General features: G+C 68.6%; 108 protein-coding genes and 4 pseudogenes (2 of these 112 only partly in view). 41 read left to right on the forward strand and 71 right to left on the reverse strand.

Annotated elements, in window-relative coordinates; translation table 11 throughout:
• On the forward strand, positions 1-1184 hold the 3' portion of the coding sequence (locus ACFXKA_RS16785) for a cytochrome P450 (RefSeq protein WP_379427894.1). It extends 37 nt beyond the left edge of the window; 1184 of the gene's 1221 nt are visible here — the last part of the coding sequence; its start codon lies off the left edge, out of view; the stop codon is at positions 1182-1184.
• A gap of 84 nt (positions 1185-1268) precedes the next feature.
• Positions 1269-1679 (forward strand): hypothetical protein, encoded by a 411-nt coding sequence (locus tag ACFXKA_RS16790; RefSeq protein ID WP_354841533.1) that lies wholly within the window; start codon positions 1269-1271, stop codon positions 1677-1679.
• 59 nt (positions 1680-1738) lie between these two features.
• Here the strand turns inward: ACFXKA_RS16790 and ACFXKA_RS16795 are convergent, their stop codons facing one another.
• Positions 1739-2200 carry a PaaI family thioesterase gene (locus ACFXKA_RS16795; RefSeq protein WP_379427895.1) on the reverse strand — a complete coding sequence of 154 codons (462 nt, stop codon included), beginning with the start codon at positions 2198-2200 and terminating at the stop codon, positions 1739-1741.
• 149 nt (positions 2201-2349) lie between these two features.
• Between ACFXKA_RS16795 and ACFXKA_RS16800 the strand changes: the two genes are divergently transcribed.
• Positions 2350-3000 (forward strand): GntR family transcriptional regulator, encoded by a 651-nt coding sequence (locus ACFXKA_RS16800; RefSeq protein ID WP_379427896.1) that lies wholly within the window; start codon positions 2350-2352, stop codon positions 2998-3000.
• Entirely contained in the window at positions 3000-4226 is a 1227-nt protein-coding gene (locus tag ACFXKA_RS16805; RefSeq protein ID WP_379427897.1) for an MFS transporter, read from the forward strand. Before ACFXKA_RS16800 ends, ACFXKA_RS16805 begins: the two co-directional genes overlap by 1 nt.
• 73 nt (positions 4227-4299) lie before the next feature.
• On the opposite strand, the gene ACFXKA_RS16810 is transcribed toward ACFXKA_RS16805, so the two are convergent.
• Entirely contained in the window at positions 4300-5460 is a 1161-nt protein-coding gene (locus ACFXKA_RS16810) for an acyl-CoA dehydrogenase family protein (RefSeq protein ID WP_354841522.1), read from the reverse strand.
• 5 nt (positions 5461-5465) lie between these two features.
• On the reverse strand, positions 5466-5621 hold the full coding sequence (locus ACFXKA_RS16815; RefSeq protein WP_379427898.1) for a hypothetical protein: 156 nt from the start codon (positions 5619-5621) through the stop codon (positions 5466-5468).
• A gap of 151 nt (positions 5622-5772) precedes the next feature.
• Here ACFXKA_RS16815 and ACFXKA_RS16820 point away from each other — a divergent pair, with 151 nt between their 5' ends.
• Complete coding sequence (locus tag ACFXKA_RS16820) at positions 5773-6357, forward strand: TetR/AcrR family transcriptional regulator (protein ID WP_379427899.1); 585 nt, start codon at positions 5773-5775, stop codon at positions 6355-6357.
• Positions 6358-6378: 21 nt separating this feature from the next.
• Here ACFXKA_RS16820 and ACFXKA_RS16825 read toward each other — a convergent pair whose 3' ends face one another.
• Complete coding sequence (locus ACFXKA_RS16825) at positions 6379-7068, reverse strand: dienelactone hydrolase family protein (RefSeq protein WP_354841515.1); 690 nt, start codon at positions 7066-7068, stop codon at positions 6379-6381.
• 117 nt (positions 7069-7185) lie between these two features.
• Positions 7186-7509, reverse strand: coding sequence for a rhodanese-like domain-containing protein (locus ACFXKA_RS16830; protein ID WP_354841513.1), 324 nt, complete (start codon positions 7507-7509; stop codon positions 7186-7188).
• A gap of 80 nt (positions 7510-7589) precedes the next feature.
• On the opposite strand from ACFXKA_RS16830, the gene ACFXKA_RS16835 reads away from it, so the two are divergent.
• On the forward strand, positions 7590-8063 hold the full coding sequence (locus tag ACFXKA_RS16835; RefSeq protein ID WP_364621920.1) for a MarR family transcriptional regulator: 474 nt from the start codon (positions 7590-7592) through the stop codon (positions 8061-8063).
• A complete protein-coding gene (locus ACFXKA_RS16840; protein WP_379427900.1) occupies positions 8063-9055 on the forward strand; it encodes an LLM class F420-dependent oxidoreductase in 993 nt (330 codons plus the stop codon). Before ACFXKA_RS16835 ends, ACFXKA_RS16840 begins: the two co-directional genes overlap by 1 nt.
• Positions 9056-9218: 163 nt before the next feature.
• Here the strand turns inward: ACFXKA_RS16840 and ACFXKA_RS16845 are convergent.
• Positions 9219-9491: pseudogene (locus ACFXKA_RS16845) on the reverse strand (family 1 glycosylhydrolase); the annotation flags it as partial.
• Positions 9492-9679: 188 nt separating this feature from the next.
• Between ACFXKA_RS16845 and ACFXKA_RS16850 the strand changes: the two are divergent.
• Positions 9680-10261, forward strand: a complete 582-nt coding sequence (locus tag ACFXKA_RS16850) for a TetR/AcrR family transcriptional regulator (protein ID WP_379427901.1) — start codon at positions 9680-9682, stop codon at positions 10259-10261.
• A gap of 100 nt (positions 10262-10361) precedes the next feature.
• Here ACFXKA_RS16850 and ACFXKA_RS16855 read toward each other — a convergent pair whose 3' ends face one another.
• Together ACFXKA_RS16855 and ACFXKA_RS16860 are read right to left on the reverse strand one after the other, a co-directional pair.
• Positions 10362-12851: an aminotransferase class I/II-fold pyridoxal phosphate-dependent enzyme gene (locus ACFXKA_RS16855; protein WP_379427902.1), complete on the reverse strand. Its 2490-nt coding sequence runs from the start codon at positions 12849-12851 to the stop codon at positions 10362-10364.
• Positions 12848-13867, reverse strand: coding sequence for a helix-turn-helix domain-containing protein (locus tag ACFXKA_RS16860; protein WP_379427903.1), 1020 nt, complete (start codon positions 13865-13867; stop codon positions 12848-12850). Before ACFXKA_RS16860 ends, ACFXKA_RS16855 begins: the two co-directional genes overlap by 4 nt.
• A gap of 343 nt (positions 13868-14210) precedes the next feature.
• Between ACFXKA_RS16860 and ACFXKA_RS16865 the strand changes: the two genes are divergently transcribed.
• The gene (locus ACFXKA_RS16865; RefSeq protein ID WP_379427904.1) at positions 14211-14588 is read left to right on the forward strand and encodes a hypothetical protein; all 378 of its coding nucleotides are present in this window, start codon (positions 14211-14213) and stop codon (positions 14586-14588) included.
• A 54-nt stretch (positions 14589-14642) separates the two neighbouring features.
• Positions 14643-15284, forward strand: coding sequence for a hypothetical protein (locus tag ACFXKA_RS16870; RefSeq protein ID WP_379427905.1), 642 nt, complete (start codon positions 14643-14645; stop codon positions 15282-15284).
• Here ACFXKA_RS16870 and ACFXKA_RS16875 read toward each other — a convergent pair whose 3' ends face one another.
• Positions 15285-16562 (reverse strand): ROK family protein, encoded by a 1278-nt coding sequence (locus ACFXKA_RS16875; RefSeq protein ID WP_379427906.1) that lies wholly within the window; start codon positions 16560-16562, stop codon positions 15285-15287.
• A 66-nt stretch (positions 16563-16628) separates the two neighbouring features.
• Between ACFXKA_RS16875 and ACFXKA_RS16880 the strand changes: the two genes are divergently transcribed.
• Both ACFXKA_RS16880 and ACFXKA_RS16885 read left to right on the forward strand, forming a co-directional pair.
• Positions 16629-18188 carry a carboxylesterase/lipase family protein gene (locus ACFXKA_RS16880; protein WP_379427907.1) on the forward strand — a complete coding sequence of 520 codons (1560 nt, stop codon included), beginning with the start codon at positions 16629-16631 and terminating at the stop codon, positions 18186-18188.
• Between the two features lie 64 nt (positions 18189-18252).
• Positions 18253-18951, forward strand: coding sequence for a hypothetical protein (locus ACFXKA_RS16885; protein WP_379427908.1), 699 nt, complete (start codon positions 18253-18255; stop codon positions 18949-18951).
• Positions 18952-18959: 8 nt separating this feature from the next.
• On the opposite strand, the gene ACFXKA_RS16890 is transcribed toward ACFXKA_RS16885, so the two are convergent.
• From ACFXKA_RS16890 to ACFXKA_RS16900, 3 genes are all read right to left on the reverse strand, one after another.
• The gene (locus ACFXKA_RS16890) at positions 18960-20012 is read right to left on the reverse strand and encodes an aminotransferase class V-fold PLP-dependent enzyme (RefSeq protein ID WP_354841485.1); all 1053 of its coding nucleotides are present in this window, start codon (positions 20010-20012) and stop codon (positions 18960-18962) included.
• Positions 20013-20101: 89 nt separating this feature from the next.
• Entirely contained in the window at positions 20102-21604 is a 1503-nt protein-coding gene (locus ACFXKA_RS16895) for a flavin-containing monooxygenase (protein ID WP_379427909.1), read from the reverse strand.
• Between the two features lie 144 nt (positions 21605-21748).
• Positions 21749-22759 (reverse strand): diiron oxygenase, encoded by a 1011-nt coding sequence (locus ACFXKA_RS16900; protein ID WP_379427910.1) that lies wholly within the window; start codon positions 22757-22759, stop codon positions 21749-21751.
• A 136-nt stretch (positions 22760-22895) separates the two neighbouring features.
• On the opposite strand from ACFXKA_RS16900, the gene ACFXKA_RS16905 reads away from it, so the two are divergent.
• Positions 22896-23459 carry a PadR family transcriptional regulator gene (locus ACFXKA_RS16905; protein ID WP_379427911.1) on the forward strand — a complete coding sequence of 188 codons (564 nt, stop codon included), beginning with the start codon at positions 22896-22898 and terminating at the stop codon, positions 23457-23459.
• Positions 23460-23487: 28 nt separating this feature from the next.
• Here the strand turns inward: ACFXKA_RS16905 and ACFXKA_RS16910 are convergent, their stop codons facing one another.
• The 3 genes and pseudogenes from ACFXKA_RS16910 to ACFXKA_RS16920 form a co-directional block, all read right to left on the reverse strand.
• Positions 23488-25035 carry a hypothetical protein gene (locus ACFXKA_RS16910; protein WP_379427912.1) on the reverse strand — a complete coding sequence of 516 codons (1548 nt, stop codon included), beginning with the start codon at positions 25033-25035 and terminating at the stop codon, positions 23488-23490.
• Positions 25036-25043: 8 nt separating this feature from the next.
• Positions 25044-25871, reverse strand: a complete 828-nt coding sequence (locus ACFXKA_RS16915) for an esterase/lipase family protein (RefSeq protein ID WP_379427913.1) — start codon at positions 25869-25871, stop codon at positions 25044-25046.
• 195 nt (positions 25872-26066) lie between these two features.
• Positions 26067-26390 (reverse strand): annotated as a pseudogene (locus tag ACFXKA_RS16920) (ATP-binding cassette domain-containing protein); the annotation flags it as partial.
• A gap of 41 nt (positions 26391-26431) precedes the next feature.
• On the opposite strand from ACFXKA_RS16920, the gene ACFXKA_RS16925 reads away from it, so the two are divergent.
• Positions 26432-27142, forward strand: a complete 711-nt coding sequence (locus ACFXKA_RS16925) for a Mut7-C RNAse domain-containing protein (RefSeq protein ID WP_379427914.1) — start codon at positions 26432-26434, stop codon at positions 27140-27142.
• 78 nt (positions 27143-27220) lie between these two features.
• On the opposite strand, the gene ACFXKA_RS16930 is transcribed toward ACFXKA_RS16925, so the two are convergent.
• The 6 genes from ACFXKA_RS16930 to ACFXKA_RS16955 form a co-directional block, all read right to left on the reverse strand.
• Positions 27221-27610, reverse strand: coding sequence for a MarR family winged helix-turn-helix transcriptional regulator (locus ACFXKA_RS16930; protein WP_379387906.1), 390 nt, complete (start codon positions 27608-27610; stop codon positions 27221-27223).
• Between the two features lie 122 nt (positions 27611-27732).
• Positions 27733-28737 carry an aminotransferase class I/II-fold pyridoxal phosphate-dependent enzyme gene (locus tag ACFXKA_RS16935; protein WP_354841462.1) on the reverse strand — a complete coding sequence of 335 codons (1005 nt, stop codon included), beginning with the start codon at positions 28735-28737 and terminating at the stop codon, positions 27733-27735.
• Between the two features lie 13 nt (positions 28738-28750).
• Positions 28751-29761: a 3-oxoacyl-[acyl-carrier-protein] synthase III C-terminal domain-containing protein gene (locus ACFXKA_RS16940; RefSeq protein ID WP_354841460.1), complete on the reverse strand. Its 1011-nt coding sequence runs from the start codon at positions 29759-29761 to the stop codon at positions 28751-28753.
• A 2-nt stretch (positions 29762-29763) separates the two neighbouring features.
• Positions 29764-30423: an SRPBCC family protein gene (locus ACFXKA_RS16945; protein ID WP_379427915.1), complete on the reverse strand. Its 660-nt coding sequence runs from the start codon at positions 30421-30423 to the stop codon at positions 29764-29766.
• Positions 30420-32168: a thiamine pyrophosphate-binding protein gene (locus ACFXKA_RS16950; protein ID WP_379427916.1), complete on the reverse strand. Its 1749-nt coding sequence runs from the start codon at positions 32166-32168 to the stop codon at positions 30420-30422. Before ACFXKA_RS16950 ends, ACFXKA_RS16945 begins: the two co-directional genes overlap by 4 nt.
• 232 nt (positions 32169-32400) lie before the next feature.
• A complete protein-coding gene (locus ACFXKA_RS16955; RefSeq protein WP_379427917.1) occupies positions 32401-33612 on the reverse strand; it encodes a serine hydrolase domain-containing protein in 1212 nt (403 codons plus the stop codon).
• Between the two features lie 231 nt (positions 33613-33843).
• Between ACFXKA_RS16955 and ACFXKA_RS16960 the strand changes: the two genes are divergently transcribed.
• On the forward strand, positions 33844-35082 hold the full coding sequence (locus ACFXKA_RS16960; RefSeq protein WP_379427918.1) for an MFS transporter: 1239 nt from the start codon (positions 33844-33846) through the stop codon (positions 35080-35082).
• A complete protein-coding gene (locus tag ACFXKA_RS16965) occupies positions 35079-36281 on the forward strand; it encodes an amidohydrolase (RefSeq protein WP_379427919.1) in 1203 nt (400 codons plus the stop codon). The genes ACFXKA_RS16960 and ACFXKA_RS16965 overlap by 4 nt, the downstream gene beginning before the upstream one ends.
• A gap of 161 nt (positions 36282-36442) precedes the next feature.
• Here the strand turns inward: ACFXKA_RS16965 and ACFXKA_RS16970 are convergent.
• The 6 genes and pseudogenes from ACFXKA_RS16970 to ACFXKA_RS16995 all read right to left on the reverse strand — a co-directional run.
• Positions 36443-36862: pseudogene (locus tag ACFXKA_RS16970) on the reverse strand (GtrA family protein); the annotation flags it as partial.
• Between the two features lie 69 nt (positions 36863-36931).
• Positions 36932-37999: a 2Fe-2S iron-sulfur cluster-binding protein gene (locus tag ACFXKA_RS16975; protein ID WP_379427920.1), complete on the reverse strand. Its 1068-nt coding sequence runs from the start codon at positions 37997-37999 to the stop codon at positions 36932-36934.
• Positions 37996-38889, reverse strand: a complete 894-nt coding sequence (locus tag ACFXKA_RS16980; RefSeq protein WP_379427921.1) for an SDR family NAD(P)-dependent oxidoreductase — start codon at positions 38887-38889, stop codon at positions 37996-37998. Before ACFXKA_RS16980 ends, ACFXKA_RS16975 begins: the two co-directional genes overlap by 4 nt.
• Positions 38886-39137 (reverse strand): annotated as a pseudogene (locus ACFXKA_RS16985) (hypothetical protein); the annotation flags it as partial. The pseudogene ACFXKA_RS16985 and the gene ACFXKA_RS16980, both read right to left, overlap by 4 nt.
• Positions 39138-39156: 19 nt before the next feature.
• Entirely contained in the window at positions 39157-40038 is an 882-nt protein-coding gene (locus tag ACFXKA_RS16990) for a metal-dependent hydrolase (RefSeq protein WP_379427922.1), read from the reverse strand.
• A 31-nt stretch (positions 40039-40069) separates the two neighbouring features.
• Positions 40070-40939, reverse strand: a complete 870-nt coding sequence (locus tag ACFXKA_RS16995; RefSeq protein WP_379427923.1) for a metal-dependent hydrolase — start codon at positions 40937-40939, stop codon at positions 40070-40072.
• Between the two features lie 115 nt (positions 40940-41054).
• Between ACFXKA_RS16995 and ACFXKA_RS17000 the strand changes: the two genes are divergently transcribed.
• The gene (locus tag ACFXKA_RS17000) at positions 41055-41756 is read left to right on the forward strand and encodes a TetR/AcrR family transcriptional regulator (protein WP_379427924.1); all 702 of its coding nucleotides are present in this window, start codon (positions 41055-41057) and stop codon (positions 41754-41756) included.
• On the opposite strand, the gene ACFXKA_RS17005 is transcribed toward ACFXKA_RS17000, so the two are convergent.
• Positions 41746-42288, reverse strand: a complete 543-nt coding sequence (locus tag ACFXKA_RS17005; protein ID WP_354841428.1) for a helix-turn-helix domain-containing protein — start codon at positions 42286-42288, stop codon at positions 41746-41748. The genes ACFXKA_RS17000 and ACFXKA_RS17005 overlap by 11 nt on opposite strands.
• 295 nt (positions 42289-42583) lie before the next feature.
• Between ACFXKA_RS17005 and ACFXKA_RS17010 the strand changes: the two genes are divergently transcribed.
• Positions 42584-44383 (forward strand): alkyl/aryl-sulfatase, encoded by a 1800-nt coding sequence (locus tag ACFXKA_RS17010; RefSeq protein ID WP_379427925.1) that lies wholly within the window; start codon positions 42584-42586, stop codon positions 44381-44383.
• 184 nt (positions 44384-44567) lie between these two features.
• Here ACFXKA_RS17010 and ACFXKA_RS17015 read toward each other — a convergent pair whose 3' ends face one another.
• Positions 44568-45215, reverse strand: coding sequence for a TetR/AcrR family transcriptional regulator (locus ACFXKA_RS17015; RefSeq protein ID WP_379427926.1), 648 nt, complete (start codon positions 45213-45215; stop codon positions 44568-44570).
• Positions 45216-45319: 104 nt separating this feature from the next.
• Between ACFXKA_RS17015 and ACFXKA_RS17020 the strand changes: the two genes are divergently transcribed.
• Together ACFXKA_RS17020 and ACFXKA_RS17025 are read left to right on the forward strand one after the other, a co-directional pair.
• Entirely contained in the window at positions 45320-46570 is a 1251-nt protein-coding gene (locus ACFXKA_RS17020; RefSeq protein WP_379427927.1) for an oxygenase MpaB family protein, read from the forward strand.
• Between the two features lie 56 nt (positions 46571-46626).
• A complete protein-coding gene (locus tag ACFXKA_RS17025) occupies positions 46627-47598 on the forward strand; it encodes an NAD(P)H-dependent flavin oxidoreductase (protein WP_379427928.1) in 972 nt (323 codons plus the stop codon).
• A 285-nt stretch (positions 47599-47883) separates the two neighbouring features.
• Here ACFXKA_RS17025 and ACFXKA_RS17030 read toward each other — a convergent pair whose 3' ends face one another.
• On the reverse strand, positions 47884-49611 hold the full coding sequence (locus tag ACFXKA_RS17030; protein ID WP_379427929.1) for a GMC oxidoreductase: 1728 nt from the start codon (positions 49609-49611) through the stop codon (positions 47884-47886).
• Positions 49612-49842: 231 nt separating this feature from the next.
• On the opposite strand from ACFXKA_RS17030, the gene ACFXKA_RS17035 reads away from it, so the two are divergent.
• Entirely contained in the window at positions 49843-50256 is a 414-nt protein-coding gene (locus ACFXKA_RS17035; protein WP_379427930.1) for a hypothetical protein, read from the forward strand.
• 4 nt (positions 50257-50260) lie between these two features.
• Entirely contained in the window at positions 50261-51412 is a 1152-nt protein-coding gene (locus ACFXKA_RS17040) for a YeiH family protein (RefSeq protein WP_379427931.1), read from the forward strand.
• Positions 51413-51415: 3 nt separating this feature from the next.
• On the opposite strand, the gene ACFXKA_RS17045 is transcribed toward ACFXKA_RS17040, so the two are convergent.
• Complete coding sequence (locus ACFXKA_RS17045) at positions 51416-52573, reverse strand: lipase family protein (protein WP_379427932.1); 1158 nt, start codon at positions 52571-52573, stop codon at positions 51416-51418.
• A 226-nt stretch (positions 52574-52799) separates the two neighbouring features.
• Here ACFXKA_RS17045 and ACFXKA_RS17050 point away from each other — a divergent pair, with 226 nt between their 5' ends.
• A complete protein-coding gene (locus ACFXKA_RS17050; RefSeq protein WP_379427933.1) occupies positions 52800-53402 on the forward strand; it encodes an NADPH-dependent FMN reductase in 603 nt (200 codons plus the stop codon).
• A gap of 49 nt (positions 53403-53451) precedes the next feature.
• Here ACFXKA_RS17050 and fadD32 read toward each other — a convergent pair whose 3' ends face one another.
• Positions 53452-55323 carry a long-chain-fatty-acid--AMP ligase FadD32 gene (gene fadD32 / locus ACFXKA_RS17055; protein WP_379427992.1) on the reverse strand — a complete coding sequence of 624 codons (1872 nt, stop codon included), beginning with the start codon at positions 55321-55323 and terminating at the stop codon, positions 53452-53454.
• 167 nt (positions 55324-55490) lie between these two features.
• Positions 55491-56735 (reverse strand): KasA/KasB family beta-ketoacyl-ACP synthase, encoded by a 1245-nt coding sequence (locus tag ACFXKA_RS17060; protein ID WP_379427934.1) that lies wholly within the window; start codon positions 56733-56735, stop codon positions 55491-55493.
• Between the two features lie 302 nt (positions 56736-57037).
• On the opposite strand from ACFXKA_RS17060, the gene ACFXKA_RS17065 reads away from it, so the two are divergent.
• A complete protein-coding gene (locus tag ACFXKA_RS17065) occupies positions 57038-58036 on the forward strand; it encodes an acyl-ACP desaturase (protein ID WP_379427935.1) in 999 nt (332 codons plus the stop codon).
• A gap of 59 nt (positions 58037-58095) precedes the next feature.
• Here the strand turns inward: ACFXKA_RS17065 and ACFXKA_RS17070 are convergent, their stop codons facing one another.
• The 5 genes from ACFXKA_RS17070 to ACFXKA_RS17090 form a co-directional block, all read right to left on the reverse strand.
• Positions 58096-58251, reverse strand: a complete 156-nt coding sequence (locus ACFXKA_RS17070; RefSeq protein WP_379427936.1) for a hypothetical protein — start codon at positions 58249-58251, stop codon at positions 58096-58098.
• Positions 58252-58364: 113 nt separating this feature from the next.
• The gene (locus ACFXKA_RS17075; RefSeq protein WP_354841394.1) at positions 58365-59135 is read right to left on the reverse strand and encodes a winged helix-turn-helix domain-containing protein; all 771 of its coding nucleotides are present in this window, start codon (positions 59133-59135) and stop codon (positions 58365-58367) included.
• Positions 59136-59191: 56 nt separating this feature from the next.
• Complete coding sequence (locus ACFXKA_RS17080) at positions 59192-60025, reverse strand: DUF72 domain-containing protein (protein WP_379427937.1); 834 nt, start codon at positions 60023-60025, stop codon at positions 59192-59194.
• Between the two features lie 33 nt (positions 60026-60058).
• On the reverse strand, positions 60059-61573 hold the full coding sequence (gene glpK, locus ACFXKA_RS17085) for a glycerol kinase GlpK (protein ID WP_354841389.1): 1515 nt from the start codon (positions 61571-61573) through the stop codon (positions 60059-60061).
• 25 nt (positions 61574-61598) lie between these two features.
• Positions 61599-62363, reverse strand: coding sequence for an IclR family transcriptional regulator (locus ACFXKA_RS17090; RefSeq protein WP_379427938.1), 765 nt, complete (start codon positions 62361-62363; stop codon positions 61599-61601).
• Between the two features lie 148 nt (positions 62364-62511).
• Here ACFXKA_RS17090 and glpK (ACFXKA_RS17095) point away from each other — a divergent pair, with 148 nt between their 5' ends.
• Both glpK (ACFXKA_RS17095) and glpD read left to right on the forward strand, forming a co-directional pair.
• A complete protein-coding gene (gene glpK / locus ACFXKA_RS17095) occupies positions 62512-64038 on the forward strand; it encodes a glycerol kinase GlpK (protein ID WP_379427939.1) in 1527 nt (508 codons plus the stop codon).
• Positions 64039-64083: 45 nt separating this feature from the next.
• Entirely contained in the window at positions 64084-65760 is a 1677-nt protein-coding gene (glpD, locus tag ACFXKA_RS17100) for a glycerol-3-phosphate dehydrogenase (RefSeq protein ID WP_379427940.1), read from the forward strand.
• 116 nt (positions 65761-65876) lie between these two features.
• Here the strand turns inward: glpD and ACFXKA_RS17105 are convergent, their stop codons facing one another.
• On the reverse strand, positions 65877-66380 hold the full coding sequence (locus tag ACFXKA_RS17105; protein ID WP_379427941.1) for a PaaI family thioesterase: 504 nt from the start codon (positions 66378-66380) through the stop codon (positions 65877-65879).
• Between the two features lie 244 nt (positions 66381-66624).
• The gene (locus tag ACFXKA_RS17110) at positions 66625-69234 is read right to left on the reverse strand and encodes an ATP-dependent Clp protease ATP-binding subunit (RefSeq protein WP_379427942.1); all 2610 of its coding nucleotides are present in this window, start codon (positions 69232-69234) and stop codon (positions 66625-66627) included.
• Positions 69235-69430: 196 nt separating this feature from the next.
• Here ACFXKA_RS17110 and ACFXKA_RS17115 point away from each other — a divergent pair, with 196 nt between their 5' ends.
• Positions 69431-70711, forward strand: coding sequence for a M20 family metallopeptidase (locus ACFXKA_RS17115; RefSeq protein ID WP_379427943.1), 1281 nt, complete (start codon positions 69431-69433; stop codon positions 70709-70711).
• Positions 70712-70762: 51 nt separating this feature from the next.
• Here the strand turns inward: ACFXKA_RS17115 and ACFXKA_RS17120 are convergent, their stop codons facing one another.
• Positions 70763-70990: a hypothetical protein gene (locus ACFXKA_RS17120; protein WP_354841370.1), complete on the reverse strand. Its 228-nt coding sequence runs from the start codon at positions 70988-70990 to the stop codon at positions 70763-70765.
• A gap of 270 nt (positions 70991-71260) precedes the next feature.
• Between ACFXKA_RS17120 and ACFXKA_RS17125 the strand changes: the two genes are divergently transcribed.
• Positions 71261-74875 (forward strand): BTAD domain-containing putative transcriptional regulator, encoded by a 3615-nt coding sequence (locus tag ACFXKA_RS17125; protein WP_379427944.1) that lies wholly within the window; start codon positions 71261-71263, stop codon positions 74873-74875.
• A gap of 120 nt (positions 74876-74995) precedes the next feature.
• Here the strand turns inward: ACFXKA_RS17125 and ACFXKA_RS17130 are convergent, their stop codons facing one another.
• The 3 genes from ACFXKA_RS17130 to ACFXKA_RS17140 all read right to left on the reverse strand — a co-directional run bounded on the left by ACFXKA_RS17130 (position 74996) and on the right by ACFXKA_RS17140 (position 77892).
• Positions 74996-75343, reverse strand: coding sequence for an Lsr2 family protein (locus ACFXKA_RS17130; protein ID WP_040860441.1), 348 nt, complete (start codon positions 75341-75343; stop codon positions 74996-74998).
• Positions 75344-75478: 135 nt separating this feature from the next.
• The gene (locus ACFXKA_RS17135; RefSeq protein ID WP_379427945.1) at positions 75479-75826 is read right to left on the reverse strand and encodes an Rv3235 family protein; all 348 of its coding nucleotides are present in this window, start codon (positions 75824-75826) and stop codon (positions 75479-75481) included.
• 569 nt (positions 75827-76395) lie between these two features.
• The gene (locus ACFXKA_RS17140) at positions 76396-77892 is read right to left on the reverse strand and encodes a flavin-containing monooxygenase (protein WP_379427946.1); all 1497 of its coding nucleotides are present in this window, start codon (positions 77890-77892) and stop codon (positions 76396-76398) included.
• A gap of 70 nt (positions 77893-77962) precedes the next feature.
• Between ACFXKA_RS17140 and ACFXKA_RS17145 the strand changes: the two genes are divergently transcribed.
• Together ACFXKA_RS17145 and ACFXKA_RS17150 are read left to right on the forward strand one after the other, a co-directional pair.
• On the forward strand, positions 77963-78973 hold the full coding sequence (locus ACFXKA_RS17145; RefSeq protein WP_379427947.1) for an AraC family transcriptional regulator: 1011 nt from the start codon (positions 77963-77965) through the stop codon (positions 78971-78973).
• A 112-nt stretch (positions 78974-79085) separates the two neighbouring features.
• Positions 79086-79313, forward strand: a complete 228-nt coding sequence (locus ACFXKA_RS17150) for a hypothetical protein (protein WP_354850320.1) — start codon at positions 79086-79088, stop codon at positions 79311-79313.
• On the opposite strand, the gene ACFXKA_RS17155 is transcribed toward ACFXKA_RS17150, so the two are convergent.
• On the reverse strand, positions 79310-80116 hold the full coding sequence (locus ACFXKA_RS17155; protein WP_379427948.1) for a nuclear transport factor 2 family protein: 807 nt from the start codon (positions 80114-80116) through the stop codon (positions 79310-79312). The two genes, ACFXKA_RS17150 and ACFXKA_RS17155, sit on opposite strands and share 4 nt — an antisense overlap.
• A gap of 57 nt (positions 80117-80173) precedes the next feature.
• The gene (locus ACFXKA_RS17160; protein WP_354850318.1) at positions 80174-81040 is read right to left on the reverse strand and encodes an LLM class F420-dependent oxidoreductase; all 867 of its coding nucleotides are present in this window, start codon (positions 81038-81040) and stop codon (positions 80174-80176) included.
• Positions 81041-81166: 126 nt separating this feature from the next.
• On the opposite strand from ACFXKA_RS17160, the gene ACFXKA_RS17165 reads away from it, so the two are divergent.
• Positions 81167-81712: a YdcF family protein gene (locus tag ACFXKA_RS17165; protein ID WP_379427949.1), complete on the forward strand. Its 546-nt coding sequence runs from the start codon at positions 81167-81169 to the stop codon at positions 81710-81712.
• 104 nt (positions 81713-81816) lie between these two features.
• The gene (locus tag ACFXKA_RS17170; protein WP_379427950.1) at positions 81817-83412 is read left to right on the forward strand and encodes a GMC oxidoreductase; all 1596 of its coding nucleotides are present in this window, start codon (positions 81817-81819) and stop codon (positions 83410-83412) included.
• A 64-nt stretch (positions 83413-83476) separates the two neighbouring features.
• On the opposite strand, the gene ACFXKA_RS17175 is transcribed toward ACFXKA_RS17170, so the two are convergent.
• From ACFXKA_RS17175 to ACFXKA_RS17215, 9 genes are read right to left on the reverse strand one after another with little or no spacing between them, the layout of a single operon-like run.
• A complete protein-coding gene (locus ACFXKA_RS17175; RefSeq protein WP_379427951.1) occupies positions 83477-84058 on the reverse strand; it encodes a hypothetical protein in 582 nt (193 codons plus the stop codon).
• Positions 84059-84080: 22 nt separating this feature from the next.
• A complete protein-coding gene (locus tag ACFXKA_RS17180; protein WP_379427952.1) occupies positions 84081-85037 on the reverse strand; it encodes an MlaD family protein in 957 nt (318 codons plus the stop codon).
• Complete coding sequence (locus tag ACFXKA_RS17185; RefSeq protein WP_379427953.1) at positions 85034-86203, reverse strand: MlaD family protein; 1170 nt, start codon at positions 86201-86203, stop codon at positions 85034-85036. Before ACFXKA_RS17185 ends, ACFXKA_RS17180 begins: the two co-directional genes overlap by 4 nt.
• Positions 86200-87282 (reverse strand): MlaD family protein, encoded by a 1083-nt coding sequence (locus tag ACFXKA_RS17190; RefSeq protein ID WP_379427954.1) that lies wholly within the window; start codon positions 87280-87282, stop codon positions 86200-86202. Before ACFXKA_RS17190 ends, ACFXKA_RS17185 begins: the two co-directional genes overlap by 4 nt.
• Positions 87282-88358: an MlaD family protein gene (locus ACFXKA_RS17195; protein WP_379427955.1), complete on the reverse strand. Its 1077-nt coding sequence runs from the start codon at positions 88356-88358 to the stop codon at positions 87282-87284. The genes ACFXKA_RS17190 and ACFXKA_RS17195 overlap by 1 nt, the downstream gene beginning before the upstream one ends.
• Positions 88346-89344: an MlaD family protein gene (locus tag ACFXKA_RS17200; RefSeq protein WP_379427956.1), complete on the reverse strand. Its 999-nt coding sequence runs from the start codon at positions 89342-89344 to the stop codon at positions 88346-88348. Before ACFXKA_RS17200 ends, ACFXKA_RS17195 begins: the two co-directional genes overlap by 13 nt.
• Positions 89341-90369: an MlaD family protein gene (locus ACFXKA_RS17205; RefSeq protein ID WP_379427957.1), complete on the reverse strand. Its 1029-nt coding sequence runs from the start codon at positions 90367-90369 to the stop codon at positions 89341-89343. Before ACFXKA_RS17205 ends, ACFXKA_RS17200 begins: the two co-directional genes overlap by 4 nt.
• Positions 90370-90372: 3 nt before the next feature.
• A complete protein-coding gene (locus ACFXKA_RS17210) occupies positions 90373-91236 on the reverse strand; it encodes an ABC transporter permease (protein WP_379427958.1) in 864 nt (287 codons plus the stop codon).
• Positions 91236-92072 carry an ABC transporter permease gene (locus tag ACFXKA_RS17215; protein WP_379427959.1) on the reverse strand — a complete coding sequence of 279 codons (837 nt, stop codon included), beginning with the start codon at positions 92070-92072 and terminating at the stop codon, positions 91236-91238. Before ACFXKA_RS17215 ends, ACFXKA_RS17210 begins: the two co-directional genes overlap by 1 nt.
• Positions 92073-92456: 384 nt before the next feature.
• On the opposite strand from ACFXKA_RS17215, the gene ACFXKA_RS17220 reads away from it, so the two are divergent.
• The gene (locus ACFXKA_RS17220; protein WP_379427960.1) at positions 92457-92687 is read left to right on the forward strand and encodes a nuclear transport factor 2 family protein; all 231 of its coding nucleotides are present in this window, start codon (positions 92457-92459) and stop codon (positions 92685-92687) included.
• Here the strand turns inward: ACFXKA_RS17220 and ACFXKA_RS17225 are convergent, their stop codons facing one another.
• Positions 92688-93773, reverse strand: coding sequence for a calcium:proton antiporter (locus ACFXKA_RS17225; protein WP_379427961.1), 1086 nt, complete (start codon positions 93771-93773; stop codon positions 92688-92690).
• A gap of 105 nt (positions 93774-93878) precedes the next feature.
• On the opposite strand from ACFXKA_RS17225, the gene ACFXKA_RS17230 reads away from it, so the two are divergent.
• The gene (locus ACFXKA_RS17230; RefSeq protein WP_354850250.1) at positions 93879-94613 is read left to right on the forward strand and encodes a VIT family protein; all 735 of its coding nucleotides are present in this window, start codon (positions 93879-93881) and stop codon (positions 94611-94613) included.
• On the opposite strand, the gene ACFXKA_RS17235 is transcribed toward ACFXKA_RS17230, so the two are convergent.
• From ACFXKA_RS17235 to ACFXKA_RS17245, 3 genes are all read right to left on the reverse strand, one after another.
• Positions 94610-95032 (reverse strand): hypothetical protein, encoded by a 423-nt coding sequence (locus tag ACFXKA_RS17235; RefSeq protein WP_379427962.1) that lies wholly within the window; start codon positions 95030-95032, stop codon positions 94610-94612. The genes ACFXKA_RS17230 and ACFXKA_RS17235 overlap by 4 nt on opposite strands.
• A gap of 32 nt (positions 95033-95064) precedes the next feature.
• Complete coding sequence (locus tag ACFXKA_RS17240) at positions 95065-95622, reverse strand: hypothetical protein (RefSeq protein WP_379427963.1); 558 nt, start codon at positions 95620-95622, stop codon at positions 95065-95067.
• 157 nt (positions 95623-95779) lie between these two features.
• The gene (locus tag ACFXKA_RS17245; RefSeq protein WP_379427964.1) at positions 95780-96823 is read right to left on the reverse strand and encodes an NAD(P)-dependent alcohol dehydrogenase; all 1044 of its coding nucleotides are present in this window, start codon (positions 96821-96823) and stop codon (positions 95780-95782) included.
• Between the two features lie 132 nt (positions 96824-96955).
• On the opposite strand from ACFXKA_RS17245, the gene ACFXKA_RS17250 reads away from it, so the two are divergent.
• The 3 genes from ACFXKA_RS17250 (at position 96956) to ACFXKA_RS17260 (ending at position 99882) form a co-directional block, all read left to right on the forward strand.
• Positions 96956-97753 (forward strand): helix-turn-helix transcriptional regulator, encoded by a 798-nt coding sequence (locus tag ACFXKA_RS17250; protein ID WP_354850241.1) that lies wholly within the window; start codon positions 96956-96958, stop codon positions 97751-97753.
• A gap of 77 nt (positions 97754-97830) precedes the next feature.
• Complete coding sequence (locus tag ACFXKA_RS17255; protein WP_379427965.1) at positions 97831-98493, forward strand: PadR family transcriptional regulator; 663 nt, start codon at positions 97831-97833, stop codon at positions 98491-98493.
• Positions 98494-98682: 189 nt separating this feature from the next.
• Positions 98683-99882 (forward strand): FAD-dependent oxidoreductase, encoded by a 1200-nt coding sequence (locus ACFXKA_RS17260; protein ID WP_379427966.1) that lies wholly within the window; start codon positions 98683-98685, stop codon positions 99880-99882.
• 72 nt (positions 99883-99954) lie between these two features.
• Here ACFXKA_RS17260 and ACFXKA_RS17265 read toward each other — a convergent pair whose 3' ends face one another.
• Positions 99955-100137, reverse strand: a complete 183-nt coding sequence (locus ACFXKA_RS17265; RefSeq protein ID WP_379427967.1) for a hypothetical protein — start codon at positions 100135-100137, stop codon at positions 99955-99957.
• Positions 100138-100271: 134 nt separating this feature from the next.
• Positions 100272-100928: a TetR/AcrR family transcriptional regulator gene (locus ACFXKA_RS17270; protein ID WP_354850230.1), complete on the reverse strand. Its 657-nt coding sequence runs from the start codon at positions 100926-100928 to the stop codon at positions 100272-100274.
• Between the two features lie 121 nt (positions 100929-101049).
• On the opposite strand from ACFXKA_RS17270, the gene ACFXKA_RS17275 reads away from it, so the two are divergent.
• The 3 genes from ACFXKA_RS17275 (at position 101050) to ACFXKA_RS17285 (ending at position 102896) form a co-directional block, all read left to right on the forward strand.
• Positions 101050-101925, forward strand: coding sequence for an oxidoreductase (locus ACFXKA_RS17275; RefSeq protein ID WP_379427968.1), 876 nt, complete (start codon positions 101050-101052; stop codon positions 101923-101925).
• A 90-nt stretch (positions 101926-102015) separates the two neighbouring features.
• The gene (locus ACFXKA_RS17280; RefSeq protein ID WP_379427969.1) at positions 102016-102492 is read left to right on the forward strand and encodes a transcriptional regulator; all 477 of its coding nucleotides are present in this window, start codon (positions 102016-102018) and stop codon (positions 102490-102492) included.
• Between the two features lie 47 nt (positions 102493-102539).
• Positions 102540-102896: a DUF3817 domain-containing protein gene (locus ACFXKA_RS17285; protein WP_354850312.1), complete on the forward strand. Its 357-nt coding sequence runs from the start codon at positions 102540-102542 to the stop codon at positions 102894-102896.
• A gap of 87 nt (positions 102897-102983) precedes the next feature.
• Here ACFXKA_RS17285 and ACFXKA_RS17290 read toward each other — a convergent pair whose 3' ends face one another.
• From ACFXKA_RS17290 to clpS, 10 genes are all read right to left on the reverse strand, one after another.
• On the reverse strand, positions 102984-103592 hold the full coding sequence (locus ACFXKA_RS17290; RefSeq protein WP_379427970.1) for a non-canonical purine NTP pyrophosphatase: 609 nt from the start codon (positions 103590-103592) through the stop codon (positions 102984-102986).
• On the reverse strand, positions 103589-104359 hold the full coding sequence (gene rph, locus ACFXKA_RS17295) for a ribonuclease PH (protein ID WP_379427971.1): 771 nt from the start codon (positions 104357-104359) through the stop codon (positions 103589-103591). Before rph ends, ACFXKA_RS17290 begins: the two co-directional genes overlap by 4 nt.
• A 72-nt stretch (positions 104360-104431) precedes the next feature.
• Entirely contained in the window at positions 104432-105196 is a 765-nt protein-coding gene (locus ACFXKA_RS17300) for a cyclic nucleotide-degrading phosphodiesterase (RefSeq protein WP_379427972.1), read from the reverse strand.
• A gap of 68 nt (positions 105197-105264) precedes the next feature.
• Complete coding sequence (locus ACFXKA_RS17305) at positions 105265-105969, reverse strand: rhomboid family intramembrane serine protease (RefSeq protein WP_379427973.1); 705 nt, start codon at positions 105967-105969, stop codon at positions 105265-105267.
• 87 nt (positions 105970-106056) lie between these two features.
• Positions 106057-107019, reverse strand: coding sequence for a PLP-dependent cysteine synthase family protein (locus ACFXKA_RS17310; RefSeq protein ID WP_379427974.1), 963 nt, complete (start codon positions 107017-107019; stop codon positions 106057-106059).
• A gap of 2 nt (positions 107020-107021) precedes the next feature.
• Positions 107022-107300 (reverse strand): MoaD/ThiS family protein, encoded by a 279-nt coding sequence (locus tag ACFXKA_RS17315; protein ID WP_354850207.1) that lies wholly within the window; start codon positions 107298-107300, stop codon positions 107022-107024.
• 50 nt (positions 107301-107350) lie between these two features.
• Entirely contained in the window at positions 107351-107782 is a 432-nt protein-coding gene (locus ACFXKA_RS17320) for a M67 family metallopeptidase (protein WP_354850204.1), read from the reverse strand.
• A gap of 115 nt (positions 107783-107897) precedes the next feature.
• Positions 107898-108965 (reverse strand): P1 family peptidase, encoded by a 1068-nt coding sequence (locus ACFXKA_RS17325; RefSeq protein ID WP_354850201.1) that lies wholly within the window; start codon positions 108963-108965, stop codon positions 107898-107900.
• A 33-nt stretch (positions 108966-108998) separates the two neighbouring features.
• Complete coding sequence (locus tag ACFXKA_RS17330; protein ID WP_354850310.1) at positions 108999-109568, reverse strand: DUF2017 domain-containing protein; 570 nt, start codon at positions 109566-109568, stop codon at positions 108999-109001.
• A gap of 22 nt (positions 109569-109590) precedes the next feature.
• The gene (gene clpS, locus ACFXKA_RS17335; protein WP_379427975.1) at positions 109591-109947 is read right to left on the reverse strand and encodes an ATP-dependent Clp protease adapter ClpS; all 357 of its coding nucleotides are present in this window, start codon (positions 109945-109947) and stop codon (positions 109591-109593) included.
• Between the two features lie 137 nt (positions 109948-110084).
• Here clpS and ACFXKA_RS17340 point away from each other — a divergent pair, with 137 nt between their 5' ends.
• Positions 110085-111115: the 5' portion of a nicotinate phosphoribosyltransferase gene (locus tag ACFXKA_RS17340; RefSeq protein ID WP_379427993.1), read on the forward strand. 280 nt of this gene lie beyond the right edge of the window; only the first 1031 of its 1311 coding nucleotides appear in the window; it begins with the start codon at positions 110085-110087; its stop codon lies off the right edge, out of view.

The following is a 111115-nucleotide window of genomic DNA, read 5'->3' on the forward strand; positions in this document are numbered from 1 at the left end:
ACCCCGCGCACCTCGACGATCCCTATCCGCTGTACCGGCGACTGCGCGAGGAATCGCCGGTGTACCGCATCCCGGGCACCGACTTCTACCTGGTGACCTCATGGGATCTGGTGACCGAGGCGGTGAATCGGCCCGCCGAGTTCTCCTCGCACCTCACCGGCGCGCTGCTGCGGCAGCAGGGCCGGCCGCCCGCCACCTTCGACATGGACGGCGGCGGCCAGGCCATCCACGTGCTGGCCACCGAGGACGATCCCGGCCACCAGGCACAGCGGAAACTGGTCCAGCCCTTGCTGGCCAAGCGGATTCACGGGCTCGGAACCACCGCCGCCGAGCTGGTGGACCGGTTGTGGGCCGAGCAGCTGCACGGCGATCGCATCGACTGGGCGACCGGCATGGCCGACCGGCTGCCGCTGGCGCTGGTCGCCGACATCATCGGGCTGCCGGACGCGGATGTGCCGCAACTTCTCACGTGGGCCTACGACAGCACCGAGATGCTGGGCGGGGTCGTCGAGGCCGAACGCTTCGGGCAGCTGGTCACCGCCGCCACCGAGCTGGCCGCCCACCTGCACACCAGGTTCGCCGCCGCCCGAGAGGATCCGGGCGACGACCTGCTCGGCGTACTGGCCCGCGCCTGCACGGCCGGCGACATCACCGACGCGGTGGCGGTGCTCATCCTGGTCCAACTCGTCGGCGCGGGCGGCGAATCCACCGCCGGGCTGATCGCCAACGCCGCGCGCCTGCTCGCCACCCGCCCGGAACTCCAGGACGAGCTGCGCCGCGAACCCGCGCTGCTGCCCGCGTTCCTCGACGAGGCGCTGCGGCTGGAATCGCCCTTCCGGGGCCATCATCGGCACGTCACCATCGATACCGCGCTGGGCGGCACCGAGATTCCCGCGGGCAGCCACGTGCTGCTGCTGTGGGGTGCGGCCAATCGGGATCCGGCCCGCTTCGAGCATCCCGACGCCATCGACCTGGACCGCCGCAGCGGGGCCAACAATCTCGCCTTCGGGCGCGGCATCCACTTCTGCATCGGCTCGGCGCTGGCCAAACTGGAGGCCACCGCGGCCCTGACCGCGCTGCTGGACCGCACCACCGGATTCACCCTCGTCGAAGACGCCCCGCCGCAGTGGTTTCCGAGCATTTTCGTGCGCCGTCACCGCAACCTGCCGCTGCGCATCCGCTGATCCGCGCGGATTCTTCCGCGCGTCCGCCGCGTGCCGAAGGCTCGGTCACGGCATGATCGTCGTCGATCGGGGGGATTCACCGTCGTGACCACAGGAAAAGGGGTTCTGTTCGTGAAGACCGTGTACCTCCGCCGCATCGCCCTGGCCACGCTCGCCTGCGCCGTCTCCGGCGCCTTCGCCGCCCCCGCGTCCGCCGACGCGGCCCCGCAGCGGATCACGCTCGACTACTCCAAGGGCCGCTGCGCCCAGACCACCCTGCTGGCCCACTCGTTCACGCCGACCACGCTGGAGATCACCACCTCCAACAACTTCACCGACGACGCCAAGATCGATATGAACGGGCAGCGCACCCCGCTGCCCGACACCTACGGCGCCCAGACCACCCAGATTGACCTGGGCACCCCGATGCCCGGGGTCATCCCCTTCGAGGTCTCCGGCTCGGAGTGGCCGGGCAGCGCCGGCACCGGCTGCAAGGGCTGGATCATCATCGCCTGACACGTCCGCGAGAACGACCGAGCCCCGGAGGTTCTCCTCCGGGGCTCGGTCGTTTCGGCTCACTTGCCGTGGGCGCGCAACTGGTACAGACCCTGGGTCTCGGCCACCACCACGCCATTGGCATCGGTCACCACGGCCTCGAGAGTGAAGTCGGCCTTGCCCTTGGCCGCGGCCTCCTCGGTGATGCGCGCGATCTCCTCCTCCGACAGCGTGGCCTCGGCGCGCACATCGGTGGCGGCGGGCTTGCGGAAGAAGATGTGCAGATCCTTCACCAGGGGGTAGTACTTGGCGGTGTCGAAGCTGGCGATGGCGATAGCGCCGCCCAGGATCTCCGCGACGGTGAACAGCACGCCGGCGTACATGACGCCGAAGTGATTGCCGTTGCCCTCGACCGGCACCGTGGTGGCGGCGAAACCGGGGCGCACCTCGTCGGCCCGCACCCCCATCTTGTGCGCGATCGGAATCGTGAACTCCAGACCACCGTTCACGACCTCGTTCAGCGGCGGGGCATCGTTCCCCATGCGGACCTCCTCGTCCCGGAAATAGGGCAACTTACTGACGTATTGCCAACAACGTGAATCATTATGGGTGAGAGGGTTGCGGCGCAACTCTTTCAGCCCCTGGGTGAAACCCGCCACATTCGGGCAAATCATCCCATGTCACCTCTAGTATGCAAGTTGTGTCCAAGACCTTCTCCGCCGCCGAGCGTGCCTACCGCGAAATCAAGGAACGCATCCTGAGCGGCGACCTGCCGGGCGGCGAGCTGGTCAGCGAGAACGAGATCGCCGGGGAGCTGGGCACCTCCCGCACCCCGGTCCGCGAGGCCTTCCTCCGGCTCGAGACCGAGGGCTGGATGCGGCTCTACCCCAAGCGCGGTGCGCTGGTGGTGCCGGTGCCCTCGCGCGAGGCCGAGCATGTGATCCATGCCCGCTACATCGTGGAAACCGGCGCGGTGGACGCGCTCACCCGTATCGCCCGCGCGGGGCTGATCCCCCGGCTGCGCGAATCCCTGGACCGCCAGGGCGGACTCGCCGACGCGGGCGACCTCGACGAATTCGCCATCGTGGACGCCGATTTCCATCGCGAGTACGTGGTGGCCGCCGACAATCCGCTGCTCATCGGCTTCTACGACTCGCTGCGCGAGCGCCAGCGCCGGATGAACAGCGTTGCGCTGCATCGCGGCGAGACCCATCCGCACCGGATCATCGAGCAGCACACCCGGCTCGCCGATCTGATCGAAGCCGCCGACGCCGCCGGTTTCGCCGAAGCACTCGCCGAGCACCTCACCGACGTGCACGGCGTGACCCTGAGAGGACTGTGATGGCGACGCTGACAGCCGTCGGCACCCGCACCACCGGTATCGGCACCCATCCCAGGGCGTGGCTCGGCGTGGCCGCGGCGATCTTCGCGATTGCCTGGGGCGGCAATGAATTCACGCCGCTGCTGGTCATGTACAAGCGGGACGGGCTGCCCGTCACCACGGTGGATCTGCTGCTGTTCGAATACGTGCTGGGCATCGTCCCCGCGCTGCTCATCGGCGGCCCGCTCTCCGACCGCTACGGCCGTCGGCCGCTGATGCGGCCCGCGCCCTTCATCGCGGCCACCGGCTCGACCCTGCTGGCCTTCGGATCCGCTTCCGTCCCCATGCTTTCCGCCGGACGCGTGCTGTGCGGCATCGCGCTGGGCCTGGCCATGGCGGTGGGCAGCAGCTGGCTCAAGGAACTCTCGCAGCCGCCGTTCACGGCCGAGACCGCCTCGGGCACCGGGGCGCGCCGCTCGGCCATGAGCCTCACCGGCGGCTTCGGCGTGGGCGCGGGCGTGGCCGGGGTGCTGGCCCAGTGGGCGCCGTGGCCGGACACCCTCGCCTACCTGATCAATGTGACGCTGTGCGTGCTGGCGGCGGCGCTGCTGTTCCGCGCCCCGGAAACCACTGCCCCGCAGGCGAATCCGGTCCGACTGCTGGACGATCTGAAGGTCCCCGCCGCCGCGCACCACCGTTTCCGCACCGTGGCGCTGCCGGTGTGCCTGTGGCTGTTCACCTCGTCCGCGGCGGCCTACGCCATCATGCCGACGCTCATGATGCCCAAGGTGCACGGCGCGCCCATCGCCTTCTCGGCCCTCATCACGGTCATCACGCTGGGCTGCGGGTTCGGCATCCAGTCCGTCGCCCGCCGCATCGACCGGCCGGGCTCGCTGCGCCTGCCGGTCCTGGCACTGAGCCTGGTGATCACCGGAATGGTGCTGGCCGCAGCGGCTTCCGCCACCCTCACCATGTGGCTGACCGTGCTGACCGCCATCGCATTGGGTATGGGCTTCGGCAGCGGCCTGGTCGCGGGCCTGCTCGAGATCGAGCGCATGGCCCGGCCCGACGACCTCGCGGGACTGACCGCGGTGTTCTACGCGGTCAGCTACCTCGGCTTCGGTGTCCCGGCCGTCATGGCGATCTGCCACGACAGCACCGGCATCGGCTATCCGGCCATGTTCGGTGTCCTCGCGGCCGGGTGCGCTCTCTGCCTGGGCATTGTGAGCCGCGCCCGCGCAGCCTGATCAGGCAGGCACGAGGCTCGGAAACAGTGGCGGCGGCCAGAATTCGGGCCGCCGTCGTCGTCTCACCTCCGCGTCACAGCGAGCGGGAGATGATCTCCTTCATGATCTCGCTGGTGCCGCCATAGATGCGGTTCACCCGCGAACCCGTGTACATGTTCGCGATCGGGTACTCCATCATGTAGCCGTAGCCGCCGAACAGCTGCAGGCACTTGTCGACCACCTTGTCGGCGGTCTCGGCGGCGAACAGTTTGGCCATGGACGCGGTCGATGGATCGTTCTTGCCGTCGATGTACTGCTGAATCGCGTAGTCCACCAGCGTCTTGATGGCCAGCGCCTCGGTCTTGACCTCGGCCAGGGTGAAGGCATTGTGCTGGAACTTGCCTATCGGGCGGCCGAACGCCTCGCGCTCCTTGGAGTAGCGCAGCGCCTCCAGCACCGCCGCCTCGGCCAGGGCCGAGCACAGGCTGGCGATGATCAGGCGCTCGCGGGCCAGCTGCTCCATCAGCTGGTAGAAGCCCAGACCCTCCTGCGCGCCGAGCAGATTGGCGACCGGGACGCGCATGTCGGAGAAGAACAGCTCGCGAGTGTCCTGGGCGTGCTGGCCCATCTTCTCCAGCACCCGGCCGCGCTCGAAGCCCGGCAGATCCTTGGTCTCGGCCACGATGAGCGAGACGCCGGCCGCCCCCTGGGACGGGTCGGTCTTGGCCACGATCACCAGCAGGTCGCAGTGGGTGCCATTGGAGATGAACGTCTTCGAGCCGTTGATGACGTAGTGGTCGCCCTCGCGGATGGCGGTGGTGCGCACCGACTGCAGGTCCGAACCGGTGCCCGGCTCGGTCATGGCGATGGCCAGCACCAGCTCACCGCTGATGATGCCCGGCAGCCACTTCCGGCGCTGCTCCTCGTTGCCGTAGTGATAGACGTAGTGCGACACGATCGGCGAGTGCACCGAGAAGCCGAAGCCATTGTCGTGCGCGTAGACCAGCTCCTCCTGGACCACGGCCTGCAGGCCGAAATCGCCGCCCGCGCCGCCGAATTCCTCGGGCAGGTCCAGGCCGAGCAGACCGGCGTCACCGGCCTTGTTCCAGAACTCACGATCGACCATGTGCTGCTTGGTCCAGCGCTCGCGGTTGGGCGCGGACTCCTTGCGGAAGAACTCCGCCGCGTGCTTGCGCAGCTCGCGGTGCTGGTCCGTCTCCCAGGTGGGGCGGTAGTCGGGGAACAGTACGGACATCGGTGTCACTCTCCGTTGTTGCGTCGGATGCCGTTGAGCGGCAGGTCGTCCCGAGCAGCGATGGCTTCGAGCTCGGCAATGGTCTTGTCGGCGAACGCCTTCCGGAAGGCCTCGTGGGTGCCGAAGGTCGCCAGCGCACCCGGGAAGAAGTGCGGCTCCACCCGGTCAAGGGCCGCATCGTTGGTTCCTCCATCCAGCGAACGATACGGTTGTATCGTAAGTGGGTCAATGATAACGCCAGCTCAGCGCCTGACCGGGAACCGCTACCACTCGACGTAAAATCGGCGGACGCAATCGACGAGTTGAGGGGCGATGCTGAATCCACGAGCCACCAATGACGACCTGACCGCCAAGGCCCGTATCCGCAATGCCGCCATGGACCTGTTCGCCCAGTACGGCGACTCCCGGGTCTCGCTGCGCGCGGTGGCCGCCGAGGCCGGCGTCACCCTCGGGCTCGTCCAGCACCATTTCAAGACTAAGGACGGCCTGCGCGACGCCGTCGACAAGCTGGTCGTCGACTACTTCGCCCAGACCGTCGCCTCGATTCCTCCCACCGGCACGCACGCCGAAGTCGCGTCGGCCCGCGACGAAGCGGTCCGCCGGATGCTGTACGACAACCCGGCCGTCGTGAACTACATCCGCCGCTCGCTGCTGGAACCCTCGGAAACCCGCATCCACCTCCTGGACGCCCTCGTGGACCTGACCCGCAGCGAGGTCGCCGGCCTGCGGGAGGCCGGCCTGGCCTCCACCGACAAGCCCGAATCCGCCCAGATAGTCGCCGTCCTGATCCGCCAATTCGGCGAACTCCTGCTGGCCCCCATGCTCGACGCCGTCTGGGAACGCGTCTCCCCCGACAACCCCACCCGCCCGCGCCTGTCGATCACCGTCAGGGACTGAGCAGTCGGAGCCGGACCGGGCTCAGCGCAGGTGGGTCTCGAAGAAGGCGAAGATGCGCCGCCAGGCGTCCTCGGTGGCTTCCTCGTTGTAGCCCAGGCCCGCGACCCGGATAACCGGTTCGGCGGGGGTGAGGTTGGCGAAGGCGTGGGTGACGCCGGGGTAGGTCTTCACGTCGTGGTCGATGCCGTAGTCGGTCAGGACGCGTTCGAGTTTCGGGCCGCGGCCGGGATTGGCCGGGTCGAGGGCGCCGTAGCTGGCGACGATGGGGCAGGAACCGCGCAGAATGTCCTCGTAGTTGCCGCGGCCGGAGGGGTAGAAGGGGGCCGCGGCGTCGAAACCCTTGGTGGCGGCCAGGAGTGCGAACCCGCCGCCCAGGCAGAAGCCGACCACGGCCACCCGGCCGGTGCAGTTCGGATCGGCGATGAGATGAGCGCGGGCGCTGAGGATGTCGCGGACGGTGGTGCCGTTCCCATTGGACAGCAGCTCCCGGATCACGCTCGGCACGCACCGAACCCGGCCGCGCGCGAAAAGATTCGGGACGATGGCGAGATACCCGTTGTCGGCCAGGCGGCCGGCGACGGTCCGCATGTCGTCGTTGACACCCACCATGTCGTGCAGCACCACGACGCCGGGCCAGGGCCCGGGTCCGGCCGGAGTGGCGACATAGGCGTCGATGGTGCCGTCTGGTGTGGTCAGTTGGATCGTGCTCACCGGTGAGCCCCCTCCGTCGGAGATCGAACTAACCGGGGCATCGTAGCGCGTCTGGGACAATCTGCCGCTCCCCGCCGCGCATCGCGACGGGGGGCGGCCGAGTTCCGGTGCGCGCGATCAGCTTTCGACGGGCAGGCCCGCCTCGGTCCAATCCTGAATGCCGTCGCGGTACTTGCGGACATTGGTGTAGCCCAGCCGCTCCAGCCTGGTGGCCACGTTCTGACTGTTGGGGCAGGCGGCGTTGGAGCAATAGGTGACGATGGCCGCGTCGCGGTCCGGAAGCAGGTGCGGCGCACGGCTTTCCACCTCGGCCTCGACCAGCGCGAGCGCGCCGGGGAGGTGGGCCTTGGCGTAGTACTCGCCGCCGAGGGCGTCGAGCACGATGACCGAACCGGCCTCGATCTCCTGTGCGAGTTCGTCGCGTGTGATGAGTGCGGTCATGGGAATTCCTTTCCGAAAAATATGTGCGTGTGCACGCTACTACTTACGTGCGCGTGCACGCAACTGGTTATGATGGGCCGGTGTCCGCTTCCCGATCCCATCCGGCCGTCCACGCCTGGGCCGCCCTGCTGCAGGTCCACGCGAAACTCGTGCCCGAGCTCGACGCCGCCCTGCGCCGCGCCACCGGACTGCCGCTGAGCTGGTACGACGTGCTGCTGGAACTCGATGGGCCACACCGGCTCCGAATGAGCGACCTGGGTGAGCGGGTGGTGCTGAGCCGCACCCGGGTCAGCCGCCTGGTGACCGAGATGGAGTCGCACGGTTTGGTTCGGCGTGAATCCAATCCGGACGACGGCCGCTCGGCGTTCGTGAGCATTACCGATGCGGGCCGCCGCCGCTTCCGTGAGGCCGCGCCGCACTATCTGACCGGCATCGAGCAGCGTTTCGGGGGCAGACTGGACCCGGCCGAACTCGAGACCGTCGCAACGGCATTGCGCAAGGTGCTCGGCCCGGCCGAGGTGACCACACCGGATTCGAACAGAGGAGACATCTAGTGCGTTTCGGCATCTTCAACCCGCAGGGCTGGCGGCTCGACCTGGTCGGCATCGATCCCGCCGCACAGTGGGGAGTGATGCGGGACCTGGCGCAGCGCGCGGATTCGGGGGACGTCTGGGAGTCACTGTGGGTGTACGACCATTTCCACACCGTGCCGGTCCCCACCGAGGAGGCCACCCACGAGGCGTGGTCGCTCATGTCCGCGCTGGCGGCCAGCACCACGCGTATCCGGCTGGGCCAGATGTGCACCGCCATGAGCTACCGGAACCCCGCCTACCTGGCCAAGGTCGCCGCCACCGTGGATCTCATCTCGGGCGGCCGGGTGGAAATGGGCATCGGCGGCGGCTGGTACGAGCACGAATGGCGCGCCTACGGTTACGGATTCCCCTCCGCCGGTGTGCGATTGGGCCGCCTGGACGAGGGCGTGCAGATCTTCAAGCAGGCGTGGACCACCGGCAAGGCCACTCTCGACGGCAAGCACTACCAGGTCGACGGCGCGATCGTGCGCCCGCTTCCCCTGCAGGAGGGCGGAATTCCGATCTGGATCGCGGGCGGCGGCGAGAAGGTGACGCTCCGCATAGCGGCGAAGTACGCCCAGTACACCAATTTCGCGGGCGATCCGGAGACCTTCACCCAGAAGTCGGACCTGCTGCGCGCCCACTGTGCCGCGGTCGGAACGGAATTCGACGCCATCACCCGGAGTTCCAACTTCAATACCCTGGTCGGCGCGACCGAGGCCGAGGTGCAGGACCGCCTGTCCCAGCTGGAGGCCCGCTTGACCCCCTTCGTCGGAGCCGAGGGCGCGGCCCGGCACGTGAAGGATCTGTTCCGCGACTCCCCCGCCGTCGGCACCCCCGAACAGATCGTCGAACGGCTCTCGCACGTCAAGGATCTCGGGCTCGGCTACTCCATCCACTACTTCCCGGAGACCGCCTACGACACCTCCGGCCTGGAGCTCTTCGAGCGCGAGGTCGTCCCCGCACTGCGCTGAACCCGAAAACCGCCCGCTGACACCGATGTCCGGGGTCAGCGGGCGGCATGCGGTGCATCGCCGGATCGGACCGATGAGTCGACACCCGATGCGCGGGTCGGGCCGGTCAGGGGGAAGCACCTGACACGGTGTCGCACGGCCGATCCGGCGAGCCGCCGGGTGGTCAGCGGGGCAGCGTCACCGGATCGGTGCAGCTGGCGGGGGCGTCGACCAGCGAGCAGGTCTTGGGCTCGCGGGTCGGGCGGTAGTCGGCGGGGATGCCGCCGGCGCGGGTGATCTCGGTGTAGGCCGGGACCGCGTCGGTGGACCGGCGGGTGAGGGTGGGGTCGGTCAGGACGTCCACCGCGTAGATCCCGAATCGCGGTGTGTAGGAACCCCATTCGTAGTTGTCGGTAAGGCTCCAGTAGTTGTAGCCGATCACGTTCATGCCGTCGGCATGCCCGGCCGGGGCTGAACCCGCGCCCATTCGATGCCGATCCGGTACACCTTCACGCCCAGCTGTCTCGCCAGCTCGATATCGGAGCGAGCAGGGCGAGGTTGCGGCGGCGGAATCGCATGGGAAAAACCGTACAGCGCTCGGTTTTGGTGGACAAGCAACTCTCAGAGTCCGCTTAAACTCGACCGATGGCGAAACGAGGCCCCTACGGGAAAGGCATCGAACGACGGGAGCAGATCCTGGAGGCCGCGCTGCACACCATTGCCGAGCGCGGATTCCTGGCCACCTCGGTGGCCGAGCTGGCCGAGGCGGTCGGCCTGAGCCAGAGCGGGCTGCTGCACTACTTCGGCTCCAAGGAGGAGCTGTTCGTCGCGGTCCTGCGCAAACGCGACGAAATCGACGTGGCCGCCATCGGCGACCCCACGCCCGAGGCGCTCATCCAGCTCATTCGCCGTAATACCCAGGTGCCCGGCCTCATCGAGCTGTTCACCCACATGCAGGCGGCCGCCGCCGATCCGAACCATCCCGCCCACGAGTACATGCGCCTGCACTACGAACTCGGCACCGCCGGCTTCGCCGAGCTCATCTGCGGCATCCAGCGAGCGGGCGGCATCCCGGAGTCCGTCGACGCCGAGGTGATGGCCACCGCGTTCATGGCCCTGGCCGACGGTCTGCAATCGCGCTGGCTCATCGACCCGTCCATCGACATGGAGTTCTATCTCCGGCAGTGCTGGACCCGGTTCACCGGCATGACCTTCACAGGCGACTGACCGATCCACACCGCCTCAGCGACTGCCCGCCACACCGCCTCGGCGACTGCCCGCCACAGTCAGCGCGCAGATCAATGCGCTGATCGCGACCCCGCCGTTGTCACAGTTCGCTCATCTCGATACCAGCGATTGCCGCACCCTGTTCCGCACCGCCCTCGAAAAGGCTTGGGACGACATCCCTTCCATCTGACCGGGGGGCCGCGCTGTACCCCAGGATCGCGATGGCCGCGGCCGCACCGTACGCACGGCTCGCGACATCCGGGCGCGCGGACGGGAAGTTCGAGCGATGTATCACGGTGACGTTGTTGGCCAGCGTCACCGTGCCGTCCACGCGGGTCACCACGCAGTTGCCACCCGACTTGGCCGTCAGATCGACCACCACGGCACCGTTCGGCAAGGCCGCCAGACCCGACCGGTCCAGTAGCACCGGTGCGGCCGTCCCGCGCCGCCCGGCCGCGCACACCACCAGATTCGGACGGACGGAACGGATATAGTCCGCGACCCGGTCCGGATCGGGATCGAGGAGAAAGCGATTCGCGCCCCGGGCCGACGCGGCGGCGCGCTGCTCGGCTCGGCGACCGATGGCGGCCGGCGACGGGTCACCACAGCGAACCGCGGCGTCGATGGCGGCGAGCCCGGCCTGTCCACATCCGATGATCAGCGCGCGCACCGCACAGTCCGGATCCTGCTCGCGTAGGCGCTCACGGCCCTCGCGGTAGGCAACCTCACCGGCGATCCGGCTCATGGCGGTCAGCGGATCGGGGTGAGCCGTCTCGAGATCCGGTGGCATGTGCTCGAAGCCCACCGACTCCACCCCGTATTGGCTCAGCCGGTGAATGGACCGGCGGCGTTTCACCGGATCCTGAAACCCGAGTAGTAGTTGCCCGGTCCGGGTCGGCATCGTATCCAGGTCGTAGGCAGGCGGTTTCACCCAGGCGACCAGGTCGGCGACGGCGAAGACACACTCGGGTCCCGGCACCACCGAGGCGCCGGCGGCCCGATAGTCGGCGTCGTCGAACCGAGCCCACCGCCCGGCATCCTGCTCCACCACCACCTTCAGCCCGCTGCGGACCAGCGCCGTCACATCGTCCGGCGTGGAGGCGACACGCAATTCGTGGGCGGCGGTTTCGCGCAGCACGCCGACGGTGGAGACACGCGGGGAACGAGCCGGAATCCGTCGTTCCAGCAGGGCGCCGGCATACGTCATGCCGGCGTCGATCCGCTGGAGCAGCCGTTCGATGCGGTCGAACAGTTCGACGACCAGGTCCGGCCCCGCCTCACCGGTGGCGCGCCGGGGCGTTGTCACATTGAGCCGCACGCCCATTCGATGCGATCCGGTGCGGTCCAGCGCCACGCAGTCGATACCGGCCGCCATCAGCAGCAGATCCTCCAGGTCCGCGCTGGATCGCACCGCCGCCGCCGACATCACCCCGGCATCGAATTCGATCGTGAGGAACATGCCGTCGCGGCTGCCGAGCGGCCGCAGCAGTTCGGTGCCGAATCCGGCATTGATCCCGGCCACCAGCCGACGCGCGGAATCCATCCGCTCCCGCAGCAGCACGCGGTTCCGGATCAGGTAGCCGTCCGAGGTGCCCTCGATCGTGGCACGGGCCAGATGTGTGGTCTCACGCTGGAAGGCGACACGCAGTCGCTCGCGTACCCGGGCCAGCCACTGCTGGTCTCCCGAACAGGCCGCACCCAGCTTGCACGGCCCGAAGGCATTGAACGCCTTGGAATTACCGGTGATGCTGAGGACCCGGTCATACAGGCGGACCGGACCATCGGCCGTCGGGACGACGATCGACGCAATCGGGATGTGCCCCTCGACCAGCAGGTCGAACGACATATCGCAGATCACCGGCACATCGGCGGCGACGAGTACCCGGCCGATCTCGAGCAACTGCTCGACGGTGTAGTCGGCGACCACCGGGTTGCCGGGCAGGGTCAGCAGGACCCCACACAGGTTTCCCTGCGCCGCATGATGTTTCAGGGTTCGCTCGAGCGATACCGGGTCGATCCGGAAGTCGCCGCCTGCGGTCACACTGCTGGTCGCCATCCGCATGCCGAACTTGGCGATGTGCCCGGCCACGCTCTTGTAGTAGCCCTCCGGGCAGACCAGGACGCCACCGGGCCGAGCCAGCGTGGCGATCGCCTCCTCCAGCAGGACGGTGCTCGAGTAGGGGCTGACGATCACCTCGCCGGGATCGATGTCGACTCCCGGCCTTCCGTCGATCGGTTGGGATATCCGGGCGAACAGCCGCTCGGCAGCCAACCGGCGCAGGACCTCCGGCTGCTTCTTGGCGTAGGGCGACCCATCCCGGCCATCGGTGAGATTTCCGCCGCCTGCCGCGCCATGACCGGCCATCACCTCGGCCCACGCGGAATTCAGGGCCGCCGTGGCGTTCCGGTCCATGGGCAGCCCGGTTTCACCGTGATACGCGTCGATGATCCCGCGATAGATCCGGCCGTCCGTCCCGGCGAACCGGCTCTCGCTGTCGAGGTAGTTCCGCGCGAGATGCTTGCGCTGGTCGGAACGGTCCGCCACGTCGACCGGGTCCAGCGGCGGCGACACCGCGAACCCTCGGCTCATCTGGGCGCGCCTTCAGATCCGGGCCGCCCGTCGTTCCACGCCTGACGCAGGGCCGCACGGAAACGGTCGCGGCAGTCCTCCTGGTCCAGGTGCTCGAACCGAATCAGTCCCGTCCGCTCCACCAGATCGTTGACGACGAGCGCCATTCCGTCCGCCCTGAGATCACGGAGGTGCTTGAACTTGCGGTGGGCGGTCTGGACATCGTGCCAGAGTGACGAGAACCGGCTGGAGTCACGCTCGCGGCGGCGGAAATCGTAGTCGCCCGCCAGCACGTAACTGTCGTCGACGATGAGCATGCCCTGTGCGTTGGGAGCGAACTCCCGGTTCACCAAGGTGGTTTCCACGTTCACCTTGACCTGTTGCCAGAGCTTGTCCTCATAGGGCGTCACGTTCACAACGTCGTCCAGCACATAGACACGCTGCACCGACACACCGGCTCGGGCCTTGGCGAGGATCGCCCGGTGATATTCGACGCCGACATCGCCGCCGATCGCGCCCAGTTCTGCGGTGTGGATCGCACAGATCCGCTGCTGCGCGCGATCCAGCACCGTCAGCCAGTCCAGGACCGTATTCCATTCCGGCACAACGACGCTGCCCGAGGGAATCTGCACCAGCACCTCCTCGGCCCGGACCAGCTGGCGCTCGGCGATCTCCCGGAGCGGCACGAGTTGCTCACCCATGTCGTCGAGGTTGGACAGACTCTGGGCAAGCGCGAGGACGCGGGCGGCCAGGTCGGGCTTCTCGGTCGAGAGGATCTCGAAGCGGATGCGCAGGTCGCTGACGACACGCTCGGCCTCGGTCTCGTCGTCGAGGCCGGGCAGGCGCTCACCCAGGGCCGCACTCAGCTTTTCGCGCTGGGGGCGGGGTGGAACGCGTCTGCCGTTCTCGATCTGTTGAATCAGACTGCGCGAGCAGCCGACCCGATCGGCGAGCGCCTCCTGGGTGAGATTGCGTTGCCGGCGGAGTCGCTTGACTGCCGCGCCGATCTGCTCGCCGTCCGAGGCCGAGCCAGACATGCTCGTCTCCCATCATGATCCGCATTGCTCAGACGTGTCACGCGAAGCCCATCGTAAGCACGATGTGTCATCTTCGCCATCGTAGATCCAGCACGAGTCTGCCGATTCTTTTACAGGTCAGGCCGAACGGGCGAAACGACCATGGCGGATATCAGCTGGGCCGGCAGATCTGTGATTCGAATACGGCAACGCTCGGCGTGACAGCGCCCAAACCGCTTGATATCTACGATATCCAGGATACTTGTACGCTGAGACGCTTATTTCTAAGCAACAGTTGCCTTTTCAGTGTCTGTCTGGAGCAATTCTTCTGGCTATGTGCCATCGAAGCACTCCAGTATCCTTGGTGCTACAACCACTCTTCGAGGAGGTTCCCGACCTCATGGCCCTCGAATTCACCCCCTGGACCGTCCGCAGCGACAAGACGCCCGAGATGGCCATTCGCACAACACCTTCCACCGATAGCTGGGTGCTCACCTGGCTCCCGGATCGATTGCTCACCCAGGAAGCGGCCTGCCGCGGCCTGGTGCTCGACGAGATCCTGAGCGATCCGAGGCCCGACGATCCCGACCAGGCGCTGGCGGTGGCCGAACTGCTGGCCGCCGAGCTGGACCTCACCCTGCGCGAAGTCGTTGTGCTGCTGTGGGTTCGGTCCGCGCAGCGAGACCTGCGCACCGAATTCACATCGGCGCCGCCGCACCCGGCGACCCCGGTCCACAGCTGATCAGCGAATCCGCTGACCGGCACCACCTTTCGAGATCCCGGGGAGGAGATCTCCATGACCACCGATTCCACCCTCCGATGTTCGCGCTGCGGCTGGACCAATGCGCACGATGCCGGCGCCTGCCGGGGCTGCAGGCGGCCGCTCGGGCAGGTCGCGGCGGTGCCGCTGCCGACGGCCGGGTATCGAAGGTCCAGTTTGATCGGCACGATCACCTCGCCGCCGCGACCGATGGAAATGCCTGCGCTGCAGCCCCTGTGGTTCGTGGGCACCGCGGTGGCGCTGGTCGGCGAGGGAATGCTCCCGCTTTCGCGGGCGGCGATGGCGGTGACGGCGGGAGGGGTGGCCGTCACCGCCCTGCTCGTTCACCTGGCGGCCCGGCCCCGGATCGGGCCCCTGGCCCGGCTGGCCGGGCGCTGCGCGCCGGTACGCCGGTACCTCGGGATGCGGGTCGGGATCACCGATGATGCGGGGGCCCACTGGGTTCTGCATTTCCTGCCGCTGTTCGGCACCGACCTGCACCTGGGGGATCCCGCGTTCGCCGACGGCCACGAGAACCGGTTCGGGGAGTTCCGGGCGCTGACCGTCACGAATATCCGTAGCGGCAACCGGCATTTCAGCCGCTGGGCGACCGGCTCGATCGCCGCCGCGACCAGCGTGGTGCTGGTCGGGCTGATGCTCGGGACCGCCCCCGCCTGATCAGGCGCCCGCCCGGGCCGCCGCCGGCAGCCGCGGCACTACGGCGGGGTCGGAAAGTACTGCGCGGCGGGCGAAGCCGAGGGCGCCGGTGAGAATCCCATTCTCGCCGAGGGCCGCCGGGGTGACGCGCAGGGCCAGGGCGGGCGCGAGTGCCCGGCGACCGGCGAGGCGGGACTCGATGGCCGGGATCAGCCAGCGGAACCAGTCGCTCAGCAGGCCGCCCAGGACCACTTCGTCGGTGTCGAGGAGTGCCGTGATGGACAGGATCGCGGTACCGAGGGCCCGGGCGGCGGTGTCGAGCGCGGCCACCGCGCGCGTGTCGGCCCGGCTCAGCAGGGCCAGCAGTTCAGCCTGAGCGGGCTGCGAACCCTTGCGACGCAACAGTTCCCCGAGTCCGGCGGCCTCGAACACCGCCTCCGGGCCCGCGAAGCAGACCAGGCAGCCGCGAGCGCCGCAGACGCAGGCGGGGCCGTCCATGGCGACCGGGATGTGTCCGGGTTCGCCGGCGATGCCATGGCTGCCGGTGTGGATGCGGCCGTCGAGGACTACGCCGCCGCCGATCCCGGTGCCGGCCTCGATCAGGACCAGACCGCGCGAATCATGCCGCAGGGCATGGAATTCGGCCAGGGCGGCCGCGTTCGCGTCATTGACCACGTCGATAGTGACGGCAGGCGCGGGCAGCCGGGCGGCCACCAGAGCACGCAGGCGCACAGGTTCCATCCAACCGAAATCCGGTGCTATCACGACGGTTTGCGCCGCGTCGTCGCGCACGGGTCCGGCCATGGCGATCACGACCCGGGCGAGCACCGGCGCGAGGTACGGGTCCGAATCCGTTTCGGCGGCGGCGAATCCGGGTAAGGACGTCTCGATGCGGGCGATGACGGCTGCGACGGCGTCCGCCATGGCCTCGGGCGTTCCGGGGGCCAGGTCGTGCGGCACGACCTCGCGGTGCACGACGCCGCCCGCGAGATCGGAGACGGCGACACGGAGATGTTCGGAGGTGATCTGGATCGCGGCCACCGGGGCGCGGCGCGGTTCGAGGCGTAGCGGCCGGCCCGGGCGGCCGCGGGTGCCGGAGCGGAGCACGTCGTCCTCGCGGAGCAGGCCGCGGTCGGTGAGATCGGCGACGAGGGCGGTGACGGAACCGTGGGCGAGTCCGGTGGCGGCGGCCACCTCCGTGCGGGGGCAGGGACCGTGGTCGGCGAGGTGACGCAGGACCAGGCCCAGATTGCGGCGGCGGATGGCGGCGGCATCGGTGGGCGGGGGTGCGGGATCCACGCGGTTGAGACTAGGGTGTCGGTTAATTATTTCAAGTGTTGACGTAAATCTGGATCAGAGGTTGGCATGGCCACGGAACAGATCGGACGACGGACCCTCCTGCTCGGGGCGGGGGCACTGGCCCTGACCGCGGCCTGCTCGAGTCGGAAGTCCGGATCGGACCGGACACGCGTGGCCGACACCGTCACCACCACCTCCGGGCCCGTCCGCGGCGAGCGCCGCGACACCGGCGTCGCCTTCCTCGGCATCCCCTTCGCCCAGCCGCCGATCGGCGATCTGCGCTTCGCCGCGCCCAAGACCCCGGTCCCCTGGGTGGAGACCCGCGACTGCACGAAGTACGGCCCCACCGCGCAGATCAAGCAGCTGTCGGAGGTGACCGCCATCCCGGAGCCCTCCATCCCCGGCGACTGCTTCCTCACCGTGAACGTCTTCACCCCGAACCCGGACCGGACCGCGAAACTGCCGGTGCTGGTGTGGATTCACGGCGGCGGCTTCGTGGCGGGCAGCCCCGCCAGCCCGTGGTACGACGGCGCGGCCTTCAATCGCGACGGCGTGGTGCTGGTGTCGGCCGGCTATCGGCTCGGCATCGAGGGCTTCCTGCATCTGGACGACGCCCCTGACAATCGCGGGGTTCTGGACTGGATCGCGGCGCTCACCTGGGTCCGCGACAATATCGGCGCGTTCGGCGGCGACCCGGCCCGGGTGACCATCGCGGGCCAGTCGGCCGGCGGCGGCGCGGTGTGGGCGCTGATGAACACCCCGTCCGCGAAAGGTCTTTTCCGCGCGGGCATTTCGGAGTCCGGCGCGGTAACGCAGCCCAATGATCGCGCCACCGCGCTGGCCATGTCCGAGCTGTTCACCAAGCGCACCGGCATGCCCGCCACCGCCGCCGCGCTGCGCGACGTCAGCAAGGTGCGGTTGCAGGACATGGAAGACAGGCTGCGCGCACCCGGTCCGGACAGCACCGCCGCCACCCTGCTCGGCCTGGCCCCCTGGGCGGACGGCACGCTGATCCCCGCGACCAGCGCCGAGGTCCTGAAATCCGGTGCGGACCAGGATATTCCGCTCATGATCGGCTTCACCGCGCAGGAGTTCAACGGCGCCTCGCTCAGCGGCGAACAGCCGCCGGTCACCGACGCCACGCTGCCGTCGGCGCTGGGCGCGCTCGGTTTCGACGCCGCCACCACCGCCGCGTTCGGCCTCGCCTATCCGGGGATGAACGCGAATCAGCTTGTGGGACAGGCGCAGAGCGACGCCGTCATTCGCATGCCGTCCTACCGGGTGGCCGAGATGCGGGCCGGGCGCAACCAGCCGACCTGGCTCTACGAGTTCACGTGGGCCTCGAATGCGCCCAAGTACCAAGGCATGTCGTTCCATTGCCTCGACGTGCCGTTCGCCTTCGACCTGCTGGGGGCGCCTGGCGTGACCGCGGTGGCGGGCGGCAATCCGCCGCAATCGCTGGCCGATGCCGTGCACCGGGCGTGGGTGTCGTTCGTCAGCGACGCGGACCCGGGTGGCGGCTGGCCCCGCTACACTCTCGACCGGCGCGAGACCATGATCTGGTCCGATGCTCCGCACGTCCAGTCCGATCCATTCGCCGCACAGCGTCCGATCTGGCTGCGCTGACCCCGGAGGCTACCGTGTAGCGAAAGCCGGAAGCCGTACGCGTCGAGTCGGATAGGTGGTAGGCATGCAGGTAAACCGCTGGCTCGCACCGGTCGCGGTGGGCGTGACGCTGGGGCTGTCCGCCGCACCCGCCGCCCACGCCGATCCCGGTGACTCGCAAGCCGCGCTCGGCGGCGGGTCCGGTCTGGTCCTGGGCCGCGCCACCAAATGCAGCCTGACCACCATCGGCTACGACGCAGCCGGGCGACTGGTCGGCTTCACCGCCGGCCACTGCGCCGAGGAGGGGACCCCGGTGCGCGGTGAGCAGTTCCCCGATGCCGGAGTGGTCGGCGTGGTCCGGGACGCCGACGAGCAACTCGACTATGCCGTCATCGAATTCGATCCGTCCGTGGTCACTCCGCTGCGCGCCGTCAACGGCAGCACCATCACCACCCTCGCCCCCGCACCACCGGCGCTGAGCATCGTCTGCCAGAACGGCCGCACCAGTGGCCACGCCTGCGGCGTCGTCTTGGCCTCCAGCCCCGTCGGCTTCCTCGAACAGGCCTGCTCCAGCTACGGCGACTCCGGCGGCCCCGTCACCAGCGGCGACCAACTCGTCGGCATGGTCTCCGCCCCCTTGATCAGCGACACCCGCGTCATCCACTTCAGCTGCACCAACGCCGACAACCCGGTCCACACACCGGTCATCGCCGTAGCCTTCGACACCGTCCGCGCCGCCGTCGACGCCGGCAAGGGCGTCGGCAGCGGCTTCCAGCCGATCTGACCTCCGGCCTACCCGGCCAGCACCTCGAGCGCCCGGTCGATATCCGCCTCGGTGTTGTAGAAGTGGCAGGCCAGCCGCAGTCGCCCGGCCCGCAGGGCGCCGACGATACGCGCCTCGCGCACCCGCTCCAGGGTCTGCTCCGGCACCTCGATCGACACGATCGCCGAATTGCCCTCGGGCAAACCGAGTCCCTTGCGCAGCCGGTCCGCCAGCGCCACATCGTGCCGGTGAATGGCGTCGATACCAACCCCTTCGATCAACTCCAGGCTCCGCCGCTGCCCGATCCACGCGGGCCACACCGGCCCGACATCGAACCGGCGCGCGTCCTCCGCCAGCCGCAACGGGCCGTCGTAGACGGTCTCCCAGGGGTTGTACCCCGCGTACCAGCCGGCGGCGAGCGGGCTCAGATCATCCAGTGCCGCAGGCGTTCCCGCGAGGAACGCGGTGCCCTTCGGGCCTAGCAGCCACTTGTAGCCGACACTCACGATCCAATCGGCCCCGGTGTCGCGCACCGGCAGCCAGCCGGCGGCCTGGCTCACGTCGAAGAGCACCCGCGTGCCGTGGGCACGGGCGGCGGCCACGGTCGCCGCCACATCCAGCACCGCACCGTCGGCGGACTGCACCAGAGCGGCGGCCACCACATCGTCACCGGGCCGGATCGCGTCCGGCAGGTCCGCCAGCGGCACGACCCGCACGTTCACGTCGGTTCGGACCAGGAAAGGCCAGAGCACCGAATTGAATTCGTGCTCGGGCACCAGCACGTTCGCGCCCGGCCGGAGGCTCTGCGCCACCAGCCCGACCAGTTGCGAGACCTGCGCGCCGGCCGCCACCTGGGCCGCCTCGAACCCGGTGAGCCGTCCGAACGCGGCCCGGCACGCGTCGACATGCGCGTCCACGCCGGGGATGTCGAACTCGCCGCGCATGCGCTGTTCCTCGGCCGCGATCACCTCCGCCACAACAGATTTCGGCAGCAGGCCGTAACTGGCCGCATTCAGGTAGGTCGTCGTGGGCGCGAACTCCTCGCGCACCATGGCCGGGAACGAAGGCGGAGTGGTGATCATGCCACCATCCTGCGATCCCGTCGGCGGTGCCGAAAGGGCCAGCGGCCGGATCACTGGCTTGATCGTGAATCCGGCGGCGCGGGAAAGGGTCAGGCGGAACGGGATTCGGCGGGGTTCGGGGTGGACTGCCGGGTGCTGCGGCGGAAGCGCAGGACGCCGTCCTCCAGCGGGGCCTTGCGGAGCATGGCGCGGTCGCGGAAGTAGTTGTTGATGACCTGCCAGGGGCCGCGGGTGCCCTGGCGGGGCATGACGCCGTCGCCGCGCTGGATGTAGCCGGAGGTCAGGGCGCCGCCCATGAGGGACGCCTCGGAACGGTCGCCCTCCTCGGGGATGGCGACGACCTCGGTGAATCCATTGTCGCGCATGTGGTTCAGCAGGCGGCAGAAGTATTCGGCGGCCAGATCGGCCTTGAGGGTCCAGGAGGCGTTGGTGTAGCCGAGGATCACCATCATGTTCGGGACGGTGCCGAGCAGTGCGCCCTTGTAGGCCACCAGATCCCGGGTGGCGAGCGCCTCGCCGTCCACCTCCAGCTCCGCGCCGCCGAGCATCTGCACGGTGAGACCCGTTGCACTGATGATGATGTCGGCCTCGAGCTCCTCACCCGAGGACAAGCGGATGCCCTTCTCGGTGAAGGTCTCGATGGTGTCGGTGACGATGGACGCCTCGCCCTTGCGCAGCACCCGGAACAGATCGCCGTTGGGCACCACGCACAGGCGCTGGTCCCACGGGTTGTAGCTCGGGGTGAAGTGCTTCATGTCGATGTCGGGCCCGACCTGCGCGCGCACCGCGGCCAGCATGAGCTTGGCCGACAGCTTGGGGTTGGTGCGCGAGAGCTGGTAGCTGGCCCGCTGCAGCGCGATATTGCGCGCCCGGCCGGCCCGGTAGGCAATGGCGGCAGGCACTCTCGCGAACTTGAAGCCGACCGCGACCGGGTCGTCGGCGGGCAGCGCGGCGATGTAGGTGGGCGAGCGCTGCAGCATGGTGACGTGCGCGGCGTCAGTGCTCATGGCCGGGATGAGCGTGATGGCGGTCGCGCCGCTGCCGATCACGATCACGCGCTTACCGCGGTAGTCGAGGTCCTCGGGCCAGTGCTGCGGGTGCACGATCTGCCCGCCGAAGTTCTCCTCGCCGGGGAACTGCGGCCGGTAGCCCCTGTCGTAGTCGTAGTAGCCGGTGCAGCCGACCAGGAAGTTGCTGGTGTAGGTCTCGGTCTTGCCGGTGCGCTCGTCGAGCACCTCGACGGTCCAGCGGCCCTCGTCGCTGGACCAGGCGGTCTTGGTGACCTTGCGACCGAAGCGAATGTGGTCGGTGACGCCATATTCGGCGGCGGTGTCCTCGATGTACTGGCGGATGTGCGGTCCGTCGGCGAGCACCTTGGTGCCGTGCCAGGGCCGGAAGCCGTAGCCGAAGGTGTACATGTCCGAGTCGGAGCGGATGCCGGGGTACTTGAACAGGTCCCAGGTCCCGCCGATAGCGGTCCGGCGCTCCAGGATCAGGTAGCTGCGCCCGGTCTGCTCGCGGGTCAGATGGCAGGCCATGCCGATTCCGGACAGACCCGCCCCGATGATCAGTACGTCGACATGCCGCGTCATTGAGGTTCTCGCTTCTCGTCGCGCCCGGACACCGGCGTCCGGACGCACCGAGTATTACATGTTATTTACGGTAACGTCTACTGTCGCGGGCGGGTGGGGACCAAAATCCGGACCAAAATCCCCAGTCCACGCCCGTCACCCCGGTCAGGCCGCGCGGACCTGGCCCGGGCGATCCGGTTCCGATCGGTAGCGAGTGGTCGCGCCGTCGATGCCCAGCGCCTTCCACACCTGCTTGGCGACCGGATTCATCAGCCCGATCTTCTTGGCCAGCGACCGCACGTCACCGAAGAAGCCCGCGAAGGCCTCCTTGGAGTCGGGCAGCCCGAAGAAGACGTCCTTGCGGACCGAGCGCGGAATCCCGAATTCCCGGAAGAACGCGCGCGGCGGAACGAGGATGGCCCGCCCGCCGATCCACAGGACGATCGGGAAGGCCAGCGACAGCACGAACCTGTCGATCGGGTTCGCCTGCGGTACATGATGTTCCAGGAACTCGTGGGCGAAGGAGATGTGCCGGGCCTCCTCGGCGATGTGGATCGCCATGACACCGCGCATGATCGGATGAATGTCCTCGCCCGCGCGCAGAATCGCCTTCTGGATGTGGTCGATCGGCTCCTCACCGGAGAGCACCGCCATGAAGAACAGGTTCGGGAAGACCGAGGCGAGCGGCGGCACCAGATGGGTGAGCTGCTTGAGGATCGGACTCATGCCCGGCACGTCGATCCCGATGCGATTCACCATCTCCTGGAACATCAGGGTGTGGTTGCACTCCTCGATGACCTCGTGGGTGCAGTACCGGAACTCCGGTGAGCCATTGGGCAGTTTGAAGGTGTGCTGCACCATGCCGCCGATGAGCAGCGTCTCGAACTGCAGCCCCACCTTGGCGATATTGGCCTGGCGCCACAGCCCGATGGCGATCTTGCGGGCCTCGGACTGCGCCTGATACCAGGGATGCCGGGCGAACATGTCGCCCGAAACCGGCAGGATCCACCGCTTGTCGTCGGTCGTCACCACGAAATCGGGGTGATCCCAGTCGATATCGGTGAACGGATCGAAATTCTTGTCGACCGAGCCCTGCGAGAGCAGCATGAGCTTCTCGGCGTACTGCCGGGCGAATGCGACCGCAGGGTCGTCGGCCGTCACGGATGCTGACGACATTGTCAGAGCCTCTCGGGAAGTGACCTATGTATCTGTTTCCCATAGTTACGCCTATGTTGGCCGCTCGTCAACAGAAATCCGCCCGCGCCGCCCGCCGCCTCGAGGCCCTAGGTGCGCGAGCACATAGGGTGGGTTCATGCTCGACACCCTGATCCTCGGCCTGCTGGCACTGCGCCCGCTGTCGGGCTACGACCTCGGCAAATGGATGGATGGGCCCGGCCGGTTCGTCGGCTACCGGGTGACCCTGCCGCAGGTGTACCGCACACTGGGCAAGCTGGTCGAGCGCGGGTTGGTCGAGTTCGAGGTCGAGGCCCGAGAGGGCAAGCCGGATGCCAAGGTCTACCGGCTCACCGGCGGCGGCCGGCTTACCCTGCTGGACTGGGCCCACTCCCCCTACCAGCCCGCGCCCCGGCCCATGGATCCCGACTTCATGATGCGATTCCTGCTGGCCGGAGCCCTCGGCCGCGAGCTCGCCATCGAGGTCCTGCGCACCGAACTGGACTACCGCCGCGAGCAGGTGCGCACGCCCACCCGCATCGATGAGCTGACCGGTGCGCTCGCACCCATCGACGCCATCGATCCCGGCTGGGCCGGGCAGGTCATGCGAGCCGCCCACGACCAGGGCCGTGCCTCGACCGCCGCCTACATCGGTTGGCTCGAAGTCACCCTCGCCGACTTCGAAAATCGCCCCGTCGAGTAGCCGCGGCCGGCAACCTCACCTCGGGGGCTCACCCGCGGTGGAGCACTGCCTCCGAGTACGCGGGCAGGTCGATGGTGCCGGAAACCGTTGCGCGGGTTTCGGAGACGGTGTCGCCGGGGACGAAGGCCGGGGCAGCGGTCGGGGTTGCCGTATAGACGGTCACGTCCCGCGCACCGGTCACGCTGGGCGGCAGCGTGATTCGCAGGGGCCGGTCGGAGGTGTTGATCAGGATCGCGGCGACTCGGTCACCGGTCACCAACTCCGCGCCCGTGAATGCCTCGGCGGCACCGGCGTAGGGCGGGGAGATGAGCGCCGCGGGAGTCCGTACGGCCTGGTCGAGGTGGAGGGCACGGACCGTGGTGACGTCCGCCATCGAACGGTAGATCGGAGTGAGCGCCCAGTTCAGCGCGGTGCGGCCGTACAGCTGCGAGCCGCCGGAACCGTCCGAGATGAGAGCGTGCACAGCCTGATTGGTGGTGCCGCCGCCTCCGGTCGTGGTGGTCGGGGCGCCGTTCAACGCGCAGTGCACGACCGCCAGCTCCACGCGCGGGTCGAGCAGGGCCCGCAGCGTGAAGGAGGCGACGCCGAGGCCGACGGCCCAGGTCTGCTGGACGGCGGGCAGGCGGTCCAGCGGCGGAGTCGCCTCCTTGCCCATCTGGTTGTATTCGGTGACCCAGGCGCGCATACCCGCCGGCAGGTCGCGCAGCACCTGCTCGGCGAGCGCGTTCCAGGTCACCGCGCCGCCACCGGCCGTGGAGGCGATATCGGCCGCGACCGGATCGACGATCCAGTACGGATGGAAGACCGCGGCGTCGGCGTCGCGAATCGTGTCGTACAGCCCGCGATTCCAGGTGGCCAGCCGCGGCAGGGCGCTGAGAAGGGGCGAGGAATCGTCGACGGCGGAGACGCCGATACGAACGTCCGGGAACTCACGCCGGAGGGCGGTGATCCAGACGTTCATGGCTCGCCCGTAGTCCGCGCCGGTGGGATAGGCCGCGGTGTACGCCGCCATCGGCGCCCAGAGCTCATTGCCGAGTTCGACATACCGAACGGGCAGGCCCAGCCGACGCGCCTCGCGCAGCATGTCGAGTTGATCGTCCAGGGTCGAGGTGACCACATTCAGGTCGAAAACCGGTGTCGCGCCGGTACGCCGGAGAATTCCGGCCCAGTCCGACAGCGTCAGCGGCGGCCTGTCGTCATTGCGCCCGGCGAAGCCACCGCTCTCCCGTTCGTCGAAAAGCCCGGTGCGCCAATCGATCCACTGCGAGGTGGTGCCGCCCTGCACCCGGATCAGGCCGGGCCCGACCGCCGCGAGGGCATCGTGGAAGGCGGGATCATGCCACTGCCGGGCGTTCTCGGCGGAGATGATGCGAGCGCCGTTGACGCCGAAGAACTCCTGGTCCGCGGTGCGGAATGCCTGGCCGGCGGTGAGACGATACGTATCGGCGGCCGGATCGGCCAGCGCCGTGGGAGTCACGGCCGACACCGCCAAGGCCGCGCCACCCAGCAGGCCGAGGCCGAAGGCGCGCCGGCTCACGGATCCGCCGACATCGCGGTACACGTTCGAATGCGGCATCGGTACGGCTACTTTCGGTTGTCGTTCGTCACGCAGCGGACGGTCGGATGGCGGTCGGGGTCGAGCGCGTGCAGCACCAGGTCGACCGTGCGGGGATCGGTGGAGCCGGCCAGATGGCCGGTGTGGTCCTCGGAGCAACCGTCCTGGACCAGGATGTTGGTGACGCCGGGTGCGTCGATGAACGCCGTGGCGTACGGGGTGACGATCTCGTCGTACGCGGTCGCGGTCATGACATAGCGGACGCCGGGTGCGACCGGCGGACCGCTGTTCAGCCCGGCCAAGTACGGCGAACCGGCCAGCATGTCGAACATCGCCGGTGACAGGAACGGAAGCCCCTGCGGCACAGTGGAACCGCTGGAAAGAGCCGGCAGCCGGATGCCCGCGATGCTCGTGCCGTGCTGGGGTCCGCTCACCGCGACGACGGTCCGGACCGGATTCACGGCGCGGCCGACGAACTGCAGACTGACGGCTCTGGCGATCAACGCGCCCTGTGACTTGCCGACCAGATCAAGGGAATTCGCCTGATTCACCGCGATAATCCGGTCCACGGCGGCGGTGAAGTAGTCCACCGACGTCGGCAGCGACTCGTCGGAGTCGTAGTCGAGGCCGTACACGCAGCGGCCGTCGTCGAGCAGGGCCTGCCGCACCGGTCCGAGGCTGGTGCCCACGTCGGCATGCGTGCCGTGGATCAACAGCACCGGGGGGTCGGCGCGAGAGGCTGCGGGACACGCCTCGAGGGTGTCGAGCGGCGTGCTGCCCGCTGGTTCAGCGGTGGCCGCGCCCACGCTGGAACCCATGATCGCGAGCGTGCCGAGGATGCCGGCGAGAGTGCGCACAAAGCCCTCCTGGATAGAGTTGCACGCATATATCTATCAGCAGGCAACCCGGACTGTCATCCAAACCGGTGGATCTCTTAATATGTGCACAGACACTTATGTCCAAAACTTCGGTGTGAGTCCTCAGGCTGCGAATTCGTCGATGACCCGATCCCGCAGCGCGGCGCGGGTCGGGAAGCGGTCCGGGTCAGCGCCGTCGAACTCCGCCAGCAGTTCCGCCGCCCGATCCTGTGCCGCCCGCCGGCTCAGCCCGGGCAGCCGCGCGAACAGTCGCAGGTTCTCCCCGGCGGTGCGGTTCTCGTCCACGGCCGCGTACCGCCCGGTGAGCCCGATCATCGACCGCACCGCCGTCGCCTGCCCGGCCACGTCGCGGCCGAAAACCGTTGCCGTGCCGCGGGTCGGCCGCAGCAGTGCGGCCAGCATGCGCACGGTGGTCGTCTTCCCCGCCCCATTGGGCCCGAGCAGCGCGGTTTCCACTTCACTTTCCACGCCGCCCGGCCGGCCGGGCGGGATCGAAATGGAGTTGCTCGCCGGTGCCCGGTTTCTGGGATCCTGGGCTGGTGAACGCAGGGGAGATCACCGTCGAGTTCGCGCCCGAGCTGCGCGTGTTCGTCGGTCAGCGCGACGGCTCGCCGGTCCGGGTGGACGGCACCTCGACGCTGGGGCATGTGGTGGAGTCATCGGGTGTGCCGCTCACCGAGGTGGGCGCCCTGCTGGTGAACGGGGAACCGGTTGCGGCCGGTCACATTCCACGCGGCGGCGAGAGCGTCACGGTGGCGGCGGTGGCCCGTCCGCAGTTCAGCCCCGAACCGCTGCGCTTCCTGCTCGACATCCACCTGGGCACCCTGGCCCGGCGGCTGCGCCTGCTGGGAATCGATGCGGCATACGAGAATCCGGATATCGGCGACGCCGCGCTGGCGGCGCGCTCCGCGGCCGAGCACCGGGTGTTGCTCTCCCGCGATCGCGGCCTGCTGCGCCGCCGCGAAATCTATTCCGGCGCTTACGTTTACAGTCATCAACCGGCGGAGCAGCTGGACGACGTGCTGTCTCGCTTCGCCCCGCGCCTGGCCCCGTGGACCCGCTGCACCTCCTGCAACGGCACGCTGCGGCCCGCCGACCGCGAGACCGTCCGCGACCACCTGCCCGACAACACGGGCCAGACCTACGACTCCTTCGCCCAGTGCGTCGACTGCGGCCAGACTTACTGGAAGGGCGCGCACCACGCCCGGCTGGACGCCATCGTGGCGGACGCACTGGCCAAATTCGCGTGACCGGAAACACTGCCCGCGTACCCGTCGCCGATCACCGGCGTGGTGACCGGGCGGGGTCGGCGGTCCAGGGATCCGCGGTCAGCGGGCTCGGGCGGCCGCGGCGGCCGCGTCGAGGCGGGCGCCCAGGGCCTTGACCTGGTCGCGCAGCGTCTCGATGTCCTCGATCGGGACGCCGACCAGGTCCACCACGGTGCGGATCATCTGTTGTGCGCCGTGCTGGAGGTCGCGGCTGGCGTCGGTGGCGTGCAGCACCACCGCCCGGCCGTCGGTGGCGCTGCGGACACTCTCGACCAGGCCGCGCGACTGCAGTCGCTGGACCAGGGGCGAGAGCGTGCCGTAGTCGAGATGTACCTGTTCACCGAGGTCCTTCATGGTGATGCCGGGCCGTTCCCACAGCGCCAGCAGCACCAGGTACTGCGGGTAGGTCAGGTTCATGTCGTCCAGGAACGGCCGGTAGGCGGCGGTCATGGATCGCGACGTGGAGTACAGCGCGAAGCACAGCTGGGCATTGAGCGACAGCAGTGCGTAGTCGATCTCCTCGTCCGCTCCGGCCCGTTGCCCGTCGGGTGCGGAAGGCGGATGTTCGTGCATTACTGCACTGTACTGCGGACCGTGGCGAGCACGGCGTCGGTGGCCGCGCGATCGCCGACCGTGATGCGGATACCGGTGGGATAGGTCTTGACGTGGATGTCCGCGCCCGCCAATGCGGTTGCCACCCGATCGGCCTCGGCGCCGGACAGGGTGAGGTAGGAGAAGTTGGCGTAGCTGTCGGGAACGCACAGGCCGAGCTCGCGCAGCCCGGCGGTGAGATGAGCGCGATGCTCGCCCAGCACCGCCACCCGGGCCGCGATCTCGTCCTCCGCCTCGTAGCAGGCCCGCACCGCCACCTCGGCCAGCGCGGTCATGCCGAACGGCAGCTGCCAGCGGGCGATGCGCTCGATGAGCTCCGGTGCACCGAGCGCGTAGCCGACCCGCAGGGCCGCGAGGCCGTAGGCCTTCGAAAAGGTGCGCAGCACGAGCAGATTCGGGTGCCGGTCCAGCAGGGCGAAGACATCGATGCGGTCCGCCTCGGCGACGAAATCCACGTAGGCCTCGTCCAGGACGACGGTGACCGCCGCCGGGATCTCGTGCAGGAAGTCCTCGAATTCCCCTGCCGGCACCAGGGTTCCGGTCGGATTGTGCGGGCTGCAGACCACCAGCAGCCGGGTCCGCTCGGTCACCGCCGCGGCCAGCGCCGCCAGGTCCTGGCGGCCCGCGCCGGTGAGCGGCACCGTGACGGGCCGCCCGCCCGCCATGCTGGTCAGGATGGGGAACCCGTCGAAGGTGGGCGTCGCCATGACGACTTCGGCCGCGCCGGAACCGAATTCCTGGACGATGTGCATGATCACGCCGGTCGCACCCGCGCCCACCACGATGCGATCGGGGTCGCAGCCGAGCCGGGCGGCGATCAGCCGTGGCAGCCGCTGCGGCAGGAATTCCGGATAGCGATTGGCCGAGGCCAGGGCGGCGCTCAGCGCCTGCTGGACCGAGGGCGGCGGTCCGTAGGGAATCTCGTTGAGCTGCAGCCGATGTCCGGCCGTGATCAGCGGACTCATCGCGGCCGGCCCCTCAGCGCCCGCCCCAGCGGACGGCGGCGGCCCCGGCGAAATCACCCGCGTGCGCGAAGCCCGCGAACATCACCAGCGACCCGGCCGGCACCCGGCCCTCGTCGACCGCCCGGTCGAAGGTGACGGGAATGCCCGCGCCGAACAGGTTTCCGCAGTCCTCGAAGGTGTCCGGGTGCCGTTCGGGCGGCAGCTGGAGGGCATCGCGCCAGTTGCGCAGAAAGGCGCGGTTGGGCTGATTGGTGACCAGCAGATCCAGCTCCTGCGCGGACACCCCGATACGACCGCACACCGCGTTCGCCACCTCGGGCACCAGCCGGTTGCCGCGCTGCAGCACCTTGGCGATCTTGGATTCGGTGAAACCCACATGCATCTGGCCGGATCCGGCCTCCCAGTAGCGGCGCGGCGGGTCGGCGATGACGGTCATCTGCCCGGCGAACTCCGGCAGGTGCCGGGTCTCGATATCCAGGATCGGCGAAACGCCGGACTTCACCAGCAGTCCCGCGCCCGCGCCGTCGCCCGGAATCGCGGCCTGCGCCTTGCCACGCACCTGCTCCTGGGTGAAGACCTGGCCCGCGACATTCTGGATGGTCACCACCAGGGCGGAGCGGGCGGCGGAGGAGAGCAGGATCTGGCGGGCCAGTTTCATGCCGTAGACGAAGGACGCGCAGCCGCCGTTGTGCAGGTCGATCAGCCACTCCGGCGCGATGCCCAGACGGGCGGCCACGTCGCCACCGCTGCCCACGATGCCGATGTCCGGCAGCTGGGTGTGCACGATGAGAACATCGATGTCGCGCACCGCATCCCGGCCCTGCCGGGCGAGGATCGGGGCCACGGCGCGCTCGGCCATGTCGGCGGGCGTCTCACCCGGCGCGACGTGGTGGCGGAACTTGGGGGCCTTGAACATGATGTTCGAGGTGACCTCGTCCGGATCCGCGTACTGCGCGAAATAGTCTGCGGGGACGATGTTCTCGGGCAGGTATCCGGCGACGTCGAGCAGGCTGACAGTACTCATGGTCAGGCCATCCATTCCGGCTTGATCGGCTGTCCGGCGGCGTGCCGGTGTTCGCAGATCGCTTTGAGATTGCGCAGTTCCAGCAGGTGCCCGGCGGCGAAGAGGTGCCAGAAGTCGCCCACCCAGACCGGGCGGCCCTCCGGCTCGGTCTCGGGATAGCCGTTGTCCTCGTAGAACGGGTGGCGGCAATTGGTCCAGGTGACAACGGATCCCGGCTTGTTCAGCACGAGTTGCGCGTCCACGACCCGCATCAGGTAGATCATCCACAGGTGGTCGGCCTGGTCCCAGGCGCAGTGGTAGTCCACGGTGCGGGCGTCGGGGTTGGCGACCGTACGGGTGTAGATGCGGGTGTGCGAGCCGATCCGGTCATCCGACGCCCAGATCTCGGGGTCGGCGGTGCGCTCGAAACCCCGCATGCTGTAGGTCCATTCGCACAGGCTGCGAGTGTCGGCCAGGTATCCGTACACCTCGTCCGGCGGGGCGGCGATGAATTCGGTGACGGTGCAGTACTCCCCGTAGATCTCGTCGTGCGGGTACACGGCGCGGGTCATGTCGAGCACCAGCGGCATGCCCTCCTTGAGGGCCATGGTCTCGATGCGGTACACGCCCGGGATATCCAGCTCCGGGACTTCGATCGGCGCGTCGGTGGCGGTCTCGGTCATGCGAGGGACTCCTTCAGGAAGGGGGCGAACGGTGGGATTTCGTCTGGGTCACACTGCAGTTCGATGAACGCGGGCCCCGGCGTGGCCCGCGTCTTGTCCAGTGCGTTCTCGAAGTCGGACAGCGTGCGCGCGGTCCAGGCGGGCAGCTCGGGAAACATGGCCGCGACACCGGCCCCGATCTCCGCCGCGCGGAACCGGTTGAAGCTGTACTCGCCGGAGTAGAAGACCTGCTCCCGCGTCACGCACATGGCGTGCGCGTTGTTGTTGAACACCACGAAGGTCACCGGCACTTGGTACTCGACAGCCGTGTGCACCTCGTGGCCGTGCATGAAATACGCGCCGTCCCCGGCGATCACCACGGCCCGCCGCCCCCGCCCCAGCGCACACCCGATCCCCGCCCCGAACGAGTACCCCATCCCGCCCATGCCGAGCGCGATGAGGAACCGCCCGTCCTCGGGGACCCGCAGGTAGTGCACGACCGCGGCGCCGGTGTTCCCGGCATCCGCGACCACATCGGTGCCGGGCTCCAGCGCCGCCTCGATGGCCGCGACGGCCGGGCGATATCGCACACCCGGCCCGGACGCGGGCGGGACGGCCAGCTCGTGCGGCGCACCTGGATTCGATTGCACACCAATCGATTCCGAGGCGGCCGCCGTGTCACCGGGCAGCGCCGGGAGAGCGGGCAGGGCGGCTGATTCCGCCAAGGAGGCACGCAGTTCCCTCAGGGAAGCACCCAGCGGCCCCCGCGCCTCGGCATGGACCGGCACGAACGGCTGTTCCGCTCCCAGGTACACCACGCGCGGACAGGCGGCCAGCGCCGCATCCAATCCGGCCCGTGCGGTCATCGACAGCGGCGCCCCCACCAGCAGGCACAGCTCCGCCGCCGCGACGAGCCCGGCGGCATGGGGGTGCCCCATGACCCCGACGACCCCGGCGAAGCGGTCATCCCGATTCGAGAAGGCGTCCTTGGCATCCGGGGTGACCAGCACCGCCGCATCCAGCACCCGCACCACCTCCGCCAGCTCGGCCCGCGCATCGGCCGCCGCGACCTCGGGTCCGGCGATGACGACCACCCGGCTTCCGGCAGGCACATCGGCAAGCAGCGCCGCGATGTCCGCCGGCGTTTCCTCCGAGCTCGCAATCGGTTCGTCCCGGCCCCCGTGAGCGGGCTCGTATCGCAGGCCGGCCGCCAGGGTGGAGCCGCTCGAGATCAGGGTGGCTTGAATGTCCTTGGGAAGCAGCAGGACTGCCGGGCCACCGGACAGTGCTGCCGCGATGGCACGGTCGAGTTCGGCGGAGATGTCCTGGGGCCGAGTGATTTTGACGCAGTGGCGGGAGACCGCGGTGAAGATACGCTCGGCGTCGAGGCGCCCGGGATGGCCGCTGGCGTCCTGGAAGGCGCCGCGACCCTCGAGGGTGGTCGGGGGCTGGCCGACCAAAGCCAGGACCGGGACCCGGGAGTCGAAGGATTCGGTCAGGGCGGCGAGGAGATTCATGGCGCCGCCGCCGGAGGTGGCCGCCACCACGCCGAGGCGGGTGGTGGCGCGGGCGTAGCCGTCCGCCATGGTGGCCGCACCGAATTCGTGTTTGGCGATGATGCCGGTGAGGCCGGGGTGCCGGTGGAGGGCGTCGTAGAGGTCCTCGATATTGGCGCCGCCCACGCCGAAGACGTGGTCGGTGTGTGCCGCGATCCGCTCGGCGATGAGGTCGGCCACGGTTCGGAATTCGGGTTTCCTCTCGAACACGATCCCCCGTTTCACAGTGCCTTGTCCGCGATACATCGCACACAAGGTATCCAGTCGAAGCGAGCCCGATCAACGTGTCCCAAGTCACAAACGAGCCGGAACATGCTGTTGCACAGCGTAATTAGCCACACAAAGACCCCGCCGGGGATGCCTCGGCGGGGTCCCGGTCCGGACGCAGGGGGAGAACCGGACCGCATCTGGATGGCTACCGGCGTGGGGCCGGTCTATCCAGTCAACGATCGGCGGGCTGCCGGGGTTCAGTGCGAGGACCCGATCGGCGTGTCGGCTTCCCGAAGGCCGCGCGGGCCAGGCGGAGGCAACGCCGGTCGCCATTGAGGGTGAGCCCGAGGCGGTTGGGAACATAGGCGAAGGAGAGCCCGGTTTCCGGATCGGCGAAACCGAGCGAACCGCCCATACCGGGCGTGCCGTAGGCGCGGTGACCGGACGAACCGAACGGGAAGGTCGGACACGACTTCCGGAATCCGAGGTGGAATCGGGTCGTGGTCTTCAGCACGGCATCGGGCGCGGGCACCGGTCCCGGGCCGGCGATGCGGGCCCGCACATCGTCCGCGATCGGCAGCTCACCGGACAACCCCGCCGCATAGATCCGCGCCAGGCCGCGCGCCGAGCCGACGCCATTGCTGCCCGGCAGCTCCACCGACATGATCTCGGGTCGCACGAAATCCTCGGGCATGCCCAGGTCCGGAACCGTCAGCGCCCGGAAGAGCGGGCCCCGGCGCAGTAGCGCCGGAACCGCCTGATTCCAGGGCAGATTCCGCTCGTGGCGCAGGTCCAGCCCGGAAGTGCGGACCAGCCGGGCGATTCGCTCACCCCCGAGATCCGCATCCAGCCCGATCGTGAAATCGACGCCCAGCGGCCCGGAGATCTCCTCGGCGATGAACCGCCGGATGCTGCGCCCGGCCGGATCGGCGCGGCGCACCAGCTCATTGATGTACAGCCCGATGCTGACCGGGTGATAGCCCTGCCGTGTGCCCGGCGTCCACCCCGGCCGCTGCGCCGCCAGCACGCCGGCGACGCGATCCAGATCGAACAGATCGGCCAGGGTCATCCGGGTATCGCGCAGAATGTGGAGGCCCACCTGGTGATCGATCAGCTGCCGGACGGTGACCTCGGCCTTGCCACGCGCCGCGAATTCGGGCCAGTAGCGCGCCACCGGCTCGTCGTAGTCCAGCTGCCCGCGCGACACCAGCATGGCAAGCGTCAGCGCCGCAACACCTTTGGTCGACGAGAACACCGGGGCGATGGTGTCCCGCTCCCACGGCAGCCGCCGGACCGCATCCCGCCAGCCGCCCCAGAGGTCCACCACGGGCGTGTCCCCATCGAACACCGTCACGGCCGCGCCGATCTCCCCGTGCTGGAAGTTGCGCCGGAAGGCGTCCGCGACCCGCCCGTACCCGTCGGCCGCATACCCGTGAATAGTCATGTCCCTCATCGGACGCGAGACTACGACACGCCCAGCGCCATGCCGCACGCCACGGGCGCGGGCAGTGACTCGCGCCTCTCGAACCCCGTCCGGCCAATTGCAGGGCGTTCACCAATCGCGCGATCAGCGCGTCACCGCCTCACATGGCGGCTCTCGGCAATCGCGCCGTATGCTCGGGCATCGGCACGAACGTGGCACCCAGCCACTACTCCCGCTTTTGAAGGGGCCTGGATGCCACGCACCACCCGGATAACCATCATGCTGCTGTTCGCGGCGTGGGTGGTCGATTACATCGATCGGACCGTGATCAATTTCGCGTTGCCCTCGATCGGCGAGGACCTGGGTCTCGACCACACGCAACAGGGTCTGCTGGTGTCGGTGTTCTTCATCGCGTACGCGCTCATCCAGGTTCCCGGAGGTTTGCTGGCGGATCGGTTCGGGGCCTTGAAGGTCGGCATCGCAGGTCTGACAGCCTGGTCGATCTTCACCGGATTGACCGCGGTCGCCTGGTCTTTCGCGGTCCTGCTGGGCATCCGGTTCCTGTTCGGCTTGGTGCAGGGTGTTTTTCCGGCGGCCGCCATCAAGGCGCTGGCGGAACGCACTCTGCCCGAGCAGCGGACGACCGCGGCCGGCTGGACGAACTCCTCGAACGCGGCCGGCCTGCTGCTGGCGGCGGTGATCGCGGGGGTCATGCTGCCCACGGTCGGGTGGCGGGTGATGTTCGGGGTCATCTCGGTGCTGGGGGTGGCGGTCATCCTGGCGTGGCGTCGATGGATGCCGGAACCGCTGGTGCAGGACGAGATTCCGGTCGCGAACGCCGGCACGAGGGCCGAACGCCGCGCCGTGCTGCTCTCGCCCGCACTGATCGGCTTCGCGGTCATCTTCTTCGGCTACGACGTGCTGGTGTGGGGCGTCACCGCCTGGACGCCGACCTTCCTGCACGAGCAGCGCGGAATCTCCATGGGCGGCATTGCCATCGCCGCGGTGCCGACCACGCTGGCCGCGGCGGCCGGGGTGGTGCTGGGCGCCCGGCTCTCCGATCGGATCGGCGGGCGGCCGCGGGTGATCGTGGTGCCGGCCATGGCCTTCACCGCCGCCATGCTGTTCGCCCTGCCGCGCGCCGAGTCCTTCCCGCTGTTCGTCCTGCTGGGCACGGCGATGAGCCTGGTGGCCGGGATGGCCTACATGCCCGCGTTCTCGGTGCCGCTGCGGTCGCTGCCGAGCGCCTATATCGGCGCGGCCACCGGGGTGATCATCTTCGGCGGGCAGCTGGCGGGTGTGGTGAGCCCGATCGCCTTCGGTGTCATCACCGATCACGTCTCGTACACAACGGCATTCGAAGCCATGGCCCTCGGACCGCTGCTGGCGTTGCTGGCGGCGGCCATGGTCCCGCAAACCGCCGACGCGTTCCGGACGACGCTGGCCCGCCGCGTCTCGGCGACCGCCCCGACGAAAGAGAGTCTCACATGACCGAGCACTGGCAGCAGGTCTACCGCCATCTGCACGCCCACCCGGAGCTGTCGGGCCAGGAGCACGCCACCGCCGGCCTGGTGGCCGATGAGCTGCGCGCCCTGCCCGGCTGGGAGGTGACCGAGAACGTCGGCGGCACCGGCGTTGTCGGCGTGCTGCGGAGTGGTCCCGGGCCGGTGGTGTGGCTGCGCGCGGATATGGACGCGCTGCCGGTGCAGGAGGAGACCGGGCTCGACTACGCCTCCACGATCCCCGGCGTCATGCACGCGTGCGGCCACGACGTGCACGTCACGGCACTGCTCGGCACCTGCGCGGAACTGTCGGCGAATCCATTGCCCGGCACGGTGGTGGCGCTGTTCCAGCCCGCCGAGGAGACCGGTGCGGGCGCGCAGGGCATGATCAATGACGGTCTGCTGGAACGCTTTCCCCATCCGCGCATCGTGCTCGGCCAGCATGTGAGCCCGCTGCCCGCGGGCATCATCCTGAGCCGGCCCGGCACCCTGATGGCCGCCTCCGACTCGGTCCGGATCACCTTCCTGGGCAAGGGCGGCCACGCTTCCCAGCCGCACACGGCTATCGACCCGCTGCTCATGGCGGCCTCCCTGGTGGTGCGGCTGCAATCGCTCACCGCCCGCCAGACCGCCACCGCCGCCGGCCCGGTCCTCACCGCCGGCGCCCTGCACGCGGGCACCCGCCCCAACATCATCGCGGACACCTCCGAGGTCCTGCTCAGCCTGCGCACCTTCACCGACAGTTCGCGCAACCACATGGTCGAGGGCATCCAGCGCATGGCCGAGGCCGAGGCGGCCGCCGCCGGCGCACTCCAGGAACCGAAAGTCGAGTTCTACGACCACTTCCCGGTCACCGAGAACACCCCCGGCGACACCGAACGGGTCCTGGCCACCCTCACCGCCGCCGGCCTTCCCGTCATGCCCATGGACCACCCCATCACGGGCAGCGAGGATTTCGGCGCCTTCGGCACCGCGGCCCACGCGCCCTCCGTCTTCTGGCACATCGGCGGCATAGACCCCGCCCGCTTCACCGAGGAGGACCAGGCCTACATGCTCACCGAGGGCGCCCTCCCACCCCGCTTCCCCTCCAACCACTCCCCCCGCTTCGCCCCCGACCCCGCCCAAGCCCTCCCCGCCGCCATCACCACCATGCTCACCGCCACCCGAGCCGAGCTCACCCGCGCCTGAAAGCCGACGACCGGGACGGTTCGGCAGGTTCAGGCCATTATCGGGCCGATCGGAAAGGCCGGCCGCATGGCGCCGCCCGGCAGCGAATACCGAAGGGCGTCTTCGGATTCCGTGGAATGGTGTGCCTCGAGCTCCGTGGGGGATCCGGTGGACGGTGATCCGAAGACGAAGCCGCGCAGGGCCAGGAAGCGCAGGGCACCGATGGCCGCGGTGAGGGCGATGACGGCGGCCGCGCGGGCGAGGGGGCTCAGGCCGGGTGCGTAGGAGTCGAGGGCGGCCAGGGCGGCCGTGCTGATCAGGAGGCCGATCACGGCCAGTCCGCCGCCTTCCCATTGGGCGGTGAACCAGGTGACGCGGCCGGCGGCGCGGAAGGTGAGGTGGCGGTGGAGTTCGTTGGCGATCACGGTGCTGAGGATCGAGCCGGCGATATTGGCGATCAGGGGACCGGCGCTGTTCAGGGTCAGGAACAGGACGAGGTAGGTGATATTGCTGGCGCCGCCGACCAGGGCGAAGCGGATCAGCTGGGCGAAGACGTGATCGCCGCGCAGGTAGCGCAGTCCGAGATCGGCGGTGATGTTCACCTGATCACCGTCACCGGTACGACTGACATCGACCTGACGTCGACCTGACGCGCGGCTTGCGTCGGGCACTCACTGGTCGAAGGCGATGTGGAGGTCGTCCGATTCGGGCAGGGTCTGGCAGGCGAGGGTCAGGCCCCGGGCCAGTTCCTGCTCGATCAGGGATTCGTTCATGAGCATGCGGGTGCGGCCCTGCTTGACGCTGCAGACGCAGGTGGCGCAGGCCGATTCGCGGCACACGTAGGGGGCGTCGATGCCGTGGCTCAGCAGGACATCGAGGAGTTTCTCGGATCTCGGCCACGGCAGGTTGTGGGTTTCGCCGTCGATGTCGACCCGGACGGTCGCGACATCCGCGGCGGCCGTGCCCCGGGCGGTCGCCACGACCTGCGTGGGTTCGGACGCCACCGGGGCGTGGCGTTCGAACGGGTTGCCGGTGAGCGAGCGGTAGTTCTCCTGGCGGATGGCCCGGCCGGGAATGCGGAGCTGACCGAGGCCCTGCGCCACCGACGACGCGAAACCCGCCGGGCCGCACACGTAGACGTCATGACGCCGGTAGGGACGCGCCCACAATGCGAAGACACGCGCGGACGGCAGCCCCCGCTCGGATTCGAGCCAGTGGGTCACGGTCAGCCGTCGGGGGTAACCGTGGGCCAGTTGCTGCAGCCGGTTCGCGAAGATGATCGATTCCCGGTCCCGGTTGGCATAGAACAGCGCGATATCGCGGCGCCCGATGGCGAGCGCCGATTTGAGGATCGAGATCACCGGCGTGATGCCGCTGCCCGCCGCGCAGAGCAGCAGATCGCGGTCCCACGCGCGTGGCGCGAAAGTGCCCGCCGGTTCGAGAACCGTGAGGATGTCGCCCGCGGAGACGTTGTCGCACAGCCAGTTCGAGCCGTAACCGCCCGGCGTGCGCTTGACCGTCACGGTGGGCCGGTCGTCGCAGTGCGGGCTGCTGGACAGGGAGTAGCAGCGGGCTACCGAACCGGTGCGCTCGCTGGGAACGCGCAAGGTGAGGTATTGCCCCGGCGCGTAGGCGAAGCGGCGGGTCAGGTCGGTGGGGATATCGAAGATCAGCGAGACCGCGTCGGCGGTCTCGCTGATGACTTCGCGCACCTTCAACTGGTGGGCGCGTGCGTTCAACGGGGTCCTCCCCTGCCGAACGCCAGCTCCCCCAGGGACTGGATGCGCTCCATCGAAAGTGGCTGCGTCATACGGCGATTGATGCCAGGTGCGATGCGCAGCATGAAGTAGCCCAGCCACGCCTCGGCGCGCACCGGAACCACCGCCAGGTCGTAGCGAAGGGCGCGCACCACGGCCCGCGCCACCAGATCCGGGCTCAGCGGCGAGAAGGGCAGCCGCTCGGCCAGTTCCTGAATCTGCGCGGTGAGCTGCTGCCCGCGCTCCAGCAGCCGCGGATCGACGCCCACCGCGATCGCGTGCCGGGCGATATCGGTATTGATCACGCCGGGGCAGATCGCGCTCACCCCAACGCCTTTGGGCGCGAGTTCCAGCCGCAGGCACTCGGTGAGCATCTTCACCCCGGCCTTGGACACCGAGTACGCCGACATGATCGGCGTCGGCGTGAACGCGGCCGCCGAGGCGATGTTCACGATGTGCCCGCGCTTGCCCTCGTCGATCATGAGCCGCCCGAAGGCCCGGCAGCCGAACACGACACCGAGCAGGTTCACGCTGAGCTGGTGCTCCCAATCCTCGGGCTCGAGATCCAGAAACGCCCCGCTGACCAGGATTCCGGCATTGTTGACCAGCACATCCGGCACCCCGTGATCGGCGTGCACGTCCCGGGCGAAGGCGGCCCAGGCGGGCGGGTCGGTGACGTCGAGCTGCATGGCGACCGCCCGCTGACCCTGCGACTGAATGACGGCCACCGTCGACAGCGCCGCGTCCTTGTCGATGTCCGACACGATCACCCGGGATCCCATGCGCGCGAACCGCAGCGCCGTGGCCCGCCCGATCCCACTGCCCGCACCGGTGACGACCACCAGCTTCGGATCGACACTGTTGAGTTTCACGAGACCTCCTCGGAGTCCACGACCGCCTCCGGCGCCGCCGGAGCGCCCACCGTGTAGCAGTACACGTCGAGATCGAAATGATGTTTCTGCCAATACATCTCGTCGTGCGCGGACGGACGGAACGGCGAATCGCCGTGCTTGTCGATGTAGTAGGTGTTGGAGCCCGCGCAGACCGGGGTGAACACCGAAACCCCTTGGTAGGACTGGTATCGATGCTCGTCCCGGAACTGTTCGAGATCCTTGCCGCCGGCTCTCATGCCGCCCCCCTCAGCCGATGCGGTCCAGCAGTTCGCCGTCCGTACCGAACAGCTCCCGGCGCCATCGTTCGAGCAGTGCGTTGGTGTCGATGTCGTCCGGATGGAACCCCGGCCGCATATAGGGCCGCATCTCCTTCAGCAGCCCCTTCACAATCGGCCCGCGGTACAGCCGAATCGACTGCCGCACCACCTGCAACGGCCGCCAGCTGCGCGGATCGCTGAGGATCGAGGCGAGCACGCCGAGCGAGACCACCGGAACGGTGAAGACATACATCCCCGCCATCACGCCGATACGCACCATTTCGGTCCCGCCGGCGCTCCGGAACACGTCGAAGGCCACCGACTTGTGCTCGAGCTCCTCGAAAGCGTGCCAGTTCAACAGATTCCAGACCTCCGGATCGCCGGGTATGTCCTGGATCTCCTGGGTGCCCAGCACCCGCTTGGCGAGCGCCGCCGTGTAATGCTCGGCCGCGGCGGTCATCGCCAGATGCACCTGCCGCGGCGCCGCGTTCTCGATCGCGATCACACCCTTCTCCCGTAGCGCGCCGGGCGCGAAGGTGAACAGGCGGACGATCGGGAAGCCGTTCTCGATGAGCTGCTCGTTCAACCGCCGATGCTGCTGCCCGTGCACCGCCTCCTGGCCGATGAATCCGGCCACCCGCTTCTTGAGCACGGGATCGGTGATCTCACCGGAGAATTTGCGCACCGAGCGGATGAAGGATTCCTCGCCCGGCGGAAAGGCCGCCGAGAGCACCGCAATCAGATGGGTGAGGGGAATGTCGCCCTGGACGAACTGATGCGCCATCGGTTCGGGCTCGCCGAACCGGAATCGCATGCGCCGCACCTTCGGAGAGGGCATGAGGGACGTGCTGTCCTGCCGACCGATCGCCATTGGCCGGTCCTTTCCTGCAATGGGGTGGTGACTACTTCACGTGGTCGACGAGCTGACCGTCCGCCCCGAAAAGCTCCTGCTGCCACCGGGACAGCAGTGCGGCGGTGTCGATGTCGTCGGGGTGGAAGCCGGGCCGCATGTACTCGCCCAGCTCCGGCATGAGCCCGCGGAAGATGGGGCCGGTGAACAACCGGTATGCCTCGCGCGCCACGCGGATCGGCTGCCGCCGCGCGGCCGGGTCACGCCCGACGGCCAGCGCCAGGCTCAGGTAGGTCAGCGGCAGCGTCAGCGAGTACATGGCGAGCATGACCCCGATACGGGTGCGCTCGGTGCCGCCGACCGCGCGGAAGACGTCGAAGGCCACCGACTTGTGCTCGAGTTCTTCCAGCGCATGCCAATTCAGCAGATTCCACACTTCCGGATCGCCGGGAATGCCCTGGATCTCGTCGCTGGACAGCACCCGCTGCGCCAGCACGGCGGTGTAGTGCTCGGCCGCCGCGGTCATGGCCAGGTGCACCTGGGGCGACACCCGCTCCTCGATCCAGAGCATGCGCTTCCTGGCCCGCCCGGAGTCCAGCCAGGCGATGGGATAGCCCAGCTCGACCAGCTTTTCATTGAGTTTGCGGTGCTCCTGGCCGTGCATGGCCTCCTGCCCGACGAAACCGGTCACCCGCTTCTTGAGCATCGGATCGGTGACCCGGTCGGCCACCCGGCGCACCGAACGGATGAAGGACTCCTCCCCCGCCGGGAAGCCGCCGGACATGCCGGCCACGAAATGGCTGTAGACCATGTCGTTTTCGACGAAGTACTTGTCGCTGGAAGCGCGCTGATCGAATCGGAACCTGACGCGGCGGGCCTTGGGATAGGCCTGCGCCGGAAGGGCATTCGCCATCTGGACCATCCTTGATGCGACACGAAGTACCTAGTACTGCGTGTTCGATATGATGCCCAGTGTAAGATTGTCCCAGACAGCACACAAGGGGTGTGCCGTAACGGATCGAATTACAATCTGCCGCATGGCCTCCCACCCGCGTCACCGCCCGGGCGAGAGGAAGGGCGATGCGCGCTACGACCGCTGGCACTCGCACCGCACCTCGGTCCGGGCCGAACTCATCGAGGCCACCATCCGCGCCATCGACGCCCACGGCCCCGATCTGTCCATCGACGATGTGGTGAAAACCGCTGGTATACCGCGTCCCAAGCTGTATCGCTTCTTCGGCGACAAGGTGGAACTGCTGGCCGCGGTGAGCGGGAGTGTCCAGCGGCTCATCGTCGAGCGGGTCACCCCGCACCTGAACCCCGCCGGACCGGTGCGCGACGGTCTGCGCACCGCCCTGACCGCCTACATCGATCTGGTGGACGAGCGCCCCAACCTGTTTCGCTTCATTGTCAGCTCACATGTGGTCGCGGCCTTCGGCGCGGCCCGCCTGATCGAGGACGGCCGCCCACTGTCCGATACAGTCGCGCACTTCTTCTCCGGCGTGCTGCGCCTGCGCGGCGCGAACGGCGACCACACCCAGTTCGCGGTGGACGCCATGCTCGGCGCGATCGGCCTGGGCGTGCTGCGCTGGCTCAACGAACCCGCCATCACCGCAAAGGAACTCGCCGAGGAACTGACCGCCTTCGCCTGGGGCGCGCTCGCGGCCACCGCCGCCGCCCGCGGCCTCACCCTCGATCCGGACGCACCGCTGCTGCCGCTGCCACAGCTCAGCGAATGAAGCGCTCCACCATCCGCCGCTCGCTGGCGGCATCGGCCAGCGGCCAGGTCAGCAGCGACAGCACCATGCGCACAATCCATTGCGCCGCTTCGTCATCCGGGGCGATCCCGGTCAGCAGGGTGGCGATCCGCCCCAGCTCCGGCGAGCTCGCGAAGGCCCCGTCGCTGCCGCCCGCCCGGGTGCCCGCGAATCCCTTGGCCAGCACCGGATCCGAGCGCACCGCCGCCACCGACGCCAGGATCGCCTCCACGATCCGGCGCGGGCCCTCGTAGCGCCGCACCGCCGCGGCCACCCGCTCCGCCACCGCGATCGCCGATTTGGCCATCACCGCGTCGAACAGCGCGGCCTTGCCGGGAAAGTGCCGATACAGCGTCGCCCGCGAACAGCCGACCGCGCTCGCCACCTCATCCATCCCCACATGGTCGAACCCGCGCGCCTGGAACAGTTCCGACGCGACGCCGACGATCCGGTCCGCGGCGACCGACCGCCGCACGCCACCCGCCAGCCAGTCCACTCGCTGCTCGGTCACCATGCCCACTCCTCATCGATGAAGATCAGGTCTCATCCTGAGATGTGAGTCCGGATTCGTCCAGGGTCAATGCGGCCACCGCGGGCGGACTGCCGGTTATCCGTTGGATAGCCGAATCTCCGCAATCGCACCAAATTCATCCTTGACACCCATGTGCAACAGACCTATCTCAAATTGCTGGAAATTCACCAGTTCTGTGTGAGGCTGGCGAAAGACGTGGCGTGGACAGTGTCCGGGCACGGGTTCTGTAGATGCGCGTACTGGCTCGAGAGCCGGAAGCCCAACAGTGAGGTGGCACATGGCAGCAGCACCCGTTGATCGCACCGATTTCGACAATGCCGAGCGCGGATTCATCGCGCGACTCTCGCCCGCCGTGATTCCGGGGAAGAGCGGCGGCGTGGCCTACGACGCGGACTCCTTCGACTTCCTCGAGGCCGACGGCGCGGCCACCGTCCTGCCGAGCCTGTGGCGGCAGTCCCAGCTCACCGCGATGCACGGGCTCTACGAGGTGTGCGAGGGCGTGTATCAGGTTCGCGGCCTGGATATTTCGAACATGACGCTGATCGAATCGGACAACGGCGTCATCGTGGTCGACCCGCTCGTGAGCGCGGAGACAGCCGCCGCGGCGCTGGCGCTGTACCGCGAGAATCGCGGCGACCGCGCGGTCACCGCGGTGATCTACACCCACCCGCACGCCGATCACTTCGGCGGCGTCCTGGGTGTGGTCGAGCAGGACACCACCGTGCCGATCATCGCGCCCGAGCACTTCATGGAACATGCCATCGCGGAGAACGTGTACGCCGGCACGGCCATGCTGCGCCGCGGCATGTACTACTCCGGCGCGAATCTGACGCGCGACCCGAAGGGGCTGGTCGGCATGGGCCTGGGCCCGGTCGCCTCGGCGGGTGAATTCGGACTGCTCGCACCGACACTCGACATCACCGCCACCGGCCAGGAGGAAGTGGTCGACGGGGTGCGGATCATCTTCCAGATGACGCCCGGCACCGAGGCGCCGGCCGAGATGAACTTCCTGCTGCCCGACCGCAATGCGCTGTGCATGGCCGAGAACGCCTGCCACACCCTGCACAACATCCTCACCCTGCGCGGCGCGCAGGTCCGCGATGCCCGCATGTGGTCGCGGTACATCGCCGAGGCGATCGAGATGTTCATCGACCGCACCGATGTCGTGTTCGCCTCGCACCACTGGCCGACCTGGGGCCGGGACAATATCGTGGAGTTCCTGATCCAGCAGCGCGACACCTACGCCTACCTGCACGACCAGACCGTGCGGCGAATGAACCAGGGCGAGATCGGAACCGAGATCGCCGAGGACTTCCCGCTGGCCCCGGACCTGGCCGTACAGTGGAACAACCGCGGGTACTACGGCTCCGTCAGCCATGACGTGAAGGCCGTCTACCAGCGCTATCTCGGCTGGTACGACGGCAATCCGGCGCACCTGTGGCTGCACCCGCCGCAGGAGCAGGCCACCCGCTACGTACGGCTGCTCGGCGGCGTGGACGCGACCGTCGCCAAGGTGAAGGAGTTCGTGGAGCAGGGCGATCTGCGCTTCGCGGCCGAACTCGGCAGCCACGCGGTCTTCGCCGACCCGTCCCACGCCGAGGCCAAGGAGACCCTGGCGGCGGTGTTCGAGCGGCTCGGCTTCGGCTCCGAGAACGCGACCTGGCGCAACTGTTTCCTCACCGGCGCACAGGAACTCCGCCGGGGCGTCACCGGGACGCTGCTCACCGCCGGCCAGGCGGTGGCCCTTGCCATGAGCATCACGCAGCTGTTCGACACGCTGTCGCTGAACATCGTCGGATCCCAGGCGTGGGACGAGAAGTTCAGCATCGCTTGGCATTTCACGGACAGCGGCGAGGAGTACCGGATGGAGCTGAGCCATGGCGCGCTCATCCACCATCCGGCCACCCGCAAGCGAGATGCCGATCTCGACATCACCCTCACCAAGCCCGGCCTGCTGCAGCTGATGGCGACCGGGAAGTTCGACGGTCTGCAGACCAAGGGCGATACCGGGGTGTGGAAGCGGCTCACCGGCCTGCTCGACAAGGCCGATCCCAATTTCACGATCGTCGTGCCCTGACGCCCGGGAGACCGCCGGGCCGCCTCGACACCCGCCGGGCCGGTCCGGATCCGAGTTGGCCACAACCGAATTCACCATCGAGGATCGCCTGGATCCCGCCGACCCGGTGCCTGGTGGTCAGCGCGGGTGCCGCTGCGCTGCGAACGGCGCGTCTACCGCGGGATCCGGGCCGCCGAAAAGGGCCTCAGCCAGTAGCCATTTCGCGCTGCACGGTGGTGGTGATCTCGGACGCGGTCAGGATCATGGCCACCAGGAAGTCGATGAGCTGGGCACGGTCGATGTCCAGCTCGTCGCGCAGCCACTCGATGAGGATCTCCAGGCCGCCGTGGGCGACCGTGCGGGCGGCGAGCGCGGCGTGCACTCCGGTGACGGCGGCGTCGCCGAGCAGTTCGCGCCCCTGATCGAGCATGACCTGGGCGACCACATCGATGAGTTCGGTACGGCGGCGGCGCAATTCGTCGGTGGTCTGCATGTCGATGGCCAGCCGGCGGCGGGCGGGATGATCGGCGATGGCGGTGACGCCGGCCTCGATCACGCCCCGCAGGCGGATCCGGGTGTCGGCGGGCGCGGCGGCGATGACACCCATGACCGCGGCGACGACCTCGGCCAGCTGCTCGTCGACCAGTTCGTACAGTAGCCGGTCGGTGTGGCTGTAGGTCTCGTAGAAGTAGCGATCGTTGAGCCCGGCGCGGGCGCACAGCGCGCGCACCTTCAACCCGCCGATACCCTCCTCGGCGATCACCTCCAGCGCGACTTCGCGCAGCCGCTCGCGCCGCTGGTTCCGCCGCTCATCAGCGCTGAGACCGGCGTATCGGCCACGGGGTATGTCCACGGTTCCGCCCTGTCTATTGCCATGTCGCAAGGTTTGGTGAAGACTATCACCAAAGTTTTGGTGACATCCTTCACCAAACTCTGAACGCACCCAGGAGGCACGCGATGACGCGTTCCGAATTGCCCGATCCGGTGATCTTCCGGGAGTTCCCGTTCACTATCGGGGTCAAGATCCTCGCCCCCGGAGATATCCGTCCAACCCCCGAGCAGCACGCCGCCTACCGCAAGTTCACCGAGATGGGCGATCCACTGGCCGACGCCGTGGTCGAGATGTTCCGGCGACTGCCGACCGGGCAGGGCCGGGCCATGTTCGAGACGGCCCTGGAGCGCGGCATCGACGCGGTGCCGGACGCGCCCGCTGAGCTGAAAGCCTTTTTCGCGCACATCGATTCGGTGCCGTTCTGGCTCGACCAGGACAAGATGGACCGGGCCGCGCGGGTCAGCGGCCGGGTCGGGCCGTGGGCGACCAACCTGGCCCTGTCCATGTTCTCGCTCAATGGCGGCTACCTCGCCTCGCGGGCGGGCAAGGTGCTGGTCGGCACCGGCGGGCTCTCGGCCGAGACCATGGCGCCCCGCCGTGTCGTCGAGACCGCGACCTGGTGGATCGACGTGACCGCGCCGGGCGGCCTGGAGCGGTTCGCGCCGGGATTCAAGAACACCGTGCGGGTGCGCATCATGCACGCGCAGGTGCGGGCGGGCATGAACCGGCGGCCGGACTGGGATTACGAGCAGTGGGACCACCCACTCAACCAGTCCCTGACCGCGGGCACGCTGATGTTATTCTCGCTGGCCACCATTGCCGGGTGCAATGCCGTCGGGCTGCGGTTCTCGAAGAAGGAGAAGGCGGCCGTCTATCACCTGTGGCGGTATGTCGGCCACGTGATCGGGCTCGATCCCGAGATCCTGCCGGCCGACGAGACCGACACCTGGCGGCTGCTGTGGCTACAGGCCGACTACGAATTCCTGCCCGACGAGGACTCGCGGCGGCTGTCCAAGGCATTGGTGTCCGCGCTCGGCCCGGTGTACGGGTTCGACGGGCCCGGCCTGCGTTCCCGCGCATTGCGCTGGGCCTTCACCATGTATGCGGTCTCCTACAGCCGAATCCTGCTGGGCAAGACCAACTCCGACTTCCTGGAGATGCCCTACAGCCGGGTCTTTCTCGCGGCGGTGCTGGCCACGGCCGCCGTCAACGGCGTGCTCGAGGTGCCGCGCCGGATCATTCCGGGCGCGACCCGGCTGAGCGAGCGGCTGGGCCGCCGCGCCACCGAGCGCATGATGCGGCGGGCCGCCCTCGTGAACAATCCGGACCGCAGCTACGCCCGCCACGATCGGCTGACCGAAACCCGCGCGGCCTGAGCTTCTTACCGGCGGTAACCTACGCCGGGTAACCCCTTGATGAAGGAATCTGGTCAATGAGCCTGCCGCCCATCCTGTCCGAGCGCCTGCGCCTGCCCGCGGTCGCCTCCCCCATGTTCATCGTGTCCGGGCCCGAGCTGGTGATCGCCCAGTCCAAGGCGGGCATCGTGGGTTCGTTCCCGACGCTGAACGCGCGGCCGCAGTCGCTCTTCAAGGAGTGGCTGGTGCGGATCAACGAGGAGCTCGCCAAGCACGACGCCGACAATCCGGAGCAGCCGTCGGCGCCGTACGCCGTGAACCTGATCGTGCACAAGAGCAATGACCGGCTGGAGGAGGATCTGGCCACGGTCGTCGAGCACCGGGTGCCGATCGTCATCACCTCGCTGGGCGCGCGGCCCGATGTCAATGAGGCCGTGCACTCCTACGGCGGCATCGTGCTGCACGACATCATCAACAATGTGTTCGCGCACAAGGCCGTCGAACGCGGCGCGGACGGCCTGATCGCGGTGGCGGCGGGCGCGGGCGGGCACGCCGGGCCCCAGTCCCCCTTCGCGCTGACCCAGGAGATCCGGTCCTGGTTCGACGGCCCGCTGCTGCTGTCGGGGTCCATCGCGCACGGCCGCTCCATCCTGGCCGCGCAGGCCGCGGGCGCGGACCTGGCCTACATAGGCTCGGCCTTCATCGCCACCGACGAGGCCAATGCGGTGCCCGGCTACAAGCAGATGGTCGTCGACTCCGGCGCGGGCGACATCGTCTACTCCAACCTCTTCACCGGCGTCCACGGCAACTACCTGCGCGGCAGCATCACCGCCGCCGGCATGGACCCCGACAACCTGGGCCAGTCCGACCCGTCCGCCATGGATTTCGGCACCGGCGAATCGGATACGCCCGGCGCCACGCCGTGGAAGGACATCTGGGGCTCCGGCCAGGGCATCGGCGCCGTCGACGCCATCCGCCCGGCCGCCGATGTCGTCGAACGCCTCATCCGCGAATACGACGAGGCCAAGGCTCGCCTGCTGACGCTCTGACCGAACCCGCTCCACCGCCGCGAAAGGGCGGGCGCACCCGCGCCCGCCCTTTCCCCGTTGCGGCTCAACGACTTTCCCGGGTGCCGCGCCGAGCGTCGAGGCGCGGTATCGGCCGACGCCACGATGGCGAAAGCCGGGCCGCGGGGCGACGGGGCGGCCGCCGCCCCGCCGGGCTTCCGGATCCTCTCGCGATCCGGAGTCGGTCCCCGCAGACCGTCGCGGGGTTTACCGTGGGCCGCTGATTGCGGCCCGGTCAGGTCTCGGCCGCCGAATCGGACGGTCGGGTCAGTTGTTCGCGTGCGTCTTCGATCCCTCGTTGAAGCCGACCAGCGGGAGCCGCAGGGCGGCCGGGGCGGTGGGTGGGACGACCGGGTTGCGGGGCGGAATCGGGGGTATACGGCGGTAGGCCGCACCCACCTCCGGGCGGGGGTCGGGCTCACCCTTGTTGGGCCACAACGAGAGTGCGCGTTCGGCCTGGGCGGTGATGGTGAGCGACGGGTTGACGCCGAGGTTGGCCGAGATGGTGGAGCCGTCGATGACGTGCAGGCCCGGGTGACCGTAGAGCCGGTGGTAGGCATCGACGACGCCGGTGGCGGGCGAGTCGCCGATGGCGCAGCCGCCCAGGAAATGTCCGGTCATGGGGATCTTCAGAATGCTGGAGCCGGCCCCGATGGGGATGCCGTCGATGGCGTCCGCCACCCGGCGGGCGACCTCGTGCCCGGTGGGGACCCAGGTCGGATTGGGCTGGCCCTCACCCTGTTTGGTGGTCATGCGGCGGCCGAACAGCCCACGCTTGGTGTAGGTGGTGATGGAGTTGTCCACCGACTGCATGACCAGCAGACCGATGGTGCGCTCGGACCAGTGCCGCGAATTGTGCACCCGGACCGCGTCGCGAGGCCGACGGCGAGCCGCTCGCAACCAGAGCCGCCAGCGCGGGGTATCGCCCTGATCATCGACCATCAGAGTGCTCATCACGCCGAAAGCATTGCTGCCCTTGCCATAGCGCACCGGCTCCACATGGGTGTCGTGGTCGGGGTGGATCGAGGACGTGATCGCCACGCCCTTGGTGTAGTCCGCGTGCCCGTCACGGCTGCGCACGCCGAGCAATTCCTCGGAATTGGTGCGTGACAGATAGCCGAGCCGGTCGGAGATCCCGGTGAGCGAGCCCTTGTCCCGCAGCCGGTGCAGCAGCCGCTGGGTCCCGAGCGAGGCGGCGGCGAAGATCACCTGCCCGGCCGTGAATTCGCGACGCCGCTTGCGGACCACGCGTCCGGTACGGACGGTCTCCACCGCGTAGCCGCCGCCGCTCAGCGGTCGCACATCGGTGACCGTGGTGAGCGGATGCACTGCGGCACCGGCCTTTTCGGCCAGGTACAGGTAATTCTTGACCAGCGTGTTCTTGGCATTGTGCCGGCAGCCCGTCATGCATTCACCGCAGTGGGTGCAGGTGCGCCGGTCCGGCCCGGCGCCGCCGAAGAACGGGTCCGGCACGTCCTCGCCGGGGCGGCGGCCGGGTCCGCCGAAGAAGACGCCGACCGGGGTGGGCTGGTAGGTGTCGCCGATTCCCATCCGCTCGGCCACATCCCGCAGCACGCGATCCGCCGGGGTGGTCGCCGGATTGGCCGTCACGCCCAGCATGCGCTTGGCCTGGTCGTAGTGCGGGGCGAGCTCGTCCTTCCAGTCCGTGATATGACCCCACTGCCGGTCCGCGTAGAACTTGTCCGGCGGCTCGTAGAGGGTGTTGGCATAGACCAGCGAGCCGCCGCCGACACCGGCACCCGCCATCACGAAGGTGTCGTTCAGCAGCGCCAGCCGCTGAATTCCGAAGCAGCCCAGGGCCGGGGCCCACAGGTATTGCCGCAGCCGCCACGAGGTCTTCGCGAACTCGTGGTCCTCGAAGCGGCGGCCGGCCTCCAGCACGCCGACGCGGTACCCCTTCTCGGTCAGCCGCAAGGCGCTCACGCTGCCGCCGAAGCCGGAACCGATGACGAGGACGTCGTAGTCGAATCGCATTGCTACTCCTGGGATGCTGCGTGGGCGACCGGGGTGAGCCGGTAGTCGGCGGGGTTCAGGCGGCGGGTCGCGCGGCGGTATCCGGTGACGGTGCCCGGCCAGTTGTTGGTGATGCGCCCTCACCTCGATGTGCTCGAGTCCGACGCTACGACCTGCGCATATCCCGCCATGAAAGAGCGGCGGCCACAAAATCAACACTTTCGGCCATAATCGGTCCATGAGCACCGGGTGATGAGCGACCTACTGCAAGGCCGCAGCGCCCGCACCGGCATCGCCGCCGAGGTCCGCGACCTGCTGCTCCCCGGTTCCGGCGCAACGGGTTTCGCCGCGCCACCCACCCTGGACGGGGTCGCCCGCGACCTCAACGACCGAGCTGGAATCAGGCCGATTCCAACGCTGTCCGAAAGCCTCCGGGCACCCCATAGTGCAGACCTGCCGTACTGCGCTTTCTCGACCTGGAGGCCCCTGGTGAACAGTCCCGATCCCGCGCCGGAGACATCCGCCGCCCGGCCGTCGTGGCCCGACGCCCTCGGGCGCCGTGTCGATTTCAAGATCCAGGTCGGTGCCGACTGGTGGTCGGTGATCGTCTCGGGCGTGGTGACCGTGCTCGCCGTGTTCGGCGTGCTGCCGAAGATTCCGTGGTGACGCCGTGAGTGACACTGCCGTGAATTTCGGGGAGAACGCCGAAACCGACTCCGGGGCAACCGACTTCGACGAGAGCTCGGGTCCGCTCACCGTTGCCCGCCTGCTCGGCTACCTCCCGGGCATCCTGCTGCTCATCGCGGTCGGCGTGCTCGGCAAGTACGCGCAGATCTGGTGGAACGCCGCCGCCAAGCACCAGCACTGGACCGTCCCCGATATCGAATATGTGCTGTGGGCCATCCTGATCGGCCTGCTCATCACCAATACCGTTGGCCTGCACCCGATCTTCCGGCCCGGTGTCGGCACCTACGAGTTCTGGCTCAAGGTCGGCATCGTGGCGCTCGGCTCGCGCTTCGTGCTCGGTGATGTGGCGAAGCTGGGCGGTACCAGTTTCATTCAGATCCTGGTCGACATGACCGTCTCGGGCGCGATCATCCTGGCGGTGGCGCGTTGGCTGGGTCTGTCCGGCAAGCTCGGGTCGCTGCTGGCCATCGGCACCGCCATCTGCGGGGTGTCGGCCATCATCGCGGGCAAGGGCGCGATCCGGGCCCGCAATTCCGATGTCGGCTATGCCATCGCGGCCATTCTCGCGCTGGGCGCGGTCGCGCTGTTCGCGCTGCCGCCGCTCGGGCACGCCATCGGGCTCAGCGATCACGAGTTCGGGCTGTGGGCGGGCCTGGCCGTGGACAACACCGCCGAGACTACCGCCACCGGCTATCTGTTCTCCGACGAGGCGGGCAAGATCGCGGTACTGGTGAAGTCCACCCGCAATGCCCTCATCGGTTTCGTGGTGCTGGGCTTCGCGGCCTACTGGGCGGCGCGCGGCGAGGCCGACGCCATCGCGCCCGGGCTGCGGGCGAAGGCGGTGTTCGTGTGGTCCAAGTTCCCGAAGTTCGTGCTGGGCTTCCTGGCCGTGTCCGCGGTGGCGACCTTCCACTGGCTGAGCAAGCAGCAGGTCACCAACCTGGCCAATGTGTCCCGCTGGGCCTTCCTGCTCACCTTCGCGGGCGTCGGGCTCAATACCAATATTCGCGAGCTGGCCCGCACAGGTTGGCGGCCGCTGGTGGTCGCCGTGGTCGGCCTGGTAACCGTCGCGGTGGTCTCGCTCGGGCTGGTGCTGTTCACCGCGCGCGTCCTGCATTGGGGTGTCGCGGGGTGAGATTCACGCCCCACGGAGCAGCACCGGAGCGTCGGCCTCCTCGGTGAAACGCTCGGAGAGGAACCGCATGGCCGGTCCGGCGAAGGCCATTGCGCCGCCGATGTGTTCACGTCCCCGCATGGTGTGCATGGTGACGTCCGCGCCCAGCGCCTCCCACTCCTCCGCGAGGCGCACGGCCTGCGGATACGGGATGACCTGTTCGCTGGTGCCGCCGGCCACCAGAACCGGTGTGGCGGGCGCGATTCCGCCCAGCCGGTTCTCCAGCAGCCGGGCCTTGACCTCGGGCACGTCGAACGGGGGCCGGTGGCAGAAAGTCGAGACCCTCGTGGGCACGACCAGACCCGCACCGATCCCGAGCACGGCCGCGGCGGCGACATGGGTGTGGCGGAACAGCGCGGCCAGGGCGCGGCCCTGCGGCTTGAGGTGCTGCAGCACATTCAGTTCCGGATAGGCGGCCTCGATGCCGAGCACACCGTAGAAGAGCAGGAAGGCATAGGGCGTGCCGTCCAGGAACTTCACCATGTCGACCATGTCGGCCGGCGCCGAGCCCACCACGCCGCCGGCGAGCGGCAGGTCAGGGGCATAGTCGGGCTGCAACTGCAGCGCCCAGCCCGCGGCATTGCCACCCTCGGAGTAGCCGTAGACGCCCAGCGGGCCGTCGGGATCCAGGTCCGCCTCGGGCAGCCGGCGCGCGGCGCGCATGCTGTCCAGGACAGCCGGGCCCAGGGCGCGGCCCATGACGTACGGGTGCAGACCCGGAGTGCCCAGGCCCGGATAGTCGGTGATGGCGAGCGCCCAGCCGCGGCGCAGGGCGGCGCGGAGGAAGACCGATTCGTACTCCAGTCCGAACCGCAGCTGCCAGGACGCGGCGGCAACCGTGCCCGCCAGGCCCTGTGTGCCGACGGCGTACCCGACCAGCGGGCGCGAGCCTGATCCGCGCCACGGCGAATTGGGCACCAGCACGGTTCCGCTGACCTGCGTCGGAGCCCCGGTGGCGGTGGTCGATGTGTACTTGATGCGCCAGGCGCGAGCAGGCAGCGGAACCCCGGGCAGCATCCGTGCGGTCATCGGTTCGGCGGCCAGCAGCCTGCCGGGTTCGAACGCACCGGGATATCCGGCACCGACCGCCGCCTCGTCGAGGCGGTTGGTGTTCGCAGTCATCGTTGCCTGCCCTTCTTGCACACACTCGCGTTATGCAGTTGTCGTACAACCGGACCTGAGGGGCGGCGTCAGCTGTCCCGGACAGTTCGGTCGAACGGAACCATACCCACTATGAGAGATAGCGACACCTTTTGTCACAACAACTCCCATTCGGTGGGACGGCGCATAGGAGTCAACGACCCCGTGACCTCGAAATACTCCCGGCCCCAGCCATGTTGGCGCAGTTGTGACTATTCCCCGCATCCTGTTGATTTCGGGCAGCACTCGCGAGGGCTCGACGAACACCGCCGCGCTGCGCTCGATCGCCGCCGACGCCGGGTCCGACTTCGAGGCCGTCCGGTACCAGGGCCTGCTCGACCTGCCCGCTTTCATCCCCGGTGACGAGCCCGAGCCGCCCGTGGTCGAGGCCCTGCACCGGCAGCTCGCCGCGGTCGACGCGGTGCTGTTCTGCACCCCGGAATACGCGGGCATGATCCCGGGCAGCCTGAAGAACCTGCTCGAGTGGACGGTCGGCAATGCCGATCTCAGCGACAAGCCGGTCGCCTACGTGAACGTCGCCTACGAGGGCCGCGGTGAGGCCGCCGTGGCCACCCTGCGCACGGTGCTCGGCTACGTCGGAGCCGAGCTGGTCGAGGCGGCCTGCGGCCGCATCACCGTGCTCCAGAGCGGTATCGGACCGGATGGCCTGGTTGCCGATGCGGATGCCCGCGCCCGCCTGAATACCGCCGCCCGCACCCTGGCCGCGCATGCTGCCCACCCCGCCGAGCAGCTCACCTCGGTACAGCTAGCTCGACAACTGACGCATCCCCTCGACCCGAACGCCGAGTAGCACACCGTCGAGGCCTCCCGGAGGTGTGCCACTCGCCGAGGAAACCCGGTCAATCGGTCTCGTCCGGGAACGCCTGCTGGCGGTGGCCGCCGCGGAGGGTGCCCTCCAGGTAGGCCGCCTTGCAGGCACGGCGGGCGATCTTGCCGCTGGAGGTGCGCGGAATCGAGCCCGCGGGAACCAGCAGCAGGTCCCGCACGGTGACGCCGTGGCGCTTGGCGATGGCCGCCCGCACGGTCTCGGTGATCGGCTCCGGGTCGAGCTTGGCCGCGCCGGTAGCGCGTTCGGCCACGATGACCAGTTGCTCGGAGGCGGGCGCGGCGGTGTCGATCGCGACCACCTCGGCCGGGAGCTGATCCCCCGCGACCGAGAAGGCCGCCACGAAACCCGGGCGCAGGGCGGCGCTGGACTCCTGGGCGGAGTACTCCAGATCCTGCGGATAGTGGTTGCGGCCGTCCACGATCACCAGGTCCTTGACGCGGCCGGTGATGAAGAGCTCGCCGTCGTAGTACGCGCCGAAGTCGCCGGTGCGCATCCAGTTCCCGTCCGCCGCTGCACCTTCCGCGCGGCTCGCGGGCTGCCGGGAGGTGAGCCTGTTGTGGAACGTGGCAAGACTCTCCTCCGGACGGCCCCAGTAACCGCGGCCGATGTTCGCGCCGTGCAACCAGATCTCGCCGACCTCGCCCTCGGCCTTCTCCGCGCCGGTGTCCGGGTCCACGATGGCCGCCCACTGGGACTTCGCCACGTAGCCGCAGGACACCTGGGCCACAGCGTTTTCCGCGTACTCATCGACCTCGACCATCTGCCCGGCATTGAGCCGGGTGCGGTCCACCCAGACCGTGCGGGCCTCGTCCTCGCGCTTGGTGGCGGAGACGAACAGGGTGGCCTCGGCCATGCCGTAGCAGGGTTTGATGGCGGTCTTGGGCAGTCCGTACGGGGCGAAGGCGTCGTTGAACTTCTGCATCGAGGTCACCGACACCGGCTCGCTGCCATTGATCAGGCCGATGACATTGGAGAGGTCCAATTCCTCACCGGCCTTGGGCAATCCGCGGGCCGCGGCGTGCTCGAAGGCGAAATTCGGTGCGGCGGCGAAGATCTCGGCGCCGTCCTCCTGGGCGGCCAGCTCCTTGATCCAGCGGTAGGGCCGGCGCACGAAGGCGCTGGGCGACATGATGGTGATGTACTTGCCGCCGATGGCGGGCAGGATGACCGTCAGCAGCCCCATGTCGTGGAACAACGGCAGCCAGGTGACGCCGCGGGCCTTCTCGGTGATGCCGATGGCATCGACCATCTGCAGCAGGTTGGTGCCGACGGCCCGGTGCGTGATCTCCACGCCGGCCGGGGTGCGGGTGGAGCCGGAGGTGTACTGCAGGTAGGCCACGTCGTCCATCTGTAAATGCGGCCGCACCCAGCTCTCCCCCACGCCGTCCGGGATCGCCTCGACCGCGATGATGCGCGGACGCTGCCGCGCGGGTAGGTGTTTGAAGATCTCGCGCACCCCGGAGGCCGCCTCACCGACCGTCAGGACGGCCGCGGGCATGCAGTTCTCGAGCACGGCGTACAGCCGGTCGGTGTGCCCCTGCTCGTCGGGATCGAACAGCGGTACCGCGATATTGCCCGCGTACACCGCGGCGTACATGGCCACGATGTAGTCGAGTCCCTGCGGCGCCAGGATGGCGACCCGGTCGCCCGGCTGCGTGACCTGCTGTAGTCGGGCGGCTACGGCGCGCAGCCGGATGCCGAAGCGATTCCACGTGATGTCGTGGTACTCGCCGTCGCGTTCGCGTGAATAGTCGATATAGCGGTAGGCGAGCTCGTCCCCGTTGGCCGCGGCGTGCTTGTCGACCAGGTCGACCATGGTCTGGTTGTCAGGGATCTTGATGTTGCCGTGCTCGTCCAGATAGTCATCGAAGGTCTCGCCGATCATTCCCTATCCTTTTTCAACTCACAGTCGTCGGAACTGTGCAGTGACACCGAACAAAGATCGACACGAAAGCCCGAAAGTAGCTGGGGGCTGGGGAACTCTAGCAGGTGCCGGAATCCCGCGTCACCGCCTACGGCCGATGGAGGTACCGCGTACGGCCGGAGCGATCAGTAGCGGCCGAAAGCGATGGCCACGTTGTGCCCGCCGAAGCCGAAGGAGTTGTTCAGGGCGTAGTCGTAGCGACCCGGCCTGGCCTGGCCTTTCACCACATCCAGGTCGATCTCGGGGTCCTGATTCTCCAAATTCAGTGTGGCGGGGATGATTCCGTCCCGCACGCTGAGGACGGTGATGACCGCCTCCAGCGCGCCGACCGCGCCGATGGAATGCCCGAGGGCGGATTTCGGCGCGTACACCGCGGCGTGATTGCCGACGGCTTGCTTGATGGCGTTCGCCTCCGCGGTATCGCCGATCGGCGTGGCGGTGGCGTGCGCATTGATATGCGTGACATCGGATTTGGACAGGCCCGCGTACTCCATGGCGCGGGACATGGCGCGCGCCGCGCCGGTGCCCTCGGGATCGGGGGCGACCAGGTGGAAGCCGTCGGAGGTGACGCCCGCGCCCATGATGCGGGCGTGGATGGTGGCGCCGCGGGCCTTGGCGTGCTCCTCGGTCTCGATGACCATGAGCGCGCCCGCCTCACCGAAAACGAAACCGTCGCGGTCCATGTCGAACGGCCGCGAGGCGCCCTTGGGGTCGTGGTTGCGGGTGCTCAGGGCACGCATCATGGAGAACCCGGCGATCGGCAGCGCCTGGATGGAACCCTCCACACCGCCGGTGACCACCATGTCGGCGTCGCCCATGACGACCATGCGCCAGGCATTGGAGATCGCCTCGGAACCGGACGAACAGGCCGAAACGGGCGTGGACACACCAGCTCTCGCGCCCAGCTCGACCCCGACGCAGGCGGCCGGGCCATTGGGCATCACGCCCTGTACGGTGTGCGGCACCACCTTGCGATAGCCGCCGTTGACCAGCTTGTCGCGGGCGGACATGAGCATCTCCGCGCCGCCGAGACCGGTGCCGATGGAGACGCCGAGGCGATCCTGGTCCACCTCGGGGCTGCCGGCATTGGCCCACACCTCACGGCCCAGCACCACCGCCATCTGCTCGACGTAGGACAGGCGCCGGGCCTCGGCCTTGGTGAGCTGACCGGCGGGCGAGACCTTGAGGTGACCACCGATACGGACCGGTAAGCCGAAGTCGTTGAGGAAGCTGTCCTCGAGGACGTCGATCCCGCTCTCCCCGTTGAGTAGTCCCTTCCACGTCGAGTCGACGTCGCCCGCGATCGAGGTGGTCGCCGCGAGCGCGGTGACAACGACACTGGGGTACTGCCGGCGGTGGGGCGTCTGCATGTTCACTCTCCGTAGCAATGCTTTGGCGAACCAGCGTGCGATCCGCATGGCTTTCAAGGACTTGTTTGGAACTAGCGAGCGGGCCCGGCCGTGAACCCATCGGCGGGGTATGAAGCCAATATTCGGCGAACTGAGCTAGATTATCCGAGGCGGAGCCGATCCGGTTCATTGAGCGACACGCGGGCATCCCTTTCAACTCCACGGATCCCTCTCGCCGCGGCGGCGATCGCCGGATCTCCAGCATTTCTCTCCTAACATCATTCCCCCAGCGACGAAGCCATTTCGAGGGAGGGCACAGGATCGTGGCCAGGAGTCTCACGCAGTTGGAGCTGCTCATCGAGCTGGAACCGATTGCCGAGCAGAACGTGAACCGTCACCTATCGATGGCCAAGGACTGGAACCCGCACGACTATGTGCCTTGGGATCTCGGTCGCAACTTCGCAGCTATGGCGGGTGTGGACTGGGAACCGGAGCAGTCGAAGCTCAGCGAGGTCGCCAAGGCGGCCATGGTGACCAATCTTCTCACTGAGGACAATCTGCCCAGCTATCATCGGGAAATCGCCGAGAACTTCTCCCAGGACGGGGCTTGGGGTACCTGGGTGGGCCGCTGGACGGCCGAGGAGAACCGGCACGGCATCGTGATGCGCGACTATCTGGTGGTCACCCGGGGTGTGGATCCGGTGGCGCTGGAGCAGGCGCGAATGATTCACATGACCGACGGGTACAACCCCGCGCATCTGATCAGGAAGTACTCGGACACCGAGTTCATTCACGCCGATGCCGGATTCATGCATTCCGTCGCTTATGTGACATTTCAGGAATTGGCGACCCGGGTGTCCCACCGCAATACCGGCAGAGTGTGCGACGACCCCGTCGCGGACCGCATGCTGCAGCGGATCGCCGCGGACGAGAACCTGCACATGCTCTTCTACCGCAACATGTGCGCCGCGGCCCTGGACCTCTCGCCCGACCAGGCCATGGATGCCATCACCAATGTCGTGGTGAGCTTCCAGATGCCCGGCCTGGGCATGCCCAACTTCCGCCGCAACGGCGTGCTGATGGCCAAGCACGGCATCTACGATCTGCGCCAGCACCTCGACGAGGTGCTGATCCCCAACCTCAAGCAGTGGAACATCTTCGAGCGCACCGACTTCGGCCCCGCCGGCGACCGGCGCCGCAACGAGCTCGGCGAATTCCTCGACAAGCTCCGCAAGGACGTGGTCCGCTTCGAGGAGCAGCGCGACCGCGCGCTCGCCCGCGAAGCCCAGCGCTCCAGCAAACCCCCGGTCCTCGTGAGCTGAATCATCCGGTGGCATACGGCGGAGCGGGCCGAGCCCGCCCCGCCGTATGCCATCCACATTCAGGAACGGCCCTGCCGCTGCAGGTACAGGCCGACCACGAAGAGCTCGCCGTGGAAGCCGAAGTTCTGCGCCAGGCCGATCATCGCACCGCCGGTGAAACCACGTTCGCGACGAAGCCCCTTGGGCAGCAGCCCTTTACCCGAGCGTGCCGCCACAGATCCCAGCAGCAGACCTGGCGACGCGCCACCACCGTGACCGTCCCGGCGTCGATCGACCCGGAGACGGCGCGCCTGCCGGTGTTCGTGCGGGAGGTGTGCGGCCCGGTCTTTCAGGCGCCGCGTGGAACCACCGTTGCGGGGGCTGGGGCGGCGGTTCCGGCGAGGTCGGAGCTGATGGCGGTCCTGTCGATGCCGGCTGTCCGGTCGAGCGCTGCCCAGCCGGCGGGGGTGAATGCCATTGCGCGGGGGGTGGTTCCGGGGGCGCACCAGTTGTTGTCGAGCATGCGGCGCAGCATCAGCGCGCCGAGGCCGCCGGCCAGGTGGTAGCGGCGTTCGGACCAGTCGAGGCAGACCTTGACCGGTGGGCGGCGGCCGAAATGGCGGAGATCGGTTGGGGTGATGGCCAATTCGTCGAGGAGGGGGTGGGTGTGGTCGGTGGCGGTCCAGTGGCCGCCGATCACGTTCAGCAGGGCGGCGTCGTGCAGGGCGTCGAAGATCGCTACCCCGACGGCTCCGGCGAGATGGTCGTAGCAGGTGCGGGCGAGTTTCAGGTCGCGGTTGGCGCGAGCGCCACGTAGCGAACGGACCGGCTGGACCGGCGAGATCAGGGCCATGGATTCCAGGACCTGGACCACCTCGGGAAGTGCGATGCGGTAGTAGCGGTGGCGGCCCGCCTTCTCGACGGCCAGCCAGCCCTGATCGACCAGCTTGCCCAGGTGCTCGCTGGCGGTCGCGGCCGTGACGCCCGCCGCCCGGGCCAGTTCGCCGGCCGGCTGGGCGCGGCCGTCGGCCAGGACGGTGAGCATGCGGGCCCGGGCCGGGTCGGCCAGGAGGCGGGCGGCTCCGGAGATGTCCACGTCGCCGTCTCTGATCGGTTCCATGGGTCCAGTGTCCCGCCGCCATCCTTCGGCCCGCGCCGAACGGTCCGCGGGTCCGGTCAGAACAGGGTCATGGGGTCGGTGGGGAGGGGGTCCGGCAGGGGTTCCAGGTCGGGGAGGTGGGCACGGACCTCGGCGTGGAAGCGGCGGGCGAGCGTGCGGGCCGAGGCATTGTCGGGCGTGTGGATGAACACCGTCGGGGAGCGGCCTTCGCGCAGCCAGGCGACGGTGGTGTCGATCCAGGGCTGCCAGCCCGCGACGGTGGTGGCGATGTCGTCGCGGCCGTGATAGCGCACGATGGGGTATTCGGTGAGGGCGCGAGCGCGGCGCGGGTTGTTGGGCTTCTTGGAGCGGGCCTCGTACTCGGCCGTGCTGACGGGCGGGCCGTCGAACAGGACGGTCGTGTCGAACGGGATCCACTCCGCACCCGCGGCCGTCAGCACCTGTTCGAGTTGGGCGGTGGCGCGGGGGTTTTCGAAGAAGGCGGGGTGGCGCACCTCGACGGCGCAGCGATAGTGCGACGGCAGGCCGTCGAGCAGCTCGGCGAGGGCGGGCAGATTGGTGAAGGAGGCGGGCAGCTGCACCCACAGCGAGTGCAGGCGGCGGCCCAGCGGTTCGATGGCGTCCAGGAACGCCGCCATCTCGTCGTCGATGCCGGTGAGGCGGCGGTCGTGGGTGATGGTGCGGGGCAGTTTGATCACGAAGCGGAAGTCGGGATCGGTTTGGCGGGCCCAGGATTCGACGGTGCGCCGCTGCGGGACCGCGTAGAAGGTGGTGTTGCCCTCCACCGCATTGCACCAGGAGGAGTACGTGCGCAGGCGTTCTGCCGGGGGTAGCGGCTTCTCCTGCCAGTCCGGGTGTGTCCACATTGCGCAACCGACGTAGAGCCGCATACCTGCCACGTTAGGTCAACGACTTCCGCGTCGTCAGGACACCGGCTTGTTGGGCCGCAGCCAGCCGAAGGTAAGCTGCACGGCCCGCTTCCAGTTGTCGTACTCCTCGGCGCGCAGGTCCGCGTCCATGCGCGGCAGCCACTGCGCCGCGACGCGCCAATTGTGGCGCAGGCCCTCGAGATCCGGCCAGTAACCGACCGCCAGGCCCGCCGCGTAGGCCGCGCCCAGCGACACCGTCTCCGCCACGATCGGACGCATGACCGGTATGTCGAGCACATCGGCGATGATCTGCATGAGCAGGTTGTCCGAGGTCATCCCGCCCGCCACCCGCAGCGCCCCGGCCTGCAGTCCCGAGTCGGCGTTCATGGCCTCCACCACGTCGCGCGTCTGCCAGGCCGTGGCCTCGAGCACCGCACGGGCGATGTGCCCCTTGGTGATGTACGAGGTGAGCCCGATGAGCAGCCCGCGCGCGTCACTGCGCCAGTGCGGCGCGTACAGCCCCGAGAAGGCGGGCACCAGATAGCAGCCGCCATTGTCTTCGACTGTGCCCGCGAGGGTTTCGATCTCCGGCGCACTGGCGATGAGCCCGATGTTGTCCCGCAGCCACTGCACCAGCGAGCCGGTCACCGCGATCGGCCCCTCCAGCGCGTACACCGGTTCCGGCCCCACCTGGTACCCGATGGTGGTGAGCAGTCCGTGCTCGGACCGCACCAGCTCCCGCCCGGTGTTCATGAGCAGGAATCCGCCGGTGCCGTAGGTACATTCGGTCTCGCCGGGCGCGAAGCAGGTCTGCCCGAACAGCGCCGCGTGCTGATCGCCCAGCGCCGCCGCGATCCGCACCCCCGGCAGCACGCGCCGCGCCGTGCCGAATTCACCGGTCGAGGGCTGGATCTCGGGCAGCATGGCCTTGGGAATATCGAAGAACCGCAACAGTTCTCGATCCCATTCCAGGGTGGAGAGGTTCATCAGGAGCGTCCGGCCGGCATTGGAGACATCGGTGACGTGCACCCCGTGATCGGCTCCCCCGGTGAGGTTCCAGATGAGCCAGGTCTCCATGGTCCCGAACAGCACGTCGCCGCGCTCGGCCCGCTCCCGCAGTCCCGGCGTGCGATCCAGCAGCCACCGCAGCCGCGGCGCGGCGAAGTAGGTGGCCAGCGGCAGCCCGCACAGCTCCCGAATCCGTTCCGCCCCGGGCGATTTCCGCAGCCGCTCGACGAGCTCCTCGGTGCGCACGTCCTGCCACACGATGGCCCGCCCGATCGGCGTCCCGGTGTGCCGGTCCCACACCACCGTGGTCTCGCGCTGATTGGCGATCCCGACCGCCGCCACCTGCTCGAGGGTGATCCCCGAATCCCGCAGTGCCGCAGGCACGACGCGCTCCACATTGCGCCAGATCTCGAGCGCGTCCTGCTCCATCCACCCCGGCCGCGGATAGTGCTGCCGGTGCTCGCGCTGCGCCACCCCGGTCAGCCGCGCCCGCTGATCGAAGAGGATGGCCCGGGTGGAAGTGGTGCCCTGGTCGATGGCGAGCACATAGCGTTGCGTCATCCGAGCCTGCTCCTGTCCGGGAAAGTCATTGCGCGCCACCGAGATCCCGGGATACCGCGGCGGCGGCGTCGCGCACCTGGGCGATGGGCGCGGACCGGAACCGCAGCTGCCCGTCGCAGAGCCGGTCGACCGGCCCGGTGATGCCGATGGCACCGACCACCAAACCACCCCGGGAGCGAATCGGCGCGGCGACGCTCGCCTCACCGGAACGATATTCGCCGATATCCCCGGCCCAGCCGGTGCGCCGCACCTCGGAGATGGCCCGCCGCAACTCCGCCGGATCGGTGAGGGTGCGGTGCGTGATCGCGGGCAGCCGGCCGTCGCGCGCCGCGTCGGCGAGCTCCCCGTCATAGGCCAGCAGCACCTTGCCCAGAGCCGTTGCGTGCGGCGGCAATTCCTCTCCGACCGCCAGTTCCTGCTCGGTATTGTCGGGCCGGAAGACGTGGTGGATCACCACCACTCCCCCGTCCACCGGCGCGGCGATCCGCACCGGTTCCCCACTGCGCGCGGCCAGCGCGTCGGCGCGGTTGATGGCCCGGGAGCGCAGTTCATTGGCGTCCAGGTGCCCGGACCCGAGGTCCTGCAGGGCCGGACTCAGCAGGTACTTGCCCGTCACGGGATCCTGATCGACGAATCCCACCCCGTGCAGCGTCCGCAGAATGCCGTGCGCGGTCGGCTTGGCCAGCCCCAGCGCCGCGGCGATCTCCCCCACTCCCATGCGCCCGGACCCGCGCGCGAGCAGCCGTAGCATGGCCGCGGCGCGCTCGATCGACTGAATCGGACCCGGCATGCCCGTAACCTACCAGCTAACCGTTCGGCATTGTCGAACGCACCCTCTGCCATAAGCACGTTCCACTTCGTAACGTGGAGCCCGGGCGACCGGTACCGGTCTCACCAGCGCAAACGGACTCAATGACGAGCTTCCTGGAAGGACCGTGATGACGCAGTACGTCGGAGCCATCGATCAAGGCACGACCTCCACGCGATTCATGGTGTTCGACCACGGCGGCAATGTGGTTGCCCGCCATCAACTCGAACACGAGCAGATTCTCCCGCAGGCCGGCTGGGTGGAGCACAACCCGGACGAGATCTGGGAGCGCACCCGCACCGTCATCAAGAGCGCCCTGGCCGGAGCCGGTCTCACCGCGAGCGACCTGGCCGCCGTCGGCGTCACCAATCAGCGCGAGACCACCATCGTGTGGAACCGCCACACCGGACGCCCCTACTACAACGCCATCGTGTGGCAGGACACGCGCACCGACCGCATCGTGGCCGAGGTGGAGAAGGCCGGCCACGGCGATCTCATTCGCGAACGCGCCGGACTGCCGCCCGCGCCGTATTTCTCCGGCGGCAAGCTGAGGTGGATCCTCGACAATGTCCCCGGCGTGCGGGCGGACGCGGAGAACGGCGACGCCCTCTTCGGCACCTCCGACAGCTGGATCATCTGGAACCTCACCGGCGGCGTCCACGGTGGTGTGCACGTCACCGACCCGACCAATGCGTCACGCACCATGCTCATGGACCTCGAAACCCTGGACTGGGACGACGAATTGCTCGCCGTGTTCGGGGTGCCGCGCGCCATGCTGCCGCGCATCGCACCCTCGTCGAATCCCGCGGGCTTCGGCACCACCTACCCCGGCGGCCCGTTCAAGGGCGCGGTGCGGATCGCCGGCGTGCTCGGCGACCAGCAGGCCGCCACCGTCGGCCAGGTCTGCTTCCGGCCGGGCGAGGCCAAGAACACCTACGGCACAGGGAATTTCCTGATGCTGAACACCGGCACCGAGATCGTGCACTCCGAGCACGGCCTGCTGACCACGGTCGCCTATCAGTTCGGCGACGACAAGCCGGTGTACGCGCTGGAGGGCTCGATCGCCGTCACCGGCTCGGCCGTGCAGTGGCTGCGCGACCAGCTGGGCATCATCTCTGGCGCGGAAAGGGTTGAGGCCCTTGCCCGTCAGGTGCCCGACAATGGCGGCGTCTACTTCGTGCCCGCCTTCTCCGGACTGTTCGCACCCTACTGGCGCCCGGATGCCCGCGGGGCGATCGTGGGCCTGTCCCGCTTCAGCAACAACGCCCACATCGCCAGGGCCACGCTGGAATCCATCTGCTACCAGACCCGCGACGTGGTCGAGGCCATGCAGCAGGACTCCGGGGTGCGGCTCGACACCCTGCGCGTCGACGGCGGCGTCACCACCAATGAACTCGCCATGCAGATCCAGGCCGACTTCCTCGGCGTGCCGGTCTCCCGGCCGGTGGTCGCCGAGACCACCGCGCTCGGCGCCGCCTACGCCGCCGGTCTCGCGGTCGGATTCTGGCGTAGCACAGACGAACTCGTCGCCAACTGGCACGAGGACAAGAACTGGCAGCCCACCATGACCGAGGAGCAGCGGCAGCGCGGCTATGCGCGCTGGGTCAAGGCCGTCTCGCGCACCCTCGACTGGGTCGACCTCGACGACGAGGACTGACCGGTGCCCCACAAACTTCGAAACGCCGATAACAAGGAGTATTTCGTGTCCGCACAACTGGATCCCGCCTACCGCGCCCGGGCGATTGATTCGCTCGGCGACACCGAAATCGACATTCTCGTGATCGGCGGTGGAGTGACCGGGGCGGGCGCCGCCCTCGACGCCGCCGCTCGCGGCCTGTCCGTCACCCTGGTCGAGGCGCGGGACTTCGCCGCCGGTACTTCCAGCCGGTCCTCCAAGCTCATCCACGGCGGCCTGCGCTACCTGGAACAGTACGACTTCGCGCTGGTCCGTGAGGCTTTGAAGGAGCGCGGCCTGCTGCTGAACAAGCTGGCTCCGCACCTGGTGCACCCGGTGTCGTTCCTGTTCCCGCTGCAGAAGCACTACGAGCGCTTCTACATCGGCGCCGGCATCGCCCTCTACGACACCATGGGCGGCGCGCGGTCGGTGCCCATGCACCGGCACCTGAGCCGTTCCGGCGCACTGGAATTGGCGCCGGCGCTCCGGGAAGACGCCATGACCGGCGCCATCCGCTACTACGACGCGCAGGTCGACGACGCCCGGTACACCATGATGATCGCCCGCACCGCGGCCCAGCACGGCGCGACCGTGCTGACCCGCACCCGGGTCACCGGGCTGCTGCGCGATGGCAAGAAGGTCGTGGGCGCGAAGGTCGTGGATCTGGAAACCGGTCTGGAGCACAGCATCCGGGCCAAGACCGTGATCTCGGCGACCGGGGTGTGGACCGACGACATGATCAAGATGACCGGGGTGGATTTCCCGTTCCACGTGCGCATGTCCAAGGGCGTGCACATCATGGTCCCGCGCGAGAAGCTGGACCTGAACACCGGCATCGCCATGAAGACCGAGAAGTCCGTGCTGTTCGTCATCCCGTGGGCCGAGCACTGGATCATCGGCACCACCGATACCGACTGGTCGCTGGACAAGAACCACCCGACCGCGACCGCCGCGGATGTGCAGTACATCCTCGACCACGTCAATTCGCTACTGCGCGAACCGCTCACGCGTGCCGACATCGTCGGCACCTACGCGGGGCTGCGGCCGCTCATGACCGGCGCGTCGAAGGAGACGTCCAAGCTGTCGCGCGAGCACGCGGTGGCCGAACCGGCCCCGGGCCTGTTCGTCATCGCGGGCGGCAAGTACACCACCTACCGGGTGATGGCCGCCGATGTGGTGGACGCCGCCGCCGAGCGCCTCGGCAGCGATGTCGCGCCGTCGGTGACCGCGAACCTGCCCATCCTGGGCGCGGTCGGCTACCAGGACATGGTCGACACCATCGCCGACGTGGCGGCGCGGGCCGGGCTGCCGGTCGAGACCGTGGCGCATCTGCTGGGCCGCTACGGCTCGCTGACCGCGGAGATCTTCGACCTCATCGCCGCGGTTCCCGAACTGGGCCAACCGATTCCGGGCGCCGAAGACTATCTGGCCGCCGAGGCCGTCTACGCCGCTACCCACGAGGGCGCGCTGCACCTGGACGACCTGCTCACCCGCCGCACCCGCATCTCCATCGAGGTGCCCGACCGCGGCCTGCGGGCGGCGCCGGAGATCGCCCGCCTCATCGCCCCGCGCCTGGGCTGGGACGACGAGCGCACCAATGCCGAGATCAACCGCTACTTCGACCGCGTGCACGCCGAACTGGCGGCCAACGAGGAGAAGGACGACGAGTCGGCCAACGCGGCCCGCATGATCGCCGTCGGCTGACGATCGCCCAGAGCGCTCCGGCGCCGCGCGAGTAATTCCCGCGCGGCGCCGGAGCCGTATTCAATTTCGCGAAAAGCGCCGTGCCGGAATCATTTCCACCAGGAAGAACGCCCGAGTCACAGCCCGATGGTGGGCATCTCCCCGAGGGTCGCACCGAGACTCAGGAAGTGCTCCGGTGCAACCTCGACGAAAATCGCCCGGCCGGTGGCGATCACAGTGTCGCCGTCGGTCAGCGTGGTGTCGATGAAGAGCTTGCGGCCCTCGCGTGCGGCGAGCACCGCGGTGACCACGAAATCGCGGTGCAGGCGGGCGGGGGCGCAGAAGGTGACGTCGAGTTTGACGGTGACCGCGGGCTGGCGCAGCGGGACCAGGATCGCGCCGCAGGCGTCGTCCAGGGCCGCGGCGAGGATGCCGCCGTGCGCCACGCCGGGCGCGCCCTGATGCCGCTCGTCCAGCGTGAAGGTGCCACGCACGGTGTCGCCCAGTCGCCCGAAGGCGATCTGCGGGGAGGCCGGATTGGCGGGGCCACAGCCGAAGCAGCCGGGGTGATGCGGCGGGAAGGGCCCATCGGCGACGAGGTCGCCCAGGGGCAGCGGCGCGGCGTCGCGATCAAGGTCCATAACCAGAAGTTAACGCATATTCAAAACTGGCGTGCGATCGCCCCCGAGCGGGCAGGCCGATCGATAGCGGTGGCCGGGCGCGCCCGGCGACGCCAAGAGCTCCGCCGCAACCATGTTCGATGTGAACGCGCCGACGGACCGCGCGCTGTGGCCCTGGCTGGTGTGAGACGTCCCGGCGCAGGCCATCGAGCCGAACGCCGCGCCGGATCGATTCCGGCGCGGCGCTTTTCGTGTGCGACAGTGCTCAGTGCTTGGTAGGGGACGCCTTGCCGCCCGACGCCTTCGCGCTGTGCTTGCCGTGGCCATTTCCGCCGTCGTGCTTGGCATCCGGCTTGTCGGACTTGGCCTTGCCGCCCTTGCCGACGGTCATGACCGATTCCTCGGTGATCTCGGCGTCGGTCTTCTTCCCACCGGTGTGGTGGATCGCCTCGATCTGCAGACCGCTGCCGTCGGCATCGATGCGCACCGTGTCGCCGGGTGCCAGCGCGCCCTCGAGCAGCTTCTTCGACAGCGCGTTGTCCAGCTGCTTCTGCACGGTCCGGCGCAGTGGCCGGGCGCCGAACTCGGGCTGATATCCGTTCTCCGCCAGCCAGTCCATGGCCCGGTCCGAGACATCCAGGCCGATGTTCTGAGCGTGCAGCCGCCGCTTGGTGCCGTCGAGCACCAGGCCGACGATATTGCGCAGCTGCGACCTGTCGAGCCGGTGGAAGATGATCTGCTCGTCGAGCCGGTTGAGGAACTCGGGCCGGAACTGCCTGCGCAGCCGCTCCTCCAGCTGCGGCGTGATCGAGTCCAGGTCGCCGTCCTTCGCGGACAGGATCAGATCAGAGCCGATATTGCTGGTGAGAATCACGATGGTGTTCTTGAAATCCACCGTGCGGCCCTTGGAGTCGGTGACGCGGCCGTCGTCGAGCAGCTGCAGCAGCACATTGAACACGTCCGGATGCGCCTTCTCGACCTCGTCGAACAGGATCACCGAGTACGGCTGCCGGCGCACCTTGTCGGTGAGCTGGGCGGCGTCGTCGTAGCCCACGTATCCGGGCGGCGCGCCCACCAGCCGCGAGACGGTGTGCTTCTCCTGGAACTCACTCATATCGAAGCGGATGAGCCGGTCCTCGTCACCGAAGACCGCCTCCGCCAGGGCTTTCGCGAGTTCGGTCTTGCCGACGCCGGTGGGGCCCAGGAACAGGAACGAGCCGATGGGCCGGTTGGGGTCCTTGAGCCCGGCGCGGGCGCGGCGCACCGCCTCCGCCACCGCGACGATGGCCTCGTCCTGGCCGACCACCCGCCGGTGCAGATCCTGTTCCAGCTTCAGCAGTTTCGCGCGTTCCTCGGTGGTGAGGTCGGCGACCGGGATACCGGTCTGCCGCGACACCACCTCGGCGATATCGGTGATCCCGACCGTCGGGATCTCGGTGCGGTCCACCTCGTCGGCGGTCTTCTTCTCCAGCTTCGAGATTTCGGCTTTGATCTTGTTGGCCCGCTCGTAGTCCTCGCCGGCGACCGCCGCGTCCTTCTCCCGATTCAGGTGCGCCAGTTTGTCTTCCAGCTCACGCACCTTGGGATCCGGCGTGCGCGTACGCAATCGAACCCGCGCGCCCGCCTGGTCCACCAGGTCGATGGCCTTGTCCGGCATGAAGCGGTCGGTGATGTAGCGGTCGGACAGCTCGGCCGCGGCGATCAGCGCCTCGTCCAGGTAGCGCACCTGGTGGTGCTCCTCGTACACATCGGAGAGCCCGCGCAGGATCTCGATGGTGTCGGCCACCGACGGCTCGGACACCATGACCGGCTGGAAGCGGCGTTCCAGGGCCGCGTCCTTCTCGATGTACTTGCGGTACTCGTCGATGGTGGTGGCGCCGATGGCGTGCAGTTCGCCGCGGGCCAGGGCGGGCTTGAGCATATTGCCCGCGTCCATGGAGCCTTCGCCACCGCCGCCCGCGCCCACGATGGTGTGCAGCTCGTCGATGAAGATCACCAGTTCGTCGGAGTGCTCGCGCACCTCGTCGAGCACCTTGGTGAGCCGCTCCTCGAATTCGCCGCGATATTTGCTGCCCGCCACCATCGAGCTCACGTCCAGCGCGATGACCCGGCGATCGGTCAGGGTGGCGGGCACATCGCCATTGACGATGCGCTGGGCCAGGCCCTCCACGATCGCGGTCTTGCCGACGCCCGGATCACCGATGAGAACCGGATTGTTCTTGCGCCGCCGCGACAGGATCTCGACGGTCTGCTCGATCTCCTCGGCGCGGCCGACCACCGGATCGATCTTTCCGGCCCGAGCCTCCGCGGTGAGGTCGCGGCCGTACTCGTCGAGGGTCGGGGTGTCGGAAGGCTCCTTGGCGGTCTGGGCGGCGGGCATCTTCGCGCCCGAGAGGGCCTGGGCGGCGGGGCTGTCGTGCACGCCCGCGATGCCGAGCAGAATGTGCTCGGGCCCGATGTAGCTGCTGCCCGCTTCGGCGGCGCCGCGCTGCGAATTGCGCAGGGCCAGCTTGGCACCGGGGCTCAGGGCCAGGGCGTGGTCCTGGCCGTGCGCGCCGACGCCGCTGCCCGCGGCGGTCCGCATCTGCTTGCGCAATTGTTCGGGGTCCCTGCCGATTTCGGCGATGATGCTCTGGGACGGCTCGATGGCGGCGGCCGCGTAGAGCAAGTGCTCGGGGGTGATCTCGGCGCTGCCCCACTCGTGGGCGGCCTGCCGGGCGGAGTCCACGACCTGTTTGGCGCTCTCACTCAGCAAACGACTCAGATCGATGCGCTGCACCGGCGGCTGGCGGGACATTCCGGATCCGAAGAATCGGTTGAAGATATCGTCGAAGGAGTCGAACGACCCCATCGAACTGGGCCAACCCTGGGTCATGGTCACCTCGTGGCTTCGGGTGACGCTCGGAAGGACTCGGGTTCGCAACGAGCCTGCCGACGCGTCAGCTAACGGATGGCGAACTCGAGGTCCACAGTAGTAGCCTCGGCGCGGACGGCAAATGGCCGTAACGACTTTGTTTTGGATCGGTTCGGCCCTCGCCCCGTCGTCGGAATACCGGCCGAACGGAGTCCCGATGCCTGCGATCCACGACGAACTCGACGCCCGCGCTGAGGCGGTGGCCGGACAGGTGGTGCGCTGGCGGCGGCATCTGCACGAACATCCGGAGCTCTCCAATCGCGAGGTGAACACCGCGGCGCTGATCAGCGATCACCTGAAAGCCTCGAACCTGGACGAGGTTCGCACCGGCATCGCCGGGCACGGGGTGGTCGGTGTGTTGCGCGGCGGGCAGGCAGGCGACCGGGTGGTGGCGCTGCGCGGGGACATCGACGCACTGCCGGTGCCGGACCTGTGCGGGGTGCCGTTCACCTCCCACGTGATCGATCAGCAGTACCCCGGCGGGCCGTTCCCGGTGTCACACGCCTGCGGGCACGACTGCCACACCGCCATGCTCATGGGCGCGGCCACTGTCCTGGCCGGTGTCCGCGAAAAACTGCCGGGCACCGTACTTTTCGTGTTCCAGCCCGCCGAGGAAGGCCCGCCGGTGAACGAAAAGGGCGGTGCGCGTGAGATGCTCGCCGAGGGCGCGCTCGACGATCCCGCGCCGACCATGGCGTTCGGATTCCACGTCACCCCATATCCCAAGGGCTACATCGGATATCGGGTCGGGAACCAGTTCGGGGCGTCCTGCCTGGTCAGGATCACCCTCACCGGCCAGCAGGTCCACGGGTCCACACCGTGGATGGGCATCGACCCGATGCCGGCGGCCGGAGCGATCCTGACGGGCATCGGGCAGCTCTACCGGCAGATCAGCGCCTTCGACCCGGTCACAGTGAGCATCGGGCACGTCGAGGACGTCGGGCGGTTCAATATCATCGGCCAGACCTTGACGCTGTGGGGCACCATCCGCTGCGCGGTGGAGCACGACATGGGCGAGGTGCAGCCGCGGCTGCGGACGCTCGCAACGAACACCGCGGCCGCCTACAACTGTTCGGCCGCAGTGGATTTCCTGCAGGATGTGCCCGCCGTGCACAACGAGCAGGCGTGGATGGATGCCGGGCTGCCCACCTTCCGCCGGGTAGCCGGGGACGACCGGGTCGTGCCGACGGGGGCCACGCTCGGATACGACGACGTCTCGGAGTTCGTCAACAGGTACGGCGGGCTGTACGTGACGCTGGGCGTGCAGGACACGCAGCTCGACGCCGCGGCTCTGCCCACGCCGATCCCCGGTGGGCGCGGACTCTTCATGAACCACAACCCGCACTTCTACGCCGACGACGACACCCTCGTCACCGGCGTGCGGCTGCACGCACACGTGGCCTACGACCATCTGAGCGGCGTGCTGGTATCCGAATAGTTGGTGCCGCAGTCGATTTCCGCGCCGCGATCACCCTCGCGGCGGAAACCGTCAGCGCCCGGCGACAACCGGCATGAACGGCGCGTAGTCGCGGACGTGCCCCTCGGTCCAATCCCAGAGGGACTTCGGGTCCACGGACACGCCGCGCTGCAGAATCAGCCGCCAGCCATCGTCCTGCTTCTCCCAGATATCGCCGTCGCGGTCCACGTACATGCCGGTGCTCTCGGGCTCGATGCCGGTCTCTCCCAGGCCCCTGGGGAAATCCACTGGCTTCGTCACACCAACCACCCCTTAACTTCAAGGTTGCTTCCAGTCAGAAGTATTCTCCCCGCCCACTCTTGCGATCCACTTCCGGCCGGGTTGTGTGAGGTATTCGCACCGTTAGCATTGGAAACGGAATTCCGTACCACACGGTCTTCTTTATGACCGCGACCCGCCCATAACTATCCGACAACCATTCGGCTACCTTTTGGCATCTCCAGGTTTTTGAGGGATAGTGCTCTTCTTGCGGCGAATGACCAGTTCGCTTCCGGTCGCAGGAGGACACCGATGGCAGGCGCGGAGCTGAGAGTGCTCGGCCCCCTGCAGCTGTCCGTCGACGGTCGCGACACGCCCCTGGGCACGCCCATGCAACGCGCCGTGCTGGGCCGCCTCATCGTCGCGCACGGCCAGGTCGTGAGCACCGAACGGCTGATCGACGACCTGTGGTCCGGGCACCCGCCACCCAAGGCCACCGCGGTACTGCAGGTGCACATCCACAATCTGCGGCGACTGTTCGAACCCGAGCGCCCGCGGCGTGCGCCCTCCCGCTTCATCGTGTCCGAGTCGTCCGGGTACGCCCTGAAGATCCCCGAGAACGCCGTGGACGCATGGCATTTCGAACAGCAGCTGCGGACCTATCAGGAACTTGTCAGCAACCCCGAGATCCACACCGATCCCACCGAGCGCAATGCCCTGCTGGAGGCCGCCCTGTCACTCTGGCACGGTCCCGCGCTGGAGGCCTTCGCCGAGGCCGACTGGTCCGTCGCCGAGGCCGACCGGCTCACCGATCTCTACCTCACCGCTGTCGAACTCAATGCCCGCACCGAATTGGAATTGGGCCGCTCCGGCGAAGTGGTCCGCGAACTCCGCCAGCTCTTCGAGGACAATCCCGGCCGCGAGGAAATCGTCCGCCTGCTCGCCCTGGCGCAATACCAGCTGGGTCAGCAGCTCGAGGCGCTCACCACCATCCGGCGCTCCCGCGAATTCCTCGGCGGCCTATTCGGCGTGGATCCCTCCCCCGCGTTGCGCCAACTCGAAATAGCGATTCTCAATCACTCCGCCGGCCTCGCCCAGACCCCGCCCCTGCCGGCGCACGACCGCCGCCCCACCGGCCCTGCCGCATCCCCTGCCACCACCATGAGCAGGGCCACTCCCGCGCCCGTCTCCAGCCCGGGCATCGAGATCGCGAAAACCAGCACCGCCCCCGGGGCTGCCGACGGGTTCCATTGCGCTACCGGGTATCTCACCGAGTTGTCGGAGCTGCTGAACGCCGCCGAGGCGGCGCGGGCCGGGCAGTTGCGGGTCGCCTGGGTGGCCGGAGAGGCGGGAATCGGCAAGACCGTACTGGCGGAGGCCACCCTCGCCACGCTGTACACCGCGGGCTGGACCGCGGTGACGGGGACCTGCCCGGAGATCGACGGCGCGCCCACGGCGTGGGCTTGGACCGAGATCAGCACCGCCCTGGACGTGAGCGAGCCGAACCGGGCTGCGGCTGGACAGCTTTCGGAGAGCGCGGCCCGCGCACCGGGCACTCTCGCCGCGGCACCGCCGGATACCGTCTCCTCCCAGTCGATTTCACCGGGCGCACCGCGGCCGAGCGCGATCGACGCGGAGACGCCGGCCGAGGACGTGTTCACGCTGGCGCGGGTCATCGCGGAAAAATGCAGGCGCGCGGCCGGTTCCGCGCCGGTGGCGCTGCTGCTGGAGGACGTGCAGCGGGCCGATCCGGAGACCTTGCAGGTATTGCGGCAGGTGGTGAGCTGGCTGCGGGACGAGCCGGTATTCGTGCTGGTGACGATGCGACGATCGGAGGCTGCGCAAGGGCCGCACAATACGGTCGCGGCGCTGGCGCAGCATACGGGCGCCTGGCTGGAGCTCAATGGACTGGACGTGGAGGGAACGCGGCGAGCCGCGGCGGCTGCCGGGCTGACGGGGATCGAGGCCGAGGCGCTGGAACAGCTGCACCGGCGGACGGGCGGGAATCCGCTGTTCGTCCGGGAGGTGGCGAAAGCGGCTGCCGCACAGGGGAGTTTGGACGAGGTGCCGGATTCGATCCGGGAGCTGATCGAGGATCGGGTGGCGCAGCTGCCCGACGGGGTCGCCGAGGTGCTGCGGCAGCTGTCCATCTGGGGTGAGAGCGTCGATCTGGCGATCCTCAGTGCGGCGGTGGGGCTGGCCGAGGACACCGTGATCGATCTGGTCGCGGCGGCCGAGGCGGCCGGACTGGTAGGCTCCGGGAGCGGCGGGAGTATCCGGTTCGAGCATGGGCTGATTCGCGATGCCGTGTATCTGGGCATACCGCCGCTGCGCCGGGGCCGGATGCACTGGGCCGCACTGGAGCTGCTGGAACAGCGTGCCGACGCCTATCCGGCGGTGGCGCGGGACCCGGATGTGCTGGCCCGGCACGCCCTCGCCGGCGCGACCGCCGAAACCGCCTCGCGCGCGATCGAATACGTGGAGCGGGCGGCCGAGCGGCGCACCAGCCGCGGGATCCGCAGTGCCGGTGTGCGGCTGCTGCGGTCGGCGGTGGACCTGCACCGGCTGGCGCGCCACGACGCCGACCACGCGCCCGCCGGCGACCGCATAGCACTGCTGCGCACCCGCTGCGCGCTGGTCACGGCGCTGGCCTACGACAATCGGCATCGGGAGGCCCGCGTGGAACGCGACCGGGCCCTCACCCTCGCCGAGCAGCTGGGCGATCCGGACCTGGTGGTCCGGGCATTGACCTGCTGGCGCGCCCCGATCATCTGGGCGATTCGCAACTGGCGCAGGCCCGATCAGCACATGCGGCGGGCGCTGGCGGGCGCCCTGACCCGGTACGGCATCGGCCCGTCCACCCTGGCCCTGCTGGTGAGCGACGCCCCCGGCCCCGCGGCGCCGACCCGTGACGTCTCGAATGCCGTTGCGGCACAGTCTGATTCGAACGATGCGACAGATGCCGATCTGGTGCGCCTGCTGGTCGCGGCGACCTTCGAGACGGGACTGGTGGAGTCGGCCGCCGGGCAGCGACTGGCGCGGCTGGCCCTCGGGACGGCGCGGCGCACCGGCGATCCCGAATTACTGTGTGCCGCCATCAATGCGGTGACCTATCTCGCATTCGAGTACGACACGGAGTTCTCGGCACTGGTCGAGGAACTGGAGGGGCTGGCGACCGCCGCCGGACTGGCCGAGTACCGGGCGCTGGCGCATTATCTGGGATACCGGGCCGCGGTGGCCCGGGCGGATCTGCGGGAGGCGGGGCGGCGGGCGACAGCCGCGGTGGAGTTCGCCGACGAGGGCCAGCTGCAGCCGCTACTGGATATGGTCAGCTGTTTCGCCGGGACCATGGAACTGCTGCGCGGGAACATCGACGCGGCCGATGAGCTGTACCAGCGGTTCACCACCCGCACCCGGCTTTCCGGCGTCGCCAATCACGCGGAGGCGGAGTTGTTCTGCGCGCTCTCGACCGGATGGGCGCGGGGTGAACTGGGGAGCCTGACGGATCGGCTCGCGAACGCCTATGCGGCCCTGCCGGCGGCCGCCGCCCCGGCCTACACGCTCGCGCTGCTGCAGAGCGGACAGCGCGAGCGCGCACGCGGCGTGTACGAGGACTCGGATCCGATTGCGGCGGGCTTCTATCCGGTCCTCATGTCGGCATTGCGGGCGGTCGCCGCCATCGAACTCGGCGACACTCCAGCAATTCAGCGGCTCTACGTATACCTCGCACCGCACAGCGGCACCCTGATCGGCCTCGAAACGGGGATGACCGAGTTCGGCCCGATGGATTCGATCCTGGCGGCGCTGGCCGCCGCCCAGGGCGATGCCGAGGCGGCCGCTGCGCATCGCGAACTCGCCGAACGCCTACTGGAAAGGATTCGAGCCGAACTTCCCGAGTGCGGCGCCGCGCTACTGCGCGCGGCCTGATGCACGAGAAATCCGGATCGAGCCATTGGCCTGAAATGTCGCTCCGCCTCCCCGCGCTTAGAGCCGATGTCCACGGACTCTCGGCTCCCAGCGAATTTCCAGCGCCCTGATTTGCGCTGGTTAATTCTTGGCGCGCTGGTAAGCGTCGACGATCTCGGCCGGGATACGGCCGCGCGAGGAAACCTGGTGCCCCTGAGCGCGCGCCCATTCGCGGATCGCGGTGCTCTCCTCGCGGTCCACCGCCGGACGGGTGCGGCCGCCCGCGGCCACCTTGCCGGTCCGCTTGGAACGACCGACCTTGCGGGCCTTATCGGTCCACGGTTCCAGGGCCTCCCGCAGCTTGCCGGCGTTCTTGTTCGACAGGTCGATCTCGAAGTCGTTGCCGTCGATCGAGAAAAAGACGGTCTCGTCGGCCTTCGATTCGCCGTCGTAGTCGTCAACCAGAGTTACGGTGACTTTCTTCGCCATGGACTGCCCTTCCACGTGTGAGGTGCCGCTATTCGCCGAAATGTTAATGCCGCGCGATGCAGGATTCAAACCAGGCGCGAATCGAATTAGGGGCGACCAGACTATTCTGCTATTACCGCAGAGACCGTCCGGTCTTCAGCACACCCGGAATGCTGCCAAGCGCCACCCGGAACGACCGTGGACAATGCGTGCGGCGAGCGCGAAACGCCGGCCGCCGCGATCGTAACCCGCGCAAACTTCCGCCTGCCCCGGCCCGGCCATGATCACATCCACCCTGGTGAGGATGGCGGTGCCGAGCTCCCGCCCGGGCAGCCGTCCCGCCCCCGCCAGGGTGCGCACCGCGGCCGCCACCGCCGGCTCGGCGAGCGGCCCCAGTTGCCGCACCGAACGGCGGCCGTCCAGCACCTCGAGCGCCACCCGCAGCGCCGCACCGGCGAATTGCCTTGCCGCAGTGTTGCATTCATCACCACCCCGGGCTTTCACAGCGTGCGAAGAACGCAGAAGCCGTTGCAGGCCGACCGATCCGGGCGCAGCAGACACCGATCGGCGATCCACTCGATTCCGGCATCCGGGCGATCGGCCCGCGGTGGCGGCCGGCCACTGATCGGGCCGCGGCACCCGGCGGCCCACCTCCGGTGCGTGGCGGCCTGCCCTTGGAACCTGGCGGACCGGATCCGCCTTGCCGCGACACTGTTCCAGCGGCGGCTCGAATCGTGGTGCGGGCAGCAGGAATCCGCCCACCGCTGTCCGCGACTCCACCGCTTTCCCCGAGTTCACCGCTGTCCCTGAGTCCACCGCTGCCCGCGACTCGACCACCGCTCTCGTCTCGACTCCTCCCATGGCGCGAAAGCATGGCAGTCCAGCCGAACGCGGACGGCCCGAAATCAGGGTTCGCACCCCTCCCCGGGGTACTTCAGCAGCGCGAGCCGCCCCAGCAGGTCGGTGGGCAGGTAGAGCAACCGGCTGGTGGTCCACAACTGCCCGGACTTCGGGTCGTTCGAACCGGAGGTACTGCGCGCGAGCGAACCGGAGGTACTGTGGCGGACGCGAATTCAGTGGACCGGTTCGAGCACCTCGGCCGCCGCGACCGGCCGCAGCGTCTTGCCGAGGTCGGTGCGCAGGACCATGGCGGTATCCAGCAGGTAGTTCTGCCGCACCTGCCACGGATGCCGATCGCCCTGGCGCGGGAAGTCGCCGATCGAGCGCTGGACGTACCCGGAGGCCAGATCCAGCAGTGGCCGCTCCTGCAGGCTGCGCTGCGACTGCGGGACGACCGCGCGGTACCCGTTGCGGTCCATGTACCCCAGCACCTTGCAGACCAGTCGCGAGGTGAGGTCGGCGCGCAGCGTCCAGGAGGCGTTGGTGTAGCCGATGCACACCGCGAAGTTGGGCACGCCGGTCAGCATGGTGCCCTGCCAGACGAACTGCTCGGACAGCTCCACCGGTGCGCCGTCGACCACCAGGTCGACGCCGCCGAAGGCGAGCAGCTGCAGGCCGGTGGCGGTGACCACCACATCGGCCGCGAGCACCTTGCCCGACTTCAGCCGGATGCCCTCGGGCACAAAGGTTTCGATGTGATCGGTGACCACCTCGGCCTTGCCCTTGCGCATGGCCTTGAAGAAGTCGGCGTTGGGCACCGCGCACAGGCGCTGATCCCACGGGTTGTATTCGGGCGTGAAATGCTCGGCGACGAGCTTCTCGTCCTTCAGGATTCGGGTGGTGAGCCCGGTGAGCAGCTTGCGGGCGGCCGCGGGACGACGCCGGCAGTACTGGTAGAAGCCGATGTTGAGCAGGATGTTCTTGGTGCGGATGAGCCGGTGCGCCAGGTTCGGCGGCAGCAGTTCGCGCATCCGGTCGGCCACCTTGTCGCGGCCGGGGACCGCGGAGATCCAGGTGGGGCTGCGCTGCAGCATGGTCACCAGTTCGGCCTGCTCGGCCATGGCCGGGACCAGGGTGACCGCGGTCGCGCCGCTGCCGATGACCACCACGCGCTTGCCGGTGTAATCGAAGTCCGCGGGCCAGAACTGGGGGTGCACCACGGTGCCGGCGAAGTCGGCGATGCCCGGGAACTCGGGCTCGTGGCCGTGGTCGTAGTTGTAATAGCCGGAGCAGGAGTAGAGGAATCCACAGGTGAGCGTGCCGCGCTCGACACCGTCGGAACTGCGCCGCTCGACAGTGAGCGTCCACTGCGACTCGCCGCTGTCCCATTCCGCGCCAACGACTTTGGTGCCGTACCGGATGTGCTTGTCGATGCCGTTCTCGGTGGCCGTCTCGGTGATGTAGCGCAGGATGGCCGGCCCGTCGGCGATCGACTTGGCGTCACGCCAGGGCTTGAACGGGTAGCCGAGGGTGAACATGTCGCTGTCGGAGCGGATGCCCGGGTAACGGAACAGGTCCCAGGTGCCGCCGAGCGCGTCGCGCGCCTCGAGGATGGCATAGCTGCGGCCGGGCTGCTCGGCCTGCAGGCGATACGCCGCGCCGATGCCGGAGAGCCCGGCTCCGACGATGACGACGTCGAGGTGTTCGGCGAGAGGTTGCGCGGCGTTCATGACTTCCAGTCTGTTGCGCCCGCCATCCGGTTTCTTGACTCTGCACGACAAGTATTTGATCCTTGACGACATGTCGGTGATCAGATCCGCCGGACTGCGGGGTTTCCGCGCGACCGTGGCCGAGCTCGGCGCGGACGCCGAGGAGCTGGCCGCCGCCTGCGGACTGCCGCTCGCCGCCCTGGACACCGACGATCTACTGGTCCCCGACCATGCGGTCGGGGCGGTGCTGGAGCTGGCGGCCCATCGGCTCGACTGCCCGGATCTGGGGCTGCGGATGGCGTCGCGGCAGGACCTGGACATGCTCGGCCCGCTGGCGCTGGCCATCCGTAATGCCACCACCCTGGCCGCGGTGCTCGACTGCACCTCGCGGTACCTGTTCGTGCACGCCCGCTCGCTCAGTCTGACCATGGCACCCGACCCGTACGGCGATCGCGGCGTCATCGCCCTGCGCTACGGCGCCACCGCACCCGGCCTGCCCACCCCCGTCCAGGGCACCGATCTCGGATTGGCCTTCGTGCACAGGACGATTCAGCGCCTGGCCGAGGACCGCTACGGGCTGCGCTCGGTGGAGGTCCCCTACCGGCCCGCCGCCCCGATCCGGGCATACGAGGAATTCTTCGGCGCGCCAGTGCGAATCGAGCGTCCGGCCGCACTGCTGCGGATACCGGCCGCTCTCGGCAATCGGCAACTCTCCGGCGGCGACGAGAACCTGCACCGGATGGCGATGGCCTTCCTGGCCCAGCAGTCCGGCGGCGCGGCCACGGCGATCGCGCCACGCGTGCGGACCACCCTGCAGAAGCTCCTGGGCACCACCGCCCCCGAAATCGATGCCGTGGCACGGCTGCTCACCATCCATCCGCGCACCCTGCAGCGACGGCTGGCCGCCGAGGAGACGAGCTTCGCGGCGATTCTCGACGGGGTCCGGCGCACCGAGGCGCGACGCTACCTGACCACGACCGATATGCCGATGAGCCAGGTGGCCTCGCTCATCGGTTTGTCGGAACAGTCGGTATTCACACGTTGTTGCCAGCGCTGGTGGGGTGCAACGCCGACCGCGGTGCGCAAGGGCAAAGCGGGCTGACCACACCGGATGTCAACGGGATGCCACCGAGTTTCGATGGGCCCATTGGCAAATCACGCACGGCGAGTCGCTCACGACACGCACTCGATTTGCGAGTCGCCGCGTGTCGATCATGGTCAATCGGCGCTCCCGCCCCCAGGATGTCCTGATGATCGCCGAATGCCCTTCCTGCGCTTGGCCCTCTCCGACGGCTGTCTCCTCCCACCGCGGGGTGCAGTACCTGCGCTGTGTGTGCGGCCAGTGGCTGATCAGCGTGCACGGGAAGGTGGTCGGCGCGGCCGGGGGCACCACGTTCAGCGGGAACAATCCCCTGGCCGAGATCGCTGGAATCCGGGATTAACTCGCCGGCACGAAGATTCGCGCCGACTCGATGCGCAGCCCGCGGTCGGCGAAATCGAGTTCGGCGATACCGCGGCCCTCACGGGTCTCCACCGACACCGTCACCGAGTGCCCGGCGGCAATGGCCTTGCTCCAGCGCAGGCCCTTCACCCGAGTGGTGAAGTCCTCCAGCGACATCGCGCCGTCCACACCCCACTCCAGGCGGGTGACCGGAGCCAGAACCGCACGGGCACTGGACGAATCACCGGCGGCCACGGCATCCAGCAGCTGCCCGGCGGCTCGCTTGCCCGCCGCGCCGACACCGCGCAGGCCGGACATGAAACCGATCGCCCCGCCGATGCCCTGATTGCCGAGCAGCTGCGGGCCCAGCTTGGCCCCCGCCAGCAGGCCCTGCGTGCCCGATCCCAGCAGCTGGCCGATCATGCCCGCCAGCTCCCAATGTGCGCGCAGGGCGCGGATTTTCAGCGCGCCGTCCACCTCGGCCAGGTCATAGCGCAGATGCATGGGCACGTGCAGGGTGACCCCGGTGGACATGGTGGTGGCGATGGTGAGGTCACGGAAGACCGTCATGCCACACACCACGTCACCGGTCACGTCGAAGACGATGCCGTTGGGCGCGATGAAGGTGTCGTAGAAGCGTTCGATAGCCTCGCGCCCGATGTGGGGGCGCGAGCCGACCGGGTCCTCGACGCTGCCGTTGTCGGCGAAAAGGCCCACCCAGGCGGCCTTGTCGTGCGCGCCGACCGCCCGCGGTGACGCTTCGACGGTCGCCAATAGTTCGGCGGCGGTGGGTTTCGCGGGCACAGTGTCCTCCAGATGTTGGCAAGCGCGCGCGATGATACCGAACGCCCCGGCCCCGGACTAGATGGTCGCCAGGCGCGGGAGCAGGCGGTCGGCGAATTCGGTCGCGAAGGCGACGGGATCGCCATCGGGCATGAAGTCCAGCTCGGTGATGCCCAGGGCGGCGAGCTGCTCGGCATCCCGCAGCACCTGGTCCGGATTGCCGAGGGCATCAGACACGTAGACCCCGGTCTTGCGGATGGCGTCGTAGTCGCGGCCCTCGGCCTCGCAGTGCGCGCGCAGCACGGCCAGCTTGGCGGCGACCTCCTCGGGGCTGCTCGCGAAGAGATTGCAGGCGTCGGCGTAGCGGGCCACCAGCAGCAGCGTCTTGCGCTCACCGCCGCCGCCGATCCGGATGGGCGGGCGCGGCCGGCTCAAAGGCGCTGGCACGCACAGGGTCTCGGCGAGCTGGTAGTGCTCGCCCTTGTACGGCCCATTGTCGGGGCCCCACATCTGCAGGCAGATCTGCAGTGTCTCCTCGAGCCGTTCGAACCGCTCGGCCATCGGGACGACCGGTACGCCGAGCCCGCGCTGTTCCCGCTCGTACCAGGACGCGCCGATGCCCAGTTCGGCTCGGCCGCCCGAGAGCACGTCGAGGGTGGTGACGATCTTGGCGAGCAGGCCGGGATAGCGGTACATCACCCCGGTCACCAGCAGTCCCAGCCGCATGCGCTCGGTCAGCGCCGCCAGGTAGCCGAGGGTGGTGTAGCCCTCCAGCATGGGTTCCTCGGCGCTGCCCCGAAGCTCCATCTGGAAGTAGTGGTCCATGACCGTGAACTGCGCGAATCCGGCCTGTTCGGCAATGCGGGCGGTATGCGCCAGCGTAGACGCGATCCGGTCGGTCGCGGCGGGGTGCGAGTAGTTCCAGTAGTGCAGGCCCAGCTCCATGGCGGACTCCTCCGTTGGGGACGACATGCCTTTGTTTCGTGCGTGATGCCATGCGTTCGTGCGCAATACAGTCTGCCCCACGATCACACCGGGAAGGTCGACGGCGGGATCGGTACCGTCGGAGGCGTGCCTGCTCTCCGGAGGGTCATCGCAGGGGTCGTCACCGTGACAGCGCTGATCGTCGCTCTCGCGTTCGCGGGGCTGCCGGTGTTCGTGCACCCGCAGGTGGATCCGCTGAGCCGGGCCGACGCCATCGTGGTGCTCGGCGGGACGGCCTACGCGCGCTACGACGTCGGGCTGCGGCTCGCCGAGCAGGGCTATGCGCCCGAGCTGCTGATCTCGCGATCCACCGGGCAGAACGACCCGGTGATGGACCGCTACTGCGACGGCGGGTTCGACTTCACGGTCTCCTGCTTCGTGCCGAATCCGTGGACCACCCAGGGCGAGGCCGAGGAAATCCGCCGGCGGGCCCGGGCCGGGCACTGGCAGCACATCATCGTGGTGACCTATACACCGCACGTCTCGCGCGCGCGATACATCGTGGGGAAGTGTTTTTCCGGACAGATCACCATGGTCGCCAGCCCCAGCGATTCGGGGCTGTTGTTCTGGGCGTGGATGTATGTGCGGCAGTCGGCGGGTTATGTGCGTGCGTTTCTGCAGCGCGGATGCTGAGCCGAAAGATGGGCCACGGCCGCGCAATTGAGCGGTTACGATGAGGTCCGGGCAAAAGAAGCGCGTCCGTCACGGGGGTGGATGCGGGTGCGGGAGGATTTCCGGTGCGTATCGACGACCTTCGTGCCGTGCGGGACAGCGAGCTGACGGCCGACCTCTGCATTATCGGGTCCGGACCGGCGGGCCTGACCCTGGCTGCCGAACTCGCGGGAAGTTCGCTACGAGTGCTGGTGCTGGAGAGCGGCGGGCGCGAACTCGACCCCGGCACCGATGCGCTCAATGACATCGAGAATGTCGGCGCCGCGCGGGCCCAGCCGTATCGCAATGCCCGCAATCGCATTCTGGGCGGCAGTTCGCACACCTGGAGCGGACGCTGCGCACCGCTGGACGAACTGGATTTCGCGGCCCGCGCCTGGGTCCCGTTCTCCGGCTGGCCGATCGGATTCACCGAGGTCCAACCGTATCTGGATCGGGCGGCGGGCCATCTGGGACTGGGGTACGGGGCCGGGTTCACCGGCGACCGGTTCTGGGAGCTGGCCGACCGGACCCCGGCCCATCCGGAGGTGGACCGGCGCTGGCTGCGGCCCTACTTCTGGCAGATCAGCAAGGACCCGGCGGATCCGTTCGACTCCAAGCGATTCGGCGCCCATGCCGGGGAAATCTCCGCGGCCAATGTTCGAATTCTACTGAATGCCACCGTTTCCCATATCGATACCGATCCGGACGGCAGCCGGGTCGAGGCATTACGGGTGGTGGATTCCGACGGTAATATCCGTATCGTGCGTGCGACGCGAATTGTCCTGGCCGCCGGAGGAATCGAAAACGCGCGCCTGTTACTCGCATCCAATCGCGTTGTGCCGGACGGTATCGGTAATCGTCACGACGTGGTGGGCCGGTATCTGCTGGATCATCGTTGCGGCGTGGTGGGCGCGCTGGACCCGCACACCTCGGCCGCCGCGCGTGACCGATTCGGCAAATACGTGGTGAAAACCCGCGGCGGTAAGCACACCTTCCTGCACGGGCTGGCACTGTCGCCGGAAATCCAGGCCGACGAGGGACTCCTCAACTGTGCCCTGTGGATTCAGGAGGTGCCCGCCGAGGACGACCCCTGGGAGTCGGTGAAGAACCTGCTGCGCGGGCACCTGAACCTGCACGACGCCCGCACCGTCGCCGGCCATCCCGGCCTGCTGCTCTCCGGGGCCAAACGCCGTCTCATCGACCACACCGGCCTGCCGCGCAAGCTCGAGCACGTGGAACTGCGCTGCATGGTGGAGCAGACCCCGGATCCGCGCAGCCGGATCACATTGAGCGACACCGTTGATCGCCTCGGCATCCCGCATCCGCGCATCGACTGGCAGGTCAGCGCCCAGGAGGACGCCACCGTCCGCCGCGCCGCCGCCCTGGTCGCCGGCGAGTTCGCCCGCCTCGGCTATCCCCCGCCCGCCCTGGACGAATGGGTCCGCGAGGCCAGTGATCTCCCGGTCCGGCTGACCGACTGGGCGCACCCCACCGGCGCGACCCGCATGTCGGCGGACCCGCGCACCGGCGTCGTGGACGGCGACTGCCGCGTGCACGGCATCAGCAACCTCTATATCGCCGGCAGCTCGGTCTTCCCCACCAACGGCCACGCGAACCCCACCTTGACCATCGTCGCGCTGGCCGTGCGACTGGCCGACAAGCTGCGCGGCGCCGCCGCCTGACAGGTGCGCCGAAAGGCCGGCCGAGCTCGAAAGCTACGGCGGGCCGAGGTCTTCCGGGACGCGGTTATTGCTTGGGCAGCGGGAGGTCGATGCCGCCGACGTCGGTGACCTTCCAGCCGCTTCCGGGGTCGACGCTCACCGTGTAGTAGATGGTGGTGAGGACGCCGTCCGGGTTTTGCGCATTGGTGGAGTTGACGTTCAGATAGACGTTCACCTTGTAGGCGCCGTTGTCGCGACTGGTGACCTGCGAGCTGAGCAGGGTCGGGCTCGAGGTCCACTTCAGCGGAACCAGGATCTCCTGCAGCTTCGAAGAGGTGGCGTCGAACTTGCTCGCCAGCGCCGGGGTGGTGTTGGACTTGAGGCGAGCGGTCCAGGCGTTGAAGTCGGAGAAGTTGAGGTTGGCCGCGCCCATGGCGTAGTCGGAGGCCACCTGCTCGGCGTGCTTGTCGTTCGCGGCCTGGGTGTCGCGGTCCTTCAGGTCGCCGCGCGCGGACTGCCACAGCACGGTGACCGTCACCAGCGCGCCGACGAGCAGCACCGCGGCGACCGCGGTCGCCAGGGTCGAGACCTTCAGCTGCACCGTCTTGGCCGGCGCCGGCGCCGGATCCGGGTCGACCGGCTGCTTCGATTCGGTGTCCTGAGACATGGTCTCCTCCTTGCTGATACTGCTACTTCACGCCGACCTGCACGCGCACGGCACCGTCACCGGTGGACGCGAGCGCCTGTGAGATCAAGCTGCTGATATTGAGCTGAGGCCCGGCGGTGCGTGCCGCGTCGGCGAGCGGCTGCAATTGGGGCGCGAGGGTCTTCAATTCGGGTCCGGCCTGCTGCAGCCATTCGGTCAGCTTGGCCAGGAAGGGCGCCAATCCGTTGCCGGAGACGTATGCCTGCGGCCCGGGGGCACGGTCGACCAGTCTACCGACGGCATTGATGAGCTCCTCGAGCGACTGCTCGAACTGCACGAACGCCGGAGCCGCGGCCGCCGTGGCCTCGCCCATGCCATCGATATTCGAGGCCGCCGCCTGGAAGCTGTTGAGTAGCTGGGCAATCTTGGGCTCGCGGCTCATAATCGCGGCGGCCAGTAGATCACCGGCCCGGGTCAGGTTCGGCATGGCCGAATCCGTGTCGTGGAAGGCCGCTCCCAGCGTGCTCGCCAGCGAGGCCGCGACCTTCGGGTCGAGCTGGTTCATGACCTTGTTGACCAGTCGCGACACCTCGGGAATGGACAGCGGCGACTTCACCATGGCGGCATCCAGGCGCTGGCCGTCCCTCAGGTACGGCCCGCCCGCGGTGCGGGGCCGGAATTCCACGAAAGGCTCGCCCAGCGCGGACAGCTGCTCGATGGTGACATCACTGTCGGTGGGCAGCCTGCGGTCCCCGTCGATGCGGAAGCCCACCTCGACGCCGCGCGCGGTGGAGTCCACCGACGTGATCCTGCCGACCCGCATGCCGGTGAGCAGGATGGGTGAACCCACGCTCAGCCCACCGGAATTCGCCATCACCATGGACCCGTCGGTGTGGTGTGCGAACGGATCCGCCCGCACCACGCCGAAGGTCAGATAGCTCGCGCCCACCACGGTGACGGCCGCGATGCCGCCCAGCGACGCCAGCGAACCCCACTTCATCGCACCGCTCCGATCATGCGCAGCCCGGCCAGCATGTTGGTGACCTGATCGTCTCGGGAGACCGAATCCGCCTGGATGCCGGTGATGTTCACCTTGGGCCCGTTCTCGACGAACGGAATCAGCTTGTCCCGCAGCAGCGAGGTCAGCAGCGACAGGTTCGATGGCACCGACAGGTCCAGCGGCCGTCCCGAAAGCGCCAGCGGTGCAAAGGATTGCGTCACCGGATCCAGCGCGGTGGCCAGCGGGGCCAGCCACACCAGCGACTGCCCGAGCTGGCCGAGCACGGCGAAGATCTCGGTGACGCCCTTGATCGAGCCGGTGATCCCGGTCATGGCGTCCACCGACTCCTGGCCGAGCTCATGGTCCAGGAAGTCCGCGCGATCGTGCAGCACCTGGGCGTTGACACCCAGACCGTCGAGCAGCTTGTCGACCTGGTCCAGATTGGCCGCCAGATCCACCGCGTTCCCGGCCGCGTTCCGCGCGATCCGCTTGGTCTCCTCGGGATCGCGGGGCAGCACCGCATTGAAATGGTCGATGATGTCCTGCAACTGATTCACGGCACCGCCCTGGGTGAAGGCCGCCAGGGCGGCCATGGTGTCCTCGAGTTGCACCGGCGGGCGGGTATGGTCCTGGGTGATGGTGCCGCCGTCCTTCAGCAGCGACCCGAACCCGTCCGGCGGCGTGGTCAGCGCCAGATGGATGTCACCCAGCACCGTGTTCTGCCGCAGCTCGGCCACCGTCGTGACCGGCAGCTGCACCTTGGACGAGATGTCCGCGTCCACCACGACATAGCCGCCGCGCCCGCCCGCGTGCGCCGAATCCACCACGCGCACACCGCTGACCGAACCGACCTGCGCGCCATTGGCGATGACCTTGGCCTTCGCGGGCAGATTCAGCACATTGCCGAACTCGATGTGAATCCGGTAGGTGGGCCCCGAAATCGTGGTGCCCGGCACCGGCACCGAGGACGGATCGAAGGCACAGCCCCCCGCCCCGGCGAACAACCCGGCGGCCAGCACCGCGGCTCCGGCACGCCTGGCCACACGTCCCCGCGGACGCACGTCGGAGCCTGCCCCCTGCACAGGCTTCGACCACACCGAGCCGCCCTCTCCCGCACCGGAACCGGGCCGGGTGGCGACGACGATCTCCCAGCGTCCGAACCTCATCGCACACCTGCCATTCCGAGCACCAACGGGACCAGCGGGACGTTCACCATGCCGTTGGCGGCGTCGGTGCAACTGCCCGGGGTGACGGCATTGACTGCGGCGCAGACCTGTTCGGCCTGCGTGGCCGGCAGGGCCGCGCGCGGAGAGCCATAGGTAATGCCGTTGCCCATGATGTTCTGGGCCGCATTGGTCAGCACCGGCAGTTTCAGCATGACCTCGGAGAGCGAGCCGACATTGGCACGCAGCAGCCGGACCAGCGGCAGGGTGTCGTCGAGACCGCGCATGATCGGGTCGCCCGCGATGGTGACCAGATCATTGAGCATGGGCAGTACCTCGCCGAGCCGGTCGATGAGTTGCGCACCGGGACCGAGCAATTCGGTGCTGGCATTGTTCAGGGCGGGGGCCAGCCGCAGCAGCATGGAACGCAGGTCGCCCCAGTGCTGCTCGACCTTCGCACCGACCGCGGCGAAGGCGTCGAAGATGCCCGCCAGGTGCCCGATGTCGGCGTCCGGCTGGGCCAGCGCCGAACCCAGCTTCTTGACGATCTCGTTGATCTGCGGGCCGGCGCCCTGGGTGGCCGAGTCCAGCGCGGACAGGCCGTGCGCCAGCGCATCCGGCGCTTGCGCCTGCTGCAGCTGCGAGGACAGGTCGGCCAGCGCCGTCAGAGTCTCGGTAATGCTCTTGGGCGTCAGGGTTTTGGTAATGCACTGCGATGAATCCCAGTGCGCCAGATCCTTGCCACTGTTGAGCACCGCCAGATTGCGGTCGGCCACAATCGAATCCGAGACGGTGGTGGCGGCGGCATCGGCATACACGGGGTACTTCGCGTTGACCGAGAACTTCACCTTGACCTTGGTGCCGTCCGAATCGATGGAATCGACGGTGCCGACCGCGATTCCGCGCATGGTCACCTTGTTGCCCGCGTACAGACCGACCGCGTCGGGCATGACAGCGCAGTAGGACACGGTCTTCTTCATCGGGTTGAACCACAGCAGGTACCCGACCACCGCCAGCAGTACCACCAGCGCCGCACCGGCGACCGACATGAATGCCTGCGATCCGAGCATCCGCTTGAACATCAGCAGTCCTTCCCCGGCACCGGAATGCACACCTGCGGCTGTGCCACGGGCTGCTGCGGCTGTGCCGCGGGCTGGTCCGATAGCGCGACGATCTGCTGCGAATGGTCGATCTGCACGCCGCCGTCCGGAATCACCAAGTCCGACAGCTTCTTCTGCAGGTCCTGCGCGGCGGTCAGGGTCGGGGTGAACTTCTGGCCGAGCTGTTCGAGCTGGGTGATGGCGTCGGTCAGCTTGGGCTTCAGATCCGACCAGGTGGGTTCCGCACCGCCGAGCCGGCCGAGCACATCGCTGAGCAGCCGGATGGCCTCGGCCATCTCGGCATGCTTGTCGTCGAGCACGGTGACCAGCAGGTTGGCATTGTCCATGAGCCGGCCCAGATCGGATTTCGCGCCGTCGTACATGCGCACGTACTCGTCGGCCACGGCCACCGCGTTGGACACCTGGCCGCGCTGCTTGTCCAGCGCGTCCACATAGGTGTCGACCGTGGCCAGCGTGGTGCGCAGGGTGTCGGGCGAACCGTCGATCGAATTACCCAGCGCCGCAAGGTTCTTGTTCAGCATCGAACCGTCGATCTTGGCGAGCGGGGCGGCCGCGTCCTGGAAGGTCTCGATCAGGCTGTAGGGCAGGCGCACCCGGTCCGCCGGAATGGCCGCCGACCCCAGCGGCTTGCTCCCGGCCGGGAACACCGCCACATAGTGGCCGCCGACAATGGTCAGCATGCGAATGTCGAGGGAGGTCTGATCACCCAGGAACACATCGGATTTCACCGTGAAGCGCATGACGACCTTGTCCGGCTTCAGTTCCAGCGACTTCACCTCGCCGACCGAGATGCCGGCGATGCGCACGTCGTCGCCCGCCTTCACCGACTGCGCCTCGGACAGTTCCGCGGTGTAGGTGTGCTTGCCGAACGGGATCACGTACAGCGCACCGGCGGCCGCCAGGCCCAGCACCACGAGCACCGCGCCGACGACGCCCTTGCGCAGGTGCCGCTTCTGCTTGGTGGCGTCGTCGACCACCCGATCGTCACGTATCGAACCGAGCCCGCTCCAGAAGCGGGGCAATGTCATCCGTTGCATATCGCCACCTGCTGTCCCGACACGAGCACCCTGACCACCGCCGGCACATCGGCGGTTCCCTTGCTGCACACCGGCTTCCAGCCGCTCGGGCTGGTCGGCAGGGCCGCGTCGGCCGCGCCGAGCACCGCGGGCAGGCGGCCGAAGGCGTCCACCGCCTCCTTGGCGTCGGGGAAGATCTTGCGAATCAGCGCGTCGACATCGGACCCGCTGTCGATCCCCAACGAGCGCAGCAGATTGTCGATGGGCCGCAGCACCGAGGGCGCGGTGACCGCGAATTGCGCCAGGCCGCCGATATTCTGCTGCAACGCCTCGAAGATGTCGGAGAGCTGCTTCAGCAGCGGCACCAGGTAGTGCACGCGCCCGCCCAGCCGGTCGGACAGATCCGACATGTTGTGGATCAGCGTGCCGATCACCTGCTGCCGGTTCTCCACATACGACGCCAGTTTCCCGATCGCGTCCATGGCCGGGCCGATGCCGCTGCCGTCACCTTCGATCAGGGCCACCATGCTGGCGCTGAACTGGTTGATGGCCTCCGGGGAAATGGTCTGCAGCACCGGCTTCAGGCCGTTGAACAGCTGCGTCACATCGAACGACGGCACGGTGTGGTCCTCGCCGATGCGCGCGCCCGCCGGAATCCGGTTGCCCGGCTGCGGCTGCTGCTGCAGATCGATGTACCGCTGCCCGGTCAGATTCTGGTAGCGGATGGCCAGTTTGGAGTTGTCGTAGACGGGCGCATCGGTCTTGACCGACAACTGCACCCGCGCCTTCGCACCCTCGAGACCGATCTGCTTCACCTTGCCGACCTGCACGCCGAACATGCGCACGTCGTCGCCGACCTTCAAACCGTTGGCGTCGGTGAAGATGGCATCGTGGGTCTCGGTTTCCCCCGACACCGGGCGCTGAATCGCGGTGAGCACCAACATGAGCACCACCACGATGACGCCCGCGAACAGGGCCAGCCGCCAGGCCGCCGATTTCACCCTCATCGCGCCCCTCCCAGCAGTGGCACCGCGATGGCCGGCACACCCTTCAGGTCGACCTCCACATTCAGCACCGGCCCCTGCCCGGTGTCCGGCATGGCCGCGCGCAATCGCTCCAGCAGCAGGCGCAATTCGGACGCGGACTGCTGCGGCTGCGGCACCATCTGCGCGAGTGCGGTCAGCACCGGGACCAGCATGTCGGTGGTGCCGGAAAGCTGATTCCCGGCCTGGGTGAAGGTGGTCGCCAGCGCCGGCAGCAGCTGACCGGTGACCGTCGCGACGCCCTTGTCGTAGGCGGCGCGGTCGGTCTGCAGCCGCTGCATACTGCGGATCAGATCCACCACCTGCACGGTCGCGCCCGCGAACCGGCCGCCGCCGTCGAAGGCCGGGCCGAGGTTGCCGGCCAGCTCCGACATCGGCATCTTCTGGTTGTCGGTAATCGTGCGCTGCGCGGTGATGAGCGCCTGCGCCAGCGGCATGAGCGCCTGGGTATCGGCCGCGGCCTGCGCGATCACCGACGCCATCTGCGGGGTCAGCACCGAACCGCCCACCTGCGAGGCGCTGCGCAGCAGCGAGCCCATGGTGGCGTCGTAGACCGCGGCGGCGCGGCCGCCGGTGAAGTCCAGCACCGTGCCCGAGCGCAGCGGGGAACCGCCCGCGCCCCTGCGCAATTCGATCTCGCTGATGCCGAAGAGGTTGGCCGGCGCGTAATCCACCTGCAGGCTGTCGTCCAGCCCGAACAGCTTGGCATCGTCGAGCCGCAGCGAAATCTGCTGTGTCCCGTGCTGATCCGGCGCGATCTCCGTGACCTTGCCGATCACCACGCCATTGGCCCGCACGTCGGTGCCGACCAGCACACCGTCACCGATCTGCTCGGTGCGCAGTGAAATCGGTAATCCGGCCTCGGTTTTCTGTGACCGGTACAGCGCCCAGCCCGCCACCACGGCCAGCACCAGCGCCAGCGCGACAGTGCCGACCGTCATCGCCCGCTTGCGATCGACGGCCACACCCGGCATTCCGTAATTCGGCATCCCCTACCCCGTGAACGTAATCGCCGAGTTGAAGCCCCACAGGGACAGCGACAGCACCATGTCCATGGCCACGATGGCCACCGAACTCGCGCGCACCGCCTTACCCGAGGCGATACCCACGCCCTCCGGCCCGCCGGTCGCGAAAAAGCCGAAGTAGCAATGGATCAGGATGACCACCACCGCGAACACGGCCACCTTGACCACCGCGGCGATCACGTCGAACCCGGACACGAACTGGAAGAAGTAATGGTCGTACACACCGGCAGACGCCCCGTGCACCAGCGTGATCAGCCCGCGGCAGGCCGCGTAGGACAGGATCAGCGCGATCAGGAAGGTCGGCACGATGGCGACCGCGCCCGCGAGCACGCGGGTGGTCACCACGAAGGGAACCGAACGCAGACCGAGGGATTCGATGGCGTCGATCTCCTCGGAGATACGCATCGACCCGATCTCGGCGGTCATGCGGCAGCCCGCCTGCGCGGCGAACCCGATGGCGGCGACGATCGGCGCCAGCTCACGGGTGGTGGCGTAGGCCGACACCAGGCCGGACACCGGGCCCATGCCCAGCATGTCCAGCGTGGTGAACGACTCCACCGCCACCGACGCGCCCATCACCAGGCCGAGCACGATCATCATCGGCACGGTCCCGCCGCCCACGATGACCGAGCCGCGGCCCCAGGTCATGTCCGAGATGGCCCGCATGGTCTCGCTGCGATAGCGCCTGAGCGTCAACGGAATCGAGGACAGCACCTGCCAGACGAAGGCCAGCGTGAAGCCCAGGTTCTCCACCCGGCGCAGGATCAGGCCACGGCGGCGATAGGCGCGCGCGGCCCAGCCCAGCCCCTTGGGCACATAGGTTGCCGACATCAGGCCAGCCTCGTGGGCAGGAAGAGATCGGTGATCTGGGTGGCGACCAGATTGACGGTCACGATCGACACCACCGACAGCACCACCGCGGCGTTCACGGCGTCGGCGACACCCCGCGGGCCGCCCTTCGCCTCGAGCCCGCGCTGGCAGGCGATGATCACCACGAGGAAGCCGAAGATCACGGCCTTCAACAGCGACACCCACACATCGGCGGTGGTGGTGAAGGATCCGAAGGTGGACCAGTACGAGCCCGGCGTCACGCCCTGCCCGCCGATGGCAACGCCGTAGCCGGCGAGCACGCCCACGAAGATGATGAGCACGTTCAGCAGCGGCGCGACAAAGACCATGGCCACCAGGCGCGGGATCACCAGCCGGTGAATCGGGCTGATGCCCATGGTGTTCAGCGCGTCGATCTCCTCGCGAATGGTGCGCGCACCCAGATCCGCGGCCAGTGCCGCGGCGCCCGCGCCGCCCAGCAGGAAGCCGGTGGCCAAAGGCGCGCCCTGTTTGATGACGCCCAGGCCGCCGGTCGCGCCCAGCAGCGAATCCGCGCCCAGGGTGTGAATCAGATTGCCCACCTGGACCGAAACGATGACACCGAACGGAATCGCGATGAGCACGGCCGGAATCGCGGTCACGGTAATGAGCCGCCAGGCCTGGAGAATGGCTTCTTTCCATTGGAATTGGCGGCGCGCGATATCGGCGACGGTACCGATCACCGCTTCCTCGGCAATTCCGACCGCGCGACCGAAGGTACGCAGCGACGCCACCGAGGTGCTGGAGAAGTTGTCACGCACGATGCGCACGGCGGACCGATTATGGACGGCCCGGGTCATCGCAGGACTGCTACTTCGAGACGCCGGAACCGACGTGTGGTGGCGAGCTTCAAATTTCTTCTCCGTGATCGGCAACACTGCCTGCCATCAAAGCTAATGGTTACGCGGAGTTACAACAAATCGACCCGAGGTGTGATCGGAACCTCTAAGTTACCTACCGGTACATCCGGAGTTGATCCCGGTCAGGGGGACGAATGACCATGTGACCTGCTGTTCTAGAACGTGTTATCAGAGCAGATCAGCTATGACTATGACGCCGAGCACGCCCCCGGCGAACCCTCGGCGAGGCGGTTTCGCGGCCCTCAGCCATACCTGAAGCCGAATTGAGTGATCTCGCAGCAACCTCCGATTTCACATCGAACCCACGCGCAACCCGGACTGTGCGTGTTCACTGTCGTTGTGGACAACACGGTGTCGGCGGTCCTGCACACGATCGAAGCCGGCGACTGGGCGGAATTCGCGAAACTGGTGCACCCCTATGTGCATTGGACCGAGGACGGCGTCACCACCCGCGGACGAACCCGCGTCATGGCGCTGCTGTCCCGGCACGATGCCACCAATCCCGCGACGTCCTACGAACTGCGCGACGGCCAGATCTATCGCTGGAACTCCTGATTACGGACTGATCGCCAGAAAAACGAAGGCCGAGAACAACACCAGGTGCACACAGCCCTGGAGCAGGGTCGCGCGTCCGGGCACCACGGTGAGCGCGCCGACCACCACGGTCAATGCCAGTAGCACCATCTGGGTCGCGCCCAGGCCGAGCATGAGCGGGCCCTCGATCCAGACCGAGGCGAGCGCGATGGCCGGAATGGTCAGGCCGATACTGGCCATGGCCGAACCCAGCGCCAGATTCAGCGAGATCTGCACCCGGTCGCGGCGCGCAGTACGCACGGCCGCAATGGTTTCGGGCAGCAGCACCAGCATCGCGATCACCACACCGACCGCGGACTGCGGCAGCCCGGCCGCGGCGATACCGGATTCGATATTCGGTGTGTCCACCTTCGCCAGCCCGACCACGCCGATCAGGGCAATCAGCAGCAAACCCAGACTCAGCAACGCCTGCCCGCGGGTGGGCGGCTCCTCGTGCTCATCCTCGACCGCCTCGATCCCCTCGACGGGCAGGAAGTCGCCCGGATGCCGGACCGTCTGCACCATGACGAAGACGCCGTAGAGAACCAGCGACGCCACGGCGGCGAAGGCCAGCTGCGAGGTCGAGAACACCGGGCCGGGCTCGCTGGTGGTGAAGGTCGGCAGCACGAGACTCAGGGTCGCGAGCGTCGCGACCGTGGCCAGCGCCGCGCCGGTGCCCTCGGCATTGAAGACCGCCACCCGCCGCCGCAGCGCGCCCACCAGCAGCGAGAGGCCGAAAATGCCGTTGCACGTGATCATTACGGCGGCGAAGACGGTGTCGCGGGCCAGCGAGGCGGACTTCTCCGGACTGGACACCATGAGCGTGACGATCAGCCCGACCTCGATGATGGTCACCGCCACCGCCAGGATCAGCGATCCGAACGGCTCGCCCACCCGGTGCGCGACCGTCTCCGCGTGGTGCACCGCGGCCAGCACCGCGCCGATCAGCACGGCTCCCACCAGTACCGCCGGGACCGGGCTCAGCCGCCGGCCCCAGGCCACCACCAGCACCGCGGCGCCCAGCACCGGGAGGATGGCCGACCAGTACCGCCCGCAGAAACCCACCATGACCCCATCGTTGCAGCAAACCGTCCGCACACCCCGTAAATGGGAGCGATGCCTCCTCCGAACGCATTACCGCATGAGTGCGTCCCGGTGAATTAGGCTGCCCACGTGGACGACACCGGAGCCGCCGACGCAGCGCGACCGCACCCGCACGAGCCGCACGACGAGGGCCTCGCCGCCCGCCTCAACTGGTTGCGGGCCGGCGTGCTGGGCGCCAATGACGGCATCGTCTCCACCGCAGGCCTGGTGGTCGGTGTCGCCGCCGCGTCCACCGACTCCAGCGCCATCCTCACCGCGGGCGTCGCGGGTCTGGCCGCCGGCGCCATCTCCATGGCGGTCGGCGAATACGTCTCGGTCAGCACCCAGCGCGACTCCGAGCGCGCCCTGCTGTCCAAGGAGAAGCGGGAACTGGCCGAGGAGCCGGAATACGAACTGGCCGAACTGACCCAGATCTACCGGGCCAAGGGACTGTCCGCCGAGACCGCCCGCCAGGTGGCCCAGGAACTCACCGCACACGACGCCTTCGCCGCCCACGCCGAGGCCGAATTGGGTTTGGACCCACACGAACTCACCAATCCGTGGCAGGCCGCGCTGTCGTCGGCCGTCTCCTTCACCATCGGCGCCATCCTGCCGATCCTGGCCATCCTGCTGCCCCCGACCCAGTGGCGCATCCCCGTCTGTTTCGCCGCCGTGCTGGTGGCGCTGGCCCTGACCGGGTCGGTGAGCGCCCGGCTCGGTGGCAGCAATCCACGCCGCGCCGTGCTCCGGGTGGTCATCGGTGGTGCGCTGGCCATGGCGGTCACCTACGGAATCGGCCAGCTGGCAGGGGTTTCCGGACTCTAGCCGGAGGGCCGGCCCGAATCCTCCGGCGGCGCGGGCGGATTCGCCGGCCCACCATCCGGGCCCACCGGCGCCGGGATGTTCACCGGATGCGGTGCGACGGGCGCCGGAATCACCACTGGCGGAGCCGGATCGGAGGCCCGTCCCGGAGCGGACGGGACCTGCTCGGCGGGAGGGGCGTTGGGCGGGCGCGGGGCGGGCGCGACATTGGGCGGATGCGGAGCGGGCGCGAAATGGTCGTGCCGCGGGCGGGGGACATTCACGATCGAGGTATCGGCGATCGGGCGATCACCGGACGAGGTGAGCCAGATGCCCGCCCCGACAGCCACCGCCATGAGGACGGCGGCCAGGACCACGCGGGCCAGCCGCCGGGGATCGATATCGCCTCGATCGCGCCGGATCTCGTCTGCCGTGCCCAGCATGGCTGTCCTCCTTCGGTTTCCGGCCGCGACAACTAGGGAGCGGGCGGGGGCGGGGGTGGCACCAGGAACGGGAGGATCGGGGCCAGAATGTCGGGCAGTGCGGGGGCCGGTGGTGGAGGCGGCGCCGCGGGAGCGGGAGCGGGTGCGGGCGGCTCGGGAGCCACCTGGACCGGCGCGGGCGGAGGGACGTATTGCTCGGTTTGCGGGGCGGGGGCGGGGGCGGGGGCGGGCACGGGCGCAGAGGCGGGTGCAGGATTCTGCGCTGCGGCCGGGGCGGGCGGGGGTGGTGACGGAGCGGCGGAGGTGGCAGACCGGGGCGCCTGGGGCTGCGCCTTGACGGACACCGGGGCGGTGGACGTGGAAGCCGGTGGGGTGTCCGGTGTTTCGGCGCCGCCGGGTCTGTCGAGCGCGGCCCACATGGTGCCGCCGATGAAGGCGATGATCACGCTGAACGAGAGGACCAGGAGGCCGCCGAGCACCTTGGCGGGCATCGTCCCCACCGCGGTCAGACCAGGGGTCCCGTCATTCGCGGCGACGGCGGGCTCCTCCCCCGCCGCACCGGGTCTCTCGCGTACCGCGCCCACCGCCATCGGGGAACTCCTTCGGCTCGAAGCACACGCTCGTAGATCCGAAATGCTTCTCCTTCAAGGCACGGTACACAGATTTGCTGATTATCTGAACCGGCTACAAGGTAAGGAAATAGTTCCAGGTAGATATCTATCCGAACCGATTGCCGGAAAGTTGCGCTCAATCCAGGGTGAGCACCACCTTGCCGAACGGGTCACCGGTCTCGAAGTATTCGAACGCCTCGACCGCCCGCTCGAACGGATACACCCGATCGATCACCGGCCGCATGCCGTGCTCGGCCATGGTGCGGTTCATGAACTCCAGATCCGCCCGGCTGCCCACCGCGACGCGGCGCAAGCCGACATACTTGCCGCCCAGCGGATCGGCGGGCTGCTGCCCCGGCTCGGCCGGGAAGGCCCCGATCAGCACGACCTCGCCGTTGTAGGCCGTGGCCGCAAGGGATTTCGCCAGCGTCCGCTTGCCCACCGCCTCCACCACGCGCTCTACGCCCAGGCCGTCGGTGAGCTCCAGCACCACCCGCTCCCAGTCCGGGGTCACGGTCCGGTCCACCACCTCGTCCGCGCCCAGCTTGCGCAGGCGCTCACCCTTCTCCGGCGACGAGGTGAGGGAGATGACCTGCGCGCCCAGCATTTTCGCGTGCTGCACCGCGAAGAGGCCGACCGGACCCGAGCCGACCGTGAGCACGGTGTCGCCGGGGCCGACCGGCACCGGCTTGGTCACCGCGGCCCAGGCCACCAGACCCGCGCAGGTGAGGGCCGCGGCTTCCGCATCGGTGAGATACGGCGGCACCTGCACCACCGAATCCTCTTCCAGCAGCACATAGGTCGCGAGCCAGCCGTCGTGGGTCGCGCCGTACTGCTCACCGCTCAGCGCCTGGGTCTGCGGGCCGTCGTTCCAGCCGACGAAGTAGGTGCCCATCACCCGGTCGCCCAGCGCCGCGCGGGTCACGCCCGCACCCAGGCCGATCACCTCACCGACGCCGTCCACCAGCGGCACCACGCCCGGCCGGGCCGCCACCGGGTAGGTGCCCTCCATCAGCATGATGTCGCGCCGGTTCAGGGAGGCTGCGCGCACCCGCACCAGCACCTGATGCGGTCCGGGGACCGGCGCCGCCTGCACCGCCATGCTCAATCCGGCCATGCCGCGCAGCGGATCCAGGTGGTAGGCAACACCATTCGGGTTCTGATCATGTCCATCGCTCATGGCTCCGAGTCTGTGCCGCGCCGGCCGCCGCCGCGATTCCCTGCAGGGAATGATCAAGACGCGGCCGCCCTGCCGTGTGACGATTCCCCGGAGGGAATCGCGACGCGACACCCCCTCGAACACAGTGGAGGTATGACGACCATGGCCCCGGCCACGACCACACCGTTCGCACAGCAGCTCCGCGGCTGGCGGACACGGCGGCGGTTGAGTCAGCTCGATCTGGCCATCGCCGCCGAGACCAGCCAGCGGTATCTGAGCTTCCTGGAGCAGGGGCGCTCGCAGCCGGGACGGATCATGGTGGTCCGCCTGGCCGAGGTGCTGGGACTGTCCCTGCGGGAGCGCAACGCAATGCTGCTGGCGGCCGGTTATGCGCCGATCTTTCCCGAATCCGCGCTGGACGCACCGGAACTCGACGCGGTCCGGCATGCGCTCGACACCATCCTGCAGGGGCATCTGCCGTATCCGGCCGTGGTGACCCGGCCGTTCGGCGTGCTGGTGGCGGCCAATCCCGGATTCGAGCTGCTGACCGAGGGCTGCGCACCGGAACTGCTGGAGCCCCCGATCAATGTGCTGCGGCTGGCCCTGCACCCGGACGGGCTGGCCCGGCGGGTGGAGAACCTGCCGGAGTGGGGGCGGCACGTCACCGACAGCCTCCGCAATCGCGCGGGCCGCAGCCCCGATCCCGCGCTGGACGCGCTCATCGCCGAACTCGACGGCTATCTGCCGCCGGTGGAACCGGGCCCGGGACATCTGGGTTTCGCCGTACCGCTGCGACTGCGGTCCGAGGCCGGCGAGCTGCGGCTCATCACCACTGTCACCTCGTTCGCGACGGCCACCGACATCACCCTGTCCGAGCTGCACCTCGAGGCGTTCCTGCCCGCCGACCAGGCCACCTCCGACCACTTGCGCGCCCGCTTCGCCCGCGCGTAGACGAGCTCGATTCCGGCCGGATGCTTGTCGCCGAATACTCGTAGACGTATATTCGTAGTCGAGTAAGGAGGTGCCGGATGGCCCGCAAGCGCAAGGTCGCCAATCTGATGGGGCTGGCGGTGCTGTCCGCCGTCGTCGTCAAACCCATGCATCGATACGAGATCGCCGCGCAGTTGCGGGCATGGGGCAAGGACAACGACATGGGCGTCAAGTGGGGCTCGCTCTACACGGTCGTGGACAACCTCGCCAAGCACGGCTTCCTCGAGATCGCGGGCAGCGAACGCGACGGCGCCCGGCCGGAACGGACCATCTACCGGATCACCGACGCCGGGCGCGCCGAACTCACCGACTGGACCAGGGAACTCATCGCCGACCCCGAGCCGGAGAAGCGCCGCTTCATGGCCGGGCTGTCCGTCGCGTCGGTGCTGCCGCCCGACGAGGTCGTCGAGCTGCTCACCCAGCGAATCACCAAGCTGGACCGGACCATTGCCGAGAACCGCACCCAATTGGCCGCCCTGGACGGCACGGTGCCGCGGCTGTTCCTGATCGAAGAGGACTACGAGCTGGCCATGCTGGCGGCGGAGTCCGAATGGGCACGCGCGCTGCGCGATTCGCTCGCCGACGGCAGCTTCCCGGACGTGGAGGGCTGGCGGGCCTGGCATCGCGACGGCGTCATGCCCGCCGACATCGCCGAGCCGGCGGAAGGGGGAGCCGACACACCGCAGTCCCAGCACGACTGATCCACATGGACCGGGCCCCGGCGAGGGTGCTGCAACACCGCCGCCGAAGCCCGGGAACACACCGTCTCGAACCGCGTCCGTGCAGGCGAACCCGGCGCCGAGTTTGGCAACTACAGGATAACTGGGTTCTCCACGCGCGGGACGGTTCGGGGTTTTCGACACCCTGCGAACACTTCTCGGGAGAGAACCATGTCCATTCGTTCCGCACTCGTCGTCGGCGGCGGCATCTCCGGCCCCGTCACCGCCACCGCGCTCCATAAATCCGGTATCGACGTCACCGTCTTCGAGGCCTATCCGGGTCCCGCCTACGGCATCGGCTCCAACCTGGCGCTCGCGCCCAACGGCGTGGCCGCGCTCGACATCGTCGGGGCCGGCAACGCGGTGCGCGCCCACGCGGTGCCCATCAGCCGATCCTCGATGTCGGTCAACGGCAAGCGATTCGAGCTGCCCGGCATGACCGATATCGAGCCGCTGCGGGTGATCGACCGCGCCGACCTGCACCGGGTACTGCACGACAGTGCCGTCGCCGCCGGGGTGCGCTTCGAGTACGACAAGCGGCTCATCGAGGTGGAGGAGCACGCGGGCGGGGTGACCGCCATCTTCGCCGACGGCAGCAGCGCGACCGCGGATGTCCTCATCGGCGCGGACGGGATCCGCTCCACCGTGCGCACCCTGGTCGATCCGAAAGCCCCCGGGCCGACGTATCTGCGCATGCTCAGCTTCGGCGCGTACACCGACTGCCCGATCGGCCTGGAGCCGGGCATGATGACCTTCGCCTTCGGCCGGCGCGCCTACTACCTGTACTGGGCCATGCCCGACGGGCGGGTCTCATGGGGCGCGAATCTGCCCAGCGAGCAGTACTACTCGCTGACCGAGGCCCGGGCCGTCCCCGCCGAGCAGTGGCTGCGCACGCTGCGCGAAACCTACGCCGGGGAGGATCCGGGCGAGCAGCTGGCCCGCAGCACCACCCCGGCGCAGCTGGCCGTGATCGGCGCGCTGCACATCATGCCGCCGGTGCCGCACTGGTACCGGGGCCGGCTGGTACTCACCGGCGACGCCATCCACGCGCCCAGCAACACCTCCGGGCAGGGTGCCTCGCTGGCCATCGAGAGCGGGATCGAGCTGGCCCGGTGCCTGCGCGATATCGACGATCCGGCACGGGCTTTCGCCACCTACGAGGCGCTGCGGCGGCCGCGGGTGGAGGGGGTCGCGGCCCGCGTCGCCCGGATGAACCAGACCAAGGCCGCCGGGCCCGTCGCCCGCAAGGCCATGCAGCTGATGATGCCGCTGCTGTTCAAGCGGATGGATCCGGAGAAGATGCTGGGCGGTGAGCAGCGCTTCCGGATCGACTGGGACGCCACCGTGCGGCCCGCCACCGTGTCCGCCTGACCCTCGAGCGGCTCGGCCGTCGAAAGCCGATGCCCCGCTGCGTATTCCGCGGCGGGGCATCGGACGCCACGGTCAGCTCACCGGCAGGACGTCCGGGCTGCGCCGCCTGCGGCGGGACCCGCGCCTCGACAGCGACAGCGTCCGCACTCCGGACGCGGTCGCCGAAACACCCTGCACGTATTGCAGATACGCGGGTAGGTAGGTCATGGTGCCCGGCAGCGCGAAGCCGACGATGAAGCTCAGGATCGAGCACACCGTGAACACATTGCTTCGGTCGCCAGCTCAGGTGGTCGGTGAACAGACCGCCCAGCGTCGGCCCGATGTGTGGCAACGACCCGGCACCTCGGCCACGCCAGCAGAGCGACCGATCAGTTCGTGTGCGGCACCGGTCAGTTCGCGCGCACCGCGTACCCGCCGAGCGCGGGTTCGAGGGTGTCGAAGGCAGCGGCCACCTGCTCGCCCAGCAGCGCGGCGATGGCGTCGTTCGACTCTCCCGCGACCGTCCGCCGCAGCACCTCCTCGAACAGGGTGCGATGCACGCCGCCCAGCAGCGCGGCCGCGAGCCGGGCAGTGAAATCATCTGCGGTGCAATCGGTTTCCCGCGCCAGCACCTCGGCCAGCCGCCGCTCCCGGTCCTCGTGGAACTCCCGCAGCCGCGCCACCAGCGCGGGGCTGCCGGTGATCAGGGCGGCGAAGTCCGACCCGGAGAATCCGGCGAGCACGGCATCCTGGTCGGCGACCGCGGCCAGATACACCCGCCGCAGCGCGGCCAGCGCCGACTCACCGGCCCGCCGCTCGCGGACCGTGACCGCCGGACCCGCGACGAAGGCGTCGTGAATATCCAGCACCAGGTCTTCCTTGCGCGGGAAGTAGTTGGTCACGGTCATCTTGGCCACCTCGGCCGCCTCGGCGATCTCGGCGATGGTGACATTGTCGTAGCCGCGGTCCAGGAACAGCCGGGTGGCGGTGTTCGAGATGTTCTGTCTGGTCTGCAGCTTCTTGCGCTCGCGTAGGCCCAGCGGCGCGGCGGTGGGCGGAGATGCCATGAAACCATTATCATCACCATTTTATGACTGTCACAAGTTTGCCCCGGCCCGCGAGGGCTACCGCCGGAACTTACTCTGAAGTAAGGTCGAACAAACGACTCGAATTGTGAGGTCAGCAGCCATGGCATGGAAGCCCAGCGAAATCCCGGACCAGACCGGACGCACCTTCGTGATCACCGGCGCCAACGGCGGGCTCGGCGAGCAGACCACCAAGGCGCTCGCGGGCAAGGGCGCCACCGTCATCATGGCCTGCCGCAATGCCGCCAAGGCCCGGGAGGTGGCCGACCGCATCGAGGGTGACGTGAAGGTGGCGAGCCTGGACCTGGCCAGCCTCGACTCGGTGCGGCAGTTCGCCGAGGGCACAGGCGATTTCGACGTGCTCATCAATAACGCGGGCCTGATGAACATCCCGTTCTCCCGCACCAAGGACGGCTTCGAAACCCAGTGGGGCGTCAACCATCTCGGCCACTTCGCCCTGACGGGGCTGCTGCTGGACCGGATCGGCGACCGGGTGGTCACCCTGGCCTCCATCGCCCACAAGCAGACGCCCAAGCTGTGGATCGACGACCTCAACTACGAGCACCGCCGCTACCAGCGCAATCTCGCCTACGCGCAGGCCAAGCTGTCGAACCTGATGTTCGCCCGCGAACTGCAGCGGCGGCTGACCGAGGCCGGTTCGGCCAAGCGCTCCTACGCGGTACACCCGGGCGTCTCGGCGACCGACCTGTTCGCCCACACCGAAACCGTCCTCGACAAGATCTCGAAGCCGTTCATCCGGATCGTGGGCCAGTCCCCGTACCACGCGGCCTACTCCTCGCTGTTCGCCGCGACCAAGACCGACGCCGACCCGACCGTCTACTGGGGTCCCACCCGCTGGTTCGGCAGCCAGGGCCCGGTCGAGCCCTCGCCGTCCAGCAAGATCTCGCAGGATCCGGAACTGCAGCGCCGGCTCTGGACCGAGTCCGAGCGTCTGACCGGGGTAACCTACAAGTTCTGAGCTTCGTGCCCGGGGCCCGTCGCATCATCCGGTGCGGCGGGCCCTGCTGTTACCCACCTCCTACTACGCAGTGCGTAGTACCCAGGTACCGTGGAGTGCGTGTCCGCTCCCCATCGCCGCCCGGCTCTGATCGTGTTCGTGGTCGTGGCGTTCGCGGCATGCCTGGGGTTGGGCTACTGGCAGTGGACCCGTTTCGAGTCCGGCGGCGGCACCTATCAGAATCTCGGCTACGCGCTGCAATGGCCGTTGTTCGCCGGATTCGTGGTGTGGGCCTACGTCCGATTCGTGCGCCTGGAGCAGGAAGCCGAGCAGGACGACGCTCGGGTGTCCGAACCGGCCGCCGCGTCCACGCCGGCCGGCGCCCCCGCCGACCGGCCGCGCCGGCCGAGACCCACGGCGCCGCGCGAAATCCCGGCGGGCCTGCTGCCGGAGCGCCCGAAAGCCGCCCGGGACGAGGATCCCGAGCTCGCCGAATACAACAGGTACCTGGCCGATCTGCATGCCCGCGACATGGACGACAAGGTCCGTGACGCCGGTCTGCACCACACCGAGAGGAGCGCCGGTTGAGCACCCGCGACAACTCCGCACCATCCCCCGTCGCCGGTGACACCACGCTGGCACCCCGCCCACTCGGCGCCGCCGCGCCCGCGAAGATCCGCGGCGCGCTGACCCGCTACCGCGCGCTGGCCTACATCACCGGTGTCTGGCTGCTGGTGCTGTGCGGTGAGATGGTCTACAAGTACCTCATCCTCGACGACAGCGGCACCGCCCCGCACTGGCTGTTCTACATCGGCCAGGTGCACGGCATCTTCTACATGATCTACCTGGTCTTCACCATCGACCTCGGCATCAAGGCCCGCTGGAAGCCCGCCACCACGGCCCTGACCTGCATCGCGGGCACGATCCCGTTCCTGTCCTTCGTCTTCGAGCACTACCGCACCCGCGAGGTCAAAGCGGCCTTCGGCCTCTGACTGCGCGACACACGAACACGCGACACACGAACAGCCGAAAGGGGTTCGGGGACCTGGTCCCCGAACCCCTTTCGCGTCTACGGGAATTCAGTTGGCGGCGAGGGCCGCCAGCGCCGGGAGGAGCTGACGCAGGGCGCGGCCGCGGTGCGAGGCGGCATCCTTCTCGGCCGGGGTGAGCTGGGCGGAGGAGACGTCGCCGCCGTCCGGGAAGAACAGCGGGTCGTAGCCGAAGCCGCCGTCGCCCACCGGCTTCCGGCCGATCACACCCGGCCATACTCCGCGCACGACCTCCTCGACGCCGTCGGCGACCAGGGCGCAGGCGGAGACGAAGCGCGCGCCGCGGCGCTCGTCGGGGACGTCGCCGAGCTGGGCCAGCAGCAGGGTGTTGTTGGCCCCGTCATTGCCGTGAGTACCGGACCAGCGTGCCGACAGCACGCCGGGCATGCCGTTGAGCGCATCCACCTCGAGACCGGAATCGTCTGCGACGCAAGGCAATCCGGTGGCAGCGAAACCGTCGCGGGCCTTGGCGAGGGCATTGCCCTCGAAGGTGGCGGCGGTCTCGGGGGCCTCGTCGTAGGGCGGCACGTCGTTCAGCCCGACGATCTCGATGCCCGCGATACCGGCCTCATCCAGGATGCGGCGCAGCTCGTTCAGCTTCTTGGCATTGCGGCTGGCGACCAGAACGCGGCGGGTCATCGCTTCTTGGACTCCCCGGGCTCCGGCAACACGCCGGGGTACGGCAGCGCGAGAGCGGCCTTCTGCACCACGAACAGCTGCTCACAGCCCGCCAGCGCGGAATCGAGCAGCTTGTCCAGGGTGGAGCGCGGGAAGGTGGCGCCCTCGCCGGTGCCCTGGATCTCCACCAGGGTGCCGGTGTCGGTGGCGACCACGTTCATGTCGACCTCGGCGCGCGAATCCTCCTCGTACGGCAGGTCGAGGCGCACCCGGCCGTCGACCACGCCGACGCTCACCGCGGCGATGGCGCAGGAGATCGGTTGCGGGTCGATCAGTTTCCCGGCCGCGCCCAGGTAGGTGATGGCGTCCGAGAGCGCGACATACGCGCCGGTGATAGCGGCGGTGCGGGTGCCGCCGTCGGCCTGCAGCACGTCACAGTCCACCGCGATGGTGTTCTCGCCGATGGTCGACAGGTCGATGCAGGCGCGCAGCGAACGGCCGATCAGCCGCGAGATCTCCTGGGTGCGGCCACCGACCTTGCCCTTCACCGACTCTCGTCCCGAGCGGGTGTGCGTCGCGGCGGGCAGCATGGCGTATTCGGCCGTCAGCCAGCCCAATCCGGACTCGCGCCGCCACGGCGGCACCCCGTCGGTGACGCTCGCGGTGCACATCACCCGCGTCTGCCCGAACTCCACCAGCACGGACCCCGCCGGGTGCGTGGTGAAACCGCGGGTGATCCGTACGTCGCGGAGTTCGTCATCCGCCCTGCCATCGGCTCGTTTCGACACGGCCCTCAGCGTAGTGGCCCACGATCCGCTGTCGCCCGCGCCCCGCTGAATAGCGTCGGCGCGTGCCGAAGATCAGATGTCGAAGACCTCGCCCGGGGAGACCGCGTGCACGGGACCGCTGAAAACCGCCTTGGCTTCGGCGATGACGTCCTCGCGGGAGGTCCACGGGGGAATGTGGGTGAGGAGAAGTTCGCCGACACCGGCCTGGGCGGCGATCAGGCCCGCCTCGTGGCCGGAGAGGTGGATGCCCGGCGGGCGGTTGGCCGGGTCGTGCGTCCAGGAAGCCTCGGAGAGCAGAACGTCTGCGCCGCTGGCCAACTCGAAGACCTCGTCGCACAGGGCGGTGTCGCCGGTGTAGACGAGGGTGCGGCCGGCGGCGGTGGAGATGCGCAGGCCGTAGGACTCCGGCGGGTGGTACATGCGGCGGGCCTCGACGGTGTGGCCGGGGCCGAAGGACGCCGGAACATCCGCCTGCCAGACCCGCATGTCGATCACATCGGACCAGTCGTCGGTCTCGCCGCCGATCTCCGCCGAGGCGTTGCCGATTCGCAGCGCGGTATCGGTGGGGCCGTAGACGACGGCCTTACCCGTGGGCGGATTGGGGTGGTAGCGGCGCCACACCAGCAGGCCCGGCAAATCCAGGCAGTGGTCGGCGTGCAGGTGGGTCAGGAAGATGTCGACCTCACCCGGATCCAGGTGGCGCTGCAGCGCGCCGAGTACCCCGGGGCCGAAATCGATGACGGTCGGTGTCATATCCGGGCCGGTCAGCAGGTAACCCGACGCCGGGGAATCCGGGCCGGACACGCTGCCCGAGCACCCGAGGACGGTGAGGCGCATTCCCCCATGCTGCCACGCTGCATTCTCACTCAAGGAGGGATCCCCCAAATCGCCGACCGCGTCCAGCGTCACCCCTGCGACGCGAGACGGCCGGCGTCAGCCCCACGACGATGACGACGTTCATTCCCAGAGAGTACCCATCCGGCAACCACTCCACCTATCGCCCCGAAAAGATGTCCTTGCCAAGAGATTTCCGGGTTGCCGGGCAGAACGCCCCACAGGATCGAACCGTAGAGCACCGCCACCGCCACTCCGACCGCGATCTGCAACACATTTCGCGCGAACCAGCCCCAGCAGATCAGATATGTGAGCCAGCCGAACACCAGCACCGAGGCGCCGACCGACACGCTGTGCGGCGGCGCCGTGAACCACTGGCCCACCCCGGCGATCACCCAGATGATGGCCGTCGCCGTCAGCCCCCGCCCGATCCCGGTCAGCAGGGTGAGCAGCCCGAGCACGATCACGGGCAGTGTGTTCCCGAACAGATGCCCCCAATTGGCATGCAGCACAGGCGCGAACAGAATGCCGGGCAGCCCGTCCTCGCTGCGCGGCTTCACCCCCGCCTGATCCAGCTCGTTGCCGGTGAGGCTGTTGACCCCCTCCACGAGATACAGCAACGCCGTGAATCCCAGGGTCAGCACAATGGCACGCTGCCACAGCAACTTCAGAGCACCATTCCCGCCCGACCCGCCCGCCGGCTTCGCCAGCTGCCCTCGCAACCGCGCGATCCGATCCGGATCGAACGACGCGCCCATCCCGCTCCCGCCGCTCATAGCAAGACCTCCTAGCCGCCCTGCCCCGAGCCTACCGCCGCACCGAGCCGGACCGCCTCGGGGAAATCCCCGAGGCGCCGGGCCGAGTCAGGCCCAGAGCTGGCCGTCGAGCTTCTCCTCGGCCTCTTCGAGGGTGCCGTCGTAGGCGCCGGTGGAGAGGTATTTCCAGCCGCCGTCGGCGACGATGAAGGCGATGTCGGCGCGCTTGCCCGCCCGCTGTGCCTTCGTGGCGACGCCGAGGGCGGCGTGCAGGATGGCGCCGGTGGAGATGCCCGCGAAAATGCCCTCTTCGAGGATCAATTCGCGGGTGCGGCGGACGGCGTCGTAGGGGCCGACCGAGAAGCGGGAGGTCAGGACGGACTCGTCGTAGAGCTCGGGGACGAAGCCCTCGTCGAGATTACGCAGGCCGTAGACCAGTTCGCCGTAGCGCGGCTCGGCGGCGACGATGTCGATGCCGGGGACCTTTTCACGCAGGAAGCGGCCGGTGCCCATGAGCGTGCCGGTGGTGCCCAGACCCGCCACGAAGTGCGTGATCTCGGGCAGGTCGGCGAGGATCTCGGGGCCGGTGGTCTCGTAGTGCGCCAGTGAGTTGGCCGGATTGCCGTACTGGTAGAGCATCACCCAGTCCGGATTCTCCGCGGCGATCTGCTTGGCCAGCGCCACAGCCTGATTGGAGCCGCCCTCGGCCGGGGAGTCGATGATCTCGGCGCCGAACATGGTGAGCAGCTGCCGCCGCTCCACCGAGGTGTTCTCCGGCATCACGCACACCAGGTGATAGCCCTTGAGCTTGGCCGCCATGGCCAGCGAGATACCGGTATTGCCGCTGGTGGGTTCGAGAATCGTGCAGCCGGGCGTGAGCCGCCCGTCGGCCTCGGCCTGCTCGATCATGCGCAGCGCCGGGCGGTCCTTGATGGATCCGGTCGGATTGCGGTCCTCGAGCTTGGCCCACAGCCGCACGTGCTCGTCACCGTCCCACCGCGGGGACAGGTTCTTCAACCCCACCAGCGGGGTGTTGCCCAGTGTCGCGATCAGCGACTCGTAGCGCGCCACGATTAGCGCGCGCCGCCGGCGACCGCCGGGAGGATGGTGACGGTGCCGTTCTCGGGCACCTCGGCCTCGAGCCCGCCGCTGAAGCGGACATCCTCGTCGTCGACGTAGATGTTGACGTAGCGGTTGAGCTTGCCGTCCTTGAGCAGCTTCGCCTCCAGACCCGGGTAGTTGGCCTCCAGGTCGGCGATGAGGGCGGCCAGGGTCGCGCCCTGGGCCTGAACCCGCTTCTCGCCCTTGGTGATCGGACGCATGATGGTCGGGATGGACACGGTGACCGGCATGAGGGGGACTCCTTGTGTTGTTCCGGCGGGCGGGGTGCGCTGAAAGTCGTTCAGGCGTCGGCGGATTCGCTGTAGGCAGCGACGATCTCGACAGGTTCCTCGGTGACCTCGCCCTCGAGGATCCGATAGCTGCGCAGGTCGTGCCGCTCCGGATCGCGGGTGGAGATCAGCACGTAGTGGGCATTGGGCTCGGACGCGAAGGCGATGTCGGTGCGGCTCGGGTACGCCTCGGTGGCGGTGTGCGAGTGGTAGATGACCACCGGCTCCTCGTCGGCGGCATCCATCTCCCGCCACAGCCGCAGCTGCTCACCCGAGTCGAACTCGTAGAAGGTGGGCGAGCGCGCGGCATTGATCATGGGGATGAACCGCTCGGGCCGATCGGAGCCCTCGGGACCGGCGATGACACCGCACGCCTCGTCGGGGTGGTCGGCGCGCGCGTGCGCGACCATCGCCTCCACGAGGTCGGCCCTGATCACCAGCACAGTCGCATCCTTCCGCTCGACGCCCCCGGCCGAACGGCCGAAACGCTGTCGTCAACAGGTGAGACTAGGCGGCTATTCCCGATGAACCCGGTCACACCCCGGTGCCCCGCACCCGTCACGGCAGCGATCCGAACAGGTCACGGTAGGCGGGGATGCCCGCCACCGAGGTCGCGGACAGGATCGCGTCCACGATCGCGCGCTCCACGCAGACCGCCGCGGCCGTGCACAGCTGGTCCAGGATCAGCAGATCAGCGGGGAAGGCCGGCGGCATCGGAAGCGCCGGCGGCTGCTCGGCGGTGCCGGTGGCCAGCGCGAACAGGGTATCGCCGTCCAGCGGCGAATGCGCGGGCCGGACAGCCCGGGCCAGCCCGTCGTGCGCGGTCGCGGCCAGCCGCTTGCAGGCCGCGGGATCCAGCGCCGCGTCGGTCGCGACCACGCCGATGGTGGTGTTGAGCACGGTTCCCTTCACCGCGAGGGCATTCGCGGCCGCCAGCTGTTCGGCGGTGGCCGGGCGCAATCCGAAATGCTCGGGGCCGTCGGTGCCCGCGCCCCACGGCAATCCGGTGCGCGGGTCGAAGACCGAGCCGACCGGATTGGCCACGATCACCGCGCCGACGGTGATGCCCGCCGCCGGGCCGTCGGTGAAACGCACACTGGCCGTGCCGATCCCGCCCTTGATCGACCCCGCCCGCGCGCCCACGCCCGCGCCGACCGACCCGCGCTCGAACGCCGGGTCCGCAGCCTCCGCCGCCAGGAAACCGAAATCGGCGTCGGGCCGAATGTTCCACGCCCCCACCGGAAGATCGAAGATGACGGCCGCGGGCACGATCGGCACCACGCGGGACGGATCGGCGGGATCCATCGGGATCCCTTCCCGGTGCTCCTCCAGCCAGCGCATGACGCCGTCGGCCGCGGCCAGCCCGTAGGCGCTGCCGCCGGTGAGCAGGATCGCATTCACCTGCCGCACAGTGTTTCCCGGGTCCAGCAGGTCGGTCTCGCGGGTGCCCGGACCGCCGCCCCGCACGTCCACCGCGGCCACGGCCCCGTCCGGCACCCGCACCACCGTGCAGCCGGTGGCCGCACCCGACCCGAGGGTGGCGTTCGCATCCAGCACGTGGTACTGGCCGACCAGGACGCCGTCGACGTCGGTGATCGAATTACGTGGTCCCGCACCACTGTTCACGGCAGTTCCTCCTCGGTGGCCACGTCCGCTGCCCTAGGGCGCGAGCGCCTGGATCAGTGAGTCCTGCATCCAGGTGAGCCAGTGGTAGACCTCGAGGCTCGGCCCGCGCGGATCGTCGTCCGGGAAATGGTCGGGCGTGTCGGCGGTGATGTCCAGGGCCGTGCCGAGGGCCAGCCGCACGTCGTTGAGCGCGGTGAGCCAGGCGTGCGCCTGTTCCTGGCTGATGATGATCTTGCCGCCCTGCGGCGGCAGTGTTTCCAGGATGACCAGCCCGGCGGCCACCTTGGACTCGATGATCTCCGGTTCGTGCAGGCTGCGCAGGGCGCTGTTGAGGCCGGCGCGCTCGGCGTCGGGGGAACCGGGCTCGGGACGATGGAAGTCCGGCAGCAGCCGGGCCAGCCGCGGATCATCGGGCGGTTCGGTGTTGCCCGTCTGTAGCCCGGTCAGCTCCGCCAGGTCGTCCTCGGGCGCCGAACGGGCCCGATCGGTGAGCAGTCCGGTGACGGCCCCGACCAGCGAACGCAATACCTCCGCCTCGTGGGCGTCCATTTCCGAACGCAGTTTCGGCCCGCCCAGGGAGGTCTTTCTGCTCCACTTCCGCACGGGGTTACCGTAGTCGTCCTGTTCACTCGTCACGTTGCATGGTGGCCCACAGCCCGGCCGCGTGCAGCCGTTGGACGTCGTGCTCCATCTTGTCGCGCGAGCCGGCGGACACCACGGCCTTGCCCTCGTTGTGGACCTTCAGCATCAGCTCGGTTGCCTTGCCTTTGCTGTAGCCGAAGAGCTTCTGGAAGATGTAGGCCACGTAGTGCATGAGGTTGACCGGATCGTCCCATACGACGGTCACCCACGGCCGGTCCTCGGCCTCCAGAATCTCAGAGTATTCAATGGCCTCCGGTGTCGCCTGTGCCGCCGACATAGTCACGTTGACGCCCGCCGGACCGGCGGCGACCCGGACAACGTCCTGATTACACAGACCCATAACAACCAGGGTACGACCTGAGAACACAGAAACAACAGCCCGCGCGACACGCCGTCCCGACGTGGACGTGAGATCGATGCCCGGGCGTGGCGCACGGTCGGTGGGACGGCCGTCGATGTGCTTAGAGTGTTCCCGTGATGATCGCGGACGGACTGACCAGTACGGCCTTACTGACCGACCAGTACGAGCTCACCATGCTGTCGGCAGCATTGGCCGACGGTTCGGCCCAGCGGCAGTGCACCTTCGAAGTATTCGCTCGCAGGTTGCCGAACGGCCGGCGCTACGGCGTGGTCGCGGGGACCGGGCGGTTGCTGACGGCCCTGAGCGAATTCCGTTTCGGCGAACCCGAACTCGCGATCGCCGGCCGTTTCCTGGACAACCGCACCCTGGAGTGGCTGCGCGACTACCGCTTCCGCGGCGATATCGACGGCTACCGCGAGGGCGAGCTCTACTTCCCCGGCTCCCCGATCGTCACCGTGCGCGGCACCTTCGCCGAATGCGTGCTGCTGGAAACCCTCATCCTGTCCATTTACAACCACGACAGCGCCATCGCCGCCGCGGCCGCCCGCATGGTGAGCGCCGCCGGCGGCCGCCGCATGATCGAAATGGGTTCGCGCCGAACACACGAACTCGCCGCCCCCGCCAGCGCCCGCGCCGCCTACCTGGCCGGTTTCGACGCCACCTCCAATCTGGAGGCGGCCCGCAGCTTCGGTGTCCCCAGCGGCGGCACCAGCGCACACGCCTTCACCCTGCTGCACAGCGGCGCGGACGGCGCGCACGAGGCGGCCGCCTTCCGCAGCCAGGTCGAGGCGCTGGGCGTGGGCACCACGCTGCTCGTCGACACCTTCGACATCACCCGCGGCGTGGCCACCGCCATCGAGGTGGCCGGGCCCGAATTGGGCGGTGTACGCATCGATTCCGGTGATCTGGGTGTGCTGGCCCGGCAGGTGCGCGAGCAGCTCGACGCGCTGGGCGCGGTGCGCACCCGCATCGTGGTGTCGGGTGACCTGGACGAATACGCCATCGCCGCGCTGCGCGCCGAACCGGTGGACGTCTACGGCGTCGGCACCTCACTGGTCACCGGCTCCGGCGCGCCGACCGCGGGCATGGTCTACAAGCTGGTCGAGGTGGAGGGCATCCCGGTGGCGAAACGCAGCTCCCACAAGGA

The sequence above is a fragment of the Nocardia sp. NPDC059228 genome (assembly GCF_042754245.1).
Taxonomy (GTDB): Bacteria; Actinomycetota; Actinomycetes; order Mycobacteriales; family Mycobacteriaceae; genus Nocardia.

What these genes read in the sequence shown, in the direction of transcription:
- ACFXKA_RS16795 (WP_379427895.1), bottom strand. Translation starts at nt 2,200, where the DNA reads ATGGGGAACGATGCCCCGCCGCTGAACGAGGTCGTGAACGGTGGTCTG.
- ACFXKA_RS16800 (WP_379427896.1), top strand. Translation starts at nt 2,350, where the DNA reads ATGCAAGTTGTGTCCAAGACCTTCTCCGCCGCCGAGCGTGCCTACCGC.
- ACFXKA_RS16805 (WP_379427897.1), top strand. Translation starts at nt 3,000, where the DNA reads ATGGCGACGCTGACAGCCGTCGGCACCCGCACCACCGGTATCGGCACC.
- ACFXKA_RS16810 (WP_354841522.1), bottom strand. Translation starts at nt 5,460, where the DNA reads ATGTCCGTACTGTTCCCCGACTACCGCCCCACCTGGGAGACGGACCAG.
- ACFXKA_RS16820 (WP_379427899.1), top strand. Translation starts at nt 5,773, where the DNA reads ATGCTGAATCCACGAGCCACCAATGACGACCTGACCGCCAAGGCCCGT.
- ACFXKA_RS16830 (WP_354841513.1), bottom strand. Translation starts at nt 7,509, where the DNA reads ATGACCGCACTCATCACACGCGACGAACTCGCACAGGAGATCGAGGCC.
- ACFXKA_RS16850 (WP_379427901.1), top strand. Translation starts at nt 9,680, where the DNA reads ATGGCGAAACGAGGCCCCTACGGGAAAGGCATCGAACGACGGGAGCAG.
- ACFXKA_RS16855 (WP_379427902.1), bottom strand. Translation starts at nt 12,851, where the DNA reads ATGAGCCGAGGGTTCGCGGTGTCGCCGCCGCTGGACCCGGTCGACGTG.
- ACFXKA_RS16860 (WP_379427903.1), bottom strand. Translation starts at nt 13,867, where the DNA reads ATGTCTGGCTCGGCCTCGGACGGCGAGCAGATCGGCGCGGCAGTCAAG.
- ACFXKA_RS16870 (WP_379427905.1), top strand. Translation starts at nt 14,643, where the DNA reads ATGACCACCGATTCCACCCTCCGATGTTCGCGCTGCGGCTGGACCAAT.
- ACFXKA_RS16880 (WP_379427907.1), top strand. Translation starts at nt 16,629, where the DNA reads ATGGCCACGGAACAGATCGGACGACGGACCCTCCTGCTCGGGGCGGGG.
- ACFXKA_RS16885 (WP_379427908.1), top strand. Translation starts at nt 18,253, where the DNA reads ATGCAGGTAAACCGCTGGCTCGCACCGGTCGCGGTGGGCGTGACGCTG.
- ACFXKA_RS16890 (WP_354841485.1), bottom strand. Translation starts at nt 20,012, where the DNA reads ATGATCACCACTCCGCCTTCGTTCCCGGCCATGGTGCGCGAGGAGTTC.
- ACFXKA_RS16895 (WP_379427909.1), bottom strand. Translation starts at nt 21,604, where the DNA reads ATGACGCGGCATGTCGACGTACTGATCATCGGGGCGGGTCTGTCCGGA.
- ACFXKA_RS16900 (WP_379427910.1), bottom strand. Translation starts at nt 22,759, where the DNA reads ATGTCGTCAGCATCCGTGACGGCCGACGACCCTGCGGTCGCATTCGCC.
- ACFXKA_RS16905 (WP_379427911.1), top strand. Translation starts at nt 22,896, where the DNA reads ATGCTCGACACCCTGATCCTCGGCCTGCTGGCACTGCGCCCGCTGTCG.
- ACFXKA_RS16910 (WP_379427912.1), bottom strand. Translation starts at nt 25,035, where the DNA reads ATGCCGCATTCGAACGTGTACCGCGATGTCGGCGGATCCGTGAGCCGG.
- ACFXKA_RS16930 (WP_379387906.1), bottom strand. Translation starts at nt 27,610, where the DNA reads ATGACCGCCGCCTACCGGCCGTTCCTGGACGACATGAACCTGACCTAC.
- ACFXKA_RS16935 (WP_354841462.1), bottom strand. Translation starts at nt 28,737, where the DNA reads ATGAGTCCGCTGATCACGGCCGGACATCGGCTGCAGCTCAACGAGATT.
- ACFXKA_RS16940 (WP_354841460.1), bottom strand. Translation starts at nt 29,761, where the DNA reads ATGAGTACTGTCAGCCTGCTCGACGTCGCCGGATACCTGCCCGAGAAC.
- ACFXKA_RS16945 (WP_379427915.1), bottom strand. Translation starts at nt 30,423, where the DNA reads ATGACCGAGACCGCCACCGACGCGCCGATCGAAGTCCCGGAGCTGGAT.
- ACFXKA_RS16955 (WP_379427917.1), bottom strand. Translation starts at nt 33,612, where the DNA reads ATGACTATTCACGGGTATGCGGCCGACGGGTACGGGCGGGTCGCGGAC.
- ACFXKA_RS16960 (WP_379427918.1), top strand. Translation starts at nt 33,844, where the DNA reads ATGCCACGCACCACCCGGATAACCATCATGCTGCTGTTCGCGGCGTGG.
- ACFXKA_RS16965 (WP_379427919.1), top strand. Translation starts at nt 35,079, where the DNA reads ATGACCGAGCACTGGCAGCAGGTCTACCGCCATCTGCACGCCCACCCG.
- ACFXKA_RS16990 (WP_379427922.1), bottom strand. Translation starts at nt 40,038, where the DNA reads ATGGCGATCGGTCGGCAGGACAGCACGTCCCTCATGCCCTCTCCGAAG.
- ACFXKA_RS16995 (WP_379427923.1), bottom strand. Translation starts at nt 40,939, where the DNA reads ATGGTCCAGATGGCGAATGCCCTTCCGGCGCAGGCCTATCCCAAGGCC.
- ACFXKA_RS17000 (WP_379427924.1), top strand. Translation starts at nt 41,055, where the DNA reads ATGGCCTCCCACCCGCGTCACCGCCCGGGCGAGAGGAAGGGCGATGCG.
- ACFXKA_RS17005 (WP_354841428.1), bottom strand. Translation starts at nt 42,288, where the DNA reads ATGGTGACCGAGCAGCGAGTGGACTGGCTGGCGGGTGGCGTGCGGCGG.
- ACFXKA_RS17010 (WP_379427925.1), top strand. Translation starts at nt 42,584, where the DNA reads ATGGCAGCAGCACCCGTTGATCGCACCGATTTCGACAATGCCGAGCGC.
- ACFXKA_RS17020 (WP_379427927.1), top strand. Translation starts at nt 45,320, where the DNA reads ATGACGCGTTCCGAATTGCCCGATCCGGTGATCTTCCGGGAGTTCCCG.
- ACFXKA_RS17025 (WP_379427928.1), top strand. Translation starts at nt 46,627, where the DNA reads ATGAGCCTGCCGCCCATCCTGTCCGAGCGCCTGCGCCTGCCCGCGGTC.
- ACFXKA_RS17030 (WP_379427929.1), bottom strand. Translation starts at nt 49,611, where the DNA reads ATGCGATTCGACTACGACGTCCTCGTCATCGGTTCCGGCTTCGGCGGC.
- ACFXKA_RS17035 (WP_379427930.1), top strand. Translation starts at nt 49,843, where the DNA reads ATGAGCGACCTACTGCAAGGCCGCAGCGCCCGCACCGGCATCGCCGCC.
- ACFXKA_RS17045 (WP_379427932.1), bottom strand. Translation starts at nt 52,573, where the DNA reads ATGACTGCGAACACCAACCGCCTCGACGAGGCGGCGGTCGGTGCCGGA.
- ACFXKA_RS17060 (WP_379427934.1), bottom strand. Translation starts at nt 56,735, where the DNA reads ATGCAGACGCCCCACCGCCGGCAGTACCCCAGTGTCGTTGTCACCGCG.
- ACFXKA_RS17075 (WP_354841394.1), bottom strand. Translation starts at nt 59,135, where the DNA reads ATGGAACCGATCAGAGACGGCGACGTGGACATCTCCGGAGCCGCCCGC.
- ACFXKA_RS17080 (WP_379427937.1), bottom strand. Translation starts at nt 60,025, where the DNA reads ATGCGGCTCTACGTCGGTTGCGCAATGTGGACACACCCGGACTGGCAG.
- glpK (WP_354841389.1), bottom strand. Translation starts at nt 61,573, where the DNA reads ATGACGCAACGCTATGTGCTCGCCATCGACCAGGGCACCACTTCCACC.
- ACFXKA_RS17090 (WP_379427938.1), bottom strand. Translation starts at nt 62,363, where the DNA reads ATGCCGGGTCCGATTCAGTCGATCGAGCGCGCCGCGGCCATGCTACGG.
- glpK (WP_379427939.1), top strand. Translation starts at nt 62,512, where the DNA reads ATGACGCAGTACGTCGGAGCCATCGATCAAGGCACGACCTCCACGCGA.
- ACFXKA_RS17105 (WP_379427941.1), bottom strand. Translation starts at nt 66,380, where the DNA reads ATGGACCTTGATCGCGACGCCGCGCCGCTGCCCCTGGGCGACCTCGTC.
- ACFXKA_RS17110 (WP_379427942.1), bottom strand. Translation starts at nt 69,234, where the DNA reads ATGACCCAGGGTTGGCCCAGTTCGATGGGGTCGTTCGACTCCTTCGAC.
- ACFXKA_RS17115 (WP_379427943.1), top strand. Translation starts at nt 69,431, where the DNA reads ATGCCTGCGATCCACGACGAACTCGACGCCCGCGCTGAGGCGGTGGCC.
- ACFXKA_RS17125 (WP_379427944.1), top strand. Translation starts at nt 71,261, where the DNA reads ATGGCAGGCGCGGAGCTGAGAGTGCTCGGCCCCCTGCAGCTGTCCGTC.
- ACFXKA_RS17130 (WP_040860441.1), bottom strand. Translation starts at nt 75,343, where the DNA reads ATGGCGAAGAAAGTCACCGTAACTCTGGTTGACGACTACGACGGCGAA.
- ACFXKA_RS17140 (WP_379427946.1), bottom strand. Translation starts at nt 77,892, where the DNA reads ATGAACGCCGCGCAACCTCTCGCCGAACACCTCGACGTCGTCATCGTC.
- ACFXKA_RS17145 (WP_379427947.1), top strand. Translation starts at nt 77,963, where the DNA reads ATGTCGGTGATCAGATCCGCCGGACTGCGGGGTTTCCGCGCGACCGTG.
- ACFXKA_RS17150 (WP_354850320.1), top strand. Translation starts at nt 79,086, where the DNA reads ATGGTCAATCGGCGCTCCCGCCCCCAGGATGTCCTGATGATCGCCGAA.
- ACFXKA_RS17160 (WP_354850318.1), bottom strand. Translation starts at nt 81,040, where the DNA reads ATGGAGCTGGGCCTGCACTACTGGAACTACTCGCACCCCGCCGCGACC.
- ACFXKA_RS17175 (WP_379427951.1), bottom strand. Translation starts at nt 84,058, where the DNA reads ATGTCTCAGGACACCGAATCGAAGCAGCCGGTCGACCCGGATCCGGCG.
- ACFXKA_RS17180 (WP_379427952.1), bottom strand. Translation starts at nt 85,037, where the DNA reads ATGAAGTGGGGTTCGCTGGCGTCGCTGGGCGGCATCGCGGCCGTCACC.
- ACFXKA_RS17185 (WP_379427953.1), bottom strand. Translation starts at nt 86,203, where the DNA reads ATGAGGTTCGGACGCTGGGAGATCGTCGTCGCCACCCGGCCCGGTTCC.
- ACFXKA_RS17190 (WP_379427954.1), bottom strand. Translation starts at nt 87,282, where the DNA reads ATGTTCAAGCGGATGCTCGGATCGCAGGCATTCATGTCGGTCGCCGGT.
- ACFXKA_RS17195 (WP_379427955.1), bottom strand. Translation starts at nt 88,358, where the DNA reads ATGCAACGGATGACATTGCCCCGCTTCTGGAGCGGGCTCGGTTCGATA.
- ACFXKA_RS17200 (WP_379427956.1), bottom strand. Translation starts at nt 89,344, where the DNA reads ATGAGGGTGAAATCGGCGGCCTGGCGGCTGGCCCTGTTCGCGGGCGTC.
- ACFXKA_RS17205 (WP_379427957.1), bottom strand. Translation starts at nt 90,369, where the DNA reads ATGCCGAATTACGGAATGCCGGGTGTGGCCGTCGATCGCAAGCGGGCG.
- ACFXKA_RS17210 (WP_379427958.1), bottom strand. Translation starts at nt 91,236, where the DNA reads ATGTCGGCAACCTATGTGCCCAAGGGGCTGGGCTGGGCCGCGCGCGCC.
- ACFXKA_RS17215 (WP_379427959.1), bottom strand. Translation starts at nt 92,072, where the DNA reads ATGACCCGGGCCGTCCATAATCGGTCCGCCGTGCGCATCGTGCGTGAC.
- ACFXKA_RS17225 (WP_379427961.1), bottom strand. Translation starts at nt 93,773, where the DNA reads ATGGTGGGTTTCTGCGGGCGGTACTGGTCGGCCATCCTCCCGGTGCTG.
- ACFXKA_RS17235 (WP_379427962.1), bottom strand. Translation starts at nt 95,032, where the DNA reads ATGCTGGGCACGGCAGACGAGATCCGGCGCGATCGAGGCGATATCGAT.
- ACFXKA_RS17240 (WP_379427963.1), bottom strand. Translation starts at nt 95,622, where the DNA reads ATGGCGGTGGGCGCGGTACGCGAGAGACCCGGTGCGGCGGGGGAGGAG.
- ACFXKA_RS17245 (WP_379427964.1), bottom strand. Translation starts at nt 96,823, where the DNA reads ATGAGCGATGGACATGATCAGAACCCGAATGGTGTTGCCTACCACCTG.
- ACFXKA_RS17250 (WP_354850241.1), top strand. Translation starts at nt 96,956, where the DNA reads ATGACGACCATGGCCCCGGCCACGACCACACCGTTCGCACAGCAGCTC.
- ACFXKA_RS17255 (WP_379427965.1), top strand. Translation starts at nt 97,831, where the DNA reads ATGGCCCGCAAGCGCAAGGTCGCCAATCTGATGGGGCTGGCGGTGCTG.
- ACFXKA_RS17260 (WP_379427966.1), top strand. Translation starts at nt 98,683, where the DNA reads ATGTCCATTCGTTCCGCACTCGTCGTCGGCGGCGGCATCTCCGGCCCC.
- ACFXKA_RS17270 (WP_354850230.1), bottom strand. Translation starts at nt 100,928, where the DNA reads ATGGCATCTCCGCCCACCGCCGCGCCGCTGGGCCTACGCGAGCGCAAG.
- ACFXKA_RS17275 (WP_379427968.1), top strand. Translation starts at nt 101,050, where the DNA reads ATGGCATGGAAGCCCAGCGAAATCCCGGACCAGACCGGACGCACCTTC.
- ACFXKA_RS17290 (WP_379427970.1), bottom strand. Translation starts at nt 103,592, where the DNA reads ATGACCCGCCGCGTTCTGGTCGCCAGCCGCAATGCCAAGAAGCTGAAC.
- ACFXKA_RS17300 (WP_379427972.1), bottom strand. Translation starts at nt 105,196, where the DNA reads ATGCGCCTCACCGTCCTCGGGTGCTCGGGCAGCGTGTCCGGCCCGGAT.
- ACFXKA_RS17305 (WP_379427973.1), bottom strand. Translation starts at nt 105,969, where the DNA reads ATGAGCGGCGGGAGCGGGATGGGCGCGTCGTTCGATCCGGATCGGATC.
- ACFXKA_RS17315 (WP_354850207.1), bottom strand. Translation starts at nt 107,300, where the DNA reads ATGCCGGTCACCGTGTCCATCCCGACCATCATGCGTCCGATCACCAAG.
- clpS (WP_379427975.1), bottom strand. Translation starts at nt 109,947, where the DNA reads ATGGGTCTGTGTAATCAGGACGTTGTCCGGGTCGCCGCCGGTCCGGCG.